Source organism: Streptosporangium sp. NPDC000509 (assembly GCF_042898365.1).
Lineage (GTDB): Bacteria > Actinomycetota > Actinomycetes > Streptosporangiales > Streptosporangiaceae > Streptosporangium.
The window spans coordinates 1-114,763 of sequence record NZ_JBIAYX010000024.1 but is presented as its reverse complement, the minus strand read 5'-3'; the positions used below and the strand labels follow the sequence as shown (position 1 = coordinate 114,763).

General features: G+C 70.9%; 101 protein-coding genes and 1 pseudogene (1 of these 102 cut by a window edge). 55 read left to right on the top strand and 47 right to left on the bottom strand.

Annotated elements, in window-relative coordinates:
- From ACFY3D_RS34555 to ACFY3D_RS34500, 12 genes are all read left to right on the top strand, one after another.
- Nucleotides 1–2,439, top strand: partial view of a type I polyketide synthase gene (locus tag ACFY3D_RS34555; protein ID WP_389987595.1) — the 3' portion only. It extends 675 nt beyond the left edge of the window; 2,439 of the gene's 3,114 nt are visible here — the last part of the coding sequence; the start codon falls outside the window, past its left edge; its stop codon occupies nt 2,437–2,439.
- Nucleotides 2,436–4,355 carry an HAD-IIIC family phosphatase gene (locus ACFY3D_RS34550; protein ID WP_389987592.1) on the top strand — a complete coding sequence of 640 codons (1,920 nt, stop codon included), beginning with the start codon at nt 2,436–2,438 and terminating at the stop codon, nt 4,353–4,355. The genes ACFY3D_RS34555 and ACFY3D_RS34550 overlap by 4 nt, the downstream gene beginning before the upstream one ends.
- Before the next feature lie 76 nt (nt 4,356–4,431).
- Complete coding sequence (locus ACFY3D_RS34545) at nt 4,432–5,418, top strand: LLM class flavin-dependent oxidoreductase (RefSeq protein ID WP_389987589.1); 987 nt, start codon at nt 4,432–4,434, stop codon at nt 5,416–5,418.
- Between the two features lie 146 nt (nt 5,419–5,564).
- The gene (locus tag ACFY3D_RS34540; protein WP_389987586.1) at nt 5,565–7,223 is read left to right on the top strand and encodes an ABC transporter substrate-binding protein; all 1,659 of its coding nucleotides are present in this window, start codon (nt 5,565–5,567) and stop codon (nt 7,221–7,223) included.
- Nucleotides 7,208–8,209 carry an ABC transporter permease gene (locus ACFY3D_RS34535; protein ID WP_389987583.1) on the top strand — a complete coding sequence of 334 codons (1,002 nt, stop codon included), beginning with the start codon at nt 7,208–7,210 and terminating at the stop codon, nt 8,207–8,209. The genes ACFY3D_RS34540 and ACFY3D_RS34535 overlap by 16 nt, the downstream gene beginning before the upstream one ends.
- Nucleotides 8,206–9,006, top strand: a complete 801-nt coding sequence (locus tag ACFY3D_RS34530) for an ABC transporter permease (protein ID WP_389987580.1) — start codon at nt 8,206–8,208, stop codon at nt 9,004–9,006. Before ACFY3D_RS34535 ends, ACFY3D_RS34530 begins: the two co-directional genes overlap by 4 nt.
- The gene (locus tag ACFY3D_RS34525; RefSeq protein WP_389987577.1) at nt 9,003–10,685 is read left to right on the top strand and encodes a dipeptide ABC transporter ATP-binding protein; all 1,683 of its coding nucleotides are present in this window, start codon (nt 9,003–9,005) and stop codon (nt 10,683–10,685) included. Before ACFY3D_RS34530 ends, ACFY3D_RS34525 begins: the two co-directional genes overlap by 4 nt.
- Nucleotides 10,686–10,801: 116 nt before the next feature.
- Nucleotides 10,802–11,989 (top strand): cytochrome P450, encoded by a 1,188-nt coding sequence (locus tag ACFY3D_RS34520; protein WP_350950127.1) that lies wholly within the window; start codon nt 10,802–10,804, stop codon nt 11,987–11,989.
- 6 nt (nt 11,990–11,995) lie between these two features.
- Nucleotides 11,996–12,202 carry a ferredoxin gene (locus ACFY3D_RS34515; protein ID WP_350950126.1) on the top strand — a complete coding sequence of 69 codons (207 nt, stop codon included), beginning with the start codon at nt 11,996–11,998 and terminating at the stop codon, nt 12,200–12,202.
- Nucleotides 12,203–12,259: 57 nt separating this feature from the next.
- Complete coding sequence (locus ACFY3D_RS34510; RefSeq protein ID WP_389987574.1) at nt 12,260–13,429, top strand: acyltransferase family protein; 1,170 nt, start codon at nt 12,260–12,262, stop codon at nt 13,427–13,429.
- A 55-nt stretch (nt 13,430–13,484) separates the two neighbouring features.
- Nucleotides 13,485–14,723 (top strand): cytochrome P450, encoded by a 1,239-nt coding sequence (locus tag ACFY3D_RS34505; RefSeq protein WP_389987571.1) that lies wholly within the window; start codon nt 13,485–13,487, stop codon nt 14,721–14,723.
- 11 nt (nt 14,724–14,734) lie between these two features.
- Nucleotides 14,735–14,953 carry a ferredoxin gene (locus ACFY3D_RS34500; RefSeq protein WP_350950123.1) on the top strand — a complete coding sequence of 73 codons (219 nt, stop codon included), beginning with the start codon at nt 14,735–14,737 and terminating at the stop codon, nt 14,951–14,953.
- 75 nt (nt 14,954–15,028) lie between these two features.
- Here the strand turns inward: ACFY3D_RS34500 and ACFY3D_RS34495 are convergent, their stop codons facing one another.
- The 4 genes from ACFY3D_RS34495 to ACFY3D_RS34480 form a co-directional block, all read right to left on the bottom strand.
- Nucleotides 15,029–16,027 carry an aldo/keto reductase gene (locus ACFY3D_RS34495; RefSeq protein WP_362904385.1) on the bottom strand — a complete coding sequence of 333 codons (999 nt, stop codon included), beginning with the start codon at nt 16,025–16,027 and terminating at the stop codon, nt 15,029–15,031.
- Between the two features lie 17 nt (nt 16,028–16,044).
- Nucleotides 16,045–16,593 carry a hypothetical protein gene (locus ACFY3D_RS34490; RefSeq protein ID WP_350950121.1) on the bottom strand — a complete coding sequence of 183 codons (549 nt, stop codon included), beginning with the start codon at nt 16,591–16,593 and terminating at the stop codon, nt 16,045–16,047.
- Between the two features lie 87 nt (nt 16,594–16,680).
- Nucleotides 16,681–19,464 (bottom strand): LuxR C-terminal-related transcriptional regulator, encoded by a 2,784-nt coding sequence (locus ACFY3D_RS34485; RefSeq protein WP_389987568.1) that lies wholly within the window; start codon nt 19,462–19,464, stop codon nt 16,681–16,683.
- A 249-nt stretch (nt 19,465–19,713) separates the two neighbouring features.
- Nucleotides 19,714–20,310: a TetR/AcrR family transcriptional regulator gene (locus ACFY3D_RS34480; RefSeq protein ID WP_389987565.1), complete on the bottom strand. Its 597-nt coding sequence runs from the start codon at nt 20,308–20,310 to the stop codon at nt 19,714–19,716.
- A gap of 136 nt (nt 20,311–20,446) precedes the next feature.
- On the opposite strand from ACFY3D_RS34480, the gene ACFY3D_RS34475 reads away from it, so the two are divergent.
- Nucleotides 20,447–21,868, top strand: coding sequence for an MFS transporter (locus ACFY3D_RS34475; protein WP_389987562.1), 1,422 nt, complete (start codon nt 20,447–20,449; stop codon nt 21,866–21,868).
- A 51-nt stretch (nt 21,869–21,919) separates the two neighbouring features.
- Here ACFY3D_RS34475 and ACFY3D_RS34470 read toward each other — a convergent pair whose 3' ends face one another.
- From ACFY3D_RS34470 to ACFY3D_RS34460, 3 genes are all read right to left on the bottom strand, one after another.
- Nucleotides 21,920–22,678, bottom strand: a complete 759-nt coding sequence (locus tag ACFY3D_RS34470; protein WP_350950117.1) for an AfsR/SARP family transcriptional regulator — start codon at nt 22,676–22,678, stop codon at nt 21,920–21,922.
- A gap of 291 nt (nt 22,679–22,969) precedes the next feature.
- On the bottom strand, nt 22,970–24,394 hold the full coding sequence (rox, locus tag ACFY3D_RS34465; RefSeq protein ID WP_389987559.1) for a rifampin monooxygenase: 1,425 nt from the start codon (nt 24,392–24,394) through the stop codon (nt 22,970–22,972).
- Between the two features lie 494 nt (nt 24,395–24,888).
- On the bottom strand, nt 24,889–25,950 hold the full coding sequence (locus ACFY3D_RS34460; RefSeq protein ID WP_389987556.1) for a LacI family DNA-binding transcriptional regulator: 1,062 nt from the start codon (nt 25,948–25,950) through the stop codon (nt 24,889–24,891).
- A gap of 291 nt (nt 25,951–26,241) precedes the next feature.
- Between ACFY3D_RS34460 and ACFY3D_RS34455 the strand changes: the two genes are divergently transcribed.
- From ACFY3D_RS34455 to ACFY3D_RS34445, 3 genes are read left to right on the top strand one after another with little or no spacing between them, the layout of a single operon-like run.
- Nucleotides 26,242–27,507 carry an extracellular solute-binding protein gene (locus ACFY3D_RS34455; protein ID WP_389987553.1) on the top strand — a complete coding sequence of 422 codons (1,266 nt, stop codon included), beginning with the start codon at nt 26,242–26,244 and terminating at the stop codon, nt 27,505–27,507.
- 28 nt (nt 27,508–27,535) lie between these two features.
- On the top strand, nt 27,536–28,513 hold the full coding sequence (locus tag ACFY3D_RS34450) for a carbohydrate ABC transporter permease (protein ID WP_389987550.1): 978 nt from the start codon (nt 27,536–27,538) through the stop codon (nt 28,511–28,513).
- Nucleotides 28,510–29,328 (top strand): carbohydrate ABC transporter permease, encoded by an 819-nt coding sequence (locus tag ACFY3D_RS34445; protein WP_389778366.1) that lies wholly within the window; start codon nt 28,510–28,512, stop codon nt 29,326–29,328. Before ACFY3D_RS34450 ends, ACFY3D_RS34445 begins: the two co-directional genes overlap by 4 nt.
- A 129-nt stretch (nt 29,329–29,457) precedes the next feature.
- Here ACFY3D_RS34445 and ACFY3D_RS34440 read toward each other — a convergent pair.
- Nucleotides 29,458–30,662, bottom strand: a pseudogene (locus ACFY3D_RS34440) (RNA-guided endonuclease InsQ/TnpB family protein); the annotation flags it as partial.
- 122 nt (nt 30,663–30,784) lie between these two features.
- On the opposite strand from ACFY3D_RS34440, the gene ACFY3D_RS34435 reads away from it, so the two are divergent.
- Nucleotides 30,785–32,542, top strand: a complete 1,758-nt coding sequence (locus tag ACFY3D_RS34435; RefSeq protein ID WP_389987547.1) for an amylo-alpha-1,6-glucosidase — start codon at nt 30,785–30,787, stop codon at nt 32,540–32,542.
- Between the two features lie 60 nt (nt 32,543–32,602).
- Here the strand turns inward: ACFY3D_RS34435 and ACFY3D_RS34430 are convergent, their stop codons facing one another.
- The 3 genes from ACFY3D_RS34430 to ACFY3D_RS34420 all read right to left on the bottom strand — a co-directional run bounded on the left by ACFY3D_RS34430 (nt 32,603) and on the right by ACFY3D_RS34420 (nt 35,025).
- Entirely contained in the window at nt 32,603–32,704 is a 102-nt protein-coding gene (locus ACFY3D_RS34430; protein WP_389987544.1) for an alpha/beta fold hydrolase, read from the bottom strand.
- Nucleotides 32,705–32,904: 200 nt separating this feature from the next.
- Complete coding sequence (locus tag ACFY3D_RS34425) at nt 32,905–33,921, bottom strand: LacI family DNA-binding transcriptional regulator (RefSeq protein WP_389987541.1); 1,017 nt, start codon at nt 33,919–33,921, stop codon at nt 32,905–32,907.
- Between the two features lie 639 nt (nt 33,922–34,560).
- On the bottom strand, nt 34,561–35,025 hold the full coding sequence (locus ACFY3D_RS34420) for an STAS domain-containing protein (RefSeq protein WP_389987538.1): 465 nt from the start codon (nt 35,023–35,025) through the stop codon (nt 34,561–34,563).
- Between the two features lie 171 nt (nt 35,026–35,196).
- Between ACFY3D_RS34420 and ACFY3D_RS34415 the strand changes: the two genes are divergently transcribed.
- Together ACFY3D_RS34415 and ligA are read left to right on the top strand one after the other, a co-directional pair.
- Nucleotides 35,197–35,511 (top strand): helix-turn-helix transcriptional regulator, encoded by a 315-nt coding sequence (locus ACFY3D_RS34415; RefSeq protein ID WP_389987535.1) that lies wholly within the window; start codon nt 35,197–35,199, stop codon nt 35,509–35,511.
- A 112-nt stretch (nt 35,512–35,623) separates the two neighbouring features.
- Complete coding sequence (gene ligA / locus ACFY3D_RS34410) at nt 35,624–37,735, top strand: NAD-dependent DNA ligase LigA (protein WP_389987532.1); 2,112 nt, start codon at nt 35,624–35,626, stop codon at nt 37,733–37,735.
- 138 nt (nt 37,736–37,873) lie between these two features.
- Here ligA and ACFY3D_RS34405 read toward each other — a convergent pair whose 3' ends face one another.
- From ACFY3D_RS34405 to ACFY3D_RS34395, 3 genes are read right to left on the bottom strand one after another with little or no spacing between them, the layout of a single operon-like run.
- Nucleotides 37,874–38,878 carry a HEAT repeat domain-containing protein gene (locus ACFY3D_RS34405; protein ID WP_389987529.1) on the bottom strand — a complete coding sequence of 335 codons (1,005 nt, stop codon included), beginning with the start codon at nt 38,876–38,878 and terminating at the stop codon, nt 37,874–37,876.
- 7 nt (nt 38,879–38,885) lie between these two features.
- Nucleotides 38,886–39,554 carry a HEAT repeat domain-containing protein gene (locus ACFY3D_RS34400; RefSeq protein WP_389987526.1) on the bottom strand — a complete coding sequence of 223 codons (669 nt, stop codon included), beginning with the start codon at nt 39,552–39,554 and terminating at the stop codon, nt 38,886–38,888.
- Nucleotides 39,555–39,611: 57 nt separating this feature from the next.
- Nucleotides 39,612–40,127, bottom strand: a complete 516-nt coding sequence (locus tag ACFY3D_RS34395; protein ID WP_350949604.1) for a MarR family transcriptional regulator — start codon at nt 40,125–40,127, stop codon at nt 39,612–39,614.
- Nucleotides 40,128–40,355: 228 nt separating this feature from the next.
- On the opposite strand from ACFY3D_RS34395, the gene ACFY3D_RS34390 reads away from it, so the two are divergent.
- Nucleotides 40,356–41,702, top strand: coding sequence for a PHB depolymerase family esterase (locus tag ACFY3D_RS34390; protein ID WP_389987523.1), 1,347 nt, complete (start codon nt 40,356–40,358; stop codon nt 41,700–41,702).
- On the opposite strand, the gene ACFY3D_RS34385 is transcribed toward ACFY3D_RS34390, so the two are convergent.
- Nucleotides 41,692–42,525 (bottom strand): PaaX family transcriptional regulator C-terminal domain-containing protein, encoded by an 834-nt coding sequence (locus ACFY3D_RS34385; protein ID WP_389987520.1) that lies wholly within the window; start codon nt 42,523–42,525, stop codon nt 41,692–41,694. The genes ACFY3D_RS34390 and ACFY3D_RS34385 overlap by 11 nt on opposite strands.
- Before the next feature lie 72 nt (nt 42,526–42,597).
- On the opposite strand from ACFY3D_RS34385, the gene ACFY3D_RS34380 reads away from it, so the two are divergent.
- The 3 genes from ACFY3D_RS34380 to ACFY3D_RS34370 all read left to right on the top strand — a co-directional run bounded on the left by ACFY3D_RS34380 (nt 42,598) and on the right by ACFY3D_RS34370 (nt 46,394).
- Nucleotides 42,598–43,464, top strand: coding sequence for an amidohydrolase family protein (locus tag ACFY3D_RS34380; protein ID WP_389987517.1), 867 nt, complete (start codon nt 42,598–42,600; stop codon nt 43,462–43,464).
- 91 nt (nt 43,465–43,555) lie between these two features.
- On the top strand, nt 43,556–44,887 hold the full coding sequence (locus ACFY3D_RS34375) for an MFS transporter (RefSeq protein ID WP_389987512.1): 1,332 nt from the start codon (nt 43,556–43,558) through the stop codon (nt 44,885–44,887).
- Between the two features lie 37 nt (nt 44,888–44,924).
- Nucleotides 44,925–46,394, top strand: a complete 1,470-nt coding sequence (locus ACFY3D_RS34370) for a long-chain fatty acid--CoA ligase (RefSeq protein ID WP_389987509.1) — start codon at nt 44,925–44,927, stop codon at nt 46,392–46,394.
- A gap of 195 nt (nt 46,395–46,589) precedes the next feature.
- On the opposite strand, the gene ACFY3D_RS34365 is transcribed toward ACFY3D_RS34370, so the two are convergent.
- Nucleotides 46,590–47,162, bottom strand: coding sequence for a TetR/AcrR family transcriptional regulator (locus ACFY3D_RS34365; protein WP_389987506.1), 573 nt, complete (start codon nt 47,160–47,162; stop codon nt 46,590–46,592).
- A 200-nt stretch (nt 47,163–47,362) separates the two neighbouring features.
- Between ACFY3D_RS34365 and ACFY3D_RS34360 the strand changes: the two genes are divergently transcribed.
- Nucleotides 47,363–48,157 carry a DUF998 domain-containing protein gene (locus tag ACFY3D_RS34360; protein ID WP_389987503.1) on the top strand — a complete coding sequence of 265 codons (795 nt, stop codon included), beginning with the start codon at nt 47,363–47,365 and terminating at the stop codon, nt 48,155–48,157.
- A gap of 133 nt (nt 48,158–48,290) precedes the next feature.
- Here ACFY3D_RS34360 and ACFY3D_RS34355 read toward each other — a convergent pair whose 3' ends face one another.
- Nucleotides 48,291–49,022 (bottom strand): TSUP family transporter, encoded by a 732-nt coding sequence (locus tag ACFY3D_RS34355; protein ID WP_389987500.1) that lies wholly within the window; start codon nt 49,020–49,022, stop codon nt 48,291–48,293.
- Nucleotides 49,023–49,140: 118 nt separating this feature from the next.
- Nucleotides 49,141–49,581: a MarR family winged helix-turn-helix transcriptional regulator gene (locus tag ACFY3D_RS34350; protein ID WP_389987497.1), complete on the bottom strand. Its 441-nt coding sequence runs from the start codon at nt 49,579–49,581 to the stop codon at nt 49,141–49,143.
- A gap of 262 nt (nt 49,582–49,843) precedes the next feature.
- Between ACFY3D_RS34350 and ACFY3D_RS34345 the strand changes: the two genes are divergently transcribed.
- On the top strand, nt 49,844–50,965 hold the full coding sequence (locus ACFY3D_RS34345; RefSeq protein ID WP_389987493.1) for an epoxide hydrolase family protein: 1,122 nt from the start codon (nt 49,844–49,846) through the stop codon (nt 50,963–50,965).
- 236 nt (nt 50,966–51,201) lie between these two features.
- On the opposite strand, the gene ACFY3D_RS34340 is transcribed toward ACFY3D_RS34345, so the two are convergent.
- A complete protein-coding gene (locus ACFY3D_RS34340) occupies nt 51,202–52,764 on the bottom strand; it encodes an FAD-dependent oxidoreductase (protein ID WP_389987490.1) in 1,563 nt (520 codons plus the stop codon).
- Nucleotides 52,765–52,867: 103 nt separating this feature from the next.
- Between ACFY3D_RS34340 and ACFY3D_RS34335 the strand changes: the two genes are divergently transcribed.
- Nucleotides 52,868–53,521: a TetR/AcrR family transcriptional regulator gene (locus ACFY3D_RS34335; protein WP_389987486.1), complete on the top strand. Its 654-nt coding sequence runs from the start codon at nt 52,868–52,870 to the stop codon at nt 53,519–53,521.
- Between the two features lie 147 nt (nt 53,522–53,668).
- On the opposite strand, the gene ACFY3D_RS34330 is transcribed toward ACFY3D_RS34335, so the two are convergent.
- The 18 genes from ACFY3D_RS34330 to ACFY3D_RS34245 all read right to left on the bottom strand — a co-directional run bounded on the left by ACFY3D_RS34330 (nt 53,669) and on the right by ACFY3D_RS34245 (nt 74,241).
- The gene (locus ACFY3D_RS34330; protein WP_350949617.1) at nt 53,669–54,610 is read right to left on the bottom strand and encodes a hypothetical protein; all 942 of its coding nucleotides are present in this window, start codon (nt 54,608–54,610) and stop codon (nt 53,669–53,671) included.
- A gap of 75 nt (nt 54,611–54,685) precedes the next feature.
- Nucleotides 54,686–55,426, bottom strand: a complete 741-nt coding sequence (locus ACFY3D_RS34325; protein WP_389987482.1) for a response regulator transcription factor — start codon at nt 55,424–55,426, stop codon at nt 54,686–54,688.
- Nucleotides 55,427–55,451: 25 nt separating this feature from the next.
- Nucleotides 55,452–56,450, bottom strand: coding sequence for a nucleoside hydrolase (locus ACFY3D_RS34320; protein ID WP_389987479.1), 999 nt, complete (start codon nt 56,448–56,450; stop codon nt 55,452–55,454).
- The gene (locus ACFY3D_RS34315) at nt 56,443–57,168 is read right to left on the bottom strand and encodes a GntR family transcriptional regulator (RefSeq protein ID WP_350949620.1); all 726 of its coding nucleotides are present in this window, start codon (nt 57,166–57,168) and stop codon (nt 56,443–56,445) included. The genes ACFY3D_RS34320 and ACFY3D_RS34315 overlap by 8 nt, the downstream gene beginning before the upstream one ends.
- On the bottom strand, nt 57,165–58,097 hold the full coding sequence (locus tag ACFY3D_RS34310; protein ID WP_389987476.1) for a PfkB family carbohydrate kinase: 933 nt from the start codon (nt 58,095–58,097) through the stop codon (nt 57,165–57,167). Before ACFY3D_RS34310 ends, ACFY3D_RS34315 begins: the two co-directional genes overlap by 4 nt.
- 61 nt (nt 58,098–58,158) lie before the next feature.
- A complete protein-coding gene (locus ACFY3D_RS34305) occupies nt 58,159–59,070 on the bottom strand; it encodes a 6-phosphogluconolactonase (protein WP_389987473.1) in 912 nt (303 codons plus the stop codon).
- The gene (locus ACFY3D_RS34300) at nt 59,067–61,187 is read right to left on the bottom strand and encodes a N,N-dimethylformamidase beta subunit family domain-containing protein (RefSeq protein ID WP_389987470.1); all 2,121 of its coding nucleotides are present in this window, start codon (nt 61,185–61,187) and stop codon (nt 59,067–59,069) included. Before ACFY3D_RS34300 ends, ACFY3D_RS34305 begins: the two co-directional genes overlap by 4 nt.
- Nucleotides 61,188–61,198: 11 nt before the next feature.
- On the bottom strand, nt 61,199–62,416 hold the full coding sequence (locus tag ACFY3D_RS34295) for an ABC transporter permease (protein ID WP_389987467.1): 1,218 nt from the start codon (nt 62,414–62,416) through the stop codon (nt 61,199–61,201).
- The gene (locus ACFY3D_RS34290; RefSeq protein WP_389987464.1) at nt 62,413–63,549 is read right to left on the bottom strand and encodes an ABC transporter permease; all 1,137 of its coding nucleotides are present in this window, start codon (nt 63,547–63,549) and stop codon (nt 62,413–62,415) included. Before ACFY3D_RS34290 ends, ACFY3D_RS34295 begins: the two co-directional genes overlap by 4 nt.
- Complete coding sequence (locus ACFY3D_RS34285; protein ID WP_389987461.1) at nt 63,546–65,057, bottom strand: ABC transporter ATP-binding protein; 1,512 nt, start codon at nt 65,055–65,057, stop codon at nt 63,546–63,548. Before ACFY3D_RS34285 ends, ACFY3D_RS34290 begins: the two co-directional genes overlap by 4 nt.
- Complete coding sequence (locus ACFY3D_RS34280; protein WP_389987458.1) at nt 65,054–66,103, bottom strand: BMP family protein; 1,050 nt, start codon at nt 66,101–66,103, stop codon at nt 65,054–65,056. Before ACFY3D_RS34280 ends, ACFY3D_RS34285 begins: the two co-directional genes overlap by 4 nt.
- A gap of 53 nt (nt 66,104–66,156) precedes the next feature.
- Nucleotides 66,157–66,966, bottom strand: a complete 810-nt coding sequence (locus ACFY3D_RS34275) for an HAD family hydrolase (protein WP_389987456.1) — start codon at nt 66,964–66,966, stop codon at nt 66,157–66,159.
- A gap of 14 nt (nt 66,967–66,980) precedes the next feature.
- The gene (gene hisG, locus ACFY3D_RS34270; protein ID WP_389987454.1) at nt 66,981–67,868 is read right to left on the bottom strand and encodes an ATP phosphoribosyltransferase; all 888 of its coding nucleotides are present in this window, start codon (nt 67,866–67,868) and stop codon (nt 66,981–66,983) included.
- A gap of 4 nt (nt 67,869–67,872) precedes the next feature.
- The gene (locus tag ACFY3D_RS34265) at nt 67,873–68,406 is read right to left on the bottom strand and encodes an NUDIX hydrolase (RefSeq protein WP_389987451.1); all 534 of its coding nucleotides are present in this window, start codon (nt 68,404–68,406) and stop codon (nt 67,873–67,875) included.
- Nucleotides 68,403–70,181, bottom strand: a complete 1,779-nt coding sequence (locus ACFY3D_RS34260; RefSeq protein ID WP_389987448.1) for an ABC transporter ATP-binding protein — start codon at nt 70,179–70,181, stop codon at nt 68,403–68,405. Before ACFY3D_RS34260 ends, ACFY3D_RS34265 begins: the two co-directional genes overlap by 4 nt.
- Nucleotides 70,174–71,928, bottom strand: coding sequence for an ABC transporter ATP-binding protein (locus tag ACFY3D_RS34255; RefSeq protein ID WP_389987445.1), 1,755 nt, complete (start codon nt 71,926–71,928; stop codon nt 70,174–70,176). Before ACFY3D_RS34255 ends, ACFY3D_RS34260 begins: the two co-directional genes overlap by 8 nt.
- Nucleotides 71,929–71,954: 26 nt before the next feature.
- Entirely contained in the window at nt 71,955–72,986 is a 1,032-nt protein-coding gene (locus tag ACFY3D_RS34250; RefSeq protein ID WP_389987442.1) for a Gfo/Idh/MocA family protein, read from the bottom strand.
- Entirely contained in the window at nt 72,979–74,241 is a 1,263-nt protein-coding gene (locus ACFY3D_RS34245) for an aminotransferase class III-fold pyridoxal phosphate-dependent enzyme (protein ID WP_389987439.1), read from the bottom strand. The genes ACFY3D_RS34250 and ACFY3D_RS34245 overlap by 8 nt, the downstream gene beginning before the upstream one ends.
- Before the next feature lie 23 nt (nt 74,242–74,264).
- Between ACFY3D_RS34245 and ACFY3D_RS34240 the strand changes: the two genes are divergently transcribed.
- The 4 genes from ACFY3D_RS34240 to ACFY3D_RS34225 all read left to right on the top strand — a co-directional run bounded on the left by ACFY3D_RS34240 (nt 74,265) and on the right by ACFY3D_RS34225 (nt 78,086).
- Nucleotides 74,265–75,143 carry a phosphoribosylaminoimidazolesuccinocarboxamide synthase gene (locus ACFY3D_RS34240; RefSeq protein WP_389987436.1) on the top strand — a complete coding sequence of 293 codons (879 nt, stop codon included), beginning with the start codon at nt 74,265–74,267 and terminating at the stop codon, nt 75,141–75,143.
- The gene (locus tag ACFY3D_RS34235; RefSeq protein ID WP_350949636.1) at nt 75,130–75,834 is read left to right on the top strand and encodes an SDR family NAD(P)-dependent oxidoreductase; all 705 of its coding nucleotides are present in this window, start codon (nt 75,130–75,132) and stop codon (nt 75,832–75,834) included. The genes ACFY3D_RS34240 and ACFY3D_RS34235 overlap by 14 nt, the downstream gene beginning before the upstream one ends.
- Before the next feature lie 17 nt (nt 75,835–75,851).
- Entirely contained in the window at nt 75,852–76,742 is an 891-nt protein-coding gene (gene hisG / locus ACFY3D_RS34230; RefSeq protein WP_389987432.1) for an ATP phosphoribosyltransferase, read from the top strand.
- Nucleotides 76,743–76,844: 102 nt separating this feature from the next.
- Nucleotides 76,845–78,086, top strand: coding sequence for a CynX/NimT family MFS transporter (locus ACFY3D_RS34225; RefSeq protein ID WP_389987429.1), 1,242 nt, complete (start codon nt 76,845–76,847; stop codon nt 78,084–78,086).
- 10 nt (nt 78,087–78,096) lie between these two features.
- Here the strand turns inward: ACFY3D_RS34225 and ACFY3D_RS34220 are convergent, their stop codons facing one another.
- Nucleotides 78,097–79,047 carry a LysR family transcriptional regulator gene (locus ACFY3D_RS34220; RefSeq protein ID WP_389987426.1) on the bottom strand — a complete coding sequence of 317 codons (951 nt, stop codon included), beginning with the start codon at nt 79,045–79,047 and terminating at the stop codon, nt 78,097–78,099.
- Between the two features lie 73 nt (nt 79,048–79,120).
- Here ACFY3D_RS34220 and ACFY3D_RS34215 point away from each other — a divergent pair, with 73 nt between their 5' ends.
- Nucleotides 79,121–80,125, top strand: a complete 1,005-nt coding sequence (locus ACFY3D_RS34215; protein WP_389987423.1) for a DMT family transporter — start codon at nt 79,121–79,123, stop codon at nt 80,123–80,125.
- Between the two features lie 100 nt (nt 80,126–80,225).
- On the opposite strand, the gene ACFY3D_RS34210 is transcribed toward ACFY3D_RS34215, so the two are convergent.
- The gene (locus ACFY3D_RS34210; RefSeq protein ID WP_389987420.1) at nt 80,226–81,467 is read right to left on the bottom strand and encodes a dihydrolipoamide acetyltransferase family protein; all 1,242 of its coding nucleotides are present in this window, start codon (nt 81,465–81,467) and stop codon (nt 80,226–80,228) included.
- A gap of 63 nt (nt 81,468–81,530) precedes the next feature.
- Nucleotides 81,531–83,735 (bottom strand): thiamine pyrophosphate-dependent enzyme, encoded by a 2,205-nt coding sequence (locus ACFY3D_RS34205; protein WP_389987417.1) that lies wholly within the window; start codon nt 83,733–83,735, stop codon nt 81,531–81,533.
- A gap of 321 nt (nt 83,736–84,056) precedes the next feature.
- On the opposite strand from ACFY3D_RS34205, the gene ACFY3D_RS34200 reads away from it, so the two are divergent.
- From ACFY3D_RS34200 to ACFY3D_RS34135, 14 genes are all read left to right on the top strand, one after another.
- Nucleotides 84,057–84,587: a VOC family protein gene (locus tag ACFY3D_RS34200; protein WP_389987414.1), complete on the top strand. Its 531-nt coding sequence runs from the start codon at nt 84,057–84,059 to the stop codon at nt 84,585–84,587.
- Complete coding sequence (locus ACFY3D_RS34195) at nt 84,584–85,285, top strand: GntR family transcriptional regulator (protein WP_350949644.1); 702 nt, start codon at nt 84,584–84,586, stop codon at nt 85,283–85,285. Before ACFY3D_RS34200 ends, ACFY3D_RS34195 begins: the two co-directional genes overlap by 4 nt.
- A gap of 153 nt (nt 85,286–85,438) precedes the next feature.
- Nucleotides 85,439–86,500: a sugar ABC transporter substrate-binding protein gene (locus tag ACFY3D_RS34190; RefSeq protein ID WP_389987410.1), complete on the top strand. Its 1,062-nt coding sequence runs from the start codon at nt 85,439–85,441 to the stop codon at nt 86,498–86,500.
- Between the two features lie 86 nt (nt 86,501–86,586).
- Nucleotides 86,587–88,137: a sugar ABC transporter ATP-binding protein gene (locus ACFY3D_RS34185; protein ID WP_389987407.1), complete on the top strand. Its 1,551-nt coding sequence runs from the start codon at nt 86,587–86,589 to the stop codon at nt 88,135–88,137.
- Entirely contained in the window at nt 88,134–89,201 is a 1,068-nt protein-coding gene (locus ACFY3D_RS34180) for an ABC transporter permease (protein ID WP_350949647.1), read from the top strand. The genes ACFY3D_RS34185 and ACFY3D_RS34180 overlap by 4 nt, the downstream gene beginning before the upstream one ends.
- A complete protein-coding gene (locus ACFY3D_RS34175) occupies nt 89,198–90,262 on the top strand; it encodes an alcohol dehydrogenase catalytic domain-containing protein (RefSeq protein ID WP_362904500.1) in 1,065 nt (354 codons plus the stop codon). Before ACFY3D_RS34180 ends, ACFY3D_RS34175 begins: the two co-directional genes overlap by 4 nt.
- Complete coding sequence (locus ACFY3D_RS34170; protein ID WP_362904502.1) at nt 90,259–91,143, top strand: NAD(P)-dependent oxidoreductase; 885 nt, start codon at nt 90,259–90,261, stop codon at nt 91,141–91,143. Before ACFY3D_RS34175 ends, ACFY3D_RS34170 begins: the two co-directional genes overlap by 4 nt.
- The gene (locus tag ACFY3D_RS34165; protein ID WP_350949650.1) at nt 91,140–92,387 is read left to right on the top strand and encodes a Xaa-Pro peptidase family protein; all 1,248 of its coding nucleotides are present in this window, start codon (nt 91,140–91,142) and stop codon (nt 92,385–92,387) included. Before ACFY3D_RS34170 ends, ACFY3D_RS34165 begins: the two co-directional genes overlap by 4 nt.
- A 24-nt stretch (nt 92,388–92,411) precedes the next feature.
- Nucleotides 92,412–93,275, top strand: a complete 864-nt coding sequence (locus tag ACFY3D_RS34160) for a sugar phosphate isomerase/epimerase family protein (RefSeq protein WP_389987403.1) — start codon at nt 92,412–92,414, stop codon at nt 93,273–93,275.
- 3 nt (nt 93,276–93,278) lie between these two features.
- Complete coding sequence (locus ACFY3D_RS34155; protein ID WP_389987400.1) at nt 93,279–93,998, top strand: SDR family NAD(P)-dependent oxidoreductase; 720 nt, start codon at nt 93,279–93,281, stop codon at nt 93,996–93,998.
- A gap of 3 nt (nt 93,999–94,001) precedes the next feature.
- A complete protein-coding gene (locus ACFY3D_RS34150) occupies nt 94,002–95,033 on the top strand; it encodes a zinc-binding dehydrogenase (protein WP_389987397.1) in 1,032 nt (343 codons plus the stop codon).
- Nucleotides 95,030–96,115, top strand: a complete 1,086-nt coding sequence (locus ACFY3D_RS34145) for an NADH:flavin oxidoreductase/NADH oxidase (RefSeq protein WP_389987394.1) — start codon at nt 95,030–95,032, stop codon at nt 96,113–96,115. The genes ACFY3D_RS34150 and ACFY3D_RS34145 overlap by 4 nt, the downstream gene beginning before the upstream one ends.
- On the top strand, nt 96,112–97,539 hold the full coding sequence (locus tag ACFY3D_RS34140) for an NAD-dependent succinate-semialdehyde dehydrogenase (protein ID WP_389987391.1): 1,428 nt from the start codon (nt 96,112–96,114) through the stop codon (nt 97,537–97,539). Before ACFY3D_RS34145 ends, ACFY3D_RS34140 begins: the two co-directional genes overlap by 4 nt.
- 21 nt (nt 97,540–97,560) lie before the next feature.
- Nucleotides 97,561–98,364: an SDR family NAD(P)-dependent oxidoreductase gene (locus ACFY3D_RS34135; RefSeq protein ID WP_389987388.1), complete on the top strand. Its 804-nt coding sequence runs from the start codon at nt 97,561–97,563 to the stop codon at nt 98,362–98,364.
- 89 nt (nt 98,365–98,453) lie between these two features.
- On the opposite strand, the gene ACFY3D_RS34130 is transcribed toward ACFY3D_RS34135, so the two are convergent.
- From ACFY3D_RS34130 to ACFY3D_RS34115, 4 genes are all read right to left on the bottom strand, one after another.
- Entirely contained in the window at nt 98,454–99,308 is an 855-nt protein-coding gene (locus ACFY3D_RS34130; protein WP_389987385.1) for an alpha/beta fold hydrolase, read from the bottom strand.
- Nucleotides 99,305–99,898, bottom strand: coding sequence for a TetR/AcrR family transcriptional regulator (locus ACFY3D_RS34125; RefSeq protein ID WP_389987382.1), 594 nt, complete (start codon nt 99,896–99,898; stop codon nt 99,305–99,307). The genes ACFY3D_RS34130 and ACFY3D_RS34125 overlap by 4 nt, the downstream gene beginning before the upstream one ends.
- Nucleotides 99,899–100,141: 243 nt before the next feature.
- Complete coding sequence (locus tag ACFY3D_RS34120; RefSeq protein ID WP_389987610.1) at nt 100,142–100,450, bottom strand: RidA family protein; 309 nt, start codon at nt 100,448–100,450, stop codon at nt 100,142–100,144.
- A gap of 201 nt (nt 100,451–100,651) precedes the next feature.
- Entirely contained in the window at nt 100,652–101,593 is a 942-nt protein-coding gene (locus ACFY3D_RS34115) for a LysR family transcriptional regulator (RefSeq protein WP_389987379.1), read from the bottom strand.
- A 115-nt stretch (nt 101,594–101,708) separates the two neighbouring features.
- Between ACFY3D_RS34115 and ACFY3D_RS34110 the strand changes: the two genes are divergently transcribed.
- The 3 genes from ACFY3D_RS34110 (at nt 101,709) to ACFY3D_RS34100 (ending at nt 104,238) form a co-directional block, all read left to right on the top strand.
- Entirely contained in the window at nt 101,709–102,626 is a 918-nt protein-coding gene (locus tag ACFY3D_RS34110) for an NAD(P)H-binding protein (protein WP_350949660.1), read from the top strand.
- Entirely contained in the window at nt 102,616–102,981 is a 366-nt protein-coding gene (locus ACFY3D_RS34105; RefSeq protein WP_350949661.1) for a darcynin family protein, read from the top strand. The genes ACFY3D_RS34110 and ACFY3D_RS34105 overlap by 11 nt, the downstream gene beginning before the upstream one ends.
- A gap of 469 nt (nt 102,982–103,450) precedes the next feature.
- Nucleotides 103,451–104,238, top strand: a protein-coding gene (locus ACFY3D_RS34100) for an IS5 family transposase (RefSeq protein WP_389987607.1) whose coding sequence is annotated in 2 segments (ribosomal slippage) — nt 103,451–103,784 and nt 103,784–104,238 — 789 coding nt in all. Because the reading frame shifts where the segments join, the coding sequence is not laid out codon by codon here.
- Here the strand turns inward: ACFY3D_RS34100 and ACFY3D_RS34095 are convergent.
- Nucleotides 104,146–104,394 (bottom strand): RHS repeat domain-containing protein, encoded by a 249-nt coding sequence (locus tag ACFY3D_RS34095; RefSeq protein WP_389987375.1) that lies wholly within the window; start codon nt 104,392–104,394, stop codon nt 104,146–104,148. The two genes, ACFY3D_RS34100 and ACFY3D_RS34095, sit on opposite strands and share 93 nt — an antisense overlap.
- A gap of 409 nt (nt 104,395–104,803) precedes the next feature.
- The gene (locus tag ACFY3D_RS34090) at nt 104,804–105,199 is read right to left on the bottom strand and encodes a RidA family protein (protein WP_389987604.1); all 396 of its coding nucleotides are present in this window, start codon (nt 105,197–105,199) and stop codon (nt 104,804–104,806) included.
- Nucleotides 105,200–105,334: 135 nt separating this feature from the next.
- Between ACFY3D_RS34090 and ACFY3D_RS34085 the strand changes: the two genes are divergently transcribed.
- On the top strand, nt 105,335–106,309 hold the full coding sequence (locus ACFY3D_RS34085; protein ID WP_389987372.1) for a helix-turn-helix transcriptional regulator: 975 nt from the start codon (nt 105,335–105,337) through the stop codon (nt 106,307–106,309).
- 44 nt (nt 106,310–106,353) lie between these two features.
- On the opposite strand, the gene map is transcribed toward ACFY3D_RS34085, so the two are convergent.
- On the bottom strand, nt 106,354–107,124 hold the full coding sequence (map, locus tag ACFY3D_RS34080) for a type I methionyl aminopeptidase (protein ID WP_389987369.1): 771 nt from the start codon (nt 107,122–107,124) through the stop codon (nt 106,354–106,356).
- 284 nt (nt 107,125–107,408) lie between these two features.
- Here map and ACFY3D_RS34075 point away from each other — a divergent pair, with 284 nt between their 5' ends.
- From ACFY3D_RS34075 to ACFY3D_RS34050, 6 genes are all read left to right on the top strand, one after another.
- Nucleotides 107,409–107,711 (top strand): helix-turn-helix domain-containing protein, encoded by a 303-nt coding sequence (locus ACFY3D_RS34075; protein ID WP_389987366.1) that lies wholly within the window; start codon nt 107,409–107,411, stop codon nt 107,709–107,711.
- A gap of 260 nt (nt 107,712–107,971) precedes the next feature.
- Entirely contained in the window at nt 107,972–109,534 is a 1,563-nt protein-coding gene (locus tag ACFY3D_RS34070) for an ABC transporter substrate-binding protein (RefSeq protein WP_389987363.1), read from the top strand.
- The gene (locus ACFY3D_RS34065; protein ID WP_389987360.1) at nt 109,531–110,583 is read left to right on the top strand and encodes an ABC transporter permease; all 1,053 of its coding nucleotides are present in this window, start codon (nt 109,531–109,533) and stop codon (nt 110,581–110,583) included. Before ACFY3D_RS34070 ends, ACFY3D_RS34065 begins: the two co-directional genes overlap by 4 nt.
- Nucleotides 110,580–112,565, top strand: a complete 1,986-nt coding sequence (locus tag ACFY3D_RS34060; protein WP_389987357.1) for a dipeptide/oligopeptide/nickel ABC transporter permease/ATP-binding protein — start codon at nt 110,580–110,582, stop codon at nt 112,563–112,565. The genes ACFY3D_RS34065 and ACFY3D_RS34060 overlap by 4 nt, the downstream gene beginning before the upstream one ends.
- Nucleotides 112,559–113,350 carry an ABC transporter ATP-binding protein gene (locus ACFY3D_RS34055; RefSeq protein ID WP_389987354.1) on the top strand — a complete coding sequence of 264 codons (792 nt, stop codon included), beginning with the start codon at nt 112,559–112,561 and terminating at the stop codon, nt 113,348–113,350. The genes ACFY3D_RS34060 and ACFY3D_RS34055 overlap by 7 nt, the downstream gene beginning before the upstream one ends.
- On the top strand, nt 113,347–114,558 hold the full coding sequence (locus ACFY3D_RS34050; protein ID WP_389987351.1) for an MFS transporter: 1,212 nt from the start codon (nt 113,347–113,349) through the stop codon (nt 114,556–114,558). The genes ACFY3D_RS34055 and ACFY3D_RS34050 overlap by 4 nt, the downstream gene beginning before the upstream one ends.
- The last annotated feature ends 205 nt before the right edge of the window (nt 114,559–114,763 follow it).

Below are 114,763 nucleotides of genomic sequence, written 5' to 3'. Positions count from 1 at the left end.
ACCCCCCGGGTCTTCGTGGAGTTCGGGCTCCAGGGCGGGCTCGCCGCGGACGGTCGCTGCAAGGCGTTCGCCGACGCGGCCGACGGCACCGGTTTCGGCGAGGGCGTGGGGGTGCTGGTGCTGGAGCGGCTCGGGGACGCCCTGCGCAACGGGCACCCGGTCCTGGCGGTGATCCGCGGTTCGGCGATCAACTCCGACGGGGCGAGCAACGGGCTCACCGCGCCGAGCGGGACCGCCCAGGAGAAGGTGATCGAGGCGGCCCTGCGCGGCGCGGGGCTGTCGCCGGCCGAGGTGGACGCGGTCGAGGCGCACGGGACCGGCACCGCGCTCGGGGACCCGATCGAGGCGGGCGCCCTGATCGCGGCCTACGGCACCGCGAGGCGGCGACCGCTGTGGCTGGGTTCGGTCAAGTCGAACCTGGGGCACACGCAGGCCGCGGCGGGAGTCGCCGGTGTGATCAAGATGGTGCAGGCGCTGCGGCACGGCGTGCTGCCCGCGACGCTGCACGTGGCCGATCGGTCCACCCTGGTCGACTGGGACGACGGCGGGGTGGAACCGCTGGAGCGCGCCCTTCCCTGGCCGCGCGGCGACCGTCCGCGCAGGGCGGGTGTCTCCTCGTTCGGGATCAGCGGGACCAACGCGCACCTGCTCGTCGAGGAGGCGCCGGTGGCCGAAGGGGAGTCACCGGCCGCAGGGGCCGAGGCAGGGAACCCGCCGGTGGCCGTCCCCTGGCTCCTTTCCGGCAAGACGCCCGAGGCGGTGCGGGCACAGGCCGCCCGGCTGGGTGACCTCCTGCGCTCAGGAAGGGAGACCGATCTCGCCGCCGTGGCCCGCACCCTGGCGGGACGGCGCTCGGAGTTCAGGTACCGGGCGGTGGCGCTCGGCTCCGGCGCCGCCGAGCTCACCCGCGAACTGGACGCGCTCGCCGGGCCGTCCAGCCCGATCGTCACGGCGAGCGCGGCGCCGAAGGTGGCGTTCGTGTTCAGCGGCCAGGGCACCCAGCGGGCGCGGATGGGACGCGAGCTGTACGAGAGGTTCCCGGTCTACGCCGAGGCGTTCGACGCCGCCTGCGCCGCACTGGACCTGGCCAGACGGGTCCACCACGCCGAAGGCCCGCCCCTGGGCGAGGTGGTGTCCGCCGCGGCCGACGGCCCGCTGGGAGGGCTGCTGCGGCGCACGGAGTTCGCCCAGCCCGCGCTGTTCGCCACCCAGCTCGCGCTCTGCCGGCTCGCCGAGCACCTGGGCCTGGTCGCCCACGCGCTGCTCGGCCACTCCGTCGGGGAGCTCACCGCGGCACACGTCGCCGGGGCGCTCTCGCTGGAGCAGGCCGCGCGCCTGGTCGTGGTACGGGCACTGGCGATGCAGTCCGCGCCGGAAGGCGGGGGCGGCGGGGGCATGGTGTCACTGCGGGCCCCCGAGGCGGAGGTGCGGGCATCCCTGGCCGAGCTGGACGGACGGGTGTCCGTGGCGGCGGTCAACGGGCCGAGGTCGACCGTGGTCTCCGGCGACGCGGACGCGGTGCGGGGGCTGGCCGCCCGATGGCGCTCCCGTGGGGTGCGTACGAAGGCGCTCGCGGTCGGCCAGGCCTTCCACTCGCCGCACATGGACCCCGCGCTGCCGCGGCTGGTGGAGGCGGCGGCGGAACTGGACGTCGGCGAACCCGCGACCCCCCTGGTCTCCAACACCACGGGCCTGGTGGCGACGCGGGACGCGCTGGCCGCACCGGACTACTGGGCCGCCCAGGTGCGCGGCACGGTCCGTTTCCACGACGGCGTGCTCACCCTGCGGGGCCTGGGCGTCGACACCTTCGTCGAGATCGGCCCCGACACCACGATGACCGGCATGATCGCGGACTGCCTGGCAGGGGAGCGGGACGGCGTGTCGGCGATCCCGCTGGTGCGAGACCCCGCGGCGGAGGCCCGGTCGGTGTTGCGCGGTGTCGCGCAGGCCCACGCGCGCGGCGTGCGGATCGACTGGGAGAAGGTGCTCGGCGAGGGGCCGGTCGCCGATCCGGCCACCGTGCCGACCTACCCGTTCCGGCACGAACGCTACTGGCTCATCCCGCCGAGGAGACACGGACGGGACCTGCCACCGTACGAGCCGCACGAGCCGACGACGGCACCGGCCGCATCGTCGCCGGTGCCGTCGTCCGGCCTGCCCGAGGGCGAGCGCCACGACCTCCTGACGTCGCTGGTGCTGACGGCGGTGGCCGACGCGCTCGGGCACTCCCACGGCGCGATCGGCCCGGCGGACGACCTGACCCAGATCGGCATCACCTCCTTCGGTGCGCTGGAGATCGCCGCCAGGCTCTCCAGGGAGATCGGCGTCGACGTGCGGGTGGGACTGGTGCTCGACCACGGCACCGCCCGCGAACTCGCGTTCCGGCTGGAGGAACTGCTCGGCCCGCAGAACGCGCCGGCACTGCTGGAGAAGCGATGACCTCCACGAGCGCCGAGGCGCGCGCGTGCCTGCGCTCGCTGCACCGCGAGGGGGCGCTCGCGGCGCGCTACGACGAGGTCGCGGCACTGCTGGCCGCGATGGACGAGGAGGACGCCGCCCGGTCGGCGCGGCTGCTGGAGCGGGTCGACGTGGAGGCCGCCCGCGAACACCATCCGGGGCTTCCGCTCGCGGCCGTGACCGTCACCGGACACGGCACGCTCGGTGCGCTGCGCACCGCGCTCACCGGCGAGCTGGCCCGCCACGGGTATCTGCCGGACGTCCGGCTCGCCGACTTCGGCTCGTACGCGTTCGAGCTGGGCGATCCCGGCAGTGCCCTGTACGCCGGACGGCCCGACGTGACCGTCTGCGTACTCGACCACGCGGCCGTGTTCGACGAGGTCGGCGTGCCGTTCACGGTGGACGACGTGGAGCGCGTGCTGGAGGAGAAGCTGGCGCTGTGGCGGCGGCTGGCGGCGCGGTTCGGTGAGAGCGGGTCCGGCGCGCTCGTGTTCAACACCGTCCCGCTGCCCCGGGTGTGGCAGGCGCAGTTGCTGGACCATCCGTCCAGGGCGCGGCTCGGCGCGGTCTGGCGGCGGGCCAACGCCGAGTTGCTGGCGTTCGGCGAGTCGGTGGAGCCGGTCGTGGTGATGGACCTCGACCCGCTGCTGACGGCGCCGATCGAGCTGTCCGATCCGCGGTTCGAGGTCTACGCGCGGGCGCACCTGTCGGACGCCCTGCTCGGCGCGTACGCCCGTGAACTGGCCCACCTGGTGCGGGCCCGGACCGGGCGTGCCAGGAAGGTGCTCGCCGTCGACCTCGACCAGACGCTGTGGGGCGGAGTCCTCGGCGACGACGGGGTGGAGGGCATCGAGGTGGCCCACGGACGGCGAGGCGAGGCCTTCCGGCGGTTCCAGAAGGTGGTGGCGCAGCTGCAGTCGCAGGGTGTCCTGCTGGCCGCGGTGAGCAAGAACGACCAGGAGACCGTGCTCGCCGCGCTGCGGGAACACCCCGACATGGTGGTGCGCGAGGACGCCTTCGTCCGCATTCTCGCCAACTGGCGGCCGAAACCGGCCAATCTGCGCGTCCTGGCGCGGGAGCTGAACCTGGGCGGGGACAGCGTGGTGTTCGCCGACGACAGCGTCCACGAGTGCGCCGCGGTCGCGGCGGAGCTGCCGGAGACGGCGGTGATCCACCTGGACGGCGACCCGGCGCTGCACGTGACGCGGCTGCTGGCCGACGGCTGGTTCACCGTGAACGAGGTGACCACGGAGGACCGCGTCCGGACGCGGCGCTACCACGAGGAGGTGGCGCGCTCGGAGTTCCTGTTCGCGGCGGGGTCGGCCGAGGAGTTCCTGGGCGGGCTGGGGGTGTCCGTACGGCTGGCGCCCGCCACCGGCGCCGACGTCGCGCGGCTGTCGCAGATCACCTTGCGCACCAACCAGTTCAACCTCACCACCGAGCGCCTCTCCCCGGAGGCGGTGCGTGAGCGGGCGGAGCGGCCAGGGTCGCGGGTGCTGACGCTGTCGGCGGCCGACCGGTTCGGGAGCAACGGGATCGTCGGAGCGGTCTTCCTGCGGGCGCTGCCGGAGGGGTTGCTGATCGAGAACCTCCTGCTGAGCTGCCGGGTGTTCGCCCGGGGGATCGAGCAGGCGTGCCTGGCCGCGGTGCTCGGCCAGGCACGTGCCGCGGGTTTTCCGGCCGTGCACGGTGACTACGTGGCGAGCGCGAGGAACGCGAAGGTCGCGGACTTCTACCCGCACTACGGGTTCACCGCGACGGAGGTGACGCCGCGGCGGTCGCGGTACGCGCACGACCTCGGCGAGATCGTCGGCGTGCCCGGCCATCTCACGCTGGAGGTCGCGGGCCGGGTGGTGCCGGCCCCGGCCGGTCCCACGGAGGCGGCGTTGACAAGCTGAGGCATCCTCGATTTAACTTGCGGACATAACGTGAGGAAGCCTCCGTATATGTGTGAACGGGATGAGGGAGAGGGCATTGCCTGAGGGAATCGCGGTCTCGGTGCACGACACCGCGCCGGTCTGGCGAGGTGACACGGCGGGTGACGCGCTGCGCCGTTCGATCGATCTGGCCAAGGCCGTGGAGGCGCTCGGTTACCGGCGTTACTGGGTGGCCGAACACCACAACACGCCGGCGCTGGCGGCGTCGAGCCCCGCGGTGCTCGCCGGGCCCATCCTGGAGGCGACCTCCAGCATCCGGGTCGGCTCGGGTGCGGTGCTGCTGCCGAACCACTCGCCCCTGGTGGTCGCCGAGCAGTTCGGAGTCCTGGCCGGCCTCTATCCGGGCCGGGTCGACCTGGGGCTCGGGCGCGCCCCTGGCGGCTCGGGCGAGATCGCGGCCCGCATCGGCGACCCGCGCCGGCTGGACTTCGGCGACGCGCTGCACGAGTTGCGCGAGTACTTCGCCGGAGGCAGCGGCGGCGTGCGGGCGATCCCGGAGCCGGCGATCGCGCCCGAGCTGTGGATGGTGGGCTCCAGCGTCGGCAGCGCCGCCTACGCGGGCCGGGCGGGCCTGCCCTACGTCTACGCGCACGCGATCGTGGGGGGCGGCGCCCCCGAGGCACTCGACGCCTACCGCCGGGCCTTCCGGCCCTCGCCGTGGCTGTCCGAGCCGCACGCGTGCGTGGCGGTGATCGTCGTCGCCGCCGACACCGACGAGCGGGCCCACCGGCTGGCCGCCTCCTTCGTGTTCGGCCAGATCCTGATGCGCACCGTGGATCCGGGCACCGTGCTGCCCACCGAGGAGGAGACCGCGGCGCACACGTTCACCCCGCAGGAGGAGCGCTTCCTGCGGGACCGGATCGACCCGCAGTTCGTCGGCTCCCCGGAACGGATCACTCCCCGCCTGACCGAGCTGCTGCGCCAGACCCGCGCCGACGAGCTGTTCGTGCTCACCCAGGTGCCCGACCACGCCGCCCGGATCCGCTCGTACGAGTTGCTCGCCAAGATCGTCTCATCCCTGTAGGCCGCACGGGCCGGTGCGCCCGAGCACCGGCCACAGCTCTCCTCAGCCCGCGTTCAGCCCGGCTTTAGAACCGCCGAGCACTGTGTGTCTGTCCAGCCGGAGAACGACCTCCGGCGCACCCCGACGTTCGAACGATGAGGATGAGGATGGCTGCTGCTACGAGGTCCCGGTCACGCACGCCCGCCACCATGGCGGGGGCCGCCACGTTGATGCTGGCACTGGCCACCGCGTGTTCCTCCGGCGCGGACGGCGCCACGACAGGGGAGGGGAGCGCCGCCGCGCAGCCCAGGAGCGGCGGCACGCTGCGCCTGGCCGTCGAGAAGGAACCCGAGTGCCTGGACCCGCACCAGAGCCCCACCGAGTCGGCCAGGGCCCTCACCCGGCCGATCCTGGACTCGCTGGTCCACCAGGACGCGCAGGGAGCCATCGGTCCCTGGCTGGCCACGCGCTGGGAGGTCTCGCCGGACCGGCTCACCTACACCTTCGACCTCCGTCAGGGCGTGACGTTCACCGACGGGGAGAGGTTCGACGCCCAGGCGGTGGTCGCCAACCTCGACCACGTGGTGGCTCCGGAGACGAAGTCGCTGCTCGCCGGAAGCCTGCTCGCGGCCTACCGGTCGGCCAAGGCCGTCGGCCCCTCCACGGTCGAGGTCAGGCTCAAGCGGCCCGACTCGGGATTCCTCGCCGCGCTGGCCCTGCCCAACCTGGGCATCCAGTCCCCGCCCACCCTCAAGGGCTCCCCCTCCGCGCTGTGCGCGAAGATCGTCGGAACAGGCCCCTTCCGCAGTGACACGGGGCTCGTGCCGCAGAAGGGCATCGACTACGTCAGGAACCCCTCCTACGACTGGGCGCCGGAACCGCGTCGCGGCCCGGCACGGCTGGAGCGGATCGAGGTCAAGGTCGTGCCGGACAACGCCGCCCGGCTGGGCGCGCTCACCAGCGGCCAGGTCGACGCGGTCACCGGCCTGTCGCCGACGAGCCTCAACACGCTCAAGAGCACGCCCGGATTCACCCTGCACTCGACGCCGTTCCCCGGGATCAACTACAGCTACTGGCCCAACACCGCGAGCGGCCCGCTCAGCGACGTCAACGTGCGCAAGGCGCTGCGTACCGGCATCGACTGGGCGCAGATCGTGAAGAACGTCTACTTCGGCGTGTACGAAGGCGCCCAGGGGGTGCTCTCGTCCGGCACACCGGGCTACGACGGCTCGCTCGCCCCCGCCTACGCCCACGACCCGGCCGAGGCGGAGCGGCTGCTCGACCAGGCGGGCTGGACCGGGCGCGACGCGGCCGGGTACCGCACGAAGAACGGCAAACGTCTCACCCTGCGCCACATGTGGTCCGACGGGTCCGTGGCCAACCTCGCCACGCAGATCCAGTCCGCGGCGAAGGGACTCGGCGTCGAACTGGTCGAGGAGAACCTCGACGGCGGGACCTTCGTCAAGCGCCTGCTGGACGGTGACTACGAACTGATCGACACCAGCTTCTCCGCGCCGGGGCCGGACGTGTTGCGCGTCCTGTTCGGCGCCGACAACATCCCCACGCCCAAGCGCGGGATCAGCAACAACATGGCACGCTACGACAACCCGGAGGTGGAGGCAGGTTTCCGGCGCGCGCTCGGCGCCGAGAACCAGGCCGAGCAGCACCGCGCCTACGCCGAGGTGCAGAAGCGCATCACCGAGGACGCCGCGGTCCTGCCGATCTACTCGCCCCTGTCCACGGTGACCGTACGCGAGGGCGTCCGGGAGGTCGGCTTCAACGCCGACGGCACCCCCGACCTGTACGGCGCATGGCTCGCGTCCTGAACGTGCCCGCCGCCGAGGCGGCGGACGCGGAGCCCTCACGCCGTAGAAGCGGGGCGGCGCGTCTCGTGCTGGTGCGCGTGGCCGCCTCGGTGGCCGTGCTGTGGGGAGCGGTCACGGCGACGTTCCTGCTGCTGCGGGTGATGCCGGGCGGCACCGCCGACGTGCTGCTCGCCCGCTCCGCCGTCACCCCGGAGGTGCGCGAGCGGATCATCGCCGAGTACCGGCTCGACGATCCGCTCGTGGCGCAGTACCTCGCCTACCTCACCAGGATCGCGCGGGGGGAGTTCGGCGAGTCGTACGTGCTGCGCAGGCCGGTGTGGGACGCGATCGGATCCCAGCTCCCCGACACTCTGTTGCTGGTCCTGGCGACCCTGCTGGTCACGCTGGTCGCCTCCGTCCTGCTCGCCGTGGTGAGCGCGAACCGCCGGCGGTGGGTGCGCTCGTCGTTCTCCGCGACCGAGTCGCTGGTGGTGGCGCTGCCGCCCTTCTGGCTCGGGCTGCTGCTGCTGACGGTGTTCTCCTTCAACCTGCACTGGTTCCCGGCCATCGGCTCCTCCTCCCTGTCCGGCCTCGTGCTGCCGACCGCCGCGCTGGCCGCGGCGCCGGTCGCGGTGATGACGGGGGTGCTGCGCGACGGGTTGCTGCGCGCGCTGGAGGACCCGTTCGTGGTGACCGCCCGCTCGCGGGGCATCGGCGAGCTCGCGCTGCGCCTGCGGCACGTGCTGCGGCACGCGCTGCTGCCCGCCACCACGCTCCTTGGCTGGATCGCCGGCTCGCTCATCGGAGGCGCGGTGATCATCGAGATCGTCTTCTCCCGGCAGGGGATCGGACGGCTGGTGCTGTTCGCGGTGGAGAACAAGGACATGCCCGTGGTGATCGCGATCGTGCTGCTCACCGCGGTCGTGTTCGTGCTGGTCAACATCGTGGTCGACATCCTGGTCCGGGTGATCGACCCCAGGACGCGAGAGGCGGGGAGCCGGCCGTGACCAAGAGCTTCTGGCCGGGGGCGATCGTGCTGGCACTGCTGGCCGCGATGGCGCTCTTCCCGTCGCTGTTCACCGGGACGGACCCCGACGCGGCCGACCTGAACGCGACGCTGCGGCCGCCCGACGGCACGCACTGGCTCGGCACCGACCAGAACGGCAGGGACCTGTACGCCAGGATCGTTCACGGCGCCGGCCCCTCCCTGCTGATAGGCGCCGGCGCGGTCGGGCTCGCGCTGGCCGTGGGTGTCCTGGTCGGGGTCGCCGCCGCGCAGCTCGGCCGGACCATGGACCAGGTGCTCAGCAGATCGCTCGACGTGATCCTCTCCGTCCCCGGCCTGCTGCTGGTGTTCCTGGTCGTCGCGGTGCTGGGACCCGGCGGCGGCCCGGCCAGCGTGGGCCTGGCGGTGATCTCCCTGCCGGGCTTCGCCAGGGTGACACGCGCGGAGGTGATCAGGCTGCGCGGAGCGCACTACGTCGAGGCGGCCCACGGGTTCGGCTGGTCGCGCGTCCAGGTGATCCTGCGGCACATCCTGCCCAACGCGCTCGGCCCGGTCATGGTGCTGGCGACGGTGACCCTGGGAGCGATGATCGTGGCGGGCTCCTCGCTGAGCTTCGTGGGCCTGGGCCCCCAGCCGCCGACCGCCGAATGGGGCGCGATGCTCGCCGACAGCCAGGAGTTCCTCGCGATCGCCTGGTGGCCGGCGGCGTTCCCCGGGGCCGCCATCACGATCGCGGTCCTGTCCATCACCGTCGTCGGCGGGCACCTGCGGCAGCGGATCGAACGGGGGCGGACATGAGCCTGGCATCCGGCGACACGACGGACACGAGCCCGGCGCCGGGGGACACGAGGGAACTGCTGCGCGTCCGGGACCTCACCGTCGGCTTCTCGACGGGCCGCGGGCACGTCGACGCGGTGCGGGGCGTGTCCTTCCGCATCGACCGCGGGCAGGTGGTGGCGATCGTCGGTGAGTCAGGCTCCGGCAAGAGCGTCACCGCGCGCAGCCTGGTGGGACTGGCCGGCGACGGCGCCGACGTGCGGGCGGAAGAGCTCGTGTTCGACGGGCTCGACCTGCGCCGGGTGCGGGGCCGAGGCTGGCGTGCGCTGCGCGGGCGACGCGTCGGCTTCGTCCTGCAGGACGCCCTGGGCTCCCTCGACCCGCTGCGCCGCGTCGGCGCCGAGGTGGCGGAACCCCTGCGCGAGCACCGGACCGTGCCCTCGGGCGAGATCGGCGACGAGGTCGTACGGCTGCTCGACTCGGTGGGCGTCCCCCTGCCGGAGAGCCGGGCACGGCAGTACCCGCACGAGATGTCGGGCGGGCTGCGGCAACGCGCCCTGATCGCCTCGGCCCTGGCCGCGCGGCCCGACCTGCTGATCGCCGACGAGCCGACGACGGCGCTGGACGCGACGGTGCAGAGGCAGGTGCTCGCGCTGTTGCGCGAGCGCGCGGGCGACGGCACGGCGATCCTGCTCATCAGCCATGACCTCGGCGTCGTCGCGGAGATCGCCGACCACGTGTACGTGATGAAGGACGGGCGGTTCGTCGAGGACGGCCCGACGCGCGAGATGCTCCAGGCGCCCTCCCACCCCTACACCAGGACCCTGGTCGCCGCCGCGCTCGGGCAGGGACGGGGCCTGGCGCGGGGCGCGGGCGTCGCGTCGGCCGGCCCCGATGCGCGTCCCGGTCCCGGACGGGTGGTGCTGAGCGCCGAAGGGCTGGTCAAGAGGTACAGGCTGCCGGGCAAGGGCACGTTCACCGCGGTGGACGAGGTGTCGGTCGAGGTACGGGCCGGTGAGACGCTCGGCATCGTCGGAGAGTCGGGGTCGGGGAAGACGACCGTGGGTCGGCTGCTGCTGGGCCTGGCCGCGCCGGACGCCGGCCGGGTCGAGGTGAACGGGCGGACCTGGAGCGAACTGCGCGGCCCCGAACGGCGGGCGGCCCGCCGCCGGATCCAGATGATCTACCAGCACCCGCTCGCCTCCTTCGATCCCCGCTACACCGCGAGGCGGCTTCTCGAGGAGCCCCTGCGCGCGCAGGGCACCCCCGGCGCCGAACGCGCACGACGGGTGGCGGAACTCCTGGAGCACGTGGGCCTGGACGAGGAGGTGCTCGGCCGGCGGGCACGTGAGCTGTCCGGAGGCCAGCGGCAGCGCCTCGCGATCGCGCGGGCACTCGCCCCGCGACCGGACGTCATCATCTGCGACGAACCGGTCTCGGCCCTGGACGCGGTGATCCAGGCGCAGGTGCTCGACGTCCTGACCGGCGTTCAGGAAAGGCTCGGCGTGGCCTACGTATTCATTTCCCACGACCTGGGTGTCGTCCACAGGATCAGTCACGAAGTGGCGGTCATGAAAGACGGAAAAGTGGTCGAGTCCGGCGACATAAGAAAAGTGTTCGAAGCTCCGGAGCACCAATACACAAAGACCCTCCTGGAAGCGGTTCCCCGGATTCACCGGGCCGCTCGGGGAAGCGCATAAGCAATTCTTAATCGGCGCTGAACCGGCCTTGCCCAATATTTCGTTCCTGCCTAATGTCGTTGTCGTCGCACGGCACCGGCGGCGCCCTTTTCTTGTCTCGCCGAAGGATGAAGGAAATGACGGAAGCTCCGCCGTATCCGCAGAAACGCACCTGCCCGTATGAGCCGCCGCCCGGATATCGGGAGATCGGTGAGCGGGGGCCGGTGCTCAAGGTGACGCTCTTCGACGGCCGCGAGGCGTGGATGGTGACGGGGTACCGGGAGTCGCGGGAGATCCTCACCCACCCGAACCTGTCCTCGCAGCGCACCCACCCCGGGTTCCCCATCGTCGCCCCCCGCTTCCGCTCGCAGATCGCCCGCACCCTCGCGCTCATCGCGATGGACCCGCCCGTCCACGACATCTACCGGCGCTACCTCAACCCGCACTTCAGCCTCAAGACGGTTCGCGGAATGCGTCCCCAGCTTGAGGAGATCGTGTCCGGATACATCGACGCGATCATCGACCACGGCCCTCCCGCCGACCTGGTGCCGCTGCTCGCGGTGCCGCTCCCGTCCCTGGTGATCTGCCGGCATCTCGGCGTCCCCTACACCGACCACGACTTCTTCCAGGACGCCAGCGGCAAGGTGATGCTGGGCACCGAGCAGGAGTCGGCGACGGCGGCTCAGGACCTGGTCGACTACATCGACCGGCTGGTGGCCGCACAGATCAAGGAACCCACCGACGGCCTGCTCGGCACGCTGGTGAGGGAGCGGGTCATCCCCGGCGACGTCGGGCACGACGAGCTGGTCTCGATCGCGCTGGTGCTCCTGATCGCCGCTCACGAGACGACCTCCTCCTCTCTCGCCCTGGGCGTCATCACGCTGCTGGAGCACCCGGACCAGCTGGCGCTGGTGCTTCAGGACCCCTCCCGCCTGCCCGGCGCGATCGAGGAACTCCTGCGCTACATCGCGACCACGGACCTCGTCGCGACCAGGGTCGCCAAGGGGGACATCGAGATCGCGGGCCATCTCATCCGGGAGGGGGAGGGGGTGCTCGTCTCGGGCACCCTGGCCAACCGGGACGAGCAGGTGCACCGGCGGGCCCACGAGTTCGACGTCCTGCGCGAGGACACCCACCACCTCACCTTCGGGTTCGGCATCCACCAGTGCCTCGGCCAGAACCTGGCCCGGCTCGAACTGGAGGTCGCCCTGCACCAGCTGCTCACCCGGATCCCGGGGATACGGCTGGCCGTACCCGTGGACGAACTGCCCATCCTCGGCGCGGGCACCGTGCAGCGGGTGCTCCAGCTGCCGGTCGAATGGTGACGCCGGATGTGGGTGCGGGCGGATCGGGAGCGCTGCATCAGTGGCGGGCGCTGCATGGCCGCCACCTCCGAGGTCTTCGATCAGGACGATGACGGCCTGGTCGTCGTGCTCACCCCGCGGCCCGAGCCGCAGCAGGAGGAACGGGTCCGCAGGGCCGCCTTCCTCTGCCCGGCGCAGGCCATCCGGATCAGCGAGAAATCACCGGGGGACTGACCTCCCCACAGGGTCGGGCCGGCCCCGCACAAAGGCCGGCCGAAGAAAGCAGAAAAGATGACTCATTCGACGCACCCGTCGAAGGAGGCCGCGCGGCTCCCCTCGCTCACCGGGTTGAGATTCGTGGCGGCGTTCCTGGTGTTCGTGTGCCACGCCTGTGTCCTGGGTTTCTTCCACCGGGAGACCGCGGCCTCCCTGCAGACCTTCGCCTTCGCCTCGGGCTGGCTCGGCGTGGAGTTCTTCTTCGTGCTGAGCGGGTTCGTGCTGACCTGGTCGGTGCGGGAGGGACAGTCCAGGACGAGTTTCTGGCGCCGGCGCCTGGTCAAGGTCTACCCGGTCCACGTGGTGACCTGGCTGGCCGCGCTCGGCCTGGCCGTGTGGGCGGGCCAGGCCGTGGACCTGCCCAAGCTGCTGCCGAGCCTGCTGCTCGTGCACACCTGGTATCCCCGGATGGACGTGATCATCACGATCAACGTCGTCACCTGGTCCCTCGCCTGCGACCTGCTCTTCTATCTGGCCTTCCCCTTCCTGTACGCGCTCGTCCGCAGGATCTCCGCCCGGCGGCTGTGGTGGGCGGCCGGCGCCGTCGCCGCCGTGATCGCCCTGCTGCCCGCCGTCGCCCTCCTCGCCCTGCCGGGAACACCCCGGCTCCCCGGCCAGGACATGTCGTTCGTGCAGAACTGGTTCCTGGTCTCCTTTCCGCCGATCAGGGCGCTGGACTTCGTCCTCGGCATCATCATGGCCCGCATCGTGCTGACGGGCCGGCGGGTCCCGCTGGGCGTGGGCCGGGCGCTGCTGGTCCTGGCGGTGGGGTTCGCCCTGCAGATGTACCTGTGGCCGAGCGTCTACGGGCTCACCGCGACGATCGCGCTGCCGCTGGCGCTGCTGATCGCGGCCGTGGCCGCCGCGGACGAGCGGGGCGCCCCCACGCCGTTTCGCGGCCGGATCCTGCGCTGGCTGGGCGGGGTCTCGTACGCCTCCTACCTGGCGCACTTCCTGGTCCTGCACTTCGGGCACCTCGCGATCGGCGCGGAGCGGACATGGGACGTGCCTGCCGCCCTCGGCGTCATCGCGGTTCTGTTCGGGGTCACCACGGCGGCGGCGTGGGCACTGAACCGCCTCGTCGAGGAACCCGCGATGCGCGCGTGGGCACAGCCGCGCTCCCGTCCCCTGCCGCCCGTCGGCACGCTACGACCGGAGACCCCCGCCCCGGAACCGGCGAGCTGACCGCCCCCTCACACTCGCGACGACGGACGGAAAAAACGACAGGAGGCACCACATCGTGAACACTCCCATCCCGGCCGAGGACGAGCGGCTCTTCGCCTACCCCCAGGACCGGAGCTGCCCCTGGCAACCCTCCCCCGGATACCGGGGACTGGGGGAGCAGGGGCCGCTGCACCGGGTACGGCTGTGGGACGGCAAGTCCATCTGGATGGTGACCGGGCACGCGCAGGCACGGCGGTTGCTCGCCGACCCGCGTATGTCGGCCGACCGTTCCCGCGACGACTTCCCCGCGGTCCTGCCCCGGCTGGACGCCCCCATCTTCAAGCCCATCGCCATCATCGGGTTCGACCCGCCCGTGCACGACATCCACCGCCGCCTGCTCGCCCCCGACTTCAGCCTCAAGCAGGTGCGCGCTCTGCGCGCGAGCGTCGAGGAGCTCGCGGGCAGGCTGGTGGACGAACTGCTCCGCAAGGGGCCGCCCGCGGAGCTGGTCGAGGACTACGCGCTGCCGATCCCGTCCATGGTGATCTCGGAGCTGCTCGGCGTGCCGTACGACGACCACGCGTTCTTCGAGGCGATGACGAACGGGCTGCTCCAGGCCAAGAGCGCCCAGGACGCCGAGGCGGCGGGCCAGGCGCTCTGGGACTACCTGGACGGGCTGATCACCACCAAGGAACGTGAGCCCGGTGGGGCGGGGGTGCTGAGCAGACTGGTGGGTCAGGTCGACGAGGACGGCGACCTGACCCGGGAGGACCTGGTGCGCATCGCGCTGGCGCTGCTGATCGGAGGACACGACACGACGTCCCAGATGATCGCGCTCGGGGTGGTCACCCTGATGGAACACCCGGACCAGCTGGCGGCGCTGCGCGCGGACCCGGGTGTGCTGCCCGCCGCGGTGGACGAGTTGCTGCGGATGGTGTCGGTGACGGACGTCTCCGGAGTGCGGGTGGCGACCGAGGACATCGAGATCGACGGACACGTCATCCGGGCCGGAGAAGGAGTCCTGGTCTCCTCCTCGATGACCAACCGCGACCCCGCGGTCTTCTCCGACCCGTACCGGTTCGACATCCGCCGCGCCGGCGGGCACAACGCCGCCTCCGGCCGCCACCACCTCACGTTCGGGTTCGGCATCCACCAGTGCCTCGGCCAGAACCTGGCGCGGATGGAACTGGAGGTGGCGTTCTCCGTCCTCTTCGACCGGATCCCGGACCTGCGGCTCGCCGTGCCGCTGGACAGGCTGCCCACGCGCGGCGGCGGCACGATGCAGGGCGTGCACACCCTGCCCGTCGAGTGGTGAGAGGAGAAACGATGAAGGTGACCGCCGACCGGCGTCGCTGCATGGCCGCCGGCCACTGCGCGATCAGCGCGCCCGCGGTGTTCGACCACGGGGAGGACGGCCTGGTCGTCGTCCTGGACGCGGATCCGGGGGAGGACGCCCGGGAGGCCGTGGAGACGGCCGAGGACCTGTGTCCGTCCCGGGCGATCGCCGTCGCGCCCGCGGGCGCCGAGCGGATACCGAGCGGGTGACGCCGGGATCGGTGCGCCGGTGTGGGCCGGGGGAACGCGACGTCGCGTTCCACCGGCCCACACCGGTCCCGTCCCTCAGCGGTCGACGAACCGCATGCTCTGCTCGTTCCAGCGCTCCCCGTAGACCTCGTCGGAGGGAACGGCCGCCTCCACGGCGGCCAGGTCGGCCGGGGTGAGGCTCAGGAAGGCGGCGTCGACGTTCTCCTCCAGATGGGCGCGACGCCTCGTTCCCGGAATGGGGATCACGTCCGGCCCCCGGTGGTGCAACCACGCCAGCGCCAGTTGCGCCGCCGTGACCCGCAGTGAGGCGGCGAGCTCGACGAGACGGTCGGCCAGGGCGAGGTTGCGCGGCAGGTTGTCCGGGGCGAACCGGGGCAGCCCGAAGCGCCGGAAGTCGCCCTCCTCCAGCTGCTCGGGGGAACGGATGGCGCCGCTGAGGAAGCCCCGGCCCAGCGGGGAGTACGGCACCAGCGCGATGCCCAGCTCCCGGCACGTCGCCACGATCCGGCGCTCGATGTCTCGCGACCACAGCGACCATTCGGTCTGCAGCGCGGCGATCGGGGCCACCGCGTGGGCGCGCCGGATGGTCTCGGGCCCCGCCTCGCACAGTCCGATCTCGCGGATCTTGCCCGCGGCGGCGAGTTCGGCCATCGCGCCGACGGTCTCCTCGACACCGACCTCGGTGTCGACGCGGGTGAGGTAGAACAGGTCGATGTGGTCGACGCCGAGCCGCCGCAGCGAGGCCTCACAGCTTCGCCGGACGTAGCGGGCGTCCCCTCGGACGGCGGCGCCGACGCCCGGTCCGGGGCGCACCACGCCGAACTTGGTCGCCACGATCGCCGTCTCCCGCCGCCCGGCGACGGCCTTGCCGACGAGCTCCTCACCGGCGCCGTGGCCGTAGACGTCGGCGGTGTCCAGCAGTGTCGCCCCGAGATCGAGGGCACGCCGGATGGTCGCGATCGACTCGGCCTCCACCGTGGCGCCGTAGAACTCCGACATGCCGAGGCAGCCGAGGCCCTGCGCGCCCACGGTGAGGGATCCGATCCTGCGCGTGGGAAGTCGTGTCAGGGTCATCTGCGTTCTCCGTCCCGTTACCGCAGGTAGACGACGATCGACGACTCGTAGGTGTCGTGGGCGTCCTTGACCAGCGGCCGGAACTGGCGAAACCCGATGGCGCCGCGCAGCGGCCCCGCGACGACGACGGCGGGGAAGGTGGCGGCCTCGCCGGCGGTCAGCCGGGCGTCGTCGACCAGTCCTCCCGAGCGGATGACGTTGCCGTCGTTCAGCCGGATCTCCTCCCCGAAGTAGGCGATGAAATGGCCGTCGTGCTCCTGACGGTAGAGCATGCGGCCCGCCCCTCTGGTGTGGCCGAGCGGCTCGCCGTCCGAGCCGAATATCTCAAGCCTCACGGTGGCGAAATCCTTCTCCGTGGGCGTCGTCCCGGTGGGGTCGGGATTACTGGAGTGGTATTCGACGACCTTCTCGGTGAGATCGCGCAGGATCAGCGACCGGCCTGGCCGGCCGAGGGCGCCGACCCTTTCCGAGGTGGTTTCCGGTGGCGCCGCCACGAGTGGCAGGGCCCAGGAGTTCACGGTGTCGAGCACCGGTGAGATCCGAGCGGAAAGCACGCGGAAATCCATGGTCGCCTCCTGGGCGGAATTCCGAGCCGCCGTCCGGAACGCGGAGGCTCGCAGGAACCGACATTAGAAAGAACGGCTCAAGTGGTCCTAAAAGCGCGTGGCGTAGTCGCGGCCGGCCGTTTTCCGCCGGGTGGCCAGGGCGAGTTCCATCCGGGAGCTGACACCGGTCTTCCGGTAGATCCGGGTCAGGTGAACGTCGACGGTCCGCATGCTGATGGTGAGCCGGTCGGCGATCTCGCGGCGCTTCATGCCCGTGCAGATGAGCAGCGCGATCTCACGCTCGCGGTGCGTGAGCCGGCCGAACATCTCCACGGGGCCGGTCTCGGGTTCGAGTTCCGCGGCGGACGGCCCGCTCGTCTGCCTGCCGAGCCAGTCGAGCATGGTCGCCGCCCCTGACCGGCGTGCCATCTCGGCGGCGAGCCTGGCCGTGCGGGACGACCGTTCGGCGTGCCCCAGCTCGCCGAGCACGCGTGCGGCCTGTCCCAGCGCGTAGCACTGCTCGATTCCCATTCCCGTCGACGCGAAGCGGTCGGCCGCGTCCTGGTAGCACCTCGCCGCCTCGGCGAGCGAGCCCCGCACGCGGTGCAGATGCCCTCGGGTGAGGTCCGCGTAGGCGAGGTTGTGCGGCATCGGAACGGCCCGGGCGTGTTCCTGGCTGTTGCGTACCCAGCCGTCCAGGGGCATGCCGGCGTCCATTCCGGCGGCGCACAGCATCTCCCAGGCGGTGTTGCGGTAGGCCATGGGAATGGTCCGCAGCCCGGACCCCTTGCCCTCGTTGAGCAGGAGGGCGACGCAGTGCGCGGGGTCGTCGTCGAGCCACGCGCATCTGGCGAGGGTCAGCGCGGCGATCGAGGCGCTGCCGTTGACGTTGGCCTGCGACGGTGACTGCCTGGCCAGTGCCTGCTGGGCGAGGGACCTGGCCTTCCCGCTGCCCACCGGCTGCATCCAGACCTCGGCCGCGGACTTGAGCGCGACCGCCTGGGTGTGCCGCAGGGAGTTGTCAGGGCCGGACTCGATGATGGCGGCGTTGGCGGCCTCGCGGGCCTGTTCGAGCTGCCCGAGGTGGCGCTCGGCCTCACTGAGCAGCACCAGGAGCGCCGGGAGCAGGAAGATCCGCTGGCGGTGGCGGGCGACGTCGACGCCCCGCCGCACCTGCCGCTGGGCCTCCACGTAGCGGCCCAGGTAGAGATGGGCGAGGACGACCACGAACAGGCTCTCCAGGTGACACGCCACCAGGTGCTCCGGGGCGCGGTCCAGCGTCTCGCCCGCGGCGGTCGCGTCGGCCAGTGCCCGGTCCACCTCACCGGAGAAGGTCGCCTCCAGCGCCCGAAGACCGAGCAGGCCCGCGGCGGTGAGGTCGTCGCGGCCGGTACGGGCGACCTGAAGGGCCTGTTCCAGCTCGGCCCTGCCCGGTATCCGGCCGAGCATGGTCGTGCGGAAACCCCGCGCGAACACCAGCCGCGGCCAGACCGGTGAGCGTCGCAGGTCCTGCCGGGCGAGATACTCGTTGAGCAGGCCGAGTGTCTGCGCGTCCTGGCTCAGCACGGCCTCGACCATCGACACGGAGGCGACCTGCCCGGCCAGCGTGAGCGGGTCCACCGAGCCACCGGACTCGTGCACCAGGAAGAGCAGGTCCCGGCTCTCGGTCATCCGCCCGATCCGCCCGAACGCGGTGCTCAGTGCCAGCCGGGCGCGCATCCCGATCTCGCTGGAGACGGGTGCCTCGGCGATCACCGGTGTGAGCCAGGAGACGCACTCGGCGACGTCCGTCTCCATGATCTCGTAGGACGCGTCCACGATCCGCGCCAGCTCGCTCGCGCGGACCCGTGACAGCGAGCTGACCAGGTGGAAACCGAGCTGCTTGCCGGCCTGACCGCGGGCGGAGAGCAGGCCGAGGGCGCGCTGGTGGGCGCGGGTGGCCCAGCAGGGGTCGATCGTCCTGCGCAGCAGCGTGCCGAAGACCTCGTCGCGGATGGAGAACAGCGTGCCGATCGGCTCGACCCGCACCAGGTCACGCCGGACCAGGCCGCGCAGGGCGGCGGAGACCACCAGCGCGTCCAGTTCGGCGATCTCGGCGAGCAGTTCGACGTCGAACCGCGAGCGCAGGATCGCCGCGGCGTTCAGCACATAGCGCTCGTTCAGCGTGAGGCCCCGGACCTCGGTGAGCACGGTGAACTCGAACGGGGCGACGGCGGTGTCACTTCCGGACCACGTGCTGTGGTCGAGGGCCTGCAGGGCGCGGAGGCTGAACGGGTTGCCGCGGCTACGACGGCGAAGATCGTACGGAGCGGGGACGGGCGTCATGGCGAGCATCTGCTCGTCGCCGAGCGGCGCCAGCTCGATGCGCGCGGTGCGGCCGAAGGCCACGCCGAGGGAGACGGCCTCGGCCAGCGCCTCGGGCGTCTGCCGGGGACGCAGCGACACGACCACGTCCACCAGCGGCGGGGAGGCGCCTTCGGCGATCTCGGCCAGTTCGTGGAGGGTTCGCTTGTCGGCGAGGTGGGCGTCCTCGATCACCACCAGCTCGCGGTCCGGCTGCCGCCGGTGCCGTGACAGGCCGGCCACCCCCGGCGGTTGATGGCGTTCCGCGGACAGCCGGGCCCGCCGCAGCATCCTCCTGACGCTGTTCATCGTGCCCTCTCTGTCGCCGCGCGAGCAGCGGTAGACGGCGGCGGGCAGGACGGTCCACTGCCGGTCCCGCACGAGTGCGGAAAGCAGGTGCGTCTTGCCGGCCCCCGGTTCGCCGAACACGGCGACGAGGCGCCCCTCGCCTCCTGGTTCCCAGGTCAGGTGCTGCAGTCTGTCCAGTTCGGCGGTGCGTACCACGGCGACGGAAGCGGTGTCGGAGAGGCTCTCTTCGTGCGAACTCATCTCTGTGAAGACCCCAGGCGTTCGTGAAAGAAAGACGGCGGGTGGCCCTGGCCGCGCTCCCTTGTGCGTACGGGCCGGTGTTTCCTGTGGTGACGGTTTGCGAGGTTCCGCTGCCGGTCCCCTGATCCGGCGATAACCACTATTAGCCTACCTAATTAGTTGGTTTTTATCACCACCTGTCGCCGATGGGGCGTGCGGGAGGCCGGTCGCCCGCCGTCGAGGGGATGGGTGGTCCGGTCGCGGGCCCGCTCAGGACCGGTGGTCGCGTGTGGTGATCCCCTCCAGGACGAGGCGCAGGAGGCGAGGGCTGTCGTCCCTGTCCGGCAGGGACTGCTCACGCACCCAGGCGGCACCGCTGAGAAGGTCGAACAGTTCGCCGGGGGTCAGATCGGCGCGTACCAGGCCGGCGGCCTGTGCGGCGCGAAGCAGGTCCGCGCCGCCGTGATGCATCGCGTTGCACATGGTGTACGAGGGGGTCCCCTCGTCGTACATGCTCTGCGCGAGGATGCCGACCAGCCCTCGGAAGGTGCTGAAGTGCCGCACCGCCCGCTCCATCCACTCCGCCAGGGCCCCCAACGGGTCGGGGGAGGAGAGCAGTCGCTCGGCGTGGGCGACGAGATCGGCCAGCCCGTCCCTGGTGGCGGCCTCCACCAGGGAGGCGCGGACGGGGAAGTGCCGGTACAGCGTGCCGATCGCCACGCCGGCCTGGGCGGCGATGTTCTCCAGGGACGCCTCGGAGCCGTCGGCCTCGAACGCCTTGCGGGCCGCGGCCAGGATCGCGTCGTAGTTGCGCCGGCCGTCGGCGCGTTTGGGGCGCTGGGCGATGTGGGGCGTGCCGGTCGTCATCGAACCTCCCGCTTGACATCCTGAGGCAGCCTCAGCTTGACTCTTCTCATCCAAGCTGAGACGTCCTCAGTATAGTTCCGGCCTCTAACCTGAGGATGCCTCAGTATGTGTCCGGGTGATCGGCATCGGAGGTTCCATGAGTACCGACAGCGTCTCCGAGGGGATTCCGGCCAGGGACGCCCCTGCCCGGCCGTGGGCGCTCACGCTCACCGCGATCGTCGGCGCGGAGTTCATGCTGCAGCTCGACGGCACCATCGTGAACGTCGCGCTGCCGACCCTGCAGTCCGACCTGGGACTCTCGATCACCGGCGGGTCGTGGGTGCCGAACGGTTTCCTCCTCGCCTTCGGCGGGCTTCTGCTGCTCGCGGGCCGGCTCGGCGACGTGCTCGGCCACCGCCGGGTCTTCCTCGCCGGAATCGGGCTGGTCGTCGTGGCCTCGCTGATCGCCGGTCTCGCGCCCAACCTGGAGGTCCTGCTGGTCGGCCGGGTCCTGCAGGGGGCCGGCGCGGCGATCGCCGGCCCGACCGGCCTGGCGCTGCTCGCGATCGTCTTCGAAGGAGAGCGCCGCCAGCGCGCCTTCGGCCTGTACTCCACCGTCACCGGCCTGGGGGCCTCCGCCGGCATGGTCCTGGGTGGCGTACTGACCTGGGCGGGGGACTGGCGCTGGAGCCTGCTGGTCAACGTGCCCATCGGCCTGCTCATCATCGCCGTCTCCGCCAAGGTGCTGGGTCTGCGTGACGAGGCCACCCGGCCGCGCCCGCTCGGCCTGCCGAGCGCCCTGCTGGGCACCGCAGCCGTCACCGCCGCCGTCTACGGGCTGGTACGCGCCGCCGAGAGCGGCTGGGGCGACACCGGGGCACTGAGCTCACTCGCGGCGGCGGTCCTGCTGGCGGCGGCGCTGCTGATATGGGACCGGCGCACCGAGGAGCCGCTTCTGCCGCTGGTGGTCTTCGCCGGCAGGCAGAGGGCCGGAGCCCTGCTGTGCCTGCTGCTGCTCGCGGCGGTACTCACCGGTTTCCTGATCTATCTGGTCCAGTACCTGCAGGGTGTGCTCGGGCTGGACGCGCTGCGCAGCGGGCTGGCCATCCTCCCCTTCGGCCTGGCGCTGCTCGTCGTCACCCAGCTGCTCACCAAGCACATCGCGAGCGTGAGCCTGCAGACCCGAGCGGTGCTCGGCCTGGTCGTGGTGCTGGCCGGGGTGGCCTGGCTGACCCGCCTCGACGCCGGCAGCACCTACCTGACCGGCGTGCTCCCGGCGCTCGTCGTCATGGGACTCGGCGTCGGAGTCGCCATCATCCCGTTCAACATGATCATTCTGACCACCGCCCCGCCCGAGTACGCGGGCGTCACCGCGGGCCTGCTGCAGACGGCACTGACCGTCGGAGGGTCACTGGGCCTGGCGGCCCTGCTGATCCCGTTCACCGAAGGAGGCGGTGGCATCGCGGCGAACATCTCGTCGGTGTTCGTCTGGGCCTGCGCGGCGATCGTGCTGGCACTGGCGGTGGCGCTGCTCTTCTGGTTCGGTCCCGGGGCGCGCCGGGCCGCGGCCCAGGGCTGAGCGGGAGGTGAGCTCCGGCACCGTCCCGCGAGGGGGACGGTGCCGGAGGCATCAGCCCGCGATCGCGTAGTCGGTGTCCGCCTCGAGGATCGCGAACTGCAGCCTGCGCATCGTCCTGCGCGGATCGAGGCCGAGTTCCTCCCGCAGCGCCTGCCGGGCGGACTGGAAGACCTCCAGCGCCTCGGCCCTCCGGCCGGAGCGGTAGAGGGCCAGCATGAGGTGCTCGCGGAGGTTCTCGTTCAGCGGGTACTCCTCGACCCACGCCGACAGGTCACCGATCAGCTCCCGGTGCCTGCCGAGCCGCAGCGAGCAGCGCGCGACCGTCTCCAGGCACTCCAGTCGCACCTCCTCCGCCCACCGGGCGAAGGTGCCCACGATGAGCCCGTTGTTGATCCCCGCCAGGACCGGCCCGCGAAACAGGCCGGCCGCTGCGGCGGAGACCTCCAGCGCCCGCTCGGGCTCGCTCTCCGGTACGGCGCGCGCCTCGGCGTGCAGGGCCCGCAGGAGGAACACGTCGACCGACGACCTCTCGACCTCCAGCAGGTATCCCTGCGCGTGGGTCCGGATCGTCGCGCCCTCGACCGCCGGCTGGACGAAATTCTTGCGCAGGTGGGAGATGTAGACGTGCAGCGCGGCACGAGCCCGCCGGGGCGGCTCGTTCCCCCACAACTCGTCGATCAGCTCATCCGTCGAGACCGGCTGGTTCGCGCGGATCAGCAGGGTGGCCAGCAAGGTCTCCACCTTGGGCGCGTTGACCGTGCGCGTTCTCTCGTCCACCAGTTGCAGCGGCCCGAGCAGTTCGTATCTCATCTGTCTCCCGAGTGGCTTGAGCCTGGCATCAAGTGGTGATCGACCCTTTTTTGCCGGGTAGCGCCATTCTTGCGACGGATGAGCGGGTTGCCATCAGCGGAAGTGCGTACGAACCCACCGGCGAGTGCGTAGTCACCGCCCCCGCCGGAACACGCCCGGCTCCCGCCCCGGGTGGCCGATCTCCCGCACCGGTCACCCGGGGCGGGAGCCGGCCGCGACGCCGTGGCCGACTCCCGGTGAGAACGGAACTCGGGGGCCGAGCCGGTTGTCCCGGGCGCCGGGACCGCAGGCTCAGCCGGCGGCGCCGAACCACCTGGACAGCCCGCTGACCAGCTCCTGCTGGTCCTCGCCGACCCACGCCACGTGGCCGTCCGGCCGCAGCAGCACGGCGGGCACGTCCAGCTCCTCGCCGCCGTCGACGACGTGGTCGACCCGGCCCTCCCAGCCCGCCACCGAGAGCCGGCCGGTCTGGTCGAGCAGCAACCCGCGACCTTCGTGCGTCAACTCGTAGAGACGACCGTTCTTCAGCGCCACGTCCCGCATCCGCCGGCCGAGCAGTTCGTGCCCCCCGCCGAAGTCGTAGCGGACCCCGATCGCGACGATTTTTTCGATCAGATACCGGTTCACCTCCTCGAAGTCCATCAGTTCCGACAACAGGCGGCGCACAGAGCGAGGGCCGGGCTCGGTGGACAACAGCTCCATCTGGGCGCGGGTGTTGTCCAGCACGTCGGCGGCCACCGGATGCCGTTCGGTGTGGTAGCTGTCCAGCAGTCCTTCCGGTGCCCAGCCGCCGACCTCGGCGGCCAGCTTCCAGCCGAGGTTGAACGCGTCCTGGATGCCGAGGTTGAGCCCCTGTCCGCCGACCGGGGGGTGGATGTGCGCCGCGTCACCGGCCAGCAGCACCCGGCCGGTCCGGTAACGCTCCGCCTGCCGGGTGGCGTCACCGAAGCGAGACAGCCAGCGCGGTGAGTGCACGCCGAAGTCGGTGCCGGAGAAGACCCGCAGCTGTCGCTTGAACTCCTCCAGCGACGGCGGGGCCGAGCGGTCCTCGACCACCCCCTCGGCCGGAACGACGACGCGGTACACGCCTTCCCCGAAGGGGCCGAGGCCGAACCGCAGGTTGGTCTTGCGGACCTCGGTGACCACGGCGGCGACCGTCTCCGGCGGCACGCCCACCTCCATCTCGCCCAGCAGCGTGTCGTTCCTGGAGGGCTCGCCGGGGAAGGCGACACCGAGCAGCCTGCGCACCGTGCTGCGGCCACCGTCGCAGCCGACGAGGTAGCGCGAGCGCAGCCGCGTGCCGTCGGCCAGCTCGGCGGTCACCCCCTCCTCGTCCTGGCTCAGCCCGACCAGCTCGTGGCCGCGCCGGATCTCCGCGCCGAGCTCGGTGGCACGCTCGGCCAGCAGGCGATCGGTGACGGGCTGCGGGATGCCGAGGACGTAGGGATGCGTGGTGTCCAGCCGGTCGGGCGCGGGCTTGGCGAGGCCTGCGAAGAAACCGCCGAGCGGGTGCTTCCTGCCGTTCGCGAGGAACCTCTCCAGCAGGCCACGCTGGTCCATCACCTCGATGCTGCGCACGTGCAGGCCTAGCGCGCGGACATACCCGGCTGGCTCCGCTTCCTTCTCCAGCACGAGCACGCGCACCCCGTGCAGCCGCAACTCGGCGGCGAGCATCAGGCCGGTCGGCCCGCCGCCGACGATGATCACGTCGATCATGAAGATCCCCCATTCGACAGAGTTCGCTTTTCGGCCGGCTGCTCCGCGTGGTCCGGCGGCGCGCACACCCGCGTCCTCGCGCCGGGTGCCCGCGACCGCACCGCGAGTTCCACCGGTGGTCCGGCGTCTCGCATGACCCGTACGTCGATCGGCGAAGAACGCGTACTTCGCGGACCCCTGATTCCCCCAGGTTCCGGCCTCGGGCCATGATTCTGCGGCATGACCCGGGTCTTGCCGCAAGCCCCCCGGTGCGCTATACGTTGAGAGTGGCAGGTAGTGGGTGATTTCCCGAACTTCGCCGTTTGTCGATTTCACCGGTCGCCGTTCGTCGCGGCCGCGCGGTCTTCTCCCGAAGCGATGACGCGTCGCGTACGGCGTCCGTCCAGCCGAGCCCGTTCGCCCAGGTCGTGGACGCTATCGTCCTCCGACCTCGTCTCCCGTCCGTTGCCGGAACCCGTCGATCCGGCCGGGCGCCGAACCGGGCGCCGCGAGATTCACGGCGCTGCCGTCGGAGAGTCCTCCTCAGGGGCGGCCCCGTCGGCGGAGCGGCGCGGGGCGGGGGCGGTCGTGAAGCGCAGGGAGATCGGGGGAGCGAGGAGAAGGTGCCGGACCGGGGTTTCGGGATTGGCGATGCGCTGGATGAGCAGGTCGACGGCGTGGGCGCCGAGCTGGTCGGCGGGGACGTCGGCCGCGGTGAGAGGCGGGTGGAGGTTCTCGGCCCAGTGCTGGGCCGCGACGCCGGTGACGGAGAAGTCCCGGGGGATCTCCAGACCGGCGTGCCGCAGGGCCCGGTAGACGCCGGGGAGCGCGGCCTCGTTGATGGTGGCCAGAGCGGTCACCTCGGGGTGGTCGGCCAAAAGCCGCTCCACGCACGTGTGCCCCGCTGAGGCGTCGTCGGCACAGCACAGTTCGACGCCTGTCAGGCCACGTTCGGCGATGGTCCTGGCGAAGCCCGCCTGGGCGCGGTGGCCCGGCCCGTAACCGGCGGCGACGAGCTCGGCGGAGCGGTTGACCAGCGCGATGTGCCGGTGCCCGAGATCGGCCAGATGCTGCACGCATCGGGAGATCAGCGTCTCGTAGTCGACGTCCACCCAGCACATGTCCTCGGGCTCGGCGGTACGGCCGATGCCGACGAACGGCAGGCCGGTCTGCTGGAGCCGGGTGACCCTGTCGTCCCGCAACCGGATCTCCATCAGGATGATCCCGTCCACCCGGCTGCCGGTGACGACCCGCTCGAAGGAGCGGTCGTGCTCGCCGCCGGACGGCGAGAGCAGGACGTCGAGGTCGGCCCGGGCCGCGGCGTCGACCACGCTGGCCACGAATCCCAGCTGCATGTCGGTGAGCCGCTGGCTGGCCGGCGGGATGACCAGGCCCAGCGTGCGGGTGCGGCCCTCCTTCAGTGCCCGGGCGCTGGCGTTGGGCCGGTAACCGAGCTCGTCGATGACGTCCTGGATGCGTCGCCGGGTCTGTTCCGACAGCGAGCGTTTGCCGCTGAGCGCGTAGGACACCGTGCTCCGCGATACCCCTGCCCGCCGGGCGATCTCCCCGATGTTCATCGAGACTCCTCAAAAATCCGGATCGACACAGACACATGATAGGTCGAATCGATTCACCCGGGGAAAGCGGCCGGACACGCCATGTGAACGACGTGGCGTACGGGCCTCCGAGGTCCCGCTCTGAGGGGCGGGCGGAGGCGGGCAGAAACCCTCGGGGGCCATGCATGTCGGTCCAGGCACCCCATTGACCTTCGTCCCGGTGGGGCCTATGTTCATCGAATCGGTTCGACAAATCGATTCGACACGAGATCGAAACAATCCGGAAAAGTCCGTTGGCGGAAGGAAGACCCGATGAGATCAGCGGAATGGGGGCGGCGCGGCGCCGGAATGAGCCTGGTGATCTTCGTGCTCACGAGCGGTCTGGCCGCGTGTTCGTCCTCCGACGCCCCTTCCGGCGGAACCTCCGCCGACGCCTCCGGTGGCACCTACACGATCTGGGATCCGTATCCGCAGTTCGACGGCACCTCCGAGTGGGTGAAACTGCTCACCAAGTGCGGCACCGACGCGGGAGTCTCGGTCACCAGGACCGGTTACGACACCAGCGACCTGACGAACAAGGCCCTCCTCGCCGCCCAGCAGGGCAACTCCCCGGACGTGCTGATCGTGGACAACCCGGTGGTCTCGACGCTGGCCGAGGCCGGAGTGCTCAGCACGACCGAGGAGGCGAAGATCGACACCTCGGCGATCGACCCCAACCTCCTCGCGGCGGGCCAGAGCGGCGGCAAGACCTACGGGATCCCCATCGGGGCGAACACCCTCGCGCTCTACTACAACAAGGCGGTGCTGAAAGAGGCCGACGTCGACATCGACACCGTGAAGGACTGGGCCTCGCTCACCGCCGCGCTGGCCAAGGTGAAGGACGCCGGCAAGAAGGGCATCACCTTCTCCGCCATCGGCACCGAGGAGGGCAGCTTCCAGTTCCTGCCCTGGTTCTGGGGCTCCGGCGCGAACCTCACCCAGCTCGACTCCCCGCAGGCCGTCTCCGCCCTGGCGCTGTGGACCGACTGGCTGAAGAAGGGCTACGCCCCCAACTCGGTCATCAACAACACCCAGACCACCAGCTGGCAGGAGTTCGCGACCGGGGACTACGCCTTCGCCGAGAACGGCACCTGGCAGCTGGCCAACGCCAAGGAAGCCGGCTTCGAGTACGGCATCATTCCGATCCCGGCCGCCGACGGCGCCACCGCGCCCGCACCGACCGGTGGCGAGTTCGTCAGCGTGCCGGTGCAGAAGGACCCCGGCCGCTACGCTGTCTCCCAGAAGCTGGTGAGCTGCCTGACCAGCGCCGACAACTCGCTCACCACGACCACCACGCTGTCCTACATCGCCCCCACGGCGGAGGTTCAGGCCAAGCAGGTGGCCGCGACGGCCGACCTGAAGGTGTGGGTCGACGCGGTGAAGGCGGCGAAGGGCCGCACGAGCGACGACCTCGGCACCAAGTACCCCAAGATCTCGCAGCCGATGTGGACCGGGGTGCAGAGCGCCCTCAGCGGTTCGAAGACCCCGCAGGAGGCGTTCGCGGAGGCCCAGAAGGCAGCGTTCGCCGCCACGAACTGACCGCGTCGGAGACTCGGCGAAGGACGTCATGAACAACCCCACACAGACCGCGGCCTCCCGCTCTGTGCCCGAGCGTGGCGGGGTGGCGCGCGTCGCCGCCCCGCCACGCTCGCGTGACCGGCGGCCACGCTCCACCCAGTGGGCGGCCTGGGCGTTCCTGGCCCCGGTGACCACCTATCTGATCGCCTTCTATCTCTATCCGCTCTACCGCAACATCGACCTCAGCCTCCGCGACTACACGGTCCGCTCGTTCGTGCAGGGCGGGGCGGAGTTCAGCGGCCTGGACAACCTGCGCGAAGTGCTCGACGACCCGACCTTCGGGCCCGCACTCACCCACACCGTGGTGTTCACCCTGGTGTCGCTGGCCTTCCAGTTCGCCATCGGCCTGGCCCTGGCGGTGTTCTTCAGCCAGAACTTCAAGCTCTCGGCCACATTGCGCGCGCTGTTCCTGGTGCCGTGGCTGCTGCCCCTGATCGTGTCCGCCTCGACCTGGTCGTGGATGCTCAACAGCGACTCGGGCATCGTGAACGCGGCCCTGGGCTACGTGGGCCTGGGACCGGTCAACTGGCTCACCTCCCCCGACTGGTCGCTGGTCTCGGTGACCATCGCGAACATCTGGATCGGTATCCCCTTCAACCTGGTCGTGCTCTACAGCGGCCTGCAGGCGATCTCGCGCGACGTCCACGAGGCCGCCGAACTGGACGGAGCAGGCGGCTGGCAGAAGTTCTGGCGGGTGACCTTCCCTCTGCTGCGGCCGGTGTCCGCGATCACGCTGCTGCTGGGCCTGGTCTACACGCTGAAGGTGTTCGACATCATCTGGATCATGACCAAGGGAGGGCCGGCGGACTCCTCGACGACCTTCGCCACCTGGTCCTACCGGCTGGGGTTCGGCAACCTGCTGCCCGCCTTCGGGCCGGGCGCGGCGGTGGGCAACCTGCTCATCCTGATGGCCCTCGTCTTCGGCCTGATCTACATCCGCGTACAGCGAAGGCAGTCGCAATCATGACCGGCAAGAGGGTGTGGTGGAAGAGCGTCCTGGGAGTGGTCCTGACCGGGCTGATGCTGTTCCCGGTCTACTGGATGGTCAATGTCTCCTTCACCCAAGACCGGGACATGCGCAAGAGCCCGCCGCCCTGGTTCCCGTTCGACGGCACGCTGGACGGCTACCGGGCGGTCCTCGACCAGCAGATGCCCTACCTGGCGACCAGCCTGATCGTGGGCCTGGCCACGGTGGTGCTGACCGTGGCCATCGCCGCGCCCGCGGGCTACTCGCTGGCGAAGCTGCGTCCCAGGGGCGGCGGCGCGCTGAGCTTCGCGCTGCTGATCGCGCAGATGATCCCCGGAATCATCATGGCGATGGGCTTCTACGCGATCTATCTGAACCTGGGGGTCCTCAACTCGCTGCCCGGCCTCATCGTCGCCGACACCACGATCGCCGTCCCGTTCGCCGTGCTGGTCTTCACCGCGTTCATGTCCGGAATACCCCGGGAGATGCTCCAGGCGGCCACGGCCGACGGGGCGGGGCCGGTGCGTGTCTTCTGGTCGATCGTCCTGCCGGTCAGTCGCAACGCCGTCGTCACGGTCTCCCTGTTCGCCTTCCTCTGGGCGTGGTCGGACTTCGTGTTCGCCGGCACGCTCGACGGCGGTGGCACCCTGCGACCGATCACCCTGGGCATCTACCACTACATCGGTAACAACAACCAGCAGTGGAACGCCATCATGGCGACCGCGGTCGTGGCCTCCCTTCCGGCCACGGTGCTGTTGATCATCGCGCAACGCTATGTCGCCGCGGGCGTCACCGCCGGAGCGGTGAAGGACTGACCGCTCCTCGCCCCTTCCCGCGGCGGCCGCCAGGGGCCGGTCGCCGCGGGCCGCAGGCGTCACCGCCCTGCGGAACCCACATCGAGAAAGAGAGCCGACTCCTTGACCTCCTCCCCTCCCTGAAGAGAGGGGAGTCCCCACGGTCACCCGTGAGGGTTCCTGCTTCACCGCCAGTCGCCCGCGAGGAGGATTCCCCTTTGAGGTCTTACACCGGCTCCACAGGCGTTTTACCTCTCCGCCAGCCCGGCGGCGAGGATGTTCTTCGCGGCGTTGACGTCCCGGTCATGGGCCGCGCCGCAGGCGCACACCCAATCGCGGACGCCCAGCGGCATGGACCGCTGGAGGGCGCCGCACGCCGAACACAGCTTGGACGAGGGCAAGAACCGGTCCACGACCAGCAACTCCCGCCCATACCAGGCCGCTTTGCACTCCAGCATGGACCGCATCTGGCGCCACGAAGCGTCGGAGACGGCGCGAGCCAGGCTGTGGTTTTTCACCATGTTGCGCACGGTGAGGTCTTCGATCACGACCGTTTGGTTCTCACGGACGAGACGAGTGGTGACCTTGTGCAGATGGTCGCGGCGACGGTCGGCGATGCGAGCGTACACGCGGGCGAGGGTGAGTTTCGCCTTGGCCCGGTTCGCCGACCCCTTCTCTTTGCGGGAGAGGTTCCGCTGAGCCTTGGCGAGCTTCTTGCGGTCAGCCCGCTCATGCTCGGGGTTGACGATCTTCTCTCCGGTCGACAGCGTCGCCAACGCCGTAATACCCGCGTCCACCCCGACCACATTGGTCGTCGGGTCAAGCGGCCGGAGGCTGTCTTCGCACAGGATGGAGACGAACCAGCGGCCCGCCGCGTCCTTCGACACCGTCACCGTGGACGGCTGTGCTCCTTCGGGCAGTGGGCGCGACCACACGACGTTCAGCGGGTCGTTCGTCTTGGCGAGGGTGAGCTGCCCGTTCTGCCATCGGAAGGCGCTGCGGGTGTACTCGGCGCTGAGGCGGGACTTCTTGCGGGACTTGAACGCCGGGTACTTCGCCCGTTTGGCGAAGAAGTTCGTGAACGCCGCCTGAAGGTGGCGCAATGCCTGCTGAAGCGGCACCGAGGAGACCTCGTTCAAGAACGCGAGGTCGTCGGTCTTCTTCCACTGCGTGAGCGCGGCCGACGACTGCACGTAGGAGGTCTTACGGCCTTGCAGCGTGTAGGCGCGGGTGCGTTCTTCGAGGGCCTTGTTGTAGATCAGGCGCACGCAGCCGAACGTCCGGGCAAGCTCTTCGGCCTGCTCAGGGGTCGGGTGGAAGCGGAACTTGAACGCCCGCTTCACGGTCTGCGCCATGCCTCACATTCTAATGCAAGATCAGTTAACAGTGGACGTGTGTTCGATTCCAGATTCGTGTCGCATGAGGCCGCGTTTCCTCTCCGGCCTGAAGGCCGGAGTATCCACACTGGAGGTATTTGATGACCGTCGCCGCACCAGGCCCGGAGTTCTCCGTCCAGGAGATTCCCTTCAGTTTCCGAGGGTCCTGGTTCAACTTCTCACCCGTTATAGCGGAGAAGACCTACGCGGATGACGTGCATCTCGTGTCGCACCAGACGGGACTGCACCCGATCCTGCGGCTGATACCGACCACCGGGGGAGTACGCGCCGAGACGACCGTCGTGGCCACACCGCACCGGCTCACCTGGGCCCATGACAGCGGGCAGATGGAACTCGCCTATGAGCGGCCGGACACGGCGCGGCTACGAGGGCGAGGGCTCGGTCTGCGTCTCATCGCGGCCAACCCCGACCTGACCCCGTTCAGCGGGCCGTACCTCTATCGGGATCCGGTCGACGGGGCCCATGTCTTCACGGTCTACGAGACCGGGCGGCGCTACCGGGTCACCGTGTTGCGCGGTGACATGACCGGCTGCCCGGGGGTGCAGGCGCTGGGCTCGGCGGAGCGCGGCGTCGTGCTGTCCGGTGACGGCGAGCCGTGGGAGATCGCGATCGAGGAGTACGGGACCTCCCGTCCGCCGTACCTGTCGGCGGGCACCTTCGAGCAGGCGGTCAAGTCGGCGAGGGCCGATTTCGAGTCCTTCGCCGAGGCGCTCGCACCGTGGCGCGGCGCCGAGACGCCCGCCGCGGATCTGGCGGCCTACGTGCTGTGGTCGGCCACGGTGCGGCCGACCGGGTTCATCACCCGTCCCGCGGTGTTGATGTCCAAGCACTGGATGGACAAGGTTTGGAGCTGGGACCACTGCTTCAACGCGATCGCGCTGGCCGAAGGGGTGCCCGACCTGGCGTGGGACCAGTTCCGGCTCGTCTTCGACCACCAGGACGAGGGCGGTGCGCTGCCCGACTCCATCACCCACTCCGAGGTGCTCTACAACTTCGTCAAGCCGCCCATCCACGGCTGGGCGCTGCGCCACCTGCGAGAGCGCATGCCCCGGCTGCCCGCGGCCGAGCTGGCCGAGACGTACCGAAAGCTGGAGAGCTGGACCGGGTTCTGGCTGACCGCGCGCCGTGTTCCCGGGCAGGAGTTGCCGCACTACCAGCACGGCAACGACAGCGGCTGGGACAACGCGACCACCTTCGACCCGGAGCGGGTCGTCGAGACCGCCGACCTGGCGGCCTTCCTCGTGCTCCAGATGCGGGAACTCGCCCACCTCGCGGGAGAACTCGGGCTCGCCGAGAAGTCCGCCACGTGGTCCCAGGCCGCCGATCGGATCCGTGAGGCGCTCCTCGAAGAGCTCTGGGCCGGCGACCGGTTCGTCTCGCGCGGTGCGCACTCCAGGCGGACCTGGTCCAGCGACAGCCTGCTGGACCTGATGCCGATCGTGCTGGGAGCGGAGCTGCCGGAGCCGGTGCGCACCACGCTGGCCAGGAGGATCGAGACGCACCTCACCGCTTACGGGCCCGCCACCGAGCTGCCGACCTCGGAGCACTATCGGGACGACGGCTACTGGCGGGGGCCGATCTGGGCGCCCTCGACCGTCCTGATCGAGGACGGCCTGCGCCGCGCCGGTTTCGCCGAACTGGCCGACAAGATCAGTACGCGGTTCCGCGCGCTGTGCGAGAAGTCCGGCTTCGCGGAGAACTTCGACGCCCGAAGCGGTGCCGGGCTGCGCGACCGTGCCTACACCTGGACGGCGAGCGGCTACCTGATCCTGGCCGCCGCGCACGAACGACGCCGGTCCGGCGCTCTGCTCCCGGACGTGCCCCCGGCCGCCGGGTAGCCCTGGGGCGGTTCGTGTTCCCGCCGTCCCGCTCCGGCTGCCCACGGACGGTCGCTGGGGTCACAGGGCACGCAGGAAGTCTTCGAGGATCTCGTTGAAGACGTCGGGGCGCTCCATGTTGGGGTAGTGGGCGGTCCCTTCGACCGGGATCGTACAGCGCATGATCAACGAGGCCGCCGCCCGGAACCTGGTTGAGTCCGTCCCCAACCCGGCGCACAAGAGGTCCTCTCTCATCCGGCTGACCGAGGAGGGGCGGGTCGCCGTCACCGCCCTGATCGACCGCGAGCGCGCGCTTCGGTGCCGGTCACTTCGGTGGCCGGTTCGAAGCGCCCGATTTTCCGTCCGCACGGTGCCCGTCGCGTCTAGGGGCGTACCGGAGCGGGGCCGGTGCTGGCCCGCAGCGAGATCGACGGCTGCAGCAGAACCTGGCGCGGGGGAGCGTCCGGTGACGAGATCCGTTCCACGAGAAGCTCCACGGCCTGGGTGGCCATGGTCGCGACAGGCACGTCGGCTGAGGTCAGCGGCGGGTGGAAGTCCTCCGCCCATTGCCGGGCCACCACGCCGGTGATCGAGAAGTCGTCGGGCACCGCGAGTCGCCTGCCTCGCAGAGCCCGATCCACACCTGGCAGGGCGGCTTCGTTGAGCGTGACGACGGCGCTGACGGCCGGATTCAGGCGAAGAAGGTCCTCGACGCGTTCCTCGCCGGCCGTCGCCTCGTCCGGGCAGCACACCGCGGTGGCGCTCAGGCCGCGTTCGGTCGCCGCCGCGGTGAAACCGTCAAGAGCCCGGCGGGCGGGACCGTAACCGGCGGCCAGCAACTCCTGCGGCCGGTTGAGGAGCGCGACGGCACGGTGTCCGAGGTCGGCCAGGTGGTGGACACAGCGGGAGGTCAACGCCTCGTAGTCCACGTCCACCCAGCAGTCGGCCTGGGAGTCCGCGGTGTGACCGATCGTCACGAACGGCAGGCCGGACCGGCGCAGCCGGTGCGCTCGCGGATCCTCCAGCCGGACCTCCATCAAGACGACACCGTCGACCCGGCGGCTGCTCACCATCCGTTCGAACGACCTGTCGTGCTCGTCACCACTGGGTGAGAGCAGCACGTCGAGTCCGTGACGGCCCGCGGCCTCCACCACGCTCGCGACGAAGCCCAACTGCATGAAGGTGAGGTTCCGGCCGGCGGGCGGGACCACCAGCCCGAGCGTACGAGTGCGCCCCTCCGCCAGTGCCCGGGCGCTGGCGTTGGGACGGTAACGCGCCTCCGCGATCACTTTTTCGATCCGTCGACGGGTCGCCTCGGATACCGCCCGCTTGCCGCTCAGCGCGTACGAGACCGTGCTACGTGACACGCCGGCGCGCCTGGCGATCTCCCCGATGTTCACTGCGGCCTCCCCGTGGCACCGGATCGAGCCCGCGCCTTGCGACACCTGGTTCGAATCGATTCGATACGAGGCTATGGGCCGGAAAGGCCGGGTGTCAAAGCAGCTCAGCGTGCTGTGGCGAGGATGCGCCGTCTCTGGGAGGGAGGGGAGTGGGGTAGTGCGTCGTCGGCGACCTGGGCTCTCCGGCAAACGCCTCTCGCCGTTGGCCGGTCGGCCATCCGGCCTGGGGCACCACCTTGTGGAGGGGGCAGATGCCCCTAATCGATTCGTTGAACCGGCCGACAGATAACGTGCCTCGCGGAACTGTCGGGCGTCAACTCCTGACGGCGTTGACGGCTTCCGGAGCAGTTATAAATCTACATTGTAAAGGGAGTCGGTTGATTGAAAACCACTTCAAGATCAAAAACCAACCATCGGCCAGAGGAGAACGCAACGCGCCCGGTTGCGCCCGCTGCTCACTTGTCGATACCTCTTACGGTTGAGGGACGGCTGCCGGGGTCACCGTGCGTATTGCGTCGCCCTGCTTCCAGGAGGTGACGCCACTCGCCGTCCGCCACCGGGTCCTCGAAGGTCGCGGTCGTTTTCGGGCGGTTGGCCGCGCAGGGTGGCAGGTCGTCGGGTGGGGGTGGCTGGGGGGCGTCATGCGCACTTGGCGAGGATGTCCGTCCGGTTCAGCAGGCCGAGTAGGCGGCGTATGTCGATCGGTGCGTTGGTCAGGTGGGCCGTGCCGTCGCGGCACAGGTCGGTCAGCATGCGCAGGCCCGCGACGTCGACGAACTCCAGGTGTCCGATGTCGATGGTGAGGGTCTCCTCGGCGGTGCCGGCCTGGGTCAGGGTCCGGGCTGCCGCCTGGGTGTTGGTGGCGTCGAGTTCGCCGATCAGTTGGACTGTGCTTATGGGTGAGGTCAGGGTGTAGGTGATGCGCAGTGTGCGGTCGAGGTAGAGCACGGCGTCGGTCCAGTGTTCGCCGGATGTGGCCCGTTCGTGGCGGGGGGTGGCTTCACTGTCGGGCGTTCGTCGTGAATCGGTGGCCGGTGGGGTCGGCAGCCGGTGTTGCCGGGCGTGGAGGCCGATTGGTGTCGGCCGGTGGTGCACGACAGTCATGTGATCGATCCCTTTGTGTGCCCTGGTGCGTGCCGGTGGGCCTGGACGCCGTCCATATTACGTCGGAACAAAGATACATGAAAGATATTTCCGGTATAGTTCTTCGCGTGGTGGTGTCCATGGCTGACTGTTGCGTAGCGAGCCGCCCTGGCGAGGCCGAGAGGATATGACATGGCCGAGAACAGTCCCGATCGGCCTTCGTCCTCGTGGACCTTCCTGACCCATCATGCTCGGGTGTTGCTGGAGATCGCCCGTGACCCGCAGGTGCGGCTGCGTGACATCGCGGCCGTCATCGGTATCACCGAGCGTGCGGCCCAGGGAATTGTGACCGACCTGCACACGGCGGGCTATCTGACCCGCTCCAAGGTGGGTCGCCGCAACCACTACACGATCAATCCCGATCGGCGTTTCCGCTACCCCACCGAGGCGGATGTGCCCGTCGGTGTGCTGCTGGACATCTTCGCCCGTCACGATCAGGTCCTGTAGTAGGTCGGTGCCGCTGAAGGCCAAGGACGTCTCCGTCCCTCCCTGTCGGCCATTCGGGCTGGGGGGTGTTCGGTGGCCGGAAACTGTCGGTGCCGGGAGAGATGATGGGATCATGACCGACGCGCCCCCCAGCACTCTTCTCGCTGATCAGACCGCCTACGCCGAAGCCGTTCAGCTCGCTTTGGACGCCGCTGCGGCCTACTACGGTGACGGCACCTCCAGGTTGGACGACGACGCCTACGACCGGTTGGTCCGGGGCATCGAGGCTTATGAGGACGAGCATCCCGAGGAGGTGTTGCCGACCTCGCCGACGGGCAAGGTGGCCGGGGGTGCGGTGGTCGGTGATGTGCCGCACGCGGTGCCGATGCTCAGCTTGGACAACGTTTTCGGCGCCGGGCAGCTGGCCGACTGGGCCGCCTCGCTGGAGCGCAGGCTTGGGCGTCCGGTCGTGGCCTGGAGTGTCGAGCCCAAGCTCGATGGTCTGGCCATTTCGGCCCGTTATCGTCACGGCCGCCTGGTGCGGCTGGTGACCCGTGGCGATGGCACCGCCGGTGAGGACGTCTCCCACGCGATCGGCACCGTCGTGGGGCTGCCTTCCAGGTTGGCCGAGCCGGTGACCGTTGAGTTGCGCGGTGAGGTGCTGATGACGACGTCGCAGTTCGGGGAGGCGTGTGGCAAGCGGCAGGCGCATGACGGCACCACGTTCGCCAATCCGCGTAGCGCCGCCGCCGGGACGCTGCGTGCCCAGGACCGGCCGTATGTATGCGAGTTGACCTTCTTCGGCTATGGGGCGCTGCCGTATCCCGATGACGTCTCCGAGACGGCTGAGTGGTTGCGCGGGCTGCCGCACAGCGAGGTCATGGCGTGGGTCGCCGGGCAGGGGGTGCAGACCACCGCGGCCACCTCGGTCGCGGGGATCGTCGCCGAGACGTTGGAGGGGGTGCAGGAGCGGGTCGAGGAGATCGCCGCGGTGCGGCCGGAGTTGCCGTTCGGTATCGACGGCATCGTGATCAAGTGTGATCTCGCCGGTGACCAGGTGCAGGCCGGGTTCAGTTCGCGTGCTCCGCGGTGGGCCGTCGCCTACAAGCTGCCCGCCACCGAGAAGATCACCAAGTTGGTCGGTGTGGAGTGGAACACCGGCCGTACCGGCGTCATCGCCCCGCGTGCGGTGTTGGAGCCGGTTGAGCTCGATGGCAGTGTCGTCACCTATGCCACGCTTCACAATGCCTCCGACATAGCGCGTCGGGGTTTGATGCTGGGCGACAGTGTGACCGTCTACAAGGCGGGTGATGTGATTCCTCGGGTGGAGGCGCCGGTGGTGCATCTGCGCACGGGCGATGAGCGGCCGATCGAGATTCCGAAGGTCTGTCCCACCTGTGGTGATGCGATCGACACTTCGCAGGAGCGGTGGCGGTGTGTGCGTGGTCGCGCCTGCCGGGTGATCGCCTCCATCGGTTATGCGGCGGGCCGTGACCAGCTCGATATCGAGGGTCTGGCGGAAAACCGTATTCTGCAGTTGCTGAACGCGGGGTTGATCGCTGACTTCGCCGATCTGTTCTTTTTGACCCGTGAGCAGGTGCTGGGCTTGGAGCGGATGGGGGAGACGAGCACCGACAATTTGCTCGCCGCGATTGAGCGGGCCAAGGCGCAGCCGCTCAGCAGGGTGTTCTGCGCGCTGGGTGTGCGTGGCACGGGCCGGTCTATGAGTCGTCGTATCGCTCGGCATTTTGGCAGCATGGATGCCATTCGCGCGGCCGACGCGGGGGCGATCGAGGCGGTCGAGGGCATTGGTCCGAAGAAGTCGCCGGCGGTGGTGGCCGAGCTCGCCGAGCTCGCGCCGTTGATCGACAAGTTGGTGGCGGCCGGGGTCACCATGACCGAGCCGGGCTGGACGCCTCCTGTCGTCTTCGTCGCCCCTGTCGTGGCCGGTGTCGACGGTGGCGAGGTCGCCGCGCAGCCGGGTGGTGCGTCCGGGTTGCCGCTGGCGGGGATGTCGGTTGTGGTCACCGGCTCCATGAGTGGGGCTTTGGAGTCTTTGACCCGTAACCAGATGAACGAGTTGATCGAGCGTGCCGGGGGGAGGTCGTCCTCTGGTGTCTCGGCGAGGACGTCGTTGTTGGTGGCGGGGGAGAAGGCGGGTTCCAAGCGGGCCAAGGCCGAGAGTTTGGGGGTGCGGATCGTCGGTCCTGAGGAGTTCGCCGGTCTCGTCGGCCCGTTTCTTTGATCGGGGTCGGAGTGGGTTGGTGACGTTGTCGTGCGACCGCCTGGCTCATCGTCCTCTCCTGTTTGTACGGCCGTGGTCGTGAGGTGTTCGGTGTCGTGTTCGCCGGTGCGGGACTTGGTGTGCCGGGTGAAGGGCCGGCTATCGGGCGTCGCGCATTTTGAGGATGTAGGCCGCGGTGAGTGCGACGGCGTGATCTTCGTCGTGTGAGAGGTCGGTGAGGGCGTGTGAGGCGGTGGTCGCCGGGATGTCCGCGAGTGCCTGCGCGAGGCGTCGGCGTGCGGGCGATTCGGCGGTGCCGGGGCTGAGGCGGTCGACGAGACCGGTGGCGATCTGGTCGGCCAGGGCGGGGGTGCTTGCCAGGGTGCTCAGCGCGTCGGCCGCGTCGACGTCGTTGGTGCCTTCGACGACCATGTCGATGAGCGTGGGGACCGCCTCGGTCACGCCGCGTGTCCCCAGTGCCAGGGCCGCGTGCCGGCGGACCACGGGGTCGGGGTGGGCGAGGGCGTCGCGCAGCAGTGCGGTCGCCTGGGCGTCCGGGATCTCGGCGATGGACTGGACGGCGCGTTCGCGTACTTCGGCCACGGGTGAGTCGAGGCCTTTGGCCAGCAATGCGGTTCCGCTGTCGGCCGATCGCGCCAGGGCCCATCGGAGGGCTCCGGCGACGTTCGGGTCCTTTTCGCTGAGCGTCGCCTCGACCAGTGCTTCCACCGGCATCGATGCCTCTTCGGCCGAGGACAGGGCCGCGTGCTGGCGCTTGCCGGCGCTTTTTGATCCCAGTGCCTGAAGGAGTTCGACGATGTGGAGGACCTCCTTCCAGTCGGCGGGTTGGGCGGCGCCGATGCGGCGAAGTCGCGTGAGTAGCTCGGTCTGTCTCGTGATGCGTTCCTGGGTTTGGTCGATGAGGTGTTCGACGAGTTGTGCGGGGGTGAAGGCGGGGTCTTCGAGGGCGCGTCCGACGTCGTGCAGTGACAGTCCCAGCGATCGCAGGCTCTCGATGTGGAAGATGCGTTGGATGTCGGCTGCGGAGTATTCGCGGTAGCCGGCGCTGGTGCGGCCTGTTGGCCGCACCAGGCCGAGGGTGTCGTAGTGCCTGAGCATGCGGGCGCTGACTCCGGAGCGTCGTGCCACCTCACCGATCAACACCGTCTCATCATCCCTGCCTTTCGGTTTCGCCGAGGGCCACGACGCGCTTGGCCTGCTCGATCGCGAACTCGAATCCGGCCTCGGGGTCGCGTAGGAGTTGCTCGGTGGCGATCGCGTGCGCGCGTACACGGGGGTCTGTTCGCGTCTGGGCGGCGTGCAGGATCGGCGAGATCACTTCGCCGAGCGCGATGAGCGCCCGGCTGAGGCTGAGTTGGGTCTCCCGTTCGCCGCGGCCGAGTTGTGTCGACAGTGCCGCGGCCAGTTCGGGCTCCTGGCCTTCGGGGACGAGCACGACGGCCGCTCGCCAGGCGCTGCGGGCGACCTCGTCGTCGGTGTCGGACAGCAGAGCTTGGGTGATCGCGGGCCATGCTCGCCGATCCCCGATCTTGGACAGGGTGTGCAGTGCCTGGCTGCGTGCCTGGGCGCGGGGTGAGCGGACCTCGTCGAGGAGTCTGGGGAGGGTCATCGACGAGGGGTGGCGGGTGAGTGCCCAGGTGAGCGTGTCGCGTACCGGGAATTCGTCTTCGATCGCGCATCGTTCGATGAGCTTGTCGATGAAGCGCGGGTCGGGGTTCGTGCCGAGCGCCAGCGCCGCTCGCAGCCGCACCGACGGGTCGTCGTCCTGCAGTGCTTGGAGAGCTGGGATCGGGTTGGTGTCCTGTTTCGGCATGGTCATGGGGCCACCTCCTGGCCCTCAGTGAAGACCTTGTCACTGTGTCAAGGTCAAGCCGGATCATGCCGTGAGGTCGTCAGGGGTCTTCGTCCGCCGGAGTCCGGCATTGGTGGGCTCAGGGGGGCGCAGGGCTCGGGTGCAGAGGGTGAGGCCCTCCATCAGTGTGGTGCGGGTGTGGTCGTCGACGTCGGCGAGCATGTCTTTTTCGATGCGGTCGAGTGCGCGGTCGCAGTGTCGTAGGGCGGCCTGTCCTTCGCGGGTGAGGTGGGTGCGAAGCACCCGGCCGCCGTCGGGGTGTGCGTCGCGGTGGATCAGGCCGCGTTGTTCCAGGTCGCGTACGACCAGGTTCATGGCCTGTGGGGTGACGAAGGCGATGCGGGCGAGTTCGGCCGAGGACAGTCCGGTGCGCATGCGCAGTTCGCTGAGTGCCATGTATTCGGTCGTGGTGACGCCGTAGTGCACGAGTGCCTCGTCGAGTCGGGCGCGGATGCGACGCTCCAGCCGGTAGACCAGGTAGCTCAGGTGAGGTGCCGGTTTGGGCGGTTGGTCGGCTGTGGGGTCGCGGCGTGAGGTCACCGGATGACGATAACGGGCGATGTAAGTTTCGCGCCTCAAATATCAAGCTACTTGATAACAAATCGCTTGATAACCAGCGCAAGCAGCATTTTTCATCGTTTGTGAACCATGATCCGGTACGGGGGAAGCTTGACCGGCTGGCGACGCGCCCCTATACCGGCTGATGTCAGGGCGAGTCGGCGGCGCTGCGGCTCGTGCACCGAGCGAACATCAAGCGAAGGAGAGCCGATGAGGCAATGGAGTGCTGTGCTCGCGGCCGTCAGTGCCGCGATGCTGTACGCCGCCACGATCCTGGTGGGCGGGCAGCCCGCCGCCGCCGCCACACTGACCGAGGTGACGAGTTTCGGTGCCAATCCCGGCAACCTGCGGATGCACCTTTATGTGCCCGACAACGTGCAGGCCAGCCCGGCGATCGTGCTCGCCATGCACGGTTGCGGCGGCTCGGGCCCGGGCTTCTTCTCGGGGTCGGAGTTCCGTTCCCTCGCCGACCAGCGCGGCTTCATCGTCATCTACCCCTCGGCCTCCAAGAAGGGCAACTGCTTCGACTCCTGGTCGGCGGCCTCGCAGGTGCGCAACGGGGGCAGCGACCCGGTCTCGCTGCTGTCGATGATCACCTACACCCGGCAGCGGTACAACGGCGACGCCAACCGTATCTACGTCACCGGCTCCTCGGCCGGTGGCATGGAGACCAACATCATGCTCGGCAACTATCCCGACGTCTTCAAGGCAGGGGCGGCGTTCATGGGGGTGCCGTTCGCCTGCTTCCCGAACGAGGCCGACTACGTTCCCTCGCCCGGCGTGAGCAACTGCGCCTCCGGGCGGATCAGCAAGACGCCCCAGCAGTGGGGAGACCTGGTGCGCGCCGCCTATCCCGGCTACAGCGGTCCCCGGCCGCGCGTCCAGCTCTGGCACGGCACCAACGACAACCTGGTGTACTACGCCACCCACCAGCAGGCGATCGACCAGTGGACCAACGTCTTCGGCCTGAGCCAGACGCCCACCAGCAGCGACACCCCGCAGGCGAACTGGAACCGCCGCCGCTACGCCGACACCTCTGGCACGGTGCAGGTCGAGGCCTACACCATCCAGGGGGCCGGCCACAGCCTGCCGTCGAGTGGGATGGCCGCCGCCGCGATCCAGTTCTTCGGCCTCACCGGCGGGCCGAGCCCGTCGCCGACCCCGACCGCCTCACCGTCTCCCACCCCTACCCCTACCCCCACCCCGACCCCGTCGCCGACTCCGACCCCCGGCCCGGGGGGCGGGTGCAGGGTCACCTACCTTCCCAACACCTGGAACAACGGCTTCACCGCCGATGTCACCGTGACCAACACCGGGTCGGCCCCCGTCAACGGCTGGACCGTGACCTGGACGTGGCCGGGTAACCAGCAGGTCACCAGTGCCTGGAACGCCACGGTGACCCAGTCGGGCTCCCAGGTCAGCGCGCGCAACGTCTCCTACAACGCCACCATCGCCCCGCAGGCCCGCAGCAGTTTCGGGTTCCAGGGCACCTACAGCGGCACGAACTCGGCTCCGGCGGCGTTCGCGCTGAACGGGACCGCCTGCGTCATAGGGTGAGTTCGTCCAGCAGGCCGCCGGCCACCTTCAGCGCGGGCCGTTCGTACTGTTCGGCCCGCGCGCGGAAGACCTGCTCGGCCCGGATCGCCGGCCAGTCGCCGGGCAGGTGCTCGGCCGGCAGGTGAGGGTCCTGGCGGACGAGTTGCAGCCAGTCGGTGTGCAGCACCAGTTGCCGTACGAGATCGTCCGGCGCGTCGGGCAGCGGCCGGGTGAGGTCCCACCTGGTGAGGAAGGCCCGATAGCGCCGGGCGATCTGCTCGATGTCGAAGGCCTTGGCCACCAGGTCGGCGGCCTCGGTGGGTTTGAACGCCCTCGCGGTCAGCACCGTGACGTGATCGTCGACCTCCAGCGACTCCAGCACCCCGCAGACCTCCCTCGCGCCGGGAGCGATCCACAGCCCGCTCTGCAGCGGGCCGAATCCGGCCCAGATGAGCCGGGAGCGCAGGTCGTGGCGGGTGCTGCGGCGGCTGTCGGGCAGGGAGAACCCGACGACCGTCCAGGTGCCGTCCCAGTCGCGGTTCACCGCGCCGGTCTCCCAGATCCGCCGGCGGCCGTCGCGCAGCACCGCCTCGGCGTGCGGGGTGAGCCCGACATAGACCCTGCGCCCCACCCGGTAGCGGATCAGCAGGTCGCGTTTGACCATGCGGGCGAGCGTGGAGCGGACGGCCTCCTCCGAAACGCCGAGGCGGGCGAACACCTCGATGATGCTGCCCGTGGAGATGGCGGTGCCGCGGTCCAGGGCGTGGATGCCGAGGAAGCTGAAAATCAGGGACTGCGGGCGCGCGGACGGCGCCGCCGGTTCGTCTTCGCCGCCGATGCTCACACCGAAAGCGTAGACGGGCCAGATGTCAGGCACATAATTGACGGAAGTCAAATATGTGCACAAGGAGAGTTTATGAACGTCGACGAACTGGTCGCCATCGACGTGCACACGCACGCGGAGGTCTCCGCGGACGGGCACGCCTCGCTCGGCGAGGAGCTGGCCGCAGCCTCGGCGAAGTACTTCAAGGGGCGCTCTCGGCCCACCGTCGCCGAGATGGCCGCCTACTACCGTGAGCGCAGGATGGCGGCGGTGGTGTTCACCGTCGACGCCGAGCACGCCACCGGGCATCGGCGCATCTCGAACGAGGAGGTCGCGGCGAGTTGCGCCGCCCACGCCGACGTGCTGATCCCCTTCGCCAGCGTCGATCCGTGGAAGGGCAGGGCCGGGGTCCGCGAGGCGCGTCGGCTGGTGGCCGAGCACGGGGTGCGCGGCTTCAAGTTCCATCCGAGTGTCCAGGGCATCGCGCCCGACGACCGGGTGGCCTACCCGCTTTACGAGGCGATCGAGGAGATGGGGGTGCCGGCGCTGTTTCACACCGGGCAGACCGGTATCGGTGCCGGTCTGCCCGGCGGGGGCGGGATCCGGCTGAAGTACTCCAACCCCATGCTGGTTGACGACGTCGCCGTGGACTTCCCCGAGTTGCGGATCATCCTGGCCCATCCGTCCTTTCCCTGGCAGGACGAGGCTCTGGCGGTGGCCACGCACAAGCCGCACGTCTACATCGACCTGTCGGGGTGGTCGCCGAAGTACTTTCCGCCGCAGCTCGTCCGGTACGCCAACACGCTGCTGAAGGACAAGGTGCTCTTCGGATCCGACTACCCGATGATCACGCCGGACCGGTGGCTCGCCGACTTCGACGCCCTCGACATCAAGCCCGAGGTCCGCCCGAAGATCCTCAAGGACAACGCCGTGCGCCTGCTCGGGCTCGGCACCGTTTAATGCTGGGCAAAGGATTGACGTCCGTCACAAAAATGCCTAACCTCCGGGCAAGCAAGCGCAGTAGCTCGCTCTCGGACTGAGGAGCTCAGTCATGACGAACCCGTCGGTCTTTCCCCCCAACCAGGTTCAGCTACGCCGCGCGGTGGCCTCCAGCTTCCTGGGCAGCGTGATCGAGTACTACGACTTCCTGCTGTACGCCACGGCCTCGGCGGTGGTCTTCAGCAAGATCTTCTTCTCCTCGCTCGACCCGCTCACGGCCACGGTCGCCAGTTTCGGCACCTTCGCCACGGGGTACCTCGCCAGGCCGCTCGGCGGAGTGATCTTCGGCCACTTCGGCGACCGGCTCGGCCGCAAGCGCATGCTGGTCTTGACCATGACCCTGATGGGTGTCGCCAGCTTCCTCATCGGCGTGCTGCCCACCTACGAGCAGATCGGCGCCCTGGCCCCCATCACCCTGGTCCTCCTTCGCGTCCTGCAGGGCGTGGCCATCGGCGGCGAATGGGGAGGCGCCGTACTGATGTCGGCGGAACACGCCAGCAGCCGCCGCGGCCTGTGGGCGAGCTTCACCAACGCCGGCGCCCCGTTCGGCATGGTGCTGTCCACCGGCGTGCTCAGCGGCACCGCGGCCGTCGTGGGCGAGCAGGCCTTCCTGAGCTGGGGCTGGCGGGTGCCGTTCCTGCTCAGCATCCTCCTGCTGGGAGTCGGCCTGTTTGTCCGGCTGCGGGTGGAGGAGACGCCGGTGTTCGAGGCGGCCGGCGTCGGCGGCCGCGCCACCCGGATGCCGCTGCTGGAGGTGTTGCGCAACCACCCCAGGACCCTGCTTCTGGGGGTGGGGGTCGGCCTGTCGGCGTTCGTGGCCCAGGGCACGCTGACCACCTATCTCATCGCCTACGGCGTCCGGACCGGTTTCACCCGCCAGGCCGTGCTGAACGGCCTCACGCTCTCCTCCGCGCTCGCCGTGGTGAGCATCATCGCCTGGTCGGCGCTCTCGGACCGGGTCGGACGCCGCCCGATCGTGCTGGCGGGCGCGCTGCTCATGGCCGGGTTCGGCTTCGCGCTGTTCCCGATGGTGAACGCCGGCAGCGTCGCGCTGCTCGTCATCGCGCTGGTGCTGGGCCAGGCGCTCATCCACCCGATGATGTACGGCCCGCTGGGGGCGCTGTACGCCGAGTTGTTCCCCACCAGGAACCGCTACACCGGCGCCTCGCTCGGCTACCAGCTCGCCGGACTCGGCGCCGGCCTGGGCCCGCTGCTGTTCGCCCAGCTGGACGCCTCCTCCGGGGGCGGCAGCACGACGACGATCTCGGTGATCATCGCTGTCTGCTGCCTGCTGACCGTGGTCTGCGTGCTGGCCCTGCGGGAGACCAGCGGCGACGACCTCACCTCCGGCGCCCCGGCGATCCGTGCCGCCACCGATGCGTAACGCCGGGCTCGGCGGCTGGCCCGCCCGCCGAGCCCAGATGAGTCCTCAGCGCACCGCGTTCGTCTTCGCGGGCCGATCGGTCAGCTACGCCGACGTCCACCAGCGGGCGACCCGCCTGGCCTCACGGATGCGCCAGGCGGGGATCGGGGCGGGGGAGCGGGTCGCCTACCTCGGCCCCAACCACGTCGCCTTCGCCGAGACCATGTTCGCCACCCACATGCTGGGGGCCGTCTTCGTCCCGCTGAACTTCCGGCTGACCGCGCCCGAGATCGGCTACATGCTTGGCCACTCGGGCGCCGCACTGCTGGTGTACGACCCCGGCTGCGCGCAGACCGTACACGCCCTGTCCGGACCGTACACGCTCGTGGCCCTGGAATCGCCCGCGCCGGGGGAGCACGACTTCGAGACCTGGGTGGCGCGGGGCGATCCCGGCCCCATCGACGTGCCGGTGGCGCTCGACGACCTCGCCCTCATCCTCTACACCTCCGGCACGACCGGCGCTCCCAAGGGGGCGATGCTCAGCCACGCCAACCTGGTGTGGAACTGCTTCAACATGATGGTCGGCGTGGATGTGACGAGTTCGGAGGTGACGCTGATCAGCGCGCCGCTCTTCCACGTCGCGGCGCTGAACCAGACGCTGCTGCCGACCTTCCTCAAGGGCGGCACCTCGGTGATCATGCCGTCCTGGGACACGGAGGTGTGCTACGACCTCATCGAGGAACACCGGGTGACGTGGATGTTCGGCGTCACCACGATGTTCGCCGACTTCGCCAGGTCGCCGCGCTGGGCCGAGGCCGACCTGTCGTCGCTGCGCACCCTCATGGCCGGCGGCGCGGCCATCCCCGTGGCGCTGATCCGCACCTACCAGGAAAGAGGCCTGGTCTTCTGCCAGGGCTACGGACTGACCGAGACCGCCCCCGGCGCGACCTTCCTGGAGGCGGGCGAGAGCGTGCGCAAGGTGGGCTCGGCCGGGGTGCCGGTCTTCTTCTCCAGGGTGCGGGTGGCGCGCCCCGACCTCACGACGGCACCGGCCGGGGAGCCGGGCGAGGTGCTCATCCAGGGGCCGAACGTCACCCCCGGCTACTGGCGGGACCCGCAGGCCAGTGCCGCCGCGCTGACCGAGGACGGCTGGTTCCGCTCCGGCGACATCGCGATCATGGATGAGGAGGGTCATCTGAGCGTCGTCGACCGCATCAAGGACATGTACATCTCCGGCGGGGAGAACGTCTACCCGGCGGAGGTCGAAGAGGTGCTCTTCGCGCATCCGGCCGTGGCGGAGGCCGCCGTGGTGGGGATGGCGGACCAGAGGTGGGGCGAGGTGGGCCGCGCTTTCGTCGTGCTGCGTCCCGGCGCCGGCGTCACCCCCGGCGAACTGACGGACTTCCTGCGTTCCCGGCTCGCCAAGTACAAGATCCCCGTTCGTTTCGAGATCGTCGACGTGCTGCCGAAGACGGGCTCGGGCAAGATCCGCAAATCGGAGCTCCGCGACCGCCCCCTGCCTGAATGAGTCGATGACGCGCAGCTGCGGTTCGACGTGCTGATGGCGACGTGCTGATGGCGACGAAGCCGCTGTCACGGGCGGGCCGTAACGTGAAGCTGAAGATGCCGCCCAAGCTCCGCAAGGCTGCCGGCGACTTGGCGGCCGCGGTGACGGTCGTCGAGGCGATGAAGGACCTGCCCCGCGAACCTTCACGGCTGCGCTCTAACCTCCGGCCCCGCGGTAGCGCGTCCAGCCCTCATCGAGGAGTCGGAATCCTGCGTCGATGGTCTGTTCTGGATCGGCCTCGCGGGTGGCGCTGAGCTGGATGTGCAGGGCGAACCGGACGTAGAAGCGGATCTCGTCGCTCGGCTCGGAGAGCCCGAACTCCTCGGTGATCCTGGCGACGAGGGCGTCTTCGTGGCGGAACCACATTTTCTCCGCGTAGTCCACCAGGGCCGGTGTCCGCTCCATGAGGGCGAGGATCTGGCGCTGGGGCTCGGATGTGAGTGCGGCGATTTCGAGGAGGTAGTGGGCTTTCAGCGCGTCGGAGATCGTGGTACCGGGCGCCCGGGTGCTGACCGCGGCCAAGAGGTGTTCATGTCGGTCGTCCTCGTCGCTGAAGACGAGTGCCTCCTTGTGGGGGAAGTGCGTGAAGACCGTCTTGGGTGACACGTCCGCCTTGTCGGCGATCTCGCGAACAGTGACCGCGTCGAAGCCGCGTTGCAGGAAGAGCGTCGTTGCCGCGTCCAGGATCGCCGCCCGCGTTGCAGCCTTCTTACGCTCTCGTCGCCCCACGGGTGTTCCATTCACCATGGCTCGATCTTACTGGCACCGGCCTCTAAGTATATTGACAATAAAGGTAGTCTCGATGTACTTAGTGTGTGAGTGAAGTCAGATTGGCGGCGGAAGACGATGCGGACGGCAGGACCGAACCGATGAGAACCTCCACCGCCCCTGGTGCCGGCGCCGCAGCAACGCCTGAAAGGACTACAACCATGACCGGGTACACCGACTCGCGTTCCAGCATCGAGCAAAGAGAGCCCGGGAACGACTCGCAACCTGACACGCCCGGCCCCGATGTGCTTCGGCTTTCGCAGCGACGAGCCGCAGGAGCGTTGCTCATCGCCGGCCCTGTGATCTTCCTGCTCGCGGAGTTCGTCGCTGCCACAGCATGGACAGATCCGCCTTACAGCTACACGTACCACTTCATCAGTAATCTCGGAGTCCACGGGCCTTCGACGCTATTCGGGCAGTACATGTACTCACCTCTTGCCTGGGTGATGAACACCGGTTTCATCCTGTTCGGGATCACGATCCTCGCCGGTATCGTGCTGCTGCGCGGCCTGTCGGGTTGGCGCCGCTGGGCAACGCTCGTGCCCGCGACACTGCTGGCCGCCGGTGGCGTTCTGCTCGGCTTGTTCCCGGGATCCGGCGAGGCTCTGGAGAACGGCACCGGCGGCTACCACAGCATGGGAGCCTTCGCGGGCTTTATGGGCGCGAACACACTCGCGGTCGTGCTCGGGAGGATGCGCCGGCGTGTCGGGTTCTCGCCCGGAGTCGGGAGGGCGCTGGTCACGACCGGAGTGGTCGGCCTGCTCTCGACGACGGTCTACCTCCTGATGATCATCTCTTCCGCCGGCGACTCCGCGATCGGCGTCATCGGCCTCATCGAACGCGGTGCCACCCATCCGTTCCTGATCGGGCTCCTCTGCGCGGGAGCATCGATCTGGACTCGCCGAACCCTCGACATGCTGAACGCGCACCCCATCACTGAGGTCAGGGCCGGTTGACGCCGAGCCCCGCGATCACCACCAGCCGCTGGGCACTTCGCTGGGGTCCGTGCGCGGCTACCGGCGTCGTCGACGCTGCCGTCGCCGGTGTGGGAGATGCTCACCGGCAGATCGACTCCGGGAAATCCCCCGATCACAGGTTGCACAGCCCTTTGCCCAGCGTGGTGAGTCCGCCGGCCAGCGCGAGCAGCAGCACCACCAGCCGGGCCGGTCTTTCCGGGACCCGCCGCGCCAGTGCCGCGCCGATCGCCGAGCCCGCCGCGATGGAGGCCGCGACCAGCAGCCAGACCGGCGCGGGCAGCTGCGGCACGCCCTTGGCCGTCACGGAGAAGACATTCACCACCACCCCGTAGAACTGGGCGTTCGGCACGAACTCCCGTACCGTCCAGCCCGCGTTCACCGCGTACAGGGAGACCGCGGGGCCGCCCACCCCGGCGGAGGAGTTCATGAACCCGCTCGCGGCCCCGGCGGCCACCGCGCCTTTGACGCCGCGCAGGGCCGGCACCCGGGCACCCCACATCACCAGCGCCACGGCCACGCTCACCAGCACCCCCATCCCGGCCAGCAGCACCGGCTCGGGCAGGCGGGCGGCCACCCAGGCCCCGGCCGGTACCGTGCAGGCGGCCGCGGCGACCAGCGGGACCATCGCGACCAGGCGCACCTGGCGCCAGGTGCCGGCGAGCCCGACCGCGCTGATGGCGCCGGCCGCGCAGTTGGCGAGCACCACGCCCTCGGCCGGGCCCAGCAGCAGCACCAGGGCGGGCACCGACACGAGCGCGAACCCGATTCCCGCCAGCCGCTGCACCGAGGCTCCCAGCACCATGATCACGCCCAGTACGAGGACGACCCCCCACTCACTCGCCACGGACGGCTCCTCGCGGATGCTTTTCACCGGTGATTCGCTACAGCCTTCCCCCGCGCGGCCAGAGTGATCAACAGCTTTTCCCCGCCCTCGGCCGGCCCCGGCGCGATCCGGGCGCCGCTCACCCCCGCTGGTGGTGTGCGAGCAGCTGGGTGAGCAGGCGGGTCAGGGCCTGCCGGTCCTCGGCCGCGAGCGGTCCGAGCAGCTCCTCCTGCGCCTTGTCGAGCGCCCGGTCCAGGCGCCGCAGCTGCCGATCACCGGCCGGGGTGAGGGTCACCAGGTTGCGCCTTCGGTCCTCGGGGTCCGGCGTCCGCTCGACCAGGCCCTGCCCGGCCAGCTCGTTGATCGCCGCCACGACGTCACTGCGGTCCATGTTGCACCGGCGGCCGAGCTCGGCCTGACTGGCCACCCCGAACTCCTCCAGCGCGGCCAGGATCCGGTAGTGGTATCCCCGCGCCCCCACCTGCCCGAAGCCGTCGGAGGCCAGGCGGTGGGCGTGCACCGCCAGCTGGGTGAGCAGCCAACTCGGCTTCGCGGTCAGACGTGCGGGTGTTTTTTCCACATCAGCCACCATACATCGTTGGTATGACCAATAAATCTGTATATAGTGGGCGTCGCCAACGTTGGTGGAGCCAACGGAAACGGTGCGGGCCGTGACCGCCTGACCACGCGAGCACCGAGCACCTTCGGGCGCGCCATGGACACCCGCGCGAGCGTGGTTCCGAAACCGGCACCCGCTGCCCCCGTCGCCGTCCGCACCGACCTCATCGACACCGGCTCGTCCGAACATCCGGGCGCCGGACGAATCCCCTGGAGCCAAGACCATGATCAAGCCGTTCCGCATCGAGATCCCCCAGGCGGACCTCGACGACCTCGCCGACCGGCTCTCGCGCACCCGCTGGCCCAACGAGATCACCGGCGCCGGATGGGACTACGGCTTCCCGCTGGCGCGGCTGAAGGAGCTCGCCGAACACTGGCGCACCGGCTACGACTGGCGGGCGCACGAGGCCAGGCTGAACGAGCTCGCGCACTTCACCACCGAGATCGACGGGCAGAACATCCACTTCGTCCACGTCCGCTCTCCAAGACCGGACGCACTCGCGCTCGTCCTCACCCACGGCTGGCCAGGGTCGTTCCTGGAGTTCCTCGACGTGATCGAGCCCCTGTCGCGCGACTTCCACCTGGTGATCCCCTCCATCCCGGGCTTCGGTTTTTCCGGGCCGACCCACGAGCGCGGCTGGGACATCGTCCGGGTCGCTCGAGCCTGGGCCGAGCTGATGCGCCGTCTGGGGTATGAGCGCTACGGCGCGCACGGCGGCGACTTCGGCTCGGGCATCTCGTTGGCGCTCGGCGCGGTGGCCCCCGAGCAGGTCGCCGGGGTGCACGTCAACTACCTGCCGACCCGGCCGGACCCCGACGCCGGCCTCGAGCTGTCGCGAACCGACGAGGCCCGGCTGGAGAAGGTCAGGCGGCTGATGGCGAACCGCCCGCCGTACCAGGCTCTGCAGGCCACCACCCCGCAGACCCTCGGATACGCGCTCACCGACTCGCCGGTCGGCCAGCTGGCCTGGATCGCCGAGCGCTTCGCGCAGTGGACGGACCCGCGCTCGCAGATCGACGACGAGCGGATGCTCACCGACATCTCGCTGTACTGGCTGACCGCCACCGCGGCCTCCTCGGCGCGGCTGGCACGTGAGGCTCCGCGGCGGGTCGAGCCGTGCCCGGTACCGGTCGGCGTGGCGGTGTTCGCGCACGACATCACGCAGTCGGTGCGGCCGCTGGCCGAGCGGCTGTACGACATCAGGCACTGGTCGGAGTTCGAGCGCGGCGGCCACTTCGCCGCGATGGAGGTGCCGGAGCTGCTCGCCGGGGACGTCCGGGACTTCTTCCTCCCTCATATCGAGCAGGAGGGGCCGACGAGCCGAGTCCGGCGTCACACCCCTTGAATGTTCCGGGTCGCGATCGCGTCATTTCGCGAGCGGAAAGGTGGCCGGATCGCTCCGGGCGCGGCGATCGGAGGGTGCGGGCCTCCCGCGGCCACGGCGGGAGGCCCCGAACGGGGGAACGACAAGCTCGGACGCGGGCCACGAGCTCGCCTCGCGGGTGTCCGCACTCGGCGCACGCGTGCGCCTCCGCGATCCGTCCGATCGCGGTCACCGATGCCGGACCGGTAGCGGCGACCTCAGGTGCGAGCGGGCGTGATGACTCCGAACCACCGCCGCAAGGCCGCCTGGAGTGCCGCGATCTCCGTTGGATCGGGCCGGGGTGACGTGGACGCCCAGGCCACGTAGCAGTCCGGTCGAAGGAGCAGGGCGGTGGGCGCGGCGGCCTGGGAGCGCGCCGTGACGATATCGACCTGGTTGTGCCGCAGGGCGAGGGTCTTCGCCAGTGACGCCTCCTCGGTCAGGTCGAGCAGCAAGGGGCGTGCGGTCCTGGTCAGCTCGGCCAGCCGGACCGGACCGGCCGGGGTGTGCAGGTCCAGGTCCGGGGCGAACCGGCCGGTCAGCGGATGCGCCTCGCCCGCGCCCATGTCGTAGCGGACGTCGGCGCCCGCGGTGAGCTCGGCCAGGCGCCGCACGGTGTCCGGGTCGCGGAGCAGTTCGGCGAACACCTCGCGCAGTCCGGTGACATCGTCGCCGGGGGCGATCAGGGCCGCCTGTGCCTGCGCGTTCAGCACCATGCGCCGGGCGGCCGATCGCCGCTCCGTCTCGTAGGTGTCCAGCAGCCCGGACGGGGCTCCTGCCCGGATCTCGGCGGCGAGTTTCCAGCCGAGATTGACCGCGTCCTGCAGGCCGAGGTTGAGCCCTGGACCGCCCCCCGTGGCGGCGTACACATGAGCGGCGTCACCGATCAGGAACACCCGGCCGTCGGCGAACCGTTCGGCGACCCGGGTGTTACCGCCACTCAGCCGGCGCAGCACGTGCGGTCCCTGGCCGTCGGGCGGGCCGAGCGGCACCTCGACGCCGAGCACGCGGCGGACGCTCGCCCGTAACTCCTCCAGGCTCATCAACGCGTCGGTCGCGGGCTGGTCCCACTCCGTGGTGCTGACCAGCGGCGGGTGGCCGGGCATCGGCGCGTAGGAGAACCCCCCGTGCTCGGTGCGGTGGGGCAGGAACGGCGAAACGACACCGTAGCCGGGCACGTTCAGCGCACCGGTCGCAGGATCGACCCGGTCCGCCGGGACCGTCACATGCGCCGAGCGCACGGTCATCCGGTCGTAGGTGACTCCGGGGAATCCGATGCCGGAGAGTTTGCGGGTGACGCTGTGGGCTCCATCGGCGCCGACAAGGTACCGGGCCCGCAGGTGGTAGGCCCCGCCCGGGCTCGCGACGTCGACGGTGACCGCCTCGTCGTCCTGCGACAGGCCCACGACCTCATGTCCGCGCCGGATCTCCACGCCCAGCTCGACGGCGCGCTCCTGCAGAACCTGCACGATGCGCCGCTGCGGCACCGGCAGGGCGTAGACGGGGCTGTCGTTCAGCAGACTCAGGTCCAGGCCCATCGCGCCGAACATGAAGTAGGCGGAGTTCGGCCGCGGCGGCTCCGGGCTGCCACTGAGACGTTCGCAGAGCCCCCGGCGGTCGAGCAGCTTGACGACCTGGCCGAGCAGCCCGTTCGCCTTCGGTTCCTCGCTCGGCTCCGGCAGCCGCTCCAGCACGAGTGGCCGGACCCCCGCCAGGCTCAGCTCGCAGGCCAGCATCAGCCCGTTCGGGCCGCCGCCGACGATGACGACATCTGTGATCATGTGCGTTCCCTTGTTCGCCCGAGGTGAGAGGACGCCCAGGCTAGGAAAAAAGTTGCGTGTAGGCAAGTTTGCGTACGCGCATTGAATCTGGGAGGCTGAGACGGTGACGACGAGACCGACGGGGCTGCGCGAGCAGAAGAAGCAGGCCACCCGAGAGGCCCTGCGCACGGCGGCCCTGCGGCTGGCTCTTGAGCGTGGACCCGACAACGTGCGCGTCGACGACATCGCCGAGGCCGCCGGCGTCTCACCCAGGACGTACAACAACTACTTCTCCAGCCGCGAACAGGCGATCGTCGCCGCCGTCGCCGGCGAACGGGAGGCGCGGGTCGCGGCGGCGGTGGCCGACCGGCCCCGCGGCGTCGGCCTCGCCGACGCCGTCATCGAGGCGATCGTGGATCAGTACACCGCCCCGGACGAATCCGCCCGGGACGCGCTACTGCTGATCGTCACCCGCCCGGCGCTGCGCGAGGCGTTCGTCGAAACCACCACCGCGATCGAGCACCCCCTCACCGATGCGATCGCCGGACGTCTCGGCGACGGCGACCCGCACACCGCACGGGTGCTCGCGGCGAGCGTGGCCGCCGCGGTTCGCGTGGCGCTCGAGCAATGGCTGCAGGCGACCGTCTCGTCCGCCACGGCCGGCGGGCTCGTCGTGCCGTCCGGCTCGCTACCGGACCTCCTTCGCAGCACGCTCGCGCCCCTCGCACCCGCACTCGACGCCGCCGAGCAACGAGCACTCCGCCATCGGCGTCAGTGAACCGCCTCCCGAAGGAAACGGCGCCCCGGCATCTGCCGCTGAGTCGTCGCCGGCGTGGGAGGCGGCCGAACACCACCGGCAGGAGGGGGCCTTTCGGGCCGCAGGCGCGGATCGCGATCCGCACCGGGCCGAAAGGCCCCCTCTTCGTCAGGACTCCGGCTGCCGCTCACCCAGCCCCTGGAACCGGCTCTCGATGAAGTCGCCCCAGGTCGCGTCGAGCGTCACCATCTCACCGTCGACCATCTTCCACTGGGGCGCCTTGTGCGGCGGGTAGGCGAACAGCACCGACGACAGGCGTTCGTAGCCGGGCGGCATGGGTTTGGTGTGCACCCGGTGCGTCGACGGCCGGAAACGCCCGTCGGAGGCGCTTGTGAGCATCCGGCCGATGTTGCACAGGACCACGTCGGTGCCGGCGATCACCGGCTCCACCCAGGTGCCGTCGTGCAGCACGTACTGCAGCCCCTGGTCGGAAGGCGGCAACTGCAGGCCGAGCATCTGGATGCCCGAGTGCTCGTGCGCCAGCACCTCGCGATCGCCCACGTCCCGGTAGCGGATCACCCGCAGGTTCGTGGCCTCCCGCGACAGGTCCAGCTCGGGGGTGCCGGGCGCCATCATGCCGCGGACGACCTCTCCGAACAGGGAGATCAGCCGGAACGCGGTGTCGAACACACCGGCCGCCGCCGCCCCGAACGCCGGGAAGGCGCGCAGCACGTCACCGGCGCCGGGCGGCTGGTCGGCCAGCAGCGCCCCGCTGATGTGAATGAACTCCTTGGGGTCGGGCACGCCGTTGGCCAGGCGCGGGATCTCGGAGTTGTAGGGGAAGAACCCGTGCGTGCCGCCGACCGACAGCTGGGGCACCGACGACTGCGCGTAGTCGGCCAGCCGCGGCTCCGGCGATCGGCACGCCGAGGCGAACTCCTCCATCATGGTGCGGACGCGTGCGCCGATGCCGGGGACCTCGGCGGCCATGAAGCCCCAGTCGGTCAGCTGGGTCCTGATGGCCTGCGTCGCCTTCTCCATGTCGGCGTCGAGATCGTCGGCGCGCACGAGGGGAACGCGACCACTGAGTTCCATGGGGGGGACGTCCATTGTCGCTCCACTTCTCTTCGGTCACTACGGGGTGCGGGCGATATGCGAATCTGTGAAGGGCGGCGGTGCCGCCCTTCACCTGACCGCCGGGTTGACGCGGGGGCCGCCGGTGGCGGAGCTGAGTCCCAGCCGCTGCGCGACCAGCGCCACCTCCGTCCGGTTGGAGCAGTCGAATTTCACCAGCAGGTTCGAGACGTGCCGTTTGACGCCGTGGATCGAGATGCCCATGGCGCGGGCGATCTGGTTGTTGCTCATTCCGCGCAGCAGCAGGGCGAGCGCCGTGTGCTCGCGCTCGGTCAGCCGGTCGGTCAGCTCGGCGCCGGCGCTCTGGGGGGAGGGCGCGACCGGCGACACGGACGGTGACACGGACGGCGCGACCGGCAGGGTGGGCAGGTCGCCGCTGAGCAGGTGCGCGAAGGCGTCGGACAATCCGGCGACGTTGACCACGTCCCACAGCAGGCAGCCGTCGACACCGTGATCGCCGGCGACAGGGGACAGGTGGCGCGCCTCCTCGGTTCGCATCAGTGCCAGCACCCTGGTGCGGCCACAGGGCGTACCGGCGGCGGCCACCACCTGCGGCACCGTCGCGACCGGCAGCACCACCACGTCGAAATCCCCTCCGCCCAGCGCCTGGCCGGCCTCCGCCACGCTTCGGCCGACCGTCGCCCTGACCACGTGCGGTACCCGGCACAGCAGCAGCGGCAGCCCGTAGAAGGAGATCTCGTCCTCGGCCAGCCAGAAGACGGACAGGATCCGGCGGCGGCCGAAAAGAGGCGCGGCGATCCGCTCGCCCGCATCCATCGTTCTCGTGCTCATCGCATGATCCTTTCTGTCGTTGAGGTCATCGCCCGCGCGGGGCGAGGGTGGTGACGAAGTGCCGGTAGAACCGGTCGGCGTCGACCGACCGGGCACAGCGGACCGCGCGCCCGCCGGCACTTCGCACGATTCGTCCCTGGCTCGCGCTCCGGGTCACGACATCGCAGCGCACCGTCTCGAAGGTGCAGATGTCCTGGTCGGCGAGGTAGGAGGTGGTGAGGCTGTCCCAGCAGCAGTAGGGCAGCCCGGTGGTCTCCAGCGTGCCGAAGGTGAGCGCGAGCAGCGACCCGGCCAGGTCGCTCACGTGCTCGCCGTACGCACGGCCGAAGATCTCCACGAAGTCGGCGGTCACCGGCACCCGGTTGGTCACATCCAGCGGGAACATGGTGATCGGCACGTCGGAGTCGAACACGCACTTGACGGCGTCGGGATCCCAGTAGACGTTCCACTCGCCGGTGCCGTCGTGGCCCGGCTGGTGGACGTTGCCCGCCACGTCCAGGGCGCCGCCCATGAACACGATCTCCTCGATGCGTGCCGCGAGCCGAGGATGGTGCTTCAGGCACCAGGCGATGTTGGTCAGCGGGCCGGTGGCCAGCACGGTGACCGGTTCAGGCGCCTGCGCCAGCCAGGTGGCGAGCTGCTCGTGCGCCGGGGGCGCCTGAGCGGCGGGGACGGTGCGGCCCCGCTGGTTGAGCACGGGCAGCGCGTCCGCCCGCAGGGCGTCGATCCGCCAGGCGAGCGGAAAAGGGTTGCGGCCGGGCAGCACGCCCAGCGCCGTCGGTACGTCCCGGCCCACCAAGGCGAGGATCTTGCGGGTGGCCGACAGGCCGGGCGCGGGCAGGCAGTCGGCCGGGGTGACGGCGACACCGCGCAGATCGACGTTCTCGTAGCGGGTCAGCAGCAGCAGCGCCAGCAGGTCGTCGGGCGCGCCGTCGTGGTCGAACACGACGTGGCGGCGGCGCGCACCGGGTGCGGCGCCGGTCGCGGTGTCGATCGCGGTGCCGGTTGTCGGGGGGTCAGTCACGGCGCCTCACCAGGTGGAAGGAGAAGTCGGTGCCGCGGTGGTAGTCCTGCGAGAACAGCAGGGGCCGCCCCGCGCTGTCGTGGTGGGTCTGGATGAGCAGCAGCCACGCGCCGCCGGCCTCGGCGCCGCCGATGCGCTCGGCCTGCGCCGAATCCAGGGTGACGGCACGGACCTGGGTGACCGCGTACGCGATCGTGTGACCGTGCTCGGTGAGGAGCTGAAACAGCGACCCGGACCAGTCGACCTCGTCCAGCGGGAGACGGACGAGCCGGCGCGGGAACAGGTCGATCGAGTAGAGCAACGCGTCGTCCCGGTGCCGGCGCAGCCGCTCCAGGCGCACGATCGTCTCACCGGGCGCCAGCCGCAACACCTCGCGCTGGTGGCGGTCCGGCTCGACCGAGGCGACGTCCAAGACGGTGTCATCGGCGGTGAAACCGCGGCTGGCGAGCATCTCCGTCACCCCTTCCAGGCGGGTCAGCGGACGATCCAGGCTCGGCTGCGCGGTGAGGTAGCGGCCGTCACCGTGACGCGCCTGGATGACGCCCTCCTGCTCCAGGAGCTTGAACGCCTCGCGGATGCTGGTGCGGCCCGCGTCGAAGAGGTTCATCAGCTCGTTCTCCGACGGCAGCTTGTCGCCCGGGCGCAGGCCCTGCTCGACGATGAGGAGGCGGAGCCGGTCGCGGATCCTGACGGCCAGGGTGTGCGGTCGTGGTGTCATGCGGATATCTCCTGCGCCGGTGGACCGTGGAGAGGGGCGAGACCGAGCTCTCCGGCGGACGGGTAACTGGGCACGCAGAAACGGCGCGTGACCGAGACTGCGGCCACCCTGCAGGCGAGTCGGACCCCGGCCGCCAGGCTCAGCCCGGCGCGCAGGGTGGCGGCCAGCGTACCGGTGAAGGCGTCGCCCGCTCCGGTCGTGTCGACAGCGTCCACGCGGGGTGCGTCGACCAGCATAGTGCCGTGATCGTCGCTCATCTCGGCCCCCCGCTCGCCCCGGGTGACGACCACGGCCCCTCCTTTGGTACGAAGGCCCAGGGACCGCGAGGAGTCCGCGGTGCGGCCGCCGGTCAGCACGCTCAGTTCTGCCTCGTTGAGCACCACCACGTCGGCCCTGCTCAGCAGGTCCGCCCCGTCGGCCCCCAGGAACGCCTCGGCCGGGCTGGGGTTGACCAGGAGGCGCACTCCCGGCGAGACGGCCGCCGCGGCCGCGCACGAGGTGGCCACCGGGATCTCGCCCTGCAGGACGAGAACCGACCCGGCCGGCAGACGCGCGGCCGCCGCGGCCGCCCGCTCCGGGGCCAGAAGGCCGGCCGCCCCCGGCCAGGTCATCACGATCTGCCGCCCCTGGTCGTCGACGTAGACGAAGCTGCGCCCGGTGGCCACACCCTTGGCGATCGCGCAGTCGCCCACCTCGACGCCGTCGGCCCGCAGCGCCGCCAGCGCCGCCGAACGGTCGGCGTCCTCGCCCAGGCAGCCGGCGAAACGCGCGGGCGCGCCGAGCCGGGCCGCCGCGACCGCCACGTTCGCCGCCTTGCCGCCGTGCGCGGTGGCGTACTCGGCGGCGTTGACGCTCTCACCGGCGGACGGCAGGCGGCCGCCGAACATGTAGAGGTCCAGGGTGTAGGCGCCGAGCGCGAGCACGGTCACCGGGGCGCCGCCTTTCTCGGGGGCGCCGGTGCTTGGTGAGGGGACCGGGCCAAAGGCGGGGTCATGCGCCCAGCCCCACCGCGCACGGGGCGATGCTGTCGGCGTCCACCGAGACGCGCACGTCGGGGTGCCGGTGCGCCAGCGTGACCGGGAGCGACACCTCCGGTTCGGTCGTCAGCAGCAGCACGCGGACGATGTACCGCTTCCACGCGCCGCCGTCGGTGATGAGGTGCAGCCGCCGGGCGGAAAGGATCTCCGCCATGCCCAGCGTGATGGCCATCGGCGGGATGGGCTGGGTGTAGCCGCCGGTCAGCCGGTGCGAAAGGGCCACGAGCGTGTCGTCGAGCAGGGTGACGATCCGCGTGGTGGAGGCGGCGAACTCCTCGACGGTGTACCGGTGCCAGCGGCTCGAGGGCGGTTCGTTGAAGGCGAGGTGCCCCCGGTAGCCGAAGCCCGCGAAACACGTGTCGGCCCCGCCGACCTCGCGCAGGCGGGCGCCGTAGGCGTCGGGGTCGAGGACGTCGGGGTAGACGACGTTGCCGGGGTGAGGGCGCAGCGCGGGGTCCAGCAGCTGGTAGAGGTTGCGGTCGCAGTAGCCGCGGAAGCTGAACGGGTGTGACGGCTCGACGGGGCGGCCCTGCCAGTCGAGGAACTCGTCCATGTGGAAGGCGTGCACCTCGGCCCAGCTGATGCGCTCCTGGTTGCAGATGCGCGCCAGCAGCGGATAGTGCGCCTTGGGGCCCACGGGCAGGATCCAGCGGGTGGGCTCGCCACGCAGGTTGTTGTCGCGCAGCTCGTCGGCCATCTCACGGGCCAGCCGGTGGTAGAGGGCGGTGGTGTCGGGATACACGGTCACCGGGTGCCGCGCGATCGCCGTGAGCGTCGCGGTGGGCATACTCAGATGCTCCTCGGTGAGCTCACCGGAGGTGGGGGGATAGGGGTAGGCGTGCGCCTTTGTCCTGACGAAGGTCACGTCACTCCTTTGAAGGGTTTGGGGATAAGGAACCGGGACAGGACGTTTCGAGTGACGCGCCGGACGTCGCCGTCGCAGCAGGCGAGGCTGGCCACCCAGTTGACGGATCCGGTGGCGAAGACGGCGCCGCCCGCCCCGGTCGGGCGCAGCGTCATGTCGGCGCGGACGGCGTCCGCGCCGAGACGGGCCTCCTCCGGCGCGTTCTGGTAGTGGCCGCTGTGCCCGCCCGCGGACGTGGCGAGCAACAAGGTGCCCGGCGGGGTGCCGAGGCCGGGGTCGGCGCGGTCGATCTCGTCTCCGGCGGCGCCGCCGAGAGCGAGCCCGTGGCGGCCGATGACCGGATCGGAGATCCCGGCGAACACCCAGGCCGCCTCGGCACGGTAACTGTCGGGCAGGCGGGTGAAGCCGGGCGCCGGGCCCCAGCCCTGGGCGGTGAAGCCGACGCCCAGCAACTCCTGGGGCGCCAGGCCGCGCTCGCGCCACAGTCCGCCGGGCTCCCCGGTCGAGGTGAGGACGTCCTCTCCTGGCTCGTTGTCCCACCAGGCGCCGGTGTGGCCGCGGCGTACCTCGATCGCGTTCGGGTGGCGCGAATCGACGCCGGTCACCCAGTAGAAGCCGTTGCCGCCCAGGTACATGAGCCGTCCGCCGCCGGACACGTACGCCGCGACGGCCTCGCGCTCCGGTGCGCTGACGTACTCGGGGTGGCTGCCGGTCAGCACGACGCGGTAGCGCGCCAGCAGGGCGGCCCCGCCGGTGTGCACGTCCTCGTCGGCCAGGACGTCGAAGGCGAAGCCCTCGGCGTGCAGCCAGCGCAGCAGCAGCAGGTCGGCGGCGAAGTGCCGGGGTGCGCCGGTCATCCACCACCGGTAGTCCGGCGTGTGGTTGAGCACCGGGCGCCGACCGCAGGAGTGGTAGACGGGGCCGCCCTCGCGTCGCTGGTCGTACAGGGACAGGCCCAGGTCGCGGTGGGCGTTGAGGTGGACGTCGGTGTCCGACAGCTCGATGCGCCGGTCGGTCACGTGCGAGTAGTCGCCGAAGTACTCGGCCTCGCTGGACTGGCGGTGGTTGGCGTAGGCCAGGTAGGTGAACGTCGGCAGGACGACCGCGATCGGGCGCGCCGGGCCGGCCGGGGGGACGACGAGCGGGACAACGTGGCAGTCACCGTGGGAGTCACCGCCGGCGCGCACTCGCACGCCGAGCACGGTCGAGCCGGCGTCGGCGGGTACGGTCACCGCGCAGGTTCGCGGCCAGCGGGCGTCGTCCAGGTCTTCGGGGCTGAGCTGCAGGGCGGTGCGGGTGCCGTCCTCGCCGGGGCCGACGAGCCCGGCGAGCGGCCGGTTGACGGCGCGGGCGTGCCGGGCGTTTCCGCTGATGTCGAGGACGACGGGGCCGCCCGGATCGGCGGCCGGGTCCCACAGGGCGAGAAGGCCGGCGCCCAGGTGCCCGGCCAGGGCCGGGCCGCCGGTCAGGCCCGTCATGGTGTCGCAGTCGCCGGGGGTGAGCGCGTCGCCGGTCAGCAGGGGCAGCGCCAGGCGCCCGGCGTACGGGTCGCGGTGGCCGGAGCCCGCGCCGAAGCGCAGGGTCGCGGTCGCCGGCTCCAGCGGCAGGTCCGCCCGGTGCGCGGCGGCGTCGTCGCGCACCGCCCCTCGGATGCTCAGGCGCAGCCGGGTGCCGGACGGCTCCGCCGTCCAGGCGGCCACCAGCAACGACCACGCCCCCTGCGGGAGGGCCGAACCTGCTCCCGCGCGCAGGACGCCGGATCCGGTCTCGATGACGGTCTCGGGACGTCCGGCCTCGTCCAGGGTGATCAGCAGCCGCCGGTCGCCGGTGTCCAGCTCCGCCACGACCTGCCGGGCGCCGGCCCCGTGCGGGCGCAGCCACAGCGCGACGCTGCCCCAGGCGGGGGCCGGCACGCCGGTGGCCTCCAGGTGGGAGCCGGTCAGCAGGCGCCGCGGCTCGACGGTGACCGGCATCGCCTGGCCGAGCACGGTCTGGCTCACCAGGTCGACCACCTCGACCCGCGCGGCTCCGGCGGGCCCGCTCGCGTGCACGTTCACGCGCTGTCCGGGGGAGGCGGACCAGCGGTCCAGGTAGGCCAGCATCCGGGGTCGCGGCACGTGTGTCATGGTCAGGCATCTCCCCGCCGGTAGGGCAGGCCGACGTAGGCGGGCATGCGCAGCCGCTGGGCGACCGTGGCCAGCACCAGCAGCGTGGTCAGGTACGGCGTGACGTAGATGAGCTGGGTGGGCACCGAGCCGGTGCTCTGGAAGAGCGCGAAGGCGGCCGCGCCGAGCAGGGCCGCGCCCGCCGCCAGGCGGGGCCGCCGCCGCGCGACGACGATCGCCGCCGCCCACGCCAGCATCGCGCCCAAAAGCAGCAGGGTGTGCACCGCGCTCGCCTGGCGCAGCTGCACGGCGTCGGCGTAGCCGAACAGCAGCGCCCCGCCCGCCGTGCCGACCGGCCGCCAGTTACCGAAGATCATTGCGGCGAGGCCGATGAAGCCGCGCCCGCCGGTCTGGCCCTCCTGGTAGAGGCCGGAGGAGACGGTGACGAGGTAGGCGCCGGCCAGACCGGCCAGAGCGCCGGAGACCAGCACGCCGCAGTAGCGCATCCGCTGGACCGGCACGCCGAGCGAGTCGGCCGCGGCCGGATGCTCCCCGGCCGAGCGCAGCCGCAGCCCGAACGCGGTGTGCCACAGGAGCACGACGCTGACCGGGACGAGCACGACGGCGGCCACGGTGAGCCACGACACCTCGTGCAGCAGCCCTCGCAGCAGGCCGGCGGCGTCCGCGAGGAGGAAGACGCCGCCGCGTTCCAGGTCGCCCAGCAGGTCGCCGCCGCCCGCGCCGCCCGCCAGCAGCGGCACGCTCACGGTGCCGACCTCGCCCGTGACGGGGGGCGACTGGGTGGCCCCGGCGCCGGGCAGGCCGGCGAACACGACGACGCACAGAAAACGCGCCACCCCCGCCGCCAGGATGTTGACGGCGATGCCGCACACCACCTGGTCGACGCCGAAGGTGACGGTGACGACGGCGTGCAGCAGTCCGGCGGCGGCGCCGCCCAGCACTCCGGCCACCACCCCGGCCCAGACGCCGTGGAAGTGGCCCGCCCACGCCCCGCACACCGTCCCGATGATCATCATGCCCTCGATGCCGAGGTTGGCGACGCCCGCGCGTTCGCTCCACAGTCCGCTCAGAGCGGCCAGCCCGATCGGCACCGCGAGGCGGAGTGCGGCGCCGACCATGCCGGAGTCGGTGAGCGCCTCGCCGGTGAGGGCGCGGACGCCCGCCACCGCGAGCAGCACGAGCAGGACGATCAGCAGCGGCCGCCGCGTCAGCGCGTTCACGAGACCCCGTCCGGCGCCGGGGCCGGGGTGGCCTCGGGCTCGGTGCGCGCCCGCACCAGCCGTGCGGCGCGCCGGCGTTCGGCACGACGCACCACCTCGTGCGCGACCACGACACTGATCACGATGACGCCCTGCATGATCGTGACGATCTCCTTGGGCACGCCCTCGATGTCGAGGATGAGCGCCGAGCGCTCCAGGAAGCCGAAGAGCAGGGCGGCGAGCGCGATGCCGAGCGGGGTGTTGCGGCCGAGCAGGGCCACCGCGATGCCGGTGAAGCCCGCCCCGGCGGGAAAGTCCAGGCCGAAGTGGTAGGCGGTGCCCAGCAGGTGGGGCAGCCCGGCCAGTCCGGCGATCGCGCCCGAGACGAGCATCGTCACGACGATCATGCGGCGGGGATCGACGCCGTGGACGCGGGTCGCCGCGGCGTTCAGCCCGCTCATCCGCAGGTCGTGCCCGAACAGCGTCCGGGTGAGCAGCAGGTGCAGGGCCACCCCCAGGAGCGCGGCGCCGAGCACGGCCCCGCCCAGGCTCGCACCGCCCGGGAGTCTCACCCCGGCCGCGGCGAGCAGGCCGTTCAGCTCGGGCAGGTGGGCCGAGGGCGGCAGGTCCGCGGTCGACCCCGTCGTGCTGCCGGCGGCGAACACCTCGGCCAGCAGGTACGCCACGACCCCGGTGGCGACATAGTTCAGCAGCAGCGTCGACAACACCTCCGACACACCGCGCCAGACCTTGAGCAGCGCGGCGAGCGCGGCCCACGCGGCCCCGGCGAGCATGGCGACCGCGCACATGACGGCCACGTGCAGGGGCGCCGGCAGGTTCAGGTGCGCGCCGGTGGCCGCGGCCAGCAGCGCGGCGAGGCGGTACTGGCCCTCCACGCCGATGTTGAACAGGTTCATGCGGAACGTGACGGCCACCGCGAGGCCCGCGAGGAAGTAGACGACCGAGCGGTTCACGGCCGAGACGAGCGAGTCCGGCCGCGCGCCGAACTCCAGCATCGTCACATATGTCCTGCCCGGCGACGCGCCCGCCGCGGTCAGCAGTGCCGTGGCCACGACGAGGGCCAGCAGCAGCGCGAGCGCCGGCGCGGCGAGCACGCGCGGCACCTTCCCGGCCCGGGTGATGATCGTGTTCATCCGGTGCCCGTCATCAGCCGGACCAGGCGCGGCCGGGTGAGTTCCGCGACCGGCAGGGCGGGCGTCAGCCGGCCGCGCAACATCACCTGTACGCGGTCGCTCAGGCCGAGCACCTCGTCGAGGTCGGCGCTGACCAGCAGGACGGCCAGGCCGGCGTCGCGGGCCTCGCGCAGCAGATCCCAGATGACGGCCTGGGCGCCGACGTCCACGCCGAGGGTGGGGTGGGCGGCGAGCAGCACCTGGGGACGGCCGCGCAGCACCCGGCCGACGACGAGTTTTTGCTGGTTGCCGCCCGACAGCGCGGCGGCGGGGACGTCGGGGGAGGGCGCGCCGACGCCGAGGCGGGCGCCGATCTGCCCGGCGACCTCCCGGGCGGCCGCGCGGTCCAGGCGCCACCGGCTGCGGCGGCGCAGGTCCTCGCTGCCCAGCATGACGTTCTCCCACAGCGTGGCGGGCAGCGCCAGCGCGTGGCGGTGGCGGTCCTCGGGGATGCACGCCAGTCCCAGGCGGCGGCGCCCGCGCACGCCCAGCCGGGTGGCGTCACGGTCGCCGAGGCGCACGGTGCCGGCCGTGATCTGGCGGGTGCCCACCAGCGCGTCGATCAGCTCGGACTGCCCGTTGCCCTGGACGCCGGCGATGCCCAGGATCTCGCCCTTGGCCAGCTCCAGGGTGGCCGCCTGGACGGCGTCGGTGCGCACGCCGTCCAGGCGCAGCACGACGGGGCCCTTTTCCGTGCGCCCGCCGCGGACGGTGGGCGGCAGGTCGCCGCCGGCGATGAGCCGGGTGAGGACGCCCGGGTCGGCGTCGCCGGCGGCGAACTCGCCCACCGCGGTTCCGGCGCGGATGACGGTGATGTGATCGGAGACGCTGAGCACCTCGTCGAGCTTGTGCGAGATGAACAGCACGGCCAGGCCCTGGGCGCGCAGTTCGGCGAGGCTGGTGAACAGGCGCCCCACCTCGCCGGGCGCCAGCACCGTGGTGGGCTCGTCGAGGATGAGGAGGCGCGCGCCCCGGTACAGGGCCTTGAGGATCTCCACCCGCTGCCGTTCGCCCAGGCCCAGGTGCTCGATCCGGGCGCCGGGGTCGACGGCCAGGCCGTAGCGCTCGGCGAGGTCGCGCAGCGCGCGGGCGCTCGTGCGGCGGTCGAGCAGCCCGCGGCGCGAGGTCTCGGCGCCCAGGATCACGTTCTCCAGCACGGTCAGGTTCTCGGCGAGCAGGAAGTGCTGGTGCACCATGCCGATGCCGGCCGCGATGGCGTCGGCGGGCGACCGGAACCGCACGGGGACGCCGTCGAGCAGCAGGTCGCCGGAGTCGGGGCGCTCCTCGCCGTACAGGACGCGCATGAGGGTCGACTTGCCGGCGCCGTTCTCGCCGACCACGGCGTGCACCTGGCCCGGCCGCACCAGGAGGTTCATGTCGCGGTTGGCGGTGACGCCGGGGTAGCGCTTGGTGATGCGGCGAAGCTCGGCGAGCGGCACGCCCGGGGAGGTCGTCGAAGGCCGCCTCACGGGGTGACCGGCACGTCGATCTCGCCGGCGATGATCCGCTTTCTGATCTCGTCCAGCCGGGGGCGGATGTCGGCGAGGTCGGAGCCGGTGGTGGCGTAGCCGACACCGTCCTCGTCCAGGCCGAACTCGCGCAGCCCGTAGACCGCCTTGCCCGCCGCCTGCTCCTCGATGACGCGCCGCACCGCGACGTCGATCTGCTTGGTGGCGCTGGTGAGGATCACCTCCGACAGGTCGGGGGCGACGGTGCGGCGCTGGTCGACGTCGACGCCGATGGCCCACTTGTGTGCCGCCTTGGCCGCCTGGAAGACGCCGAGCCCTGAGGCGCCGGCCGCGTGGTAGACGATGTCGGCGCCGCTGTCGTACATGCCGCGGGCGGCCTCCCGCGCCTTGTCGGGGGAGGAGAATCCGCTGAAGTCGGGCGGCTGCGTCATGAAGACGCTCGACAGCCGGATCTTCGGGTCGATCGCGCGGGCGCCGGCCGCGTACCCGGCCAGGAACTTCTCCTGGGGCGGCGTCTGCACGCCGCCGACGAAACCGATCCGCCCGGTGGCGGACTTCAGCGCCGCAGCGGCCCCGACCAGGTAACTGGCCTGCTCCTCGCGGAACACCACGTTGGTGACGTTGGGCAGCTTCACCGTCGCGTCGTCGATGATGACGAAGTGCGTCCGCGGGTAGGCGGGCGCGACCTTCATGAGCGGCTGGGCGTAGAAGAAGCCGACGGCCAGGACGGGGTTGTGGCCCGTCTCGGCGAGGAGGCGCAGGATCTCCTCCAGGTCGGAGCCGGCCGCGTTCGGGCTCAGCTCCTTGACCTCGATGCCCAGCGCGGCCTTGGCCTGATCGACGCCCGCCCCCGCGGAGTCGTTGAAGGACTTGTCGCCGCGCCCGCCTCGGCTGTAGGCGACCCCCACGCGCAGGTCGGCGGCGCCTGCAGCCGAGGCGGCCTCGTTCGCCCCCGCGTTCTGGGCGGTGCCCTGTGAGCCTCCGCAGGCGACGAGGGTGAACAGAAAGCAAAGGGCGATTGACGACCGGGTGAACAGGCGGGACACAAGTACCTCCCAAACCGGGGCTTTGACCAGAATGAGCACTCATCAGACAAGTGTCAATGCTTCTCTGATAACTGCTCCAGCCATACGGCGACGCCGTCCTCGTCGTTGGACGCGGTCATCTCATGGGCCGCGGCGAGCACCGCCGGATGGGCGTTGGCGACCGCGACCGCCGTCCCCGACCAGGTCAACATCGGCAGGTCGTTGGGCATGTCGCCAAAGGCGATCACCCCCGCGCGGCCGAAGCCGAGCCGGTCGGCCATCGCTTCCAGGGCGGCCGCCTTCGTCACTCCGGCGCGGGTCACCTCGCAGAACACGTCCGCCGACACGGTGACCTCGCACCCGGGCAGCAGCGTGCCCACGCTCTCGTAGTACCCGCGGGCCGCCCCCTCCAGCTGGACCACGATCTTGCCGACGCCGTGCCAGTCGATCGCCTCCTCCAGCCTCGCCACCCGACGGGCGTCGCGGGCCAGGGCGGGGGCCAGCTCGAAGGCGTCCTCCAGCAACAGCTCCAGATGACACTCGGCGCCCAGCCGGATGCCGGGAAAGCGGTCGCGCAGCGCCGTCAGCGCCCTCACCACGTCCGCCTCGGCGAACGGGTGGTGATCGACCACCTCGTCCCGGGCGAAGTCGTAGACGACGGAGCCGTTGCCGCAGACCGCGCTGTTCGCGTCGGCTGCGTCGCCGGTGTCGTTGAGGGCCGCGGCCACGTGCCGGGTGTCTCGGACCGGTCGCGCCGTCGCGATGACGAACACATGCCCGGCCGCCCGGACGCGGCGCACGGCCGCCCGGGTGCGCTCGGACAGCTCGCCGCGCGAGTCGAGCAGCGTGCCGTCCAGGTCGCAGACGATCATTCGGCGTTCCACGGGCGGCACGCTTCTCACGGCCGGCACGGCTCCCGCGACGAAGACCCCTGCCGATGGGTCACGACCCGGCCGACCGCGGACACCACGACGTCGGCCGCGCCCGCGGCCAGGATGGCGTCGATGGTCTCGGCCACGCCACGCCGTGCCGCCAGCCCCTGCACCACCACCGCCCCCTCCTCGGACAGGTCACCGACGCGCCATGAGCGCGGGGGCAGCGCGGGCGCGACGCGCGGCAACTCGCGCGCCGACGTGCGCACCGTCAGCAGCACGTGCGCCGCCCCCGCCCGCACCGAGGCCAGCAGCAGCGCCACCTTCTGGATCCGGGCGCGTTTGCCGGCGTCCCGCCACGCGTGCGGCCCGGCGATGAGCCGCGGCGCGCAGGTGCGCACCGTGTCGAGGATCCGCAGGCCCGGCGCGAGGGACGCGCCCGGTTCGAGCACCTCGATGACGGCGTCCGCGAGCTCGGGGATCTTGGCCTGGCTGGCGCCGTAGGAGTGCACCACCTCGGCCGCCGACCCCCGGCCGCGCAGATAGCGCCGGCCGATGCCGGGGAACTCGGTGGCCACCCGGGCGCCGGGGGACAGGCCCGCGGGCCCCTCGGCCGGTACGGCCAGCACCATGCGCCACGGACGGCCCGCCGCCACCGCCTCGACGACCTCGACCTTGGCGCCGGTCTCCTCGATCCAGTCGGTGCCGGCGACGCCGACGTCGAAGGCTCCGTCCTGCAGGACCAGCGGGATCTCCCGCGGCTTGAAGAAGACGACCTGGATCGGGCCGCCGTACTCGATGCTCGCCCGGTAGCTGCGTCCAGACGTCCGGCGCACGCCGAGCCCGGCCGCGGTGAAGAGGTCCAGGACCGGCCGCTCCAGAGCGGACCCCTTGGGCAGCGCGAGCGAGATCATGTGATCAGCGTCTCCAGGTAGGCGGGGTGTTGCCGGCGAGGGAGCGCATGGCGAGGGCGCGCAGAGCCAGATCGACCATGCCGGTCTCTTCGCCGCCGGCGGCCAGGACGCGCAGCCGCGCCGCGTCCAGCCAGCCGGCCTCGACGAATTTGTCGTGTTCGACGCGGGGCCGTTCCAGGTCTCCGGTGACGGTGGCGAGCACGTCGATCTCGCGCCGCCGGGTGCCATCGCCGCCCTCCCAGTCGAACACCTTGACCAGGTCGCCGACCCGCTCAAGATGCCAGCCGGTCTCCTCGGCGATCTCGCGGGCGAGCGCCGCGCACAGCGTCTCGCCGACCTCCACGTGCCCGCCGACGATGTCCCAGCAGCCGGGGAACAGCCGCACATGCGGGGCGCGGCGCTGCAGGAACACCTCGCCGCGCGGGTTGACCAGGACGGCTCCCACCACACAGCGCACGCCCTCGGCCGAGGCCCGCCGCTGGATCGTGTCGAACTCCCGCGGGTGTGGCGCGCAGCGCTCCGGCGGCGGGCTACTCATGCCGTCTCCTGGTGGGCGTAGTAGGTGGCGTACAAGGCGGCGAACGGCCCGTCACGGCGCAGCAGCTCGTCGAAGGAGCCGTCCTCGACGATCCTGCCCTCGTCCAGGACGAGGATCCGGTCGGCCCGCCGGATGGTCGACAGCCGGTGCGCGATGACCAGGACGGTCCGGCCGGCGAACAGCCGCGCCAGCGCGTTCTGGATGCCCCTCTCGGTGAGGGGGTCGACACTGGCGGTCGGCTCGTCCAGGAGCACGATGTCGGGCTCGCGCACGAACATCCGCGCCACGGCGATGAGCTGCCGCTGCCCGACCGACACCCCCCGGCCGCCGTCGGCGAGCCGCTCGTGCGGCGCCATCGGCATGCTGCGCTTCCACACCCGGCGCCCGATCCGGTCGACGGCGCGCTCGACGTCGGCCGGACCGGCTCCGGGACGGCCGTAGGCGATGTTCTCCGCCAGCGTGCCGGCGAACACGAACGGGTGCTGCGGGACGACGCCGACGCGCCGCCGGTAGGCCGTCAGGTCCAGGGCGCGGACGTCGCGGCCGTCGACGAGCAGTTCGCCGCCCTGGAAGTCGTACGCACGGGCGATGATCTTGACGAGGGTGGACTTGCCGCCCCCGGTGCGCCCGACGATCGCCACCGTCTCGCGCGCGGCGATCCGCAGGTCCAGCCCGTCGAAGACGGGGCCGCCGGAGCCGTAGCCGAAACGCAGGCCGCGCGCCTCGATCTCACCGTTCAGGCGGGACACCGGTTCGCTCCCTCCCCGCACGACCGATCCCCGGTCGTCGATCAGCGCGAACACCCGTTCCGCGGCGGCCAGCCCCTGCTGGAACAGGCTCCAGAACGCCGCAGCCTGGGTGACCGGCTGCCACAGCATGCCGAGCGCCTGCAGCGCGAAGTACCACTCGCCGGGCGAGAGCCGGCCGAGCATCGCGAAACGCCCGCCCTGATAGAGCACGACGGCCGTCGCCAGTCCCGCCAGCAGGGTCAGCACCGGCAGGATGACCGCGTAGATGAGCCCCTGGCGCACGTACACCCGATACGACAGCCGGTTGACGTCGTCGAAGTCGTCGTAGACGGTCTGTTCGCGGCCGAAGCTCTTGGCGACGGCGATGCCCATCATCGACTCGTGGACGTTGGCGTTGACCTTCGCCATCACCCGCCGGGTGGCGGCCGCCGCCGTGCGGGCGATCCGGCGGAAGGCCAGCGCCGCCCCCAGCAGGAACGGCAACGCGGCCACGATGATCAGACCCAGGCCCGGGTCGGTCCAGAACACCACGCCGCCGAGCAGCAGGACCAGCAGCGACTGACTGAGCAGGTTCAAGGTGAGCGTCATCACCGAGCCGAAGCCCTCGGTGTCGCCGGTGACCCGGCTGAGCACCCGCCCGACGGAGTTGTCGTCGTGGAAGGCGACGTCCTTGTCCAGCGCGGCGTCGGCGGCCTCGCACTGCAGCCGGTAGACCACGTCGCCGACCAGCCGGGCGGTGACGGCCTGGCGCGCCCAGTTCATCGCCCACGCCAGCACCGCGGCGGCGACGACGAACAGGCCCAGCCACAGGCCCAGCCCCGCCCCGCCGCCGACCTCGTCGATCAGCCGCGCGATGACGACGGGCACCGAGGCGGTCAGCAGGGCCGACCCCACGACAAGGACCGCGCAGCCCAGCATCGTGCCGCGCCGGGCGCGCAGATAGGCCAGGATGCGCACCAGGAGCCGGCGGTTGCCGTACACGCGGTCGTAGGTGTCGGCGTGCAGGCCCGCGAACAGGTCAGTCACTGTAGATCTCCCGGTAGAGCGCGCAGCGTGCCATCAGCTCGTCGTGCCCGCCGAGGTCGACGACGCGCCCGGCGTCCAGCAGCACGATGAGGTCCGCGCGCCGGATCTGGCCCGGACGGTGCGAGACCAGCACGGTGGTGCGGCCGGCGGTCGCCCGCTCGATCGCCTCGGTGATGGTCACCTCCGTACGCGCGTCGATCGCGCTCGTTGCGTCGTCCAGGGTGAGGACACGCGGGTCGGTGAGCAGCGCCCGGGCGATGGCCAGCCTTTGCCGCTGACCACCGGACAGCGTCGTGCCGCCCTCGTTCAGGACGGTGGCGTAGCCGTGCTCCATCTCCTGGACGAAGTCGTCGGCGCAGGCCAGTTTGGCGACGCGCTTGACGTCCTCTTCAGCGGCCCCCGCGGGTGCGCCGAAGGCGACGTTGTCCAGCACGCTCTTGGAGAACAGGAAGATCTCCTGGTCCACGTGGCCGATCTGACGGCGCAGCGCGCCCGGCTCCCAGTCGCGTACGTCCCGGCCGTCGATCAGCACCCGCCCCTCGTCGGCGTCGTACATGCGCGCGACGAGTTTCAGCAGCATGCTCTTGCCGCTGCCGGTGGGGCCGACGACGGCGAGCGTGCGCCCGGCGGGCAGGTGGAAGGACACCTCGCTCAGGACGTCCTTGCCGTCGTGGCGCAGGGTCACCCGATCGAAGGTGATCGCGCCCTCGACGGCCGTCGTGACGCCGGTGGTCTCCTCGAGGTCGCCGGGCCCGTCGATGATCTGCCGCATCCGGGCGGCGGCGGCCAGCCCCTCCTGGACGACCGGCACGGCCTGCTCCGACAACGTGACCGGCTGCGCCAGCGCCACCAGCCAGCCCAGGTAGGTGACGACCTGCGCGAGCGCCAGCTCGCCCTGGCCGTACAGGTACAGGGAGTGCAGGGCACCGACGGCCATCGCGACGGCGAAGCTGAGCGCGGGCAGGTAGACGGCCTGCGCCCGGCCGCGCCGCACGAAGGCGTCCCGGTAGGCGGCGGCGGCCCGCCGGAACGCGAGCCGCTCGTGCCCCTCCTGGGTGGCCGCCTTCACGGTGGCGATGCCGGTCAACGTGGTGGAGAAGCGCTCGTTCAGGTCGGCGAACGTCTCCCGGATGCGCATCGTCAGCGGTTGCAGCCGCCGCAGGTGCTGGCGCAGCGCGACCGCGAACACCACGACCAGCGCGCCGGGGGCGAGCAGGAGCTGGGGATTCAGCGAGGCGATGAACACGACCGGCACCACCAGGGCGAGCAGCGCGTTGAACGCGGTGGACACCCCTGGGCTGAACATGTAGTCGACGAGCCGCGCGTCGTTGATGGCGCGGGCCAGGATGTCGCCGATGCGCTGCTGGTCGTGAAAGGACATGCGCTTGGCCAGCAGACTGCGGTACAGCTCGTCGCGCACGTCGCGTTTGACCCGCTGGGCGAGGACCTCCATCGAGCCGTGCGAGAGCAGGTCGGCGGCGAACCGGCCGGCCGCCAGCAGCGCGGTGGCGACCGCCGCGGCGGCCAGCACGCCGGGGTCGGCACGCTCACCGGTCGCCTCGGCGAACGCCGCGCCGATCTGGACCGGCACCAGCGTCGTGCACACGTTCGCCGCCACCGCCGCCACGGTGAACACCACCAGCAACGGCCGGTGCACGCGCAGCCGGGTGGCGATCCACCCGAGCACGGCCGGCGACGCGACCTGCCGTGCTCGCCCGGCCCGGCCCGCCGGTCGCGTCCGGTCCATGGCCCCCTCCCTGGTCAACGGCTCACCTACACCGAGGCGCGGACCGCGTCCGGCAGGTGTCCCAGGCCGTTCTTACCGTCCCGGTCGATCTCCTCCATCACCTGGTCGGCCAGCACGGAGGCGGCGAGCGCGTCGGCGATCGACGGCGTGTCACCCGCACGGGGGACGTCGTCCCCGCAGGATGCCACGAACGCCTCCAGTTCCGGCCCGAAGCCGCTCCGGTCCCAGCCGTGATCGAGGTTCTTCGTGCCGTACAACTCCTGGCCCAGCGGCAGGCCGTCGGCCAGATCGAGGGTCACCCGCTCCAGGGACGGCGCGCTGTAGCGGCTGCCGTCCATCCCCTGCACCATGACGCCCACCAGGAACCGCTTGACGTGGTTGCCCATCCGCAACGTCGACAGGGACCCGTCGCGGTGCCGGAGGAACACGTTCACCTGGAAGCGGTCGTTCTCGCCCGGAATGACGTGCGCGTTCACCTGGACGACGGGGGAGGGGGTGAACCAGCGGGCCAGGTCCAGGGCGTGCACCCCGTTGTGCCGGATCCACGCCTCCAGCGTGGTGTCCACCCCCCACTGCGGGGCCGAGGGATGGCGGCTGTAGAAGTCGATCGTCACCGAGCACGAGGTCGCCCGGGCGTCGCGGCTCAGTTCGTGCAGCCGCCGCAGCGTCTCGGCGTAGCGGAAGTTGAAGCCCACCTGGACGTTGCGGCCGCTGCGGTCCACGACGTGGTGCAGATCCTGCAACGCGGGCGTCGAGGGCCCGGCGGGCTTCTCCACGAAGCAGTCGACGCCGCCCTCCACCAGCCGGCGGGTCAGCCGGTACGACGGCTCGGGCGGCACCGCGATGACGGCCGCGTCCACGGTGTCCAGGTCGAGCGCCTCGATCGAGTCGGCGCAGAGCGCGGCCCCGGACTCCTGCTGCAGTTCCTTGGCCAAGGACAGGTCGGGGTCGACGCAGGCCACGATCCGGTGACCGCGCACGCGCTGGAGGAACGGCAGGAGATTCTGGCTCATCTGCCGGCCGCAGCCGACCAGGGCGAGGCGCGGGCGGTCAGTCACGGCCGGCCTCCACGTTCGTGCCCCACCGCTCGAAGGCTCGGCGCGCCCGGCCGCGCAGCTCATCCGGGTCGATCTGCCGGTGTGCCAGGCTGACGAACGACGGGTGCCCTTCGAGGAGCAGGATGCCGGCGCCGGTGAGCGCGGCGAGCAGCGCCTCACGCCGCACCTTGTCACCCAGCAGTGCCTCATCGTGGTAGACCAGCTCGAACATCCCGCCACCGAGAACGGGGCGGGCACCGACCAGGGCCGCCACACCGGCGTCCTCGGCCGCCGCGGTCAGGACGGCCGCCACCCGTGTGCCGATCCGGCCGATCTCGGCCCAGCCGTCCGGCGCGTCACCGATGGGCTTGTCCAAGATGTCGCGGGTCGCCAGCGCCGCGTACACGGCGATCATCTCCTTGGAGAACGTACCGCTGAGCCGGGCCCGTTCGGCGTCGGCCAGCAGCTCGGCCTCACCCACCACCAGGCTCAGCGGCGCCCCGTTGGCCAGCGCCTTGCCGATCACGATGAGGTCCGAGCCGATGGCGTGGTCGTGGTCGTAGCCGAGCGGCGAGATACGGCCACCGGTCTTGGTCTCGTCGAAGACGGTGAGCAGACCGGCGTCCCGGCACATCGCGACGGCCTGCCGCAGCACCTCGGGGGTGGTGAACGAGGCCAGGTAGGCGTCGAAGACGAAACAGCCCAGCCGGTCCCGGTAGCGCTCCAGGATCTCCGCCAGCGACTCCAGCCGCAGGTCCACCCAGTTCACCGCGGGCTCGCTCTCGCCGATGCCGCGCATCGCCTCGGTGTAGCGCGGTTTCCCGCGCAGCGGCGAGTGCAGCGGCTCGTGCCACTTCAGGGAGTTGGCGATCTGCGCGTCATGCCAGCCGATGTAACCGCTGCGCAGCACTCCCAGCCGGCCGTTGCGCATCGCGGCCAGCCGCAGGGTCGCGGTGACGGCCTCGGAGGCGGTTTTGAAGAACGCGCCGCGGTCCCCGGTCCGCTCGCCGAGCAGCCGTTCCAAGTACTCCGCGTGGAAGGTCGTGTAGCCCGGCATCATCACGCCGTTACCGAGATAGCCGCACAGAATTTCATTGAAGAGTTCGTCCGAGTGGCCGATTATCACCGGTCCGTATCCCATGACGAAGTCGATGTACGTCATCCCGTTCGCGTCCGAAACCTCACCGCCCTGCCCCTGCGTGAACAGGAGTTGGCGTCCTTCGGACCGAAACTTACGAGTGATCTTCGAGTGAGCTATTCGCTCGTTTTTCGACAAGATCTTCCTCCTCTCCGGAAACCGTGAATAAGATCGAGAGCTTAATTTCCGAGACCGTAGCGGCGGCCTGCGAGCAGGGTCAAGTGAACCTTCTTCTAGGTTTACAACGCCTGGTTAAGGGTGCGACGGTCGAAGCGGTGGGTCGAGCCGAACTCCGATATGGAGGCGATGTGGACCACGGATCGAGTCGGCGAATTCCGATCTCCGAAATACCCGGAACGGTACAGCCGGATATCGTCGGGCGCAGTAAACGGCTGTGGCGGCTGCCCGAGGGCCGATGTCTGGTGCAGATAGTCCCCAGCCTGCGCAGTTTCACATACCAGCGCGACGAAATGGTGGAGCGTACCGGGCCGTTGCGGCTGGCTTTTTATGAAAAAGCTGCGGCCCGGATCGAGGCGGCGGGGGTGGCGTGCGCGTTCCGTGAGCGGGTCGGCCCCGACTCCTACCTCGCCGACTACTGCCCGGCCCCGCCCTTCGAGGTCATCGTGAAGAACCGGGCCACCGGGTCGACCACCCGCAAGTACCCCGGCCTGTTCGAGGACGGTGCGCCACTGCCGCGCCCGGTCGTGAAGTTCGACTACCGAATCGACCCCGAGGACCAGCCGATCGGCGAGGACTACCTGCGCGTCCTCGGACTGCCCGTCGATGAGATGCGCGAGCGCGCCCTGGCCGTCAACGAGACACTGCGCTCCTGGCTGCACCCCGTGGACCTCTGGGACATGTGCCTCATCTTCGGCGTCACCGCCGAAGGCGGCCTCACCGTCATCTCCGAGATCTCACAGGACTGCATGCGCCTGCGGCACGAGGACGGGTCCCCGCTGGACAAGGACCTGTTCCGTGACGGCGTCGACGCCGACGAGATCGTCAACCAGTGGAGTCGCATCCTCGATGTCATCAGATGACGGCCGGGTGGCACTGATCACCGGTACCAACCGGGGCAGCGGCCGGGCCATCGCCGAGGAGTTGCGCGGGCGCGGGTTTCGCGTCTTCTCCCTGAACCGCTCCCTCGCCGGCGCGGACTGGCTCGGCGAACGGCGCTGCGACGTGTCGCGGCCCGCGGAGATCAGATGGGCCGTCGCCGACGTCCTGGCCGCGACCGGACGGCTGGACGTCTGCGTGTCCAACGCCGTCGACCGGGTCCTGGACCCGATCGCCGACCTGCGCGAGGCCGACTGGGAACGCCTGGTGGCGATCAACCTCAGCGCCTGCTTCCACCTCGTTCAGGCCGCGCTGCCGGCACTGCGAGCCCGCCGCGGCGTCTTCGTCGCGATGGGCAGCCACGCGGGCACCCGCTACTTCGAGGGCGGGGCCGCCTACAGCGCCACCAAGGCCGGGCTGAAGGCGCTGGTGGAGACGCTGCTGCTGGAGGAGCGGCGCAACGGCGTACGCGCCTGTCTCGTCTCGCCCGGCGCCATCGCCAACCTCGACGGCGACACCGACCCCTACAAGATGAGCACCCGCTCGATCGCCCGCTGCGTCGGCAGCATCGTCGACTCCTGGCCCACCGACCTCGTCGTCGGTGAGATCGAGGTGCGCCCCGCCGACCTGGCGACGCCGCCGATCACCGGTATCGACCGGCTGTTACACATCTGACGCGCGGAGGAGGAAGCATGATCTCGCTCGCTCTGCCGACGGGATCCCTGGAACGGCGGGCGCTGGAACTCTTCGCGGCCGCCGGTCTCGACGTACGACGGCCCTTTGAGCGCTCCTACCGGGGCACCATCGAGTACGCGGGCACCGCGCAGGTCGCCTTCTACAAGCCGCGCGAGATCCCGCTCGTCGTCCAGAACGGCTCGTTCGACGTGGGGCTCACCGGCGCGGACTGGGTCGAGGAGACCGGCGCCGAGGTCGAGGTGGTCGAGTCGTTCGACTACTCCCGCAACACCGAGAGGCCATGGCGGCTCGTCCTCGCCGTGCCCGCCGACCACCCGGCGACCAGCGTGGCCGACCTCGCCGACGGTGTCCGCGTCGCCACCGAGTACCCCAACATCGGCCGCCGCTTCTTCCAGGACGCCGGACGGCGCGCCGAGGTGGTCGTCTCCTACGGCGCCACCGAGGCCAAGATCCCCGAGTTGGCCGACGTGATGGTCGACGTCGTGGAGACGGGACACTCCCTGCGGCAGAACAACCTGCGCGTCATCGAGACAATCCGCACCTGCGGCGCCCAGCTCATCGCCAACCCCGCCGCCTACGCCGACGAGAGGCGACGCGCCGTCATCGGGAAGGTCGCCCGGCTGCTGCGCGGCGCCTGGGTCGGCCCGGCGAACGTGCTGCTCACCGTCCGCGCCCCCGCCGAGTGCCTGCCGCAGGTCACCTCGGCCATGCCGGGGCGCTCGTGGCGGGCCGGGGCGGAGCTGGGCGACGAGAACATGGTCGTCCTGCAGGGCGTGCTGCCGAGCCGGGACGTGCCCGAGACGATCGACGTCCTGCTGTCGGCCGGCGCCGTCAACGTCACCGAGACCGGAATCGGTATCCTCGCCACGAACGCGACGCGGCCATGACGCCGGCCCGTGCCGCGTCGCCGTACAGGCCGCGCCGAGTTGACCGGCACACGAGGGCACGACGAGCATTGAGCCGCCGCGACGTCGTGTGAAGGAGAGAGTGTGAAGTCTGAGCCGGCCCCGGACACGCCCGTGCAGCCCGGGCGGCGCTCGACGTGGGCGACCATCGGCGTCGTCTACCTCGGCGGCGTCGTCGCCGCGATGAGCCTGGGCAAGTTCGCCCCCGTCGGGCCGGCGGTGACCGGCCAGCTGTCGCTGTCGTTGTCCCAGCTGGGCTGGGTCATCTCGGCGGTCGTCGGCGTCGGCGCAGCCTTCGGCCTGCCCGGCGGCTACCTGATGCGCCGCGTCGGCGCGCGGGGGGCGCTGGTGTACGGCCTTGCTCTGATCGCCGTGGCGGGCGCGGCGAGCGTCCTGGCCGGCGACTTCGCCTGGCTGCTCGTCGCCCGCGTCACCGAGGGCTTCGGCTACCTGATGGTCACCATCGCCGGGCCGGTGCTCGTCCTGCGCCTCGCCGACGAACGCGACCGCAGCGCCGCCCTGTCGGTCTGGGCCACGTTCGTGTCCGTGGGCCTGTTCGCCAGCACGCTCGTCGGCGGCGCGGCCGGCGACGCCTTCGGCTGGCGCGGCTGGATCGGCCTGCTCGCCGCTCTCACCCTTCTCATGGCGGTGGTCCTGCAACTGCGGCTGCCCCGCACCGGGGCGGGTCCGCGAGCCGCCGCCGGGCCCGTCCCCCGGTTGCGTGCGCTGCGATGGCCGGGCGTGCTGGCCTTCTCGTTCTGCCTGACCGCGCTGGTGACCATCCCGGTGATCGTGCTGCTTCCCACGCTCCTCATCGAGCAGCACGACAACTCGGCCGCCGCCGCCGGCGCGAGCACCTCGGTGATCTCGCTGCTCAGCGCGGTCGGCGGGCTGCTCGTCGGCATGCTGCTGCGCCGCGGCACCCGGGTCGGCGTCCTCGCGCTGTTCGGCCTGCTCGCCGTGCCCGCCGCCTGGCTCGTCTACGGCGGCGGCCCGCTCGCCGGCGTGCTCGCGGGCGCCGGGACGCTCTCGCTCGCCAACGGGTTCCTCGCCGCCCTCGTCTTCGCCGCCCTGCCACTGATCCTGGAGCGGCTCGACCACGCCGACGTCGGCAGCGGCCTGGTCGCCCAGGCGGGCAGTCTCGGCTCGCTGCTCGGCCCGCCGATGTTCGGCGAGGTCGCGGCCGCCTTCGGCTTCGCGGCGCTCGCGCCGGTCATCGCCGTCGGGCTCGTTGCCGCCGTCGCCGCACTGCTGCTGGCCGGCGGCCGCGCCGCGGGGCGTCAACGGTGGGTGGCCGGAGCAGGGGAGAAAGGCGTCGCGGGCTGAAGGTCGATCGTCAGGAACGCCGGGCGGGTGGTCTGGAAGGCTGCCACAGGTCGAGCCTGTGCACCTGGTCCGTCACGGCTGTCAGGAGGGCGCTGAGTGCGGGAGCGGGGGGCGTGTCTCGGGTGGCGGCGACCAGGCGGCGTTCGAGGGTGGTTTCTGCGATGTCCCTGATCGCGAGCGCGGGGTCGTCGCCGGGCAGGGTGAGGGCCGGCAGCAGGGCGACGGCGGCCGCGGCGCGGACGAGTTCGAGTTGGACGTCGGCGTCGTTGGAGCGGTGGCGCAGGTCCGGTTCGTAGCCACCAAGGGTGCGGCAGGTCCCGATGACCATGGCGTGGTGGCCGGTGCTTTCGGCGGAGGCGGTCCAGATGTCGGATCGCAGGCCGGCGACCGGGACGGGTCCGCCGGTCCTGGCGAGTGGGTGCGCGGCTGGGAGCACGATTTTCAGCGGCTCTTCGAGCAGGGGCGTGAAGCGCAGGCCGGCCGGGCGCGGGCGGGGGTGGCTGTCGTACTCGTCGCCGATGACGAGGTCGACCGTGCCGAGGCGGAGGCCCGGCAGGGACTGTTCGAGTTCCAGCTCGAAGATCTCCACACGGACCCGCGGGTGGTCGGCCTTCATACGGGCCAGTGCCGGGATGAGGAGACGGCGGGCGGCCGACTGCAGACCGCCGGCGCGGACGGTGCCCCGGATGTCGCCGCCGAGGCCCGCCAGGTCCGCTTCCGCCGCCTCGGCGGCCGACAGCAGCACCCGTGCGTGCTGAACGAGCAGCTGTCCGGCGTCGGTGAGCCGCACACCCCGACCGGCTTTGTCGAGCAGCCGGGCACCGACCTCCTTCTCCAGCAGGGCGAGCTGCTGGGAGACCGTGGACGGGCTGTAGCCCAGAGCCGCCGCGACCGCGGCCAGGGTGCCGCGTTCCTCGAACTCCCGCAGGAAGCGCAACCGCCGAAGATCCAGCTCGATCATGTGAGAATCCTAACGATTCACCTCCAGAAATCATCGCTGGACCCAATGAGTCGGGACCTCGATCCTGGTACGCATGGGTGCAGCACTATGTCTTCTGTCCGCGGCCTGCTTCGGCGCGATGGCGATTTTCGGCAAACTCGCCTACGACGCCGGCGTCTCGCCCGAGGCGCTGCTGCTGGTGCGCTTCACCCTGGCCGCCGTCCTGCTCGGGATCGTCGTGCTGGTGCGGCCGGGACTGCGCCGCGCCGCCTCCGGTCCTCCCCGGCAGGGGGCGGCCGGCCGACCGGCGATGACGCGCGGCCGGGTATTGGTGATCGCCGTCGGCCTGGGCGCCATCGGGTACGCCACGCAGGCGAGCCTGTTCTTCTCCGCGCTGCGGCTGATGGACGCCTCGCTGCTGGCCCTGATCCTCTACACCTACCCGGTCATGGTCACCGTGACGGCGGTGCTGCTCGGCCGTGACCGGCTCACCCTTGCGCGCGCAGCCGCGCTGGCGGCCGCCTCGGGCGGAACACTGCTGGTCCTGCTCGGCGCCGGCGGCATGAGCTTCCACCCGCTCGGGGCACTGCTCGCCTTCGCCTCCGCGGTCACGTACACCGTCTACATCCTCGTCGCCGACACCGTTGTGCACCGGCTGGCGCCCGTGGTGCTGTCCGCGCTGGTGATGACCGGCGCGGCCGGCACCCTCACCGCCCGTGCCCTGCTCGCCGGCGGCGTCGACCTCGGCTTCGGGGCGTCGGGATGGTTCTGGCTCGCCGCCATCGCCGTGGTCTCCACCGTCGTGGCGATGCTGACCTTCTTCGCCGGGCTCAAGCGCATCGGCCCGTCGGCCGCCGCCATCCTGTCCACCTTCGAGCCCGTGGTCACCGCCGCACTGGCCGCGCTCGTCCTCGGCGAGTCCCTGACCCCGGTGCAGCTCGCGGGCGGCGCGCTTGTGCTGTCCTGCGTCGTCGTCCTGCAACTCCGACGCCAGGACCGGGGTCCGCGCCCGGCGCCCGACCTGCCCGACCCGGAAAACCGCCGGGGCTTGGAGTCCGCACGAGAGGACCGCACCGAGCCGGTCGGCCTGGCGCCGTGAAGCGTGACCTCATGGGTTCATGGCGCTGAATCCTCGTCGGCAGGTGGCGGCTGGGCCGGGACGGGGCGGCGCGAAAATCGCCACTCGCATCCCGGCCCCTTCAGGCGAGGATGCGGACCGGATTCTCGATCAGGGACAGGAATTCGCCCATCCAGCGGGCCGCGACCGTGCCGTCGATCGGGCGATGGTCGATCGAGAGCACGAAACGGATCGTGGCGCCGGGGACGACCACGTCGTTCTCCACGACGGGCTCGGTGCGGACGGCACCGACCGACAGGATCGAGGAGTGCGGCGGGTTGATGATCGCGGTGAACTCCTCGGTGCCGTACATGCCCAGGTTGGTGACGGCGACGGTGCCGCCTTCCAGGTCACCCTGGCGCAGGCGGCCGGTACGGGCGCTGTCGGCGTGGCGGCGGGTGGTCTCCGCGACCACGCTGATCGGCATGGTGTCGACCGCGCGGAGCACCGGGGTCACCAGGCCGGTGTCGGTGGCCACGGCGACCGCCACGTCCACCTGGGTGAAGCGGCGGACGGCCTCCGGGGTCCAGATCACGTTCATCTCGGGGACGAGCCTGTGGGCACGGGCGACCGCCTTGACCACCAGGTCGTTGACCGAGATCTTGGGTGATCCCGGCTGGTTGAGCTGCGCCCGGACGGCCAGCAACCCTTCGGCGCGGGCGGTTCCCCTGACGTAGAAGTGCGGCGTGGTCTGCTTGCTCTCCACCAGGCGGGTGGCGATGGCGCGGCGGATCCTGCTGTGCGGGATGTCCTCGTGGTCCCCGGCCGCCGGAGCCGCGACAGGCGCGGGGGTGGGGGTGGGGGTGGGCTCGCTCGCGCGGGCCAGTGCCTCCTCGACGTCTCGCCGCAGGATCCGGCCGGCCGGTCCGGTTCCGGGAATCCGGTCGATCGCCAGACCGCCCTGGCGGGCCAGCCGCCGGGCGAGCGGGCTGGCGTAGACCCGCTGCGGCGTGCCCGGTTCCTCCGGTACGGGGTGCCCGTTCACGGCGGTGGGCTGCGCCGGGGAGGCGTCCGGTTCTGCGGCGGATTCCGTGGCGGGCTCTGCGGCGGGTTTGGTGACGCCGAGTCCGGCGAGGAGGTCCTCGATGTTCTCCGGCGGTTCCCCGGGCGCGCCGAGCAGGGCGATGGGCGTGCCGACGTCGACCTCGGTCCCGGCGGGGACGAGTCGCTTGAGCAGGACGCCGTCGCTCTCCGCCTCGATCTCGATGGACGCCTTCGCCGTCTCGATGACGACGATGGCGGTGCTGACGGAGTAGGGGGAGTTCTCGGCGATCGGCCATTCCGACACGACGGCGCTGGTGGCACCGGCCGCCGGTTCTGGCATGCGAAGAAGAGTGGCCATTGGTCCTGGTCCCTGGTTCGTGGTGCGGGAGATCGGAAGGTGGGCTCAGTGCCGGGGCGCGAGCGTGCCGTCGGTGGTCATGCGGCGGAAGGCGGCGGCGACCTCCTCGGTGCGGGCGATGGCCGCCCGTTCGAGGACCTTGCTGATGCTCGGCGACGCCTCGCCGCCGGTCACCCGCTGTACCGGGTGGTCGAGCCAGTCGAAGTAGCGGCGCTGGATCTCGTCGGCGAGCCAGCCCCCGTAGGAGGTGCCGACCGCCCCCTGCTCGACGATGAGCACGGTGCCGGTCTTCATCACGCTGGCGCCGATGGTGTCCCAGTCGATGCTGGCCCGGTCCAGCCAGCGCAGGTCGATGATCTCGGGGTCGATCTCATCGACCTGCTCGGCCGCCTCCAGGCAGTGGGCGACCATCGACAGGTAGGAGAGCACGGTCACGTCCCGGCCCGCCCGGCGCACCGCGGCGCGGCCGACCGGGATGTGGTAGTCGAGGTCGTCCATCGGCCCGGTGCCGGTGCTGGTGTACAGGTCGACGTGCTCGATGACCACCACGGGGTCGTCGCAGCGGAGCGCGGTGTTCATCAGGCCCACGTAGTCGAAGGGGGTGCTGGGCGCGACGATTCGCCACCCCGGCGCGGTGGCGAAGATTCCGGCCGGGTCCATCGAGTGCTGCGAGCCGTAGCCGGTGCCGGTGCCCACCTTGCTGCGCAGCACCAGCGGTACCGGGTGGTCGCCGCCGAACATGTGCCTGGCCTTGCCGATCTGGTTGAACAGCTGGTCGGCCGCCACCCAGAGGAAGTCGGCGTACATGAACTCCACGACCGGGCGGTAGCGGCCGTCCATGGCCAGTCCGCCGGCCAGTCCGGCGAACGCGTTCTCGCTGATCGGGGTGCCGAGAACCCGGTCGGGGAAGGCGTCGGCCAGTCCCTTGGTGGCCCCGTTGGTGCCGCCCTTGAGGCGGTGCACGTCCTCGCCCATGACGACGATGGAGGGGTCGGTCTCCATCCGGCGGGCCATCACCTCGGCGACCACGTCGACGAACTCGCGCTCGTCGAGCCGGCCCGAGAATGTGGCCGCCTCCTCGTAGCGCACCTCGGAGCCGAACTCCGACAGGTCGCCGCGTACGCCGACGTCACGAAAACCGGGCTCGGGCCACTCCGACGGGCGGATACGGCGCCGGCCGGGCTTGCCGCCGGGGAGAGGCTCGAGCAGTCGGTCGCCGATCACCCGCATCATGGCGGCGGCCTGGTCGACGGCCCTGCCCGCCTCCTGCTCGGTGAGCGCGCCGCGCCGGAGCAGGTGGCCGGTCATCAGCGTGATGGGGTCGCGCTGCCGCCACTGCCGCTCCTCCTCCTTGGAACGGTAGCCGAACGCGCTGCCAGGGAAGGGGCCGTTCTGGTGGTAGTACCGGTACAGGTCGGCCTCGATGATGACCGGCCCGTTGCCCGCCCGCATGTGGGCCAGCGCCTCGCCCATCGCCAGGTGGACGGCGAGTGGATCCATGCCGTCCACCCGCCAGCTGGGGATGGCGAAGCCGAGACCGCGCACCGAGAGCCGAGGTTCCGCGGTGACCTCGCGGACATGGGTGGAGACCGCGTACTGGTTGTTCTCGATGAAGAAGCAGATCGGCAGGGACCAGGCGGCGGCGAGGTTGAAGCTCTCCAGCACCGAGCCGATGTTGGCGGCGCCGTCACCGAAGTAGGCGACCGAGACCGCGTCGGTGCCCGCCCGCCGGTGTGCCCACGCGAAGCCGGCCGCCTGCGGAACGCCGCCGCCGACGATGGCGTTGGTGCCCATCGCTCCGGCTTCCGGCCACTGCAGGTGCATGGATCCACCCCGGCCCCGGCAAAAACCGCGGGCCAGCCCGCAGATCTCGGCCAGCGTCCGGGTGAGCAAGTCGGTGACCGGGGCGGGCAGGTCGCCGCGCGGGTCCCAGCCGCCGGGCAGCACATGTCCCAGCGCCTTGGACAGGAACTGGTGGTGGCCCCGGTGGGATCCGGTGATGGTGTCGGCCGAGGTGAGGGAGAGGATCGACCCGACCGCCCCGGCCTCCTGACCGACGCTGGAGTGGGCGGGCCCGTGGACCAGTCCGGACCCGGCGAGTTCGAGGACGTACTCCTCGAAGGCGCGGATCAGCACGAGTTGCCCGAACATCGCGCGCAGCAGGTCGGGGTCGGCCGCGTCCCAGTCCGCCTCCGTGGTGGTCAACTCCAGCCAGGGGGTGGGCGCGGCGAGGTCCTGGTGTTTGGTCATGTGTGTTCTCTTCCAGGTGGACAAGCCAGAGGCCGGGCAGGTTCCGGCGCGGGGGCGCCGGCGCTCCGCCGGGCGACCGGGACCGGTCGGCCGCACCCCCTCCGCGATCCGCGGTTGTTACCGACCATCGCACAGATTGGATCCGATCTCACACTACCGTTATGCCTTCGTAACGGAAGAATGTGCTCTCAACATTGACTTTCCATACTTTGGGCGACCAAGCTACCGATCCACCAGGCCGTATTGGATCCATACTCGGTGAAGGTGCGGCAGTGGAAACTTCCAAGAAACAGATCGTCAACGGATTCGGAGGTGGGATACATGGCTGAAGGGGGTGCCCCCGGGTTGCCGGGGCTCGTCGGCCTGGACCACATCGGTCTGACCGTTCCCGACATCGACCAGGCCACCGAGTTCCTGGTGGACGTGCTCGGGTGCGAGTACCTCTACCCGCTCGGCGCCAAGTCCGACGACGGGGACTGGATGGCCACCCATCTCAACGTGCATCCTCGGGCCCGGGTGGACAAGCTGCGGTTCTTCCGCTGCGGCAACCAGCCGGTCTTCGAGGTCTTCGAGTACGAGGCCCCCGACCAGGCGCAGACCCCGCCGCGTAACAGCGATGTCGGCGGTCACCACCTCGCCCTGTACGTGGAGGACATCGACGCCGCGGCGGACTACCTGCGCTCCCGCGGTGTGACCGTGCTCGGCGGCCCCACCGCCAGCGACGGCCCGCACGCCGGACAGCGCTGGATCTACTTCCTCGCCCCCTGGGGTGCCCAGTTCGAACTGGTCTCCTACCCGCACGGCCGGGCGTGGTACCTGCGGGAGGAACAGAGCCAGGCGGTGGGCGGATGACCGGCCTCACCTCGGGCCTGGAATCCGCGGACGACAAAACGGGCGCCGCCACCAGCGTGATGAGCCACCAGATCGCCGAGCACCTGCGCGAGCAGATCCTGTCCGGGGCGCTCAAGCCGGGCGCCAGGATCCGTCAGGAGGAGGTCGCGAAGGACTTCGGCGCCAGCCGCCTGCCGGTGAGAGAGGCGCTGCGCATCCTGCACTCCCAGGGCCTGGTCACCCTCAAGGCCAACAGCGGCGCCTGGGTCTCGGAGATGAACGCGGCGGAGTGCGACGTCACCTACAAGATCCGCGAACGGCTGGAACCGCTCGCGCTCACCGAGAGCATCCCGCACCTGCCGGCCGAGACGATCCGGCGCCTGGAGCGGATCCAGGACGAGATCGAGGCCAACACCAGCCTGGACAGGTTTCTCCACCTCGACCGTGAACTGCACCTGCTGTCCTACTCGGGCAACCCCTACAAGGAGCTCCGGGACATGATCGAAAGGCTGTGGAACATAACCCAGCCATACCGGCGCGCGTACGTCGAACGCGCGGGCCACGAACGGGAATGGGTGATCAACGCCGAACACCGACTGCTCATCGACGCGATCCGGCGCGCCGACACCACGGACGCGGAGCGTCTGCTGGCAGGGCACATCCGCAGGACCCGGATCGCACTCCTGCCGGTCATCGAACGCAACTCCACGGGCCGCTGAGCCACACCGGACGCGGCTCCACCCGCGCCCGGCACGCTGCGGCGAAAGGTGACTCCGGGACCAGAACTCCCGGACGCGCCCTCCACATGGCCGTCCCGCAACGAACGGTCAGTACACGAAGAACGACATCACCACCCAAGCAAAGCAGGTCTCATGTCATACCACATCACAACGGGCAGGCGTGTACTGACCCTGTTCGCCGCGGCAGCCCTCACCCTCACCGCATGCTCCTCCGGCGACACCACGGCCACCGGCGACGGCGCGGCCACCGGCGAACCGGCCGCCGCCGACAGCGGCGAGATCGGCTTCTCCGAGTCCTTCCTCACCGACGCCTTCCAGGTCCAGCTGGTCAAGCAGCTCGGCGAGCAGGCCACCGCGGCCGGCGTCAACCTGCTGCCCGCGGTCAACGCCGACGGCGACGCGGCCAAGCAGAACGCCGACATCACCACCCTGCTCGGCCGGGGCGTCAAGGGCCTCATCGTGGTCCCGGTGGACAGCAAGGCGGTCGCCCCCGCCATCGGCCGGGCCAACGACAAGAACGTTCCCGTGGTCACCGTCGACCTGGGCGCCGACTCGGGCAAGATCTACATGGTGGTCCGCGCGGACAACGTCTTCATGGGCACGGCCGCCTGCGAGTACATGGGCAAGCAGATCAACGGCGAGGGTACCGTCCTCGACCTCCAGGGCGACCTGGCCACCCAGAACGGCCAGGACCGCAGCAAGGGCTTCACCACCTGCATGGCCGAGAAGTTCCCCAACGTCAAGGTCATCTCCAAGCCGATGAACTGGAAGCCGGACGAGTGCGCCACCCAGGCGCAGACGGTGCTCAGCACCGAGAAGCTGACCGGCCTGTTCATGGGCAGCGAGTCGGTCTGCCTGGCCGGAGTCCAGCAGGCGCTGCGCAAGCAGGGCAAGCTCACCAAGGCCGGCGACCCCGACCACATCGTCACCGTCGGCATCGACGGCTCCAAGGCGGCGCTGGAGGCGGTGCGGGAAGGTACCCTCGACGCCGTCGTGTCACAGCCGCTGGACCTGTACGCCAAGTACGGCATCCAGTACATCCAGGATGCGATCGCGGGCAAGACCTACCAGCCGGGCCCCACCGACCACGACAGCACCATCGTCGAGGTCGGGGAGTCCCTCCAGGACCTGCTTCCCTCGCCCACGGTGACCAAGGAGAACGTGGACGACCCCAGCCTGTGGGGCAACGGCTGACTCCCCCTCCCGGTGATTTCCGGTGGCGCGCCCGCGGGCCCGCCACCGGAGACGATCCAGAACCCAAGGAAGGAGGGCGCGGAGCAATGCCACAGGCCCCTTCAGAACAGGCCGGCGCGGAGCAGGCCATCGTGATGGACCAGGTGTCCAAGGCGTTCGGGCCGACCAAGGCGCTGTCGGCGGTGTCCCTCACCGTCAACCGGGGCGAGTCACGGGCGCTGATCGGCAAGAACGGGGCGGGCAAGTCCACCCTGATGTCGATCCTCACCGGCCTCACCCAGCCCGACAGCGGCTCGGTCCGGGTGCTCGCCGACGGCGACGCCAAGGGAACCGCCGGCGTCGGATGCGTCTACCAGCGCAGCACGCTGGTCCCCGCCGCCACCGCCGCGGAGAACATCGCCCTGGCCAGGTTCCCCCGCTCTCGGGCAGGGTTCATCCGCTGGTCCGAGGTGCAGCGGCAGGCCACCGAGCTGCTCGCCGAATGGGAGTACGCGCACCTGGCCGACACCCCGGTCGAACAGCTGGAGCCGCTGGAACGGAAGGTCGTCGAGATCTGCCGGGTGCTCTCCCAGGGTCCGCGGGTGCTGCTCTTGGACGAACCCACCGCCGGTCTGGACCGAGGCGCCTCGCAGCGCCTGTTCCACCACATCGAGAAGGCCCGCGCCCGGGGCGTGACGATCATCTACGTCTCCCACCACCTGCACGAGGTCTTCGAGGTGTGCGACTCGGTCACCGTGCTGCGCGACGGCTGGACGGTGCTGACCGAGCGGCTCTCCCGGATGACCGTGCCCGACCTGGTGGACGCGATGGTCGGCGAGGCGGCGGCCGGTGCGGGCGACGGCCCGCACGCGGCCAGGGCCGAACCGACCCTGCCGCCCGTCCTGGTCGCCTCCGGCGTCACCGCACCCAAGGTGAGCGACGTGGATCTGGCCCTGCGGCCGGGCGAGTGCGTCGGCCTGACCGGCCTGGACGGCGCCGGGCACATGCAACTGGCCGAGGTGCTCACCGGCCAGCGCCCGGCCGAGTCGGGCGCCGTCACCCTGGACGGCAGGCCGCTGCCGCTCGGCGACATCAGCGGCTGCATCCAGGCCGGCATCGGCTTCACCCCGGAGGACCGGCACATCAGCGGCTACGTGCCCGGGCTGAGCGTGGCCGAGAACGCGACCCTGAACATCATGCCGCGATTCGTCAACAGGTTCCGGCTGATCAACGGCAGGAAGCGGGACGAGTTCTACTCGCGGCTGGCCGGGGAGTGGCACATCAAGGCCTACGGCGCCACCCAGCCGACCGAGGAACTCAGCGGCGGCAACCAGCAGAAGGTCGTGCTGGCCCGCTCGGTGGCCGCCGACCCCAAGGTGCTGGTCCTGGTCAACCCCACCGCCGGGGTGGACGTGTCCGCCAAAAAGTCGATCTACGACACCATCGAGGAGCTCCGCGCGGACGGACGGGCCGTGCTGATCGTGAGCTCCGACGACGCGGACCTGGAGATCTGCGACCGCATCGTCGTCATGGTCCACGGGGAGGTGTCGACGGAACTGCGGCACCCCTTCACCGAAGGCATGATCGCCGCGGCCGTGCAGGGTGACGGCACCGCCGAGCCGGACCGGCGGCCGTCTGGAGAGGAAAATTCACAGTGAGTGCACTATCCCCGAAGAAACCGGCGCCGGAGTCGGTGGCCGCCGCGCCCTCGTCGCCGTCGTCACCTTCGCCGCCGGCCACCCGGCGGGCGCGCAGGTCCGTCGACCCCGTCGTGCTCACCCTGCTGCCCATCATCATCCTGGCGGTGATCGTGGGCGCCGTGGTGAGCCCCGCCTTCCTCACCACCACCAACATCATCGACAACATCATCACCACCTCGGCCGTGCTCGGCGTGCTGGTGATCGCGGAAAGCCTCATCCTGATCGGTGGCTACTTCGACCTGTCCCTTGAGGCCACCGTGGGTTTCGCGCCGATGCTGCTGGCCGTGCTGGTCTCCGGCGTGGCCGACAGCGGGTTCGGGCTGCCGTTCTGGGCGGGCCTGCTGATCATGATCCCGGCCGTGTTGCTGATCGGCCTGGCCAACGGGCTGATGATCGCCAAGCTGAGGCTCAACGCGTTCATCGTCACCCTGGCCATGCTGATCCTGCTGCAGGGACTGACCATCGGCCTGTCCGGAGGACAGACCTACGCGATGCTGCCCGATGCCATGACCTACCTGGGCGACGGCGTCATCCTGGGCCTGCCCGTGCAGGCGTGGATCTTCGTGCTCGCCTTCGCCGGCGCGTACGTGTTCATGAAGCTCACCCCGACCGGCCGGAGCATCTACGCGATGGGCGGCAACCTGGAGGCGGCGAGGGCCGCCGGGATCAAGACCACCCGGCTCACCATCGGCGTGATCGTGGCGGGCAGCCTGCTGGCCGCCCTGGCCGGGCTGATGCTGACCGGCAGGATCGCCTCGGTGACCGCCAACCAGGGCAACGGCCTCATCTTCACCGTGTTCGCCGCCGCCGTCATCGGCGGGATCAGCCTCAACGGCGGCCGGGGCAACCTGATCGGCGCCGCTCTGGGCGTGATCCTGCTCGGCGTCATCCAGAACATCCTCACGCTCTCCAACGTGCCGTCGTTCTGGATCAACGCCGCGTACGGGGCGATCATCCTGGCCGCGCTGCTGGTCGGCTGGGTCTCCACCCAGCGCTTCTCGGGCCGAAGGACACCGGCATGAGCGCCGGACAGTGGCCTGCCGGCACCATGCCCGCCCTGGTCTTCACCGCCCCGGGGGTCCTCTCCGTGGAACGGGTGCCCGTGCCGGAGCCGGCCGCGGGCGAGGTCCTGGTACGGGTGGCCTACCTCGGGATCTGCGGGACCGACGTGCACCTGCTCGACGGCAGCAGCGCGTACGTGTCGAGCGGGCTGACCCACTTCCCGATCAGGTTCGGCCACGAGTGGGCCGGCGAGGTCGTCGCGGTCGGGCCCTCGGTCCCCGCCGACCTGGTCGGCGAGCGGGTGGTGGGTGAGCCGTTCCTGTCCTGTGGCCAGTGCCTGACCTGCCGCGGCGGCCACTACAACCTCTGCCCGGACCGGTACGAGCTGGGTGTGCGCGGGGCGGTGCCCGGCGCGGCGGCCCGCTACCTGCGGATTCCGGCCGCCAACGTGCACGTGGTGCCCGCCGGGGTGGAGAGCGCGCACGCGCTGCTGGCCGAGCCACTGGTGACCGTGCTCAGCGCCTTCGAGGAGGCCGCCGCCCAGCCGGGCGAGCCCGTCGCCGTGCTCGGCACCGGCACCCTCGGCCTGCTCGCGGTGCAGGTGGCGGCCGCCATGCGCAGCCCGGTGGACGTCATCGGCATCGACCCCGAAGGGCTGAAGATGGCGCTTCAGCTCGGCGCCAGGGCGGCCTGGACGCCGCAGGACGCGCCGAGCGACGCCTACCAGGTGGTGATCGAGGCCACCGGGTCCGCCGCGATCGGCCCGGTGCTGACCAGGGTCGCCGGCATCGCCGGGCGCGTGCTCCAGGTCGGCATCCCGGGCCGTCCGGTGGACGGGGTGGACCTGGCGGCCTTCGTCACCAAGGGCCTGCGCCTGTCCGGTGTGCTCGGCGGCGTCGACCTGATGCCCCGGGCACTGCACCTGATCGCCGACGGCGCGGTTTCCCCCACCGCGCTCATCGAGCGGGTGTTCCCGGTGGCCGGGGCGCGCGAGGCGTTCGACCGGATGCGGGAGGCCGGCCGGGCCCGGCCCAAGCTCGTCATCGATCTGTCGGAACTCCAGGGGGAGGAACCCGGATGAGTGAGAAGACCACCGTCGGCTGGATCGGCGCGGGACGGATGGGATCGGCGATGGTCCGCCGGCTGCTGCTCGCCGGTCACCCGGTGACCGTCTGGAACCGCACACCGGCCAAGGCCGAGCCGCTGCGCGAGGCGGGGGCGCGGCTCGCCGCGGAGCCGGGGGAGACGGCGACCGCCCAGGTGACCGTCACCAGCCTGGCCGCCTCCGCGGACCTGGAGGACGTGGCGCTCGCGCTGCTGGCCGCCGAGCACCGCCCGTCGGTGCTGGTGGACACCTCCACCGTGTCGGTGGAATCCTCCCGCCGGGTGCGGGAGGCGGCGGCCGAGGCGGGGGTGCCGTTCCTGTCCGCGCCGGTCAGCGGCAACCCGTCGGCCCTCGAGGCGGGCACCGCGTCGTTCGTCTGCTCGGGCTCTCCGGAGGCCTACGACCGGGCTCGGGGGGTGCTGGAGGCGATCGGGCGGGCCGCCACCTACGCGGGCGCGGGCGACGAGTCCCGGCTGCTGAAGATCTGCCACAACCTGCTGCTCGCCATCACCACCCAGGGCCTGGCCGAGGTCGTCGTGCTCTGCGAGCGACTCGGCGTCGACCGGGGCACGCTGATGGAGTTCCTCAACGAGAGCGTGGTCGGCTCGGCGTTCACCCGCTACAAGACCGAGGCCGTCCGCACGATGGACCTCACCCCCACCTTCACCTCCCGGCTGCTGCTCAAGGACGTCGACCTCGGCCTGGCCGAGGCGACCGCCGGGCAGGTGCCGTTGCCGCTCGTCGCCATGGTGCGCACGCTGCTGGTCGCCGCCCTCGCGCAGGGGCACGGCGAGGAGGACTTCCTGTCGCTGCTGGCCGTGCAGGAGAAAGCGGCCGGAAAAGGAGTAACCGCATGACCTTGGACCCGAACGCCATCGGCGCGCCCGGCCACATGGGCGTGGACTTCGAGACCCGGGTGGACTTCACCCGGCTCCGCGACTACCGGCTGGCCCGCGCCCGCGCCGCGCTGGAGGCCTCCGACCTCGGCGCGATGCTCGTCTTCGACGTCAACAACATCCGCTACCTGACCGGTTCGGTGATCGGCGAGTGGTCGCGGGACAAGATGACCAGGTACGCCCTGCTGATCCGGGGCCGCGAACCCATCCTGTGGGACTTCGGCTCGGCCGCCAAGCACCACAAGCTGTACGCGCCGTGGCTGCTGCCGGACAACTGCCGGGCCGGCATGGTCGGCCTGCGCGGCGCGGTCGCCCCCGAGGTCGGCCTGTTCACCCGCGCCGTTCAGGAGATCAAGGACCTGCTGGTGGAGGCGGGTCAGCAGGACGCGCCGGTCGGCGTGGACATCGCCGAGCCGCCGCTGCTGTTCGCCATGCAGCAGGCCGGCCTGACCATGGCCGACTGCCAGCAGGTGATGCTGGAGGCCAGGCAGATCAAGAACATCGACGAGATCCTGCTGCTGAACCAGTCCGCGGCCATGGTGGACGGCGCCTACCAGCGCATCGCCGAAGCGCTCAAGCCGGGCATCCGGGAGAACGACCTGGTGGCGATGGCCAACGCCTACCTGTACGAGATGGGCTCCGACGACGTCGAGGCGATCAACGCGGTCTCCGGCGAGCGCTGCAACCCGCACCCGCACAACTTCACCGACCGCATCATCCGGCCGGGCGACACCTGCTTCTTCGACATCATCCAGTCCTACAACGGCTACCGGACCTGCTACTACCGCACGCTCAACGTCGGCTCCTCGACCCCGGCCCAGCGGGACGCCTACACCAAGGCCAGGGAGTGGATCGACGCCGCGATCGAGCTGGTCAAACCCGGCACCTGGACCGACGAGATCGCCCGCGCCTGGCCGAGGGCGCAGGACTTCGGCTTCGCCTCCGAGATGGACGCCTTCGGCCTCCAGTTCGGGCACGGCCTCGGGCTCGGCCTGCACGAGCGGCCGATCATCTCACGCCTCAACTCGATCGAGCACCCGGTCCAGATCGAGGAGGGCATGGTCTTCGCGCTGGAGACCTACTGCCCGGCGAGCGACGGCAGGTCCGCCGCCCGCATCGAGGAGGAAGTCGTGGTGACCCGCGAGGGCGCGAAGGTCATCACCCTCTTCCCCGCGCAGGACCTCTTCGTCGCCAACCCGTACTGAAGGACCGGTTAGGAGTCAAACCCCATGCCCCACCCCGACCTGCTGGCCACCTGCTGGACCACCGCGGGAGACGCCGTCCCGCTGCCCGGCCGAGACGCCAGCCCCATCCCTCTGCCGGTACGGATCGAGCAGGCGGCCCGCGCGGGTTTCGCCGGCTTCGGGCTGATGCACGTCGACCTGGAGGAGTTCCTCCGCACCTCCGACCTGCCGACGCTGCGGCGGATCCTCGACGACAACGGCATCCGCCACCTGGAGCTGGAGTTCCTGACCGACTGGTGGCTGGACGAGGAGGAGAGGGCCGAGTCCGACCGCGTCCTGGACCTGCTGGTGAAGGCGAGCGAGGCGCTCGGCCCGCACCACGTCAAGATCGGCCCGGACATCACCGGCGGCCCGTACGACCTGGAACGTTCCGCCGCCGGGTTCCATCGGGTGAGTGAGGCGTTCGCCCAGGCCGGGACCGCCGTGGCGCTGGAGTTCATGCCGTTCTCCAACATCGACACCCTGGCCAGGGCGGTCGAGCTGGTGACCACCGCCGGGCACCCGGCCGGAGGTCTCATGCTCGACCTGTGGCACGTCGAGCGCGGGGCCGCCACATTCGAGGAGCTGGCCCGTCTGCCGATCGACCTGATCAAGGGCGTCGAGCTGGACGACGGGGCCGCCGAGCAGATCGGCGACGGCTACACCGACACCGTGCTGCGGCGGAGGCTCTGCGGCCAGGGCGACTTCCGGGTCACCGAGTTCATCGGCCTGCTGCGCGACCTCGGCTGGAGCGGGCCGTGGGGTGTGGAGATCCTCTCCGAGACCTACCGGGTGCGTCCGCTGGAGTCGGCGCTGCCGGAGGCGTACACGACGGCGGCCCGGCAGTTCGAGCCGGCTGAAGGAGCCTGAGCCATGCCACTCACCGACAAGATCTCCATCGTCACCGGCGCCGCCAGCGGTATCGGCGCGGCCACCGCCGAGCGGTTCGCCGCCGAGGGCGCCGTCGTCTACGCCGCCGACATCGCCGCGCGGCCCAGGGACGAGGGCCGCACCCACCACCGCAGGCTGGACGTCGCCGACCTGGACTCCTGGGCCGCCCTCGTCGCCGAGATCACCGACCGGCACGGACGCGTCGACGTCCTGTTCAACTGCGCCGGATTCGTCGGCTCCTACGACTCGCTGACCGAGATCGACCTGGACGACTGGCACCGCATCGTGGCCGTCAACCAGACCGGCGTCTTCTACGGCATGCGTTCGGTGATCCCGGCGATGCGGCAGGCCGGGGGCGGGGCGATCGTCAACATGTCCTCGGCGTGGGGGCTGATCGGCTCGGCGGGGGTCGCCGCGTACCAGGCGGCCAAGGGGGCCGTCACGGTGATGACCAAGAACGCCGCCATGTCCTACGCCGCCGACGGCATCCGGGTGAACTCGGTCCACCCCGGGCTCATCACCACGCCGATGACCGACGCCCAGGATCCGGAGATCTCCGCCGACCTGGTACGGCAGACGCCGCTCGGCCGGGCAGGCCGGGCCGACGAGGTCGCCGCCGCCGTCCTGTTCCTCGCCTCCGACGAGGCGTCCTTCATCACCGGGGCGCAACTCGTCGTCGACGGCGGCCTGATCGTGCACTGAGCCATGACGATCTCAGAAACCTCGCGCAGGGCCGTGGTGGTCCACCGGTCGGACGGCGGCCTGACGGTCAGCTGCGACCTGCTGCCCGTCCCGCCCATGGAGGACGCCGCCCTGCGGGTCCGCCCCGAGTACGTCGGCATCTGCGGCTCCGACCTGGAGCAGCTCTCCGGCGGGATGGACCCCGGCTTCGAGGTCCGCTTCCCGCACGTGCTCGGCCACGAATGGTCCGGCGTGGTCGTCGAGGCCGGCCCCGCCACCTCGCGGTTCCGCCCGGGGGACCGGGTGATCGGGCACGGCGCGCTCGGCGGCAACATCTGGTTCGGGGTGTCCACCGACGGCGCGATGGCCGACACCTTCCTGGTCCCCGAGGCGATGTGCTTCGCCGTCCCGCCCGCCGTCTCCTCGCTGCGCGCCGCCCTGGTCGAGCCGCTCGCCTGCTGCCTGCAGGCGCTGCGCACGGCGGGCGGGGCCGACGCCGGCCACACCGTGGCCGTCTTCGGGTGCGGTGCCATCGGCCTGTCCATGGTCGGCCTGGCCCGCACTCTCGGCGCGCGGGTGGTGGCCGTGGACCGCAGCCCGTACCGGCTGGACCTGGCCGCGCGGCTGGGGGCCGACCACCGCGTCGAGGCCGCCCCCGGTGTGGACGTGGCCGCCGCCGTCCTGGACGTGCTCGGCCCGCGCGGCGCCGACCTGGTCGTGGAGGGGTCGGGCGCCCCCGCCGCGCAGGCCGCCGCCTTGGACGTCACCGCCCAGGACGCCAGGGTGCTGTTCATGGGCCTGGCGCACCGGCGCTCCGAGCAGGTGTCGCTGCACCAGATCCAGAACCGCAACCTGCGGTTGTCGTCCTCCACCGGCGCGCCGCCGCAGATCTGGGAACCCACGCTCCGGCTGCTCGACCGTACCGGCCTGGACCTGTCACCCATGGTCTCCGACGTGTTCGCCTTCGAGGACTGCGCCGCCGCCGTCGCGGCCGCCGGCGACGCGGGCGGCCACGCCAAGGTCATGCTCAGCCCGGACGGAGGTGGGCGCCGGTGAGCCCGCTCTTCACACCGCTCACCCTGCGCGGCCTGACCTTCCCCAACCGCGTCTGGATCTCCCCGATGTGCCAGTACGCCGCCGAGGACGGCCTGGTGTCCGACTGGCACCTGGTCCACCTGGGCGGCCTGGCCACCGGCGGGGCCGGGCTGATCGTGGCCGAGTCCACCGGGGTCACCCCCGAGGGCCGGATCAGCCCGTACTGCGCGGGCATCTACAACGACGAGCAGACCGAGGCGTGGGCGCGGATCGTCCGGTTCGTCCACCAGCAGGGCACGCTCATCGGCCTCCAGCTCGCGCACGCCGGACGCAAGGCGTCCACCTCCGCGCCATGGACCGGCGAGCGCCGGGTGCCCTACGCCGACGGCGGCTGGCCGACCGTCGGACCCTCGCCGGTCCCGTACGGGGACCTGCCCGCCCCCCGGGAGATGACGGAGAAGGACCTGGCGGCGGTGAGGGACGCCTTCGCCGCCGGAGCGGAACGCGCCTTGCGCGCCGGTTTCGACGTGGTCGAACTCCACGCCGCGCACGGCTACCTGCTGCACGAGTTCCTCTCCCCGCTGACCAACCGGCGCACCGACCGCTACGGCGGCTCGCTGGAGAACCGGATGCGCTACCCCCTGGAGGTCGTCGCCGCCGTCCGCGAGGCGTGGCCGGACGACCGCCCGCTGCTGGTGCGCATCTCGGTCACCGACTGGGCGCCCGGCGGCTGGGATCCACCGTCCTCGGTCGAGCTGGCCAGGCGACTCGCCGCGCTCGGCGTGGACCTGGTGGACTGCTCCTCCGGCGGGCTGCTCCCCGACGCCGCCATCCCGGCCGACGGCACCTACCAGACCGACCTGTCCGAGACGATCCGCTCGGGCGCGGGCGTGCGCACCGCCGCCGTCGGCCGGATCGCCGACCCCCGGCAGGCCGAGGAAGTGCTCGCCTCCGGCCAGGCCGACGCCGTGCTCATCGGCCGGGCCGCGCTTCGCAACCCGCGCTGGCCGCTGGCCGCCGCCGGGCAGGTCGGCGCCGACCTGCCCTGGCCGGTCCGGTACGAGCGAGCCAAACCCCGCCCCACTCCCGTGGAGAACTCGTGAAAATCAAATCCGAACTGTTCATCGGCGGCGAATGGGTCCCTGGGACCGACACGCTGCCGGTCCTGGATCCCGCGCTGGGCGAGCCGATCACCGAGGTCGCCGTGGCGGGCGAGCGCGAATGCGCCCAGGCGGTCGACGCGGCCGCCGCCGCCCTCGCACCGTGGGCCGCCCGTGCCCCCAGAGAGCGCGCCGAGATCCTGCGCCGCGCGTACGAGCTGATGACGGCGGAGGCCGACGACATCGCCCGGCTCATCGTCAGGGAGAACGGCAAGGTGCTGGCCGACGCCAAGGCCGAGGTCGTCTACGCCGCCGAGTTCTTCCGCTGGTTCGCCGAGGAGGCCGTCCGGGTCACCGGCGACTACCGGCTGGCCCCCGGCGGCGACAAGCGCATCATCGTCACCCACCAGCCGATCGGGGTGTCGCTGCTCATCACGCCGTGGAACTTCCCTGCCGCGATGGCGACCCGCAAGATCGGCCCGGCACTGGCGGCGGGCTGCTCGGTGGTGCTCAAGCCCGCCACCGAGACCCCGCTCACCGCGCTGGCCGTGGCCGACGTACTGGCCCGCGCGGGGGTCCCCGACGGTGTGGTCAACGTGGTGGTCGCCGCGCCCACCGCGCAACGGGTCAGGGAGATGCTGCACGACCCCCGGGTCGTCAACCTCTCCTTCACCGGATCCACCGAGGTCGGCCGGGTCCTCCTGCACGAGGCCGCGGACCAGGTGGTGCGCACCTCGATGGAACTGGGCGGCAACGCGCCGTTCCTGGTGCTGGCCGACGCCGACGTCCAGGCGGCGGTGGAGGGCGCGATGATCGCCAAGCTCCGCAACGGCGGAGCGGCGTGCACCGCGGCCAACCGCTTCTACGTCCACCGCGCCGTCGCCGAGGAGTTCACCGCCGCGTTCGCCCACGCGATGGCCGGACTGAAGGTGGGCTCCGGGCTCGACCCCGCCAACCACATCGGCTCCCTGGTCTCCACGACCGAACGCGGCAAGGTCGCCGAACTGGTCGACCAGGCGGTCGGTGCCGGCGCACGCCCGGTCACCGGCGGGGCCGTCCTGGACGGGCCCGGGGCGTTCTACCCGCCCACCGTGCTGGCCGGCATCGAGCCGGACGCCGCCATCCTCGATGTGGAGATCTTCGGACCGGTCGCCCCCATCGTCGTGTTCGACTCCGACGAAGAGGCGGTGACCAGGGCCAACGCCACACCGTACGGGCTGATCAGCTACGTCTACACCGGCGACCTGCGCCGAGGGCTCCGGGTCGCGGAACAGCTCGACGCCGGCATGGTCGCCCTCAACCGGGGCGTGCTCTCCGACCCCGCGGCGCCGTTCGGCGGCGTCAAGCAGAGCGGGCTCGGCAGGGAGGGTGGGTTCGACGGGATCCACGAGTTCCTGGAGACCAAGTACATCGCCGCCGACATCTGAACCATACGAAACGGAGTACTCATGCAAACTCACCTCGCGGGACGTAAAGTCCTGATCACCGGTGGCGCGTCCGGCATCGGCGCGGCGACCGTCCGCGCGATGCTCGCCGAAGGCGCCGACGTGGTCGCGGCCGACCACGACGCCGCCCTGCTCGACCAACTGGAGACCGACACCAAGGACCTGACCGGCACGCTGCGCTCGGTCCGCGCCGACCTGTCCACCCTGGACGGCTGTGAGAACGCCGTCACCGGCGCGCTCGACCACCTGGGCGGCCTGGACATCCTCGTCAACAACGTCGGCACCGGCAACGTCCGCACCTTCGAGCAGCTCACCGACGACGAGTGGCTGCAGACCATGAACCTCAACTTCATGAGCTACGTCCGGATCAGCCGCGCCGCCCTGCCCCACCTGCGGGCCTCCCAGAACTCACCGGCCATCGTCAACAACGCCTCCGACCTGGCCCGCCAGCCGGAGACCCAGCCCATCGACTACGCAGCCTCCAAGGCCGCCGTCCTCGCCGTCACCAAGGGCCTGTCTCGCGCGGAAGGCCCTCACATCCGGATCAATGCCGTCGCCCCCGGCCCCATCTGGACCCCCTTCTGGACCAAGCCCGGCGGCTTCGCCGACAACCTCGCCATCCTGCACGGCAAGGAGCCCATGGCCGCGGTCGAACACGAGATGCAACTCCGTCAACTGCCGCTGGCCCGCCTCGGCACTCCCGAAGAGGTCGCCAACGTCGTCCTCTTCCTGGCCAGCCCGCTGGCCGCCTTCGTCACCGGCGCCGTCTGGGGCGTGGACGGCGGAAGCATCCGCGCCCTCTACTGAAACCCCTCGACCACACCGTCTCCGTGGCCGGACGCCGCCCTTCTCGTCCCGCCCGGCCACGAGCGGCACCGACCCGTACGTCATCGGCTTCAGGCGCTCAGCACCTTGCGGAGCAGTTCGGCGAACTCGGTGGGGTGCGTGCTGAGTCCCGTGTGCCCGCCGGGGAAGTGGACGAGCTCCGTGCCGAACCGCTCGGCCAGGAAGGCGGCGGGACGGTAGGGCAGTTCGCCACGTGAGTCTGCTCCGCCCGCGAGCACGAGCCGGTCCGACAGGGCCGCCAGGCGATCCACATCCGGGGTGTAGGCCATGAAACTCGGCACGACGCGTCCGAGGAAGTAGGGCATGTTCGCCATCGTCCGCTCGGCTCGCGCGGCGGCCCGCGGTGGCAGCTCGACGGCCTTCTCAGCGGCCTTCTCGGTGGCGAGGGGCCCCTCGTCGTCCGGCCGCCGCAGGCCCGCCGCGAACTCGGCCACCGCGGGCATCAACCCGTCTCGGCGGAAGGTCTCCTGGACGCGAGCGAGCAGTGCGCGGTGCTCGGCGGCGTCCGGCAATACCTCCACCACCGGCGGCTCGTGCGCGACCACGCGTTCGATCCGCTCGTAGTGGGCGCAGAGCAGGTGCAGCGCGACGATCGCCCCCGAGCTGCAGCCGACCACCCGGACGGGTGCGTCCGGAGACAGCAGATCCAGCAGCCGGAACGCGTCGTCGGCATGCCGGGCGACCTGCTGAACGGCCTGTGGGTCGTCCAGCGGGCTGCGGGACAGGCCGCGTGGGTCGTAGGAGACGACCGTGTGATCGCCGGCCAGCTCGTCGGCGATGCCGTCGTAGGAGGCCGCGTCGCCGGCGCCGCCGGGGATCAGCAGCAGGAGCGGGCCGCTTCCGCGTACCTCGTAGTGCAAGGTGGCACCGTCCACGCGCAGCCGTCCGATGGTCGGGGTGGTCAACTGGGGTCTCCTTCGCCGGGTGAGGGCCAGCGCTCCAGGAGCGTGTGCAGGGCGTCCAGGCAGCGGGCCCAGGAGCTCTCCGCCGGGCGTGCGTGCGCGAACCCGCCGGCGGCCTCCAGGCTGACGAAGCCGTGGAGCGTGCTGCGCACCAGCCGGACCGCGTCGGTCAGGTCGGGCTCGTCCAGCGCGTAGGCGCGCAGCATGCTGTAGGTCAGTTCGACCGCGCGACGCGGTCCGGGCGCTCGGACCGCGAGCTCGGGATCGATCTGTATCGGGATCTGCGTCGCCGCGTATCGGCCCGGGTGGTCATGGGCGTATGCCCGCCAGGCGTTCGCGAACGCCACCAGCGCGTCCCTGCCGGCCCGCCCGGCGGTGGCCTCGGCGATACCGATGGTCTTCTCGTCCGCCGCCAGCAGCGCGATCCGCCCGCGCAGGTCTTCCAGGCCGCGCACGTGCACATACAGGCTCGCGTCCTTCACCCCGAGCCGCCGTGCCACCGCCGACATGGTCACGTGGTCGAGCCCGACCTCGTCCGCCAGCTCGGCGCCCGCGAGCGTCACCCGGTCCGCCGTCAACCCGGCCCGCGCCATGCGTCCACCTCCAGCGCCTTATGGTCCATAGGCTTAACCTAACATGCCTAGGATATTCCTTGGGTTTAAAGGTAGGCGGATATGTCGTCATAAAGGTCCGTGCCTTCGCCGCCCCGACCACCGGCGAGGGCACGGGCCGCATCGCCTTCCTGCCACCGGCTCCGCGCTACGGGCGACGCCTCCGCGGCGACCGACACCACTCGTGCCCCCTCCGGCGGTCCCGCCGGAGGTGGTGAGGACGCGTCACGCGACGGCGGTCCCCTCAAGCTCGACCATCAGGCCGGGGAGCGCCAGCCGCGTCACCCCGAGCATCGTGGTGGTCGGTGCCACCCCGATGACGCCCAGCCGTGACGCCAGCACGCCGTAGTGCTCGAAGAGCCGATCGACGTCGGTGGTGTAGACGTTGAGCCGGACGAGGTTCGCGAGGGACATGCCGGCCTCGGCGAGCACGGCCTGAAGGTTGTCGAGGCTCAGCGCCAACTGCGCCGCCATGTCGTCGGCGTGCTGAGACTTGCCCTCGTCGCTCATCGCGGTCTGCCCGGAGCAGTACAGGGTCCGGGTGGGTCACTCGCGCCCTCCCTGCCCCGCCACGCGGTATGCGAGAACGTGCTCGCATGCCTGAGCCTTCAGGCTCCGGTCGACTGACCGTGCAGGAATCGCGGCACACGATGGCCCGCGCACCCCCGGCCGCATCCATGATCGAGGTCGAGCCTGTGTCCGGGCACCGGGGTATGCGCGGACCCGCGGCGTGGGTTATTTATCCTGGGAGGCCGGACGGAGTACCCGGCGCACGGCGCCGCGCAGCCACTGGTGGGCACCGTCGGCGGTGTGGCGCGGGTGCCAGGCCATGCCGATCGTCAGTGGTGGCAACGGCAGCGGGATTTCCAGCAGGCGTAGTCCCAGCGCGTGCGCCGCGTCGCTGAGTGGCGAAGGGGGCTCGCCCGGCAGCGCGGCCGGCACCAGGCAGACCACGTCGCCGACTGCCGCCAGCACCATCGCCGCCAGATGTCCGGGCAGGACGGCGCTGACCCGCCGGCTGAGTCCTTGCTCGGCCAAGGCCTCGTCCAGCGGGCCGGTGAAGCGTCCACGGCGGCTGACCGCCACGTGCTCGGCCGAGGCCAACCTGGTGGGCGTCAGGGTTCCTTCGGCGAGCGGGTGCCCGGCCCTGACACCGACCGCCATCCTCAGCGTGACCAGCTCTTCGACCCGGGTCTCCGGGGCGACGTGGTCGATGGCCCCGATCTCCAGATCGATCCGGCCCTCGCGCAGCGCGGGGCCCGCCTCCCACTCCTCGGCCAGCACCCGCAGCGAGACGCCCGGCGCCCGGCGCCGGGCAAGCCCGAGCAGGCCCGGGGCCAGTGCCGCACCGACCAGGTCCGAGACCTGGACGGTGAAGGTGCGCCGCAGCGCGGCGGGGTCGACCCCGCCGCTCGGAGTGAGCAGTGCCTCCAACCGGCGCACCACCGCGGCGGCCTCGCCCCGCAGCGCCTCGGCGCGGGGTGTGGGCACCATCGCCTGTCCTGCCCGTACCAGCAGCGGGTCCTGGAGCACCCGGCGCAGCCGGGCCAGGGTGCGGCTCATCGCCGCCGGGGAGGTGCGCATCCGCGCGGCGGCACGGGTGACGCTCTGCTCGGTCAGTAGGGCGTCGAGGGCGACGGCGAGGTTGGCGTCGAGGTTCGGGGCTGGGCTGCTCACCGGCATAATTCCGTTTCGGACAATGATTGGATGCTGAAGTTCCCATTGTGGCAATGCGGCCCGGGTCTGCACGATCAAGGGACCGTACCGATCCGACACAGACCGCGAGGTTTTCATGATCGTCATTACCGCCCCCACCGGGAACATCGGTCGACGGCTGCTGTCGCTGCTGGTCGAGGCCGCGCCCGCACGCGGAGAGGCGTTGCGCGTCGTGGTCCGCGATCCTGCCCGGCTTCCCGAGTCCGTACGCGGACAGGTCGAGGTGGTCACCGGCTCGCACGGCGACGCCGCGACCGTCGAGCGCGCCTTCACCGGGGCCGACGCCGTTTTCTGGCTGGTGCCGCCAGCCGCCTCGGCCACGCCCGACGAGGCGTACAGCGGCTTCACCCGCCCGGCCGCGCGGGCGTTCGCCGCCCACGGTGTTGGCCATGTCGTCGGCGTCTCGGCACTCGGCCGCGGCACCCCGCAGGCCGCCCAGGCCGGGCTGGTCACCGCCTCCCTGGCCATGGACGACCTGATCGCCGACTCCGGCGTCGCCTACCGCGCCCTGGCCAACCCGTCCTTCTTCGAGAACCTGCTGGAGGAGGCTGACTCGATCCGCGAGAACGGCGTCTTCACCGACACCGTCGCCGCAGACCGCCCGGCCCCGCTGGTGGCCGTCGCCGACATCGCCGCGACGGCGGCCGGGCTGCTGCTGGACCGCTCCTGGACCGGCGTCGGCAGTGTCCCGGTGCTCGGCCCGCAGAACCTGTCACCCAACGACCTGGCCCGCATCATGACCGAAGAGCTGGGGCGTCCGGTCCGCTACCGGCGCCAGCCGCTCGACGAGCTGCGGTCCACCCTGCTCGGCTACGGCCTCAACGAGGCGTTCGTCGAGGGCATGGTCGACATGAAACGCGCCAAGGACCAGGGCCTGGACTCAGGCGTCGACCGCTCGCCGCAGGCGGGCCCGGCCACCGGATTCGCACAGTGGTGCGCGCAGACTCTCAAGCCCGCCGTTCTCGCCACACCGGAGGCAGTCGATGCCCGCTGACCGAACCAAGCCGCCGGTCACCGCGTTCATTCTGGTCAAGACCACGCCCGAGTGGCTGGCGATGACCGTGGCCGAACGCGTCAAGGCCTTCACCACCCAAGTCGTCCCGGTTATCGAGGCCCGCACCCGCGGTGTCCGCTCCCGCTTCTACGACACCGAGTTCTACTCGGCACGGGTCACCGACATCTGGGTCTGGGAGGCAGATGACCACGACGCCTACCGGCTGCTCATCGACGCGTTGCGCGAAACCCCCTTCTGGGACCGCTACTTCGACGTCGTGGACCTGCTTGTGGGTACCGAGAACGGCTACGCCCGCACCTACGATCTGGAACCGGCGGCCACCCTCGCCACCTGACGCTCCTCCCTGACCGGCCGGTGCTTCCGCAGGGCGGTGGCACCGGCCATCAGTTCAGCTGGGCAGACGGCAACGTGGCCCCACGTTGTCGCTCGCCAGTAGATCCGACAACGAGACCGCGATGCAGGCGATTCCCGAGATCACTCCTCCGTCGGCATGCCAGCGTGATCCGTGGAGGGTGTGGCCAGGCTGGGCAGGCGCAGCACGAACCGTGCGCCACGGGAGCCGTCTTCGATGGTGGGGTCACCGTAGTCTTGGCCGAAAATCCAACGAACCCGCTCCTGACCTGCGATAAAGCTGGGTCTCGCGCTCGTTGATCCGCCCGTCGGACACCCAATGATCGGGGCTTTCGCCCTCTGACGGTCCTCTGGCGAAGCGTTTAGAACTCCTAACAGAATGAGGCTGGCCGAGTCCGCGAACATGATCGGTCGTTGAACTGGATGTGAGGAAGGGCGAGCAGCCACCGTGGATCGTGCCCGATGGGCTCTGGCAACGCATCGAGCCGTTGCTTCCGACGATCGAACGCCGCTACCGCAACCCCGGGCGCAAACGGATCGACGACCGCAAAGCACTATGCGGGATCTTGTTCGTGCTCTACACCGCGATCCCGTGGGAGTTCTTGCCCCAGGAGCTGGGGTTCGGCTCGGGGATGACCTGCTGGAGACGACTGCGCGATTGGCACCAGGCCGGCGTCTGGAGCCAGCTCCATGAGTTGCTGCGGGTCGAGTTGCATGCCGCTGACCGGCTGGATTGGTCCAAGGCGGTGGTCGACAGCTCCCATGTACGAGCACTCAAGGGCGGCCCAAAACCGGCCCGAGCCCGGTCGATCGAGGCAGGACCGGCTCGAAACACCATGTGATCACCGACGGGAACGGCATCCCGCTGGCGGTCAGCCTCGGCGGCGGCAACCGCAACGACATTCTGCAGCTCATGCCTCTCATCGAGGCGATCCCGCCGGTCCGCGGCAAGGTCGGCAAGTCCCGCCGACGTCCCAAGGCGCTGTATGCCGACCGCGCCTACGATCACGACCGCTATCGTCGTCAGCTGCGGGAGAAGAGAATCGAGCCGATCATTGCCCGCCGAGGAACTCCGCACGGCTCTGGCCTGGGTGTGCATCGGTGGGTGGTGGAGCAGACGCTCGCCCTGCTGCACTGGTTTCGTCGGTTACGCATCCGCTGGGAGATCCGCGACGACATCCATGAAGCCTTCATGATCCTGGCCTCCGCCATCATCTGCTGGCGCCGCCTCAACCACTGATCGCATTCTGTTAGGAGTTCTAAGAGCGGCCGGATCCAGTGTGGCGGAGGTGAGCTGGCCGGCGGCGTCGTAGACGTAGTCGACGGTGGTTTTGCCGCCGCCGCTGATCTGCTGGGTGAGATTACCGGCCGGGTCGTACTCATTGGACTGCGACACCACGTCGACCGGGGGGCCGAGCCGTTGAGCCGCACATCGTCGCCGATGGTCGTGGCCAGGCGGTCGTCCATCCAGTAGGTGTAGGCCGTCTTGCGGCCCAACGCGTCGATCTGACCGGCCAATCGGCCGCCGGGGTCGTAGGAGGAGGAGGTCAGCACCACGTCCTGGGCGCTCTGCGGGTTAAGAGGGCTGCCGGTCCAGTTCTTCAACGTCGTAGAGGCCGGCTGACCGCGCTTGGTGTAGGCGAACGTCGTCACCGTGCCCTATGCCTTCGCCGCCCCGACCACCGGCGAGGGCACGGGCCGCATCGCCTTCCTGCCACCGGCTCCGCGCTACGGGCGACGCCTCCGCGGCGACCGACACCACTCGTGCCACCTCCGGCGGTCCCGCCGGAGGTGGTGAGGACGCGTCACGCGACGGCGGTTCCCTCAAGCTCGACCATCAGGCCGGGGAGCGCCAGCCGCGTCACCCCGAGCATCGTGGTGGTCGGCGCCACCCCGATGACGCCCAGCCGTGACGCCAGCACGCCGTAGTGCTCGAAGAGCCGATCGACGTCGGTGGTGTAGACGTTGAGCCGGACGAGGTTCGCGAGGGACATGCCGGCCTCGGCGAGCACGGCCTGAAGGTTGTCGAGGCTCAGCGCCAACTGCGCCGCCATGTCATCGGCGTGCTGAGGCTTGCCCTCGTCGCTCATCGCGGTCTGCCCGGAGCAGTACAGGGTCCGGGTGTGCCCGGAGACGATCTCACCCTGGTTGTATCCCAGCCCCGTCGACCACGCCCACGGGTTGACCGCCGTTCGCTCCATTGCCACATCGACTCCATTCGGTTCGTTGACATCACGTACGCCGAGCGGCTCGTAGCCGCCTTCTTCGACGCTGTGGTGATAAGCCTCCCGACAAATCACGACATCTTGTGTCGTGTATTTCTGTAGGGTTTTCGCATGCGCGCCGACCGGCTGGTCTCGCTGGTGCTCCTGCTGCGGCAGCACGGCCAGCTGTCCGCGGCCGCGCTCGCCCGCGAGCTGGAGGTCTCCACCCGCACCGTGCTGCGCGACATCGAGGCGCTGTCCGCAGCCGGCGTCCCGGTCTACGCGGAACGCGGCCGGCACGGCGGTTTCGCGTTGTTGCCCGGTTTCCGGACCGAACTCACCGGACTGACCCCTGATGAGGCCCTCGCCCTCCTGATCGCCGGATCACGGCGCGGCGCGCAGACATTCGGCCTCGGCTCGGCGCTCGCTTCGGCGATGCTCAAGGTGGTCGACGCGCTACCGGAAAGCTATCGGGACACCGCGGCCGACGCGGCCGAGCGATTGCTCATCGACCCGGAGACCGATCTTCTCTCACGTCGCCTGGTCACCGAGGAGGCGCCTGACGCCACAGTGGCCGAAGTCCTGCGCGCGGTGCTCTCCGGACACCGGCTGCGCATCCACTACGCGGCCGGGGACCAGAGCCCGACGTGGCGCACGGTGGACCCGATCGGCCTGGTGACCGTACGCGAGCGGGGTTACCTGCTGGCCACCAGGTCCGGCGCGGACCGCACCTACCGGCTGTCCCGGATCCTGGCCGCCGAGGAACTTCCCGAACCCGCACAGCGACCGGACCGGGTCGATCTGGACCGGGCCTGGCAGGAACGCAGCACCCGGTTTCGGACCGGCGGCGACCAGGTCACCGTGCTGGTGCGGGTGGACCCCGAGCGGTGGGAGGAGTTGGTCGGCACCGCACTGGCCGTCCGCGCAGAAGAGGCCGAATCGGACGGCCGGCTGCGGATGGAGGTGACCTTCCAGGATCCGAGGCACGCCGAATGGGCGCTGTGGCAGCTCGGCACGAACACGGAGGCCCTGGCCCCGCAGTGGTTGCGCGACCGTTTGCACGACCGGGCCACCGCGATCGCCACCCGCTACGGGGCGCCCTCCTGAGAGCCCTCGCCTTCCGTGGTCCGCGCCCGCCTGATTCCGGCCGCTCACTTCGGCAAGGTGAGGATCTCGGCTCCGTCGTCGGTGATGGCGATCGTGTGCTCACTGTGTGCGGTACGGCAGCCTGTCGCGCTCCTGAGCGTCCATCCGTCGGCGTCGGTGACGAGTTTGGCGGTGTCGGCCATGACCCACGGTTCGAGTGCGAGCATCAGCCCCGGGCGCAGCCGGTATCCACGGCCGGGCCGCCCGGTGTTCGAGATGTGCGGCTCCTGGTGCATCGTCGATCCGATGCCGTGACCTCCGAACTCGGTGTTGATCGGATATCCCGCCTCGCTGAGGACCGAGCCGATGGCGTGGGAGATGTCGCCGATGCGCGCTCCGGGCCCGGCGGCCGCGATGCCCGCGTTCAACGCGCGTTCGGTCGCGCTGATCATCGCGACGCTCTCCGGGGGGTTGGAGCCGCCCACGATGAAGCTGATGGCGGAGTCCGCGGCGACTCCGTTCTTGGAGACGGCGAGGTCGAGTGAGAGCAGGTCGCCGTCGGCAAGGGTGTAGTCGTACGGCAGCCCGTGCAGCACCGCGTCGTTGACGGACGTGCAGATGTAGTGACCGAACGGCCCGCGGCCGAAGGAGGGCTCGTAGTCGACGTAGCAGGACTGTGCTCCGGCCTCAACGATCATGTCCTGGGTCCATCGATCGATGTCCAGGAGATTCGTGCCCACTGCGCTGCGGCTCTTCAGCGTCTGCAAGATATGAGCGACCAGGGCACCGGTCTCCTTCGCTCGGGCCAGGTCCGGGGGGTTCAGGATCTCGATCATGCGACGCCCTTCTCATGCAACCAATAACTATCCCGGCAATATTATCCCGATGTTCAGGTCCGTGCGGTTCGACAGGTTGAGGCTCGGCCCCACGCGGAGATCTCACCGAAGAGGAAGAGGCGCAAGAGGCCGGCGCCCGCCGTTCTCCGGTCCGGTCGACCTGCCGCTCAGTCCTGTTGCGCCGCTCGAAGAGAGCCGGTTCACGGCCGGCCAGGTGGCCACCCCGGGCGCCGCGCGGCAAATCCCTCCGCTCTCCGACTCGCGCAGGCCCTAGAATCGAAGCCATGGTCAGGTTGCCGCTCACACCCGCGGAGGTCGAGCGCGGACAGCGTCTCGGCGCCCTGTTGCGTCGCGCCAGGGGAGAGCGCTCGATGCTCGACACCGCACTGGATGCGGGCGTGTCGCCGGAGACTCTCCGGAAGATCGAGTCGGGCCGCGTGGCGACCCCCGCCTTCCCGACCATCGCGGCGATCGCCGATGTCCTCGGTCTTTCCCTCGACGAGGTGTGGGCAGAGATCAACCAGCCTGACGACGGGGTCCAACCCACAAGATCAGGCCGCAACGCGCGTGAGCGATTGGCCTCATAAGTCCCAGGCCCGCAGCCGCGTTCTCCGACTCGATCAACCGGCCGCTTGAGATCCGATCAACGCGACACGCCGGCCCACGAAAGGGACGATTACGGCGTGGTGCCCCCTTGCCGTCGGTGACTTTCCTGGCCGGCGTCATGTCGTAATGTGCGGCAAATTCCTCGAAACCTCCGGGAACCAGACACTCGATGCCACCGACTACCTGAGGGTGGGCGATCGATCGCCCTCTTGTCGACGGTTATCACCTGCTCGGAGTGTTCGTGTCCAGATCGCGCCTCGTCACCATCCTCGTCGCCTTGATCATGCTGATCGGCGCGTGCGCCTCCGATCCCTCCGATACCGGCGAGAAAGCTCCCGCGGCCCCTGTGCTGCGCATCGGCCTGAGTGAGGAGTCCGGCGCCCTGGACCCCCACGCCTTCACCGGTAACTTCCTGCTCCTCGACGCGATCTACGAGCCGCTTGTCACCTACACCGAGGGCGGCAAGCCGGCACCGGGGCTCGCGGAGTCGTGGACCGTCGCCGAGGACGGCCGGCAGGTCACCTTCGACCTGCGTGACGGTGTCCGCTTCACCGACGGGACCCCGCTCGACTCCGCCGTCGTCAAGTGGAACTTCGACCGGTGGGTGGGCAACAAGAAGTTCACCTTCTTCCGGGCCTCGCAGGTCATCTCCGCCGTGGACACCCCCGACTCCGACACCGTCCGGCTCACGCTGTCGGAACCGTACGAGCCGCTGCTGCAGGAGATGTCGATCGTGCGGCCGGTGCGGCTGCTCAGCCCGAAGTCCGCCACCGGCGGCGAGTTCACCACCCCCGTCGGCACCGGGCCGTGGAAGCTGGTGTCGAACTCCGCCACCGGCGCGACACTGGCACGCAACGACGACCACTGGGGGACCAAGCCACAGCTGGAGCGGCTGGAGTTCAAGGTCATCCCCGATTCCCAGGCGCGCGTCGACGCGCTCGCCAACGGCGAGATCGACCTCATCGGCGGCTCCTACCTGTCCCCGATCACGCCGCTGGAGGCCAAATCGCTGAGCGAGCGCGGCGACGTCACCCTGCTCACCGGCGCGTCGGACGTCTCGATCATGCTCGGGTTCAACCCCGACGGCCCGGCGGGCGACCGGGCCGTCCGCGAGGCGGTGCGTCAGGCCATCGACACCACCTCCCTGGTCGGCGCGCTGTTCCAGGGCTATGGCGAGCCGGCACGGCGGGTGTTCCCGCCGAATGTGCCCGACTCGGGCACCGACCTGCCGCCGTACTTCGACCAGGCCGGCGCCCGCGCCACGCTGGACGCCGCCGGGTACGCGCTTGAGGGCGACAGCCGGGTCAAGAACGGCAAGAAGCTCTCCCTCAAACTGCTCGTCCCGGCCAAACCGGCCGCGGGCCAACTCGACCCCCGCACGATGGCCGAGGCGATCGCCGGCTCCCTCAAGACGGTCGGGATCACCGTCGAGATCTCCCCGGTCGACGCCGCCGCGTACTACGACGAGCGGGCGGAGGGCACCTACGACCTGACCTTCTTCGAAGGGCTCGGCGCGCCGTACGACCCCTCCAGTTCGATCGTGTCCCTGTTCACCTCCGGAGCGCGCGCCCCCCTCTGGGCGACCCCGGCCACCGAGAAGGCGGTCGACAAGGCGCTGTTCGCCCGCGACCCCGCCGCCCGCGGCGCGGCCTACCAGGAGCTCTACGACGCGGTCGCCGCCGACGCCGGTTTCGTGCCGCTGGCCTACCGGCCACGGATGTGGGCCGCCCGCGCCGCGGTGAAGGGCTTCACGATGCCCCCCACAGACGTCGATCTGGAACTCACCGGAGTCACCGTCGAATGAGGTCACGCGGACGGCTCGTCACCGCGGGCGGTTACCTCCTGCGGTGGGCCGTCGACGTCTTCGGCGTGCTGCTCGCGATGTCGCTCGGCGTCTTCGCGCTGGTCCTGCTCGCCCGTGGTGACGCCGCGGCGATGCTCGCGGCGACCCGGGCCGGTCGGCCGGCCACGCCCGAGCAGATCGAGGCCGTCCGCGTCGAGCTCGGTCTCGACGATCCCGCGGCGGTGCGCTACCTGAGGTGGCTCGCCGACGTGTGCACCGGCGACTTCGGATTGTCGTTGCGGACGAACACGCCGGTCGGTCCCGAGGTCGCCGACCGGCTGGGCGTCACGCTGGGGCTGGTGGCCGGCTCCACCGTGGTCGCCCTCGTGATCGGGGTGAGCGTCGGCGTCGCAGGGGCGGTGCTCCGGCGTGGCCTGCTGCGCGGAACCCTGCGAATCGCGGCGCTGCTCATCACCTCGGTGCCGGCGTTCTGGCTGAGCTACCTGCTGGTGTTGGTCCTGGCCCTGCGTCTGCGCGTGGTTCCGACGTCGGGGATGGCGGGTTTCTCGACGTGGGTGATGCCGATGGCGGTGCTCGGGCTGCCGGTCGCCGGTGTGCTCAGCCGGGTGGTGGCCGTCACGCTGCGCGAGGCCCTGGACCGGCCGTACGTGCGCGCGGCGCAGGCCAGGGGGAGCGGACCGCTGTCGATCGTGCTGCGCGACGGCCTGCCCAACGCCGCCGGGCCGATCCTGTCGGTCGCCGGATTCGGCATCGGGAGTCTGCTGGTGGGTGCCGTCGTGGTGGAGCAGATCTTCGGCTGGCCCGGTATCGGGGCCTACTTCGTGCACGCGGCCGGGGCCAGGGACGTTCCGGCGCTACAGGCTGGCACGCTCGTCATGGGAGGTGGCTTCATCCTGGCCAACCGCTGCGCCGATGTCCTGCAAGGGCTCATCGACCCCCGCTCCCGGCGAGACCGGATCCCCTCGGTGAAGAGCCCTTCCGGGCGGGGCAGGCCGCTCCGGGAGCGGGTCGGCGGGCTCACCGCCCGGTCGCGACGGGGGACGACGTGACCGGCCGGCGGGGCGGCAGGGCGTGGACGCGTACGGCACTGGTCGCGACGCCCTTGATCCTCTTCGCGGTCGTCGGGGTGCTGGCGCCGGTCATCGCCCCGGCCGACCCCACCGTGGGCGACCTGACCGCGGGGCTGCTGCCGCCGTCGCCGGAGCACCCGCTCGGCACCGACCAGCTCGGCCGTGACCAGCTCAGCCGGATGCTCTACGGTGCGCGGATCTCCCTCACGGTCACCGCGGCCGTGCTGGCGATCGCGCTGACGGCCGGCACCGCGATCGGCGCCCTCGCCGGCTACCTGGGCGGATGGGTCGACCGGTTCGTCTCCCGGGTGATCGACGTCGTCGTCTCGCTGCCCGGGATGCTGGTGGCGCTCGCGGTGATCGGCGTACGAGGACCCGGGGTGGAGAACCTCGTTCTCGCGCTCTCGCTGTGGTCGTGGGCACCGTACGCCCGGATCGCGCGCGCCCGCGTCGCCGGCATGCGGAGCAGCCCTCATCTGGACGCCCTGCGCCTGCTGGGCGCGGGGCACGGGCGCATCATCGGCCGCCACCTGCTGCCCCCGGCGCTCGCCCCCTGCCTGGTCTACGCCAGCACGGACGTCGGCATGATCGTCCTCAGTGTCGCCACCCTGAGTTTCCTCGGTCTGGGGGTCGCCCCGCCGCACGCCGAGTGGGGCCAGATGCTCATCGAAGGACGGCCGTTCCTGGACTCGGCGTGGTGGCTGGCGTACCCGCCCGGCATCGCCATCACGGCCGTGGTGTTCGCCGCCAACCTGCTCGGTGAGCGACTGGCGGCCGGTGAGGAACGGCCGTCGATCCTGCGCCTGGTCCGTCCACGATGGAGTCGCCCGGCGCGGGCCCCACGGCCCGCCCACGCGGCCGCGACCACGAAGGAACCTGTGGCGTCCACCCCGCCGGAGGCGGCGCGGGATTCCTCCGAGCACGACGCGGTGCTGCGTGTGCGGGACCTGTCCGTCTCCTACCCGGACGGCGGCGGGCGCCGTCGCGTCGTCGCCGGGATGTCCTACGAGGTGCGGCGCGGGCGGATCCTCGCCCTCGTCGGCGAGAGCGGAAGCGGCAAGACCACGGCCGCGCTCGCCCCGTTCGGCCTGCTGGACCCGAACGCCGTGGTCACCGGCTCGGCGGTGCTGGGAACCGGTGCCGGCGCCCGTCAGCTGGTGGACCTCTCCCCGGGCGAGCGGCGCCGGATCAACGGGCATCGGGTGGGTGTCGTCTTCCAGGACAGCGCCTCCGTACTCAACCCGTTGCGGACGATCGGCGCGCACGTCGACGAGGCGGTCCGCAACACCGGCCGGGGCGGCCGCCGCGCCGTGACCCGCCGGGTCACCGAGGAACTGTTGCGCCTGGCCGGTCTGCCGGACCCGGCGAAGGTCGCCCGCGAGTTTCCCCACCAGTTGTCCGGTGGGATGCGTCAGCGGGCGCAGATCGCCATCGCCCTCGCGGGCGAGCCGGAGCTGCTCGTCGCCGACGAACCCACCTCGGCCCTCGACGTGACCGTGCAGGCGCAGCTGCTCGCGCTGCTGGCGCGTCTGCGTGACGAGCTGGGCATGGCCATGGTCGTCGTCAGCCACGACCTGGCGGTCGTGTCGCGCCTGGCCGACAGCGTGGCCGTCGTGTACGGCGGCCGGATCGTGGAGTCGGGCCCGCTCGCCACGGTGATCACCGACCCCGACCACCCCTACACGCGTGGTCTGCTGGACGCCGTACCGCGGCCCGGGGCGGCACCGGGCACCCGGTTTCGCACCATGCCAGGCCGGGCGGGCGCCGGCCCGGACGAGACCGAGGGATGTGGGTTCGCGTCCCGCTGCCCGCTCGTGGCGGCGGCCTGCGTGTCCGAACCACCGGCCCTGGAGGCCCCGGTCCTGGACGCGCCGCCTCGCGTCGACGCACACCGGTCGGCCTGCCTGCGCCACCCCAGCCGCCCCGCGGAGGCGGGGGAGAGGAGCACCGGCCCGTGTTAGAGATCATCGGGGTGAGCGCGGGCTACGGTGGCCGAGAGCGCGGCCGGGACGCCGCGGCGGTGATCGAGGACGTCACGCTGCGCGTGGCGGCGGGTGAGATCGTCGGACTGGTCGGCGAGTCGGGCTGCGGCAAGACGACGCTGGCGCGGGTCGTGACCGGGCTGCACCGGCCCAGCGCGGGAGTGGTACGCGTCGCCGGGGCGGACGTGCACGCGCTCCGTGGCCGGACCCTGCGGGCACATCGACGACAGGTCCAGATGGTCTTCCAGGACCCCTACCTCACGCTCAGCCCGCGGCAGACGGTACGCCAGGCCCTCGCCGAGCCGCTGCACATCCACCGGATCGGCGACACCCGGTCCCGGCCCACGCGGGTGGGCGAGCTGATGGACCTCGTCGGGCTCGACCCTCAGGTCGGTGATCGCCGTCCCGGGCAGCTGTCGGGAGGGCAGCAGCAGCGCGTGGCGATCGCCCGGGCACTGGCTCTGGAGCCGCGCCTGCTGATCTGCGACGAGCCGGTCACCGCGCTCGACGTGTCGGTGCAGGCGACGGTGCTCAACCTGTTGTGCGATCTGCGCGACCGGCTCGAGTTCGGCTGCCTGTTCATCACCCACGACCTCGCCGTCCTCTCCCAGCTCGCGGACCGCGTCGCCGTCATGCGGCACGGCCGGATCGTCGAGCAGGGGCCGACCGGAGACGTCACCACCCGCCCTCGCCACCCCTACACCCGCAGCCTGCTCGCGGCCACTCCCACCATGGACATCGAGGCCGAGACGGAGTCGGCGTGACACGCGCGGGCCGGGAGGCGTCGGGCTCTCCCGCGCGATCCGGCGTCCGCTCGTTCACCGGCACGCAGCTCGCCCTGTTCGGGAGCGGGTTCCTCGTCAATCTCATCAGCTTCTCCGTGTACCCCTACCTGGCGGTCCTGCTCCGCGACCGAATGGCCCTTGGCATGGATCAGGTGGGCCTCATCCTCGGGGTGGCGACGTTCGTGCAGTTCGCCGGAGGGGTGCCCGGCGCGGCCTTCGCCGAACGGATCGGGCTTCAGAGGAGCCTGGTGATCGCGATGGTCCTGCAGACCATCGCATCGCTGGGGTTCCTCGCGGGCGGCACCTGGCCGGCGGTGACGGTCGCCGCGCTGTTCCTGCGATCGGCGGCCACCGGGCTCTACTCACCCAGCGTCCGGGGTTACACCGTGCACGGTGCGAGTTCCGGCGACCGACCGCGGCTGATGTCCGCGAGCTACGCCACGGGCAACGTCGGCATCGCGGTCGGGCCGGTGGTGGGGGCGCTGTTCATTCACGACCCGGGCGGGATGTTCGTCGTCGCCACGGTGCTGCACGCGGCGATGGCGATCGGGCACGCCCTCCTGCCGCGAGAGCGGCGGGAAGAGGGCGAGGTGATCGAGCCACTGCGCCGGGCACTGGCCGGCCTCGCGGTCCTGCCGTTCGTCGTGACCGCCATGACCCTCTATCTGTACATGCACTTCTACCAGTTCCTGTCGTCCTACGCCGAGGGCAGGCTGCCCACCGTGTTCTACGGTGCGGCGATGATGGGCTACTCGCTGGTGCTGGCCGTACTGCAACCGCTCCTCACGCGACGGGTCGAGCGGATGCGCTACACCCACGCGATGGCGGTCGGTTTCTGCTGCCTCGCCGTCGGCATGATCGCGTTCACCGGCGGGAACGCGATAACGGTCGCCGCCGGGATCCTCGTCATCGGCGTGGGCAACTCGGTGCTTTTCCTCAAGAACGTCCTTGAGATGCTCAGCCGTACGAAGCGGTCACCGGCGGTCGTCTTCGGTCACCAGCGGCTGGCCGAAGGAGTCGGCGCGTCCTTGAGTGGCCTCGTCGGCGGGAGCCTCTACCAGCTGTTCGAGAGCGCGGGGTATCTTCCCGGATTCTGGCCGGCCATCGCCGCCCAGTGCCTGCTCCTGCCGGTGATCCTGCTGCTCGCGTGCCGTCGGCTCGGGCGCCCCGTGTCCGAGCCTTCATGACGAACCCGGCGGACGTGGGCCGCACCTGACGGCCGATCGCGGGGTGACCTCACTTCAACTCGTCGGCGCTCTCCTGTTCACGCTCCCGCGGACCGTCGCCTGAGTACGACCGGCGCAGCCCGTCCAGCAGGAGGGTGATGACGCCGTCGGCCTCGGCTCGCCAATCGGGGCGGTTGTGGGCCGCGCCGATGCCGTGCAGCGCCAT

Coding starts and splice junctions, on each gene's coding strand:
- ACFY3D_RS34550 (WP_389987592.1), top strand. CDS start 2,436: ATGACCTCCACGAGCGCCGAGGCGCGCGCGTGCCTGCGCTCGCTGCAC.
- ACFY3D_RS34540 (WP_389987586.1), top strand. CDS start 5,565: ATGGCTGCTGCTACGAGGTCCCGGTCACGCACGCCCGCCACCATGGCG.
- ACFY3D_RS34535 (WP_389987583.1), top strand. CDS start 7,208: ATGGCTCGCGTCCTGAACGTGCCCGCCGCCGAGGCGGCGGACGCGGAG.
- ACFY3D_RS34525 (WP_389987577.1), top strand. CDS start 9,003: ATGAGCCTGGCATCCGGCGACACGACGGACACGAGCCCGGCGCCGGGG.
- ACFY3D_RS34520 (WP_350950127.1), top strand. CDS start 10,802: ATGACGGAAGCTCCGCCGTATCCGCAGAAACGCACCTGCCCGTATGAG.
- ACFY3D_RS34515 (WP_350950126.1), top strand. CDS start 11,996: ATGTGGGTGCGGGCGGATCGGGAGCGCTGCATCAGTGGCGGGCGCTGC.
- ACFY3D_RS34510 (WP_389987574.1), top strand. CDS start 12,260: ATGACTCATTCGACGCACCCGTCGAAGGAGGCCGCGCGGCTCCCCTCG.
- ACFY3D_RS34500 (WP_350950123.1), top strand. CDS start 14,735: ATGAAGGTGACCGCCGACCGGCGTCGCTGCATGGCCGCCGGCCACTGC.
- ACFY3D_RS34495 (WP_362904385.1), bottom strand. CDS start 16,027: ATGACCCTGACACGACTTCCCACGCGCAGGATCGGATCCCTCACCGTG.
- ACFY3D_RS34490 (WP_350950121.1), bottom strand. CDS start 16,593: ATGGATTTCCGCGTGCTTTCCGCTCGGATCTCACCGGTGCTCGACACC.
- ACFY3D_RS34485 (WP_389987568.1), bottom strand. CDS start 19,464: ATGAGTTCGCACGAAGAGAGCCTCTCCGACACCGCTTCCGTCGCCGTG.
- ACFY3D_RS34480 (WP_389987565.1), bottom strand. CDS start 20,310: ATGACGACCGGCACGCCCCACATCGCCCAGCGCCCCAAACGCGCCGAC.
- ACFY3D_RS34475 (WP_389987562.1), top strand. CDS start 20,447: ATGAGTACCGACAGCGTCTCCGAGGGGATTCCGGCCAGGGACGCCCCT.
- ACFY3D_RS34470 (WP_350950117.1), bottom strand. CDS start 22,678: ATGAGATACGAACTGCTCGGGCCGCTGCAACTGGTGGACGAGAGAACG.
- rox (WP_389987559.1), bottom strand. CDS start 24,394: ATGATCGACGTGATCATCGTCGGCGGCGGGCCGACCGGCCTGATGCTC.
- ACFY3D_RS34460 (WP_389987556.1), bottom strand. CDS start 25,950: ATGAACATCGGGGAGATCGCCCGGCGGGCAGGGGTATCGCGGAGCACG.
- ACFY3D_RS34455 (WP_389987553.1), top strand. CDS start 26,242: ATGAGATCAGCGGAATGGGGGCGGCGCGGCGCCGGAATGAGCCTGGTG.
- ACFY3D_RS34450 (WP_389987550.1), top strand. CDS start 27,536: ATGAACAACCCCACACAGACCGCGGCCTCCCGCTCTGTGCCCGAGCGT.
- ACFY3D_RS34445 (WP_389778366.1), top strand. CDS start 28,510: ATGACCGGCAAGAGGGTGTGGTGGAAGAGCGTCCTGGGAGTGGTCCTG.
- ACFY3D_RS34435 (WP_389987547.1), top strand. CDS start 30,785: ATGACCGTCGCCGCACCAGGCCCGGAGTTCTCCGTCCAGGAGATTCCC.
- ACFY3D_RS34430 (WP_389987544.1), bottom strand. CDS start 32,704: ATGCGCTGTACGATCCCGGTCGAAGGGACCGCCCACTACCCCAACATG.
- ACFY3D_RS34420 (WP_389987538.1), bottom strand. CDS start 35,025: ATGACTGTCGTGCACCACCGGCCGACACCAATCGGCCTCCACGCCCGG.
- ACFY3D_RS34415 (WP_389987535.1), top strand. CDS start 35,197: ATGGCCGAGAACAGTCCCGATCGGCCTTCGTCCTCGTGGACCTTCCTG.
- ligA (WP_389987532.1), top strand. CDS start 35,624: ATGACCGACGCGCCCCCCAGCACTCTTCTCGCTGATCAGACCGCCTAC.
- ACFY3D_RS34400 (WP_389987526.1), bottom strand. CDS start 39,554: ATGACCATGCCGAAACAGGACACCAACCCGATCCCAGCTCTCCAAGCA.
- ACFY3D_RS34390 (WP_389987523.1), top strand. CDS start 40,356: ATGAGGCAATGGAGTGCTGTGCTCGCGGCCGTCAGTGCCGCGATGCTG.
- ACFY3D_RS34380 (WP_389987517.1), top strand. CDS start 42,598: ATGAACGTCGACGAACTGGTCGCCATCGACGTGCACACGCACGCGGAG.
- ACFY3D_RS34375 (WP_389987512.1), top strand. CDS start 43,556: ATGACGAACCCGTCGGTCTTTCCCCCCAACCAGGTTCAGCTACGCCGC.
- ACFY3D_RS34370 (WP_389987509.1), top strand. CDS start 44,925: ATGAGTCCTCAGCGCACCGCGTTCGTCTTCGCGGGCCGATCGGTCAGC.
- ACFY3D_RS34360 (WP_389987503.1), top strand. CDS start 47,363: ATGACCGGGTACACCGACTCGCGTTCCAGCATCGAGCAAAGAGAGCCC.
- ACFY3D_RS34345 (WP_389987493.1), top strand. CDS start 49,844: ATGATCAAGCCGTTCCGCATCGAGATCCCCCAGGCGGACCTCGACGAC.
- ACFY3D_RS34340 (WP_389987490.1), bottom strand. CDS start 52,764: ATGATCACAGATGTCGTCATCGTCGGCGGCGGCCCGAACGGGCTGATG.
- ACFY3D_RS34330 (WP_350949617.1), bottom strand. CDS start 54,610: ATGGACGTCCCCCCCATGGAACTCAGTGGTCGCGTTCCCCTCGTGCGC.
- ACFY3D_RS34325 (WP_389987482.1), bottom strand. CDS start 55,426: ATGAGCACGAGAACGATGGATGCGGGCGAGCGGATCGCCGCGCCTCTT.
- ACFY3D_RS34315 (WP_350949620.1), bottom strand. CDS start 57,168: ATGACACCACGACCGCACACCCTGGCCGTCAGGATCCGCGACCGGCTC.
- ACFY3D_RS34290 (WP_389987464.1), bottom strand. CDS start 63,549: ATGAACACGATCATCACCCGGGCCGGGAAGGTGCCGCGCGTGCTCGCC.
- hisG (WP_389987454.1), bottom strand. CDS start 67,868: ATGATCTCGCTCGCGCTGCCCAAGGGGTCCGCTCTGGAGCGGCCGGTC.
- ACFY3D_RS34265 (WP_389987451.1), bottom strand. CDS start 68,406: ATGAGTAGCCCGCCGCCGGAGCGCTGCGCGCCACACCCGCGGGAGTTC.
- ACFY3D_RS34255 (WP_389987445.1), bottom strand. CDS start 71,928: ATGGACCGGACGCGACCGGCGGGCCGGGCCGGGCGAGCACGGCAGGTC.
- ACFY3D_RS34235 (WP_350949636.1), top strand. CDS start 75,130: ATGTCATCAGATGACGGCCGGGTGGCACTGATCACCGGTACCAACCGG.
- hisG (WP_389987432.1), top strand. CDS start 75,852: ATGATCTCGCTCGCTCTGCCGACGGGATCCCTGGAACGGCGGGCGCTG.
- ACFY3D_RS34220 (WP_389987426.1), bottom strand. CDS start 79,047: ATGATCGAGCTGGATCTTCGGCGGTTGCGCTTCCTGCGGGAGTTCGAG.
- ACFY3D_RS34215 (WP_389987423.1), top strand. CDS start 79,121: ATGGGTGCAGCACTATGTCTTCTGTCCGCGGCCTGCTTCGGCGCGATG.
- ACFY3D_RS34210 (WP_389987420.1), bottom strand. CDS start 81,467: ATGCCAGAACCGGCGGCCGGTGCCACCAGCGCCGTCGTGTCGGAATGG.
- ACFY3D_RS34205 (WP_389987417.1), bottom strand. CDS start 83,735: ATGACCAAACACCAGGACCTCGCCGCGCCCACCCCCTGGCTGGAGTTG.
- ACFY3D_RS34200 (WP_389987414.1), top strand. CDS start 84,057: ATGGCTGAAGGGGGTGCCCCCGGGTTGCCGGGGCTCGTCGGCCTGGAC.
- ACFY3D_RS34195 (WP_350949644.1), top strand. CDS start 84,584: ATGACCGGCCTCACCTCGGGCCTGGAATCCGCGGACGACAAAACGGGC.
- ACFY3D_RS34190 (WP_389987410.1), top strand. CDS start 85,439: ATGTCATACCACATCACAACGGGCAGGCGTGTACTGACCCTGTTCGCC.
- ACFY3D_RS34185 (WP_389987407.1), top strand. CDS start 86,587: ATGCCACAGGCCCCTTCAGAACAGGCCGGCGCGGAGCAGGCCATCGTG.
- ACFY3D_RS34175 (WP_362904500.1), top strand. CDS start 89,198: ATGAGCGCCGGACAGTGGCCTGCCGGCACCATGCCCGCCCTGGTCTTC.
- ACFY3D_RS34170 (WP_362904502.1), top strand. CDS start 90,259: ATGAGTGAGAAGACCACCGTCGGCTGGATCGGCGCGGGACGGATGGGA.
- ACFY3D_RS34165 (WP_350949650.1), top strand. CDS start 91,140: ATGACCTTGGACCCGAACGCCATCGGCGCGCCCGGCCACATGGGCGTG.
- ACFY3D_RS34160 (WP_389987403.1), top strand. CDS start 92,412: ATGCCCCACCCCGACCTGCTGGCCACCTGCTGGACCACCGCGGGAGAC.
- ACFY3D_RS34155 (WP_389987400.1), top strand. CDS start 93,279: ATGCCACTCACCGACAAGATCTCCATCGTCACCGGCGCCGCCAGCGGT.
- ACFY3D_RS34150 (WP_389987397.1), top strand. CDS start 94,002: ATGACGATCTCAGAAACCTCGCGCAGGGCCGTGGTGGTCCACCGGTCG.
- ACFY3D_RS34135 (WP_389987388.1), top strand. CDS start 97,561: ATGCAAACTCACCTCGCGGGACGTAAAGTCCTGATCACCGGTGGCGCG.
- ACFY3D_RS34125 (WP_389987382.1), bottom strand. CDS start 99,898: ATGGCGCGGGCCGGGTTGACGGCGGACCGGGTGACGCTCGCGGGCGCC.
- ACFY3D_RS34110 (WP_350949660.1), top strand. CDS start 101,709: ATGATCGTCATTACCGCCCCCACCGGGAACATCGGTCGACGGCTGCTG.
- ACFY3D_RS34105 (WP_350949661.1), top strand. CDS start 102,616: ATGCCCGCTGACCGAACCAAGCCGCCGGTCACCGCGTTCATTCTGGTC.
- ACFY3D_RS34090 (WP_389987604.1), bottom strand. CDS start 105,199: ATGGAGCGAACGGCGGTCAACCCGTGGGCGTGGTCGACGGGGCTGGGA.
- ACFY3D_RS34085 (WP_389987372.1), top strand. CDS start 105,335: ATGCGCGCCGACCGGCTGGTCTCGCTGGTGCTCCTGCTGCGGCAGCAC.
- map (WP_389987369.1), bottom strand. CDS start 107,124: ATGATCGAGATCCTGAACCCCCCGGACCTGGCCCGAGCGAAGGAGACC.
- ACFY3D_RS34075 (WP_389987366.1), top strand. CDS start 107,409: ATGGTCAGGTTGCCGCTCACACCCGCGGAGGTCGAGCGCGGACAGCGT.
- ACFY3D_RS34065 (WP_389987360.1), top strand. CDS start 109,531: ATGAGGTCACGCGGACGGCTCGTCACCGCGGGCGGTTACCTCCTGCGG.